The 114190-nt window shown below is 68.5% G+C and carries 96 protein-coding genes and 1 riboswitch (2 of these 97 running past the window's edge); of the genes, 49 read left to right on the forward strand and 47 right to left on the reverse strand.

Features of this window, described 5'->3' with window-relative positions; genetic code table 11:
• The 8 genes from ABE85_RS23210 to dnaA all read right to left on the reverse strand — a co-directional run.
• Positions 1-416, reverse strand: partial view of an SDR family oxidoreductase gene (locus tag ABE85_RS23210; protein ID WP_067280384.1) — the 5' portion only. 289 nt of this gene lie to the left of the window's left edge; only the first 416 of its 705 coding nucleotides appear in the window; the start codon lies at positions 414-416; its stop codon lies off the left edge, out of view.
• Positions 417-515: 99 nt separating this feature from the next.
• Positions 516-1139, reverse strand: a complete 624-nt coding sequence (locus ABE85_RS23215; RefSeq protein ID WP_067280386.1) for a TetR/AcrR family transcriptional regulator — start codon at positions 1137-1139, stop codon at positions 516-518.
• Positions 1140-1198: 59 nt separating this feature from the next.
• Positions 1199-1777 (reverse strand): DUF3617 family protein, encoded by a 579-nt coding sequence (locus tag ABE85_RS23220; protein WP_067280389.1) that lies wholly within the window; start codon positions 1775-1777, stop codon positions 1199-1201.
• A gap of 109 nt (positions 1778-1886) precedes the next feature.
• Positions 1887-2459 (reverse strand): hypothetical protein, encoded by a 573-nt coding sequence (locus ABE85_RS23225; protein WP_067280391.1) that lies wholly within the window; start codon positions 2457-2459, stop codon positions 1887-1889.
• Between the two features lie 183 nt (positions 2460-2642).
• The gene (locus tag ABE85_RS23230; RefSeq protein WP_067283403.1) at positions 2643-3548 is read right to left on the reverse strand and encodes a DUF3800 domain-containing protein; all 906 of its coding nucleotides are present in this window, start codon (positions 3546-3548) and stop codon (positions 2643-2645) included.
• Between the two features lie 62 nt (positions 3549-3610).
• The gene (gene gyrB, locus ABE85_RS23235) at positions 3611-6139 is read right to left on the reverse strand and encodes a DNA topoisomerase (ATP-hydrolyzing) subunit B (RefSeq protein ID WP_067280394.1); all 2529 of its coding nucleotides are present in this window, start codon (positions 6137-6139) and stop codon (positions 3611-3613) included.
• A gap of 117 nt (positions 6140-6256) precedes the next feature.
• A complete protein-coding gene (gene dnaN / locus ABE85_RS23240) occupies positions 6257-7381 on the reverse strand; it encodes a DNA polymerase III subunit beta (protein WP_067280395.1) in 1125 nt (374 codons plus the stop codon).
• A 70-nt stretch (positions 7382-7451) separates the two neighbouring features.
• On the reverse strand, positions 7452-8987 hold the full coding sequence (gene dnaA, locus ABE85_RS23245) for a chromosomal replication initiator protein DnaA (protein ID WP_067280397.1): 1536 nt from the start codon (positions 8985-8987) through the stop codon (positions 7452-7454).
• Positions 8988-9298: 311 nt separating this feature from the next.
• On the opposite strand from dnaA, the gene rpmH reads away from it, so the two are divergent.
• From rpmH to mnmE, 5 genes are all read left to right on the forward strand, one after another.
• Positions 9299-9433 carry a 50S ribosomal protein L34 gene (gene rpmH / locus ABE85_RS23250; RefSeq protein WP_067065970.1) on the forward strand — a complete coding sequence of 45 codons (135 nt, stop codon included), beginning with the start codon at positions 9299-9301 and terminating at the stop codon, positions 9431-9433.
• A gap of 233 nt (positions 9434-9666) precedes the next feature.
• Positions 9667-9972 carry a ribonuclease P protein component gene (locus ABE85_RS28905; RefSeq protein ID WP_409072560.1) on the forward strand — a complete coding sequence of 102 codons (306 nt, stop codon included), beginning with the start codon at positions 9667-9669 and terminating at the stop codon, positions 9970-9972.
• A 26-nt stretch (positions 9973-9998) separates the two neighbouring features.
• Positions 9999-10325: a membrane protein insertion efficiency factor YidD gene (gene yidD, locus ABE85_RS27165; RefSeq protein WP_082938882.1), complete on the forward strand. Its 327-nt coding sequence runs from the start codon at positions 9999-10001 to the stop codon at positions 10323-10325.
• Complete coding sequence (gene yidC / locus ABE85_RS23260; RefSeq protein ID WP_067280401.1) at positions 10318-12000, forward strand: membrane protein insertase YidC; 1683 nt, start codon at positions 10318-10320, stop codon at positions 11998-12000. The genes yidD and yidC overlap by 8 nt, the downstream gene beginning before the upstream one ends.
• A gap of 273 nt (positions 12001-12273) precedes the next feature.
• Entirely contained in the window at positions 12274-13650 is a 1377-nt protein-coding gene (gene mnmE / locus ABE85_RS23265; protein ID WP_067280403.1) for a tRNA uridine-5-carboxymethylaminomethyl(34) synthesis GTPase MnmE, read from the forward strand.
• A gap of 7 nt (positions 13651-13657) precedes the next feature.
• Here mnmE and ABE85_RS23270 read toward each other — a convergent pair whose 3' ends face one another.
• The 4 genes from ABE85_RS23270 to ABE85_RS23285 form a co-directional block, all read right to left on the reverse strand.
• Positions 13658-14233, reverse strand: coding sequence for an adenine phosphoribosyltransferase (locus ABE85_RS23270; protein ID WP_067280405.1), 576 nt, complete (start codon positions 14231-14233; stop codon positions 13658-13660).
• A gap of 35 nt (positions 14234-14268) precedes the next feature.
• Positions 14269-15783, reverse strand: a complete 1515-nt coding sequence (locus tag ABE85_RS23275) for a diguanylate cyclase domain-containing protein (RefSeq protein ID WP_067280407.1) — start codon at positions 15781-15783, stop codon at positions 14269-14271.
• Between the two features lie 160 nt (positions 15784-15943).
• Entirely contained in the window at positions 15944-17203 is a 1260-nt protein-coding gene (locus tag ABE85_RS23280; protein WP_067280409.1) for an acyl-CoA dehydrogenase family protein, read from the reverse strand.
• A gap of 11 nt (positions 17204-17214) precedes the next feature.
• Positions 17215-17961, reverse strand: a complete 747-nt coding sequence (locus ABE85_RS23285; RefSeq protein WP_067280411.1) for a histidine phosphatase family protein — start codon at positions 17959-17961, stop codon at positions 17215-17217.
• A 150-nt stretch (positions 17962-18111) separates the two neighbouring features.
• Here ABE85_RS23285 and ABE85_RS23290 point away from each other — a divergent pair, with 150 nt between their 5' ends.
• The gene (locus tag ABE85_RS23290; RefSeq protein ID WP_067280413.1) at positions 18112-20160 is read left to right on the forward strand and encodes an acyltransferase family protein; all 2049 of its coding nucleotides are present in this window, start codon (positions 18112-18114) and stop codon (positions 20158-20160) included.
• A 116-nt stretch (positions 20161-20276) separates the two neighbouring features.
• On the opposite strand, the gene ABE85_RS23295 is transcribed toward ABE85_RS23290, so the two are convergent.
• On the reverse strand, positions 20277-22274 hold the full coding sequence (locus ABE85_RS23295) for a monovalent cation:proton antiporter family protein (RefSeq protein ID WP_067280416.1): 1998 nt from the start codon (positions 22272-22274) through the stop codon (positions 20277-20279).
• Positions 22275-22574: 300 nt separating this feature from the next.
• On the opposite strand from ABE85_RS23295, the gene ABE85_RS23300 reads away from it, so the two are divergent.
• Positions 22575-23846 carry a Glu/Leu/Phe/Val dehydrogenase gene (locus ABE85_RS23300; RefSeq protein ID WP_067280418.1) on the forward strand — a complete coding sequence of 424 codons (1272 nt, stop codon included), beginning with the start codon at positions 22575-22577 and terminating at the stop codon, positions 23844-23846.
• A gap of 68 nt (positions 23847-23914) precedes the next feature.
• On the opposite strand, the gene ABE85_RS23305 is transcribed toward ABE85_RS23300, so the two are convergent.
• Positions 23915-24493: a DJ-1/PfpI family protein gene (locus ABE85_RS23305; RefSeq protein ID WP_067280420.1), complete on the reverse strand. Its 579-nt coding sequence runs from the start codon at positions 24491-24493 to the stop codon at positions 23915-23917.
• 70 nt (positions 24494-24563) lie between these two features.
• Positions 24564-25313, reverse strand: a complete 750-nt coding sequence (locus ABE85_RS23310; protein ID WP_231993166.1) for a phosphatase PAP2 family protein — start codon at positions 25311-25313, stop codon at positions 24564-24566.
• Positions 25314-25474: 161 nt separating this feature from the next.
• Here ABE85_RS23310 and ABE85_RS23315 point away from each other — a divergent pair, with 161 nt between their 5' ends.
• From ABE85_RS23315 to ABE85_RS23340, 6 genes are read left to right on the forward strand one after another with little or no spacing between them, the layout of a single operon-like run.
• Positions 25475-26137, forward strand: a complete 663-nt coding sequence (locus tag ABE85_RS23315; protein ID WP_067280422.1) for a response regulator transcription factor — start codon at positions 25475-25477, stop codon at positions 26135-26137.
• A gap of 8 nt (positions 26138-26145) precedes the next feature.
• The gene (locus tag ABE85_RS23320; RefSeq protein WP_231993167.1) at positions 26146-27459 is read left to right on the forward strand and encodes a HAMP domain-containing sensor histidine kinase; all 1314 of its coding nucleotides are present in this window, start codon (positions 26146-26148) and stop codon (positions 27457-27459) included.
• 30 nt (positions 27460-27489) lie between these two features.
• The gene (locus ABE85_RS23325; RefSeq protein ID WP_067280423.1) at positions 27490-28479 is read left to right on the forward strand and encodes an SIS domain-containing protein; all 990 of its coding nucleotides are present in this window, start codon (positions 27490-27492) and stop codon (positions 28477-28479) included.
• Positions 28480-28517: 38 nt separating this feature from the next.
• A complete protein-coding gene (locus tag ABE85_RS23330) occupies positions 28518-29123 on the forward strand; it encodes an HAD family hydrolase (RefSeq protein WP_067283410.1) in 606 nt (201 codons plus the stop codon).
• On the forward strand, positions 29123-29929 hold the full coding sequence (gene lptC, locus ABE85_RS23335; RefSeq protein ID WP_067280425.1) for an LPS export ABC transporter periplasmic protein LptC: 807 nt from the start codon (positions 29123-29125) through the stop codon (positions 29927-29929). Before ABE85_RS23330 ends, lptC begins: the two co-directional genes overlap by 1 nt.
• Positions 29926-30702 carry an SDR family oxidoreductase gene (locus tag ABE85_RS23340; protein WP_067280427.1) on the forward strand — a complete coding sequence of 259 codons (777 nt, stop codon included), beginning with the start codon at positions 29926-29928 and terminating at the stop codon, positions 30700-30702. Before lptC ends, ABE85_RS23340 begins: the two co-directional genes overlap by 4 nt.
• Before the next feature lie 153 nt (positions 30703-30855).
• Here the strand turns inward: ABE85_RS23340 and ABE85_RS28145 are convergent, their stop codons facing one another.
• A complete protein-coding gene (locus tag ABE85_RS28145; protein WP_067280428.1) occupies positions 30856-31374 on the reverse strand; it encodes an RNA-binding protein in 519 nt (172 codons plus the stop codon).
• Positions 31375-31670: 296 nt separating this feature from the next.
• On the opposite strand from ABE85_RS28145, the gene ABE85_RS23350 reads away from it, so the two are divergent.
• From ABE85_RS23350 to ABE85_RS23370, 5 genes are all read left to right on the forward strand, one after another.
• The gene (locus tag ABE85_RS23350; protein WP_067280430.1) at positions 31671-32633 is read left to right on the forward strand and encodes a helical backbone metal receptor; all 963 of its coding nucleotides are present in this window, start codon (positions 31671-31673) and stop codon (positions 32631-32633) included.
• An 8-nt stretch (positions 32634-32641) separates the two neighbouring features.
• Complete coding sequence (gene creB / locus ABE85_RS23355; RefSeq protein WP_082939089.1) at positions 32642-33376, forward strand: two-component system response regulator CreB; 735 nt, start codon at positions 32642-32644, stop codon at positions 33374-33376.
• A 6-nt stretch (positions 33377-33382) separates the two neighbouring features.
• Positions 33383-34909, forward strand: coding sequence for a two-component system sensor histidine kinase CreC (gene creC, locus ABE85_RS23360; protein ID WP_067280447.1), 1527 nt, complete (start codon positions 33383-33385; stop codon positions 34907-34909).
• 61 nt (positions 34910-34970) lie between these two features.
• Positions 34971-36395 (forward strand): cell envelope integrity protein CreD, encoded by a 1425-nt coding sequence (gene creD / locus ABE85_RS23365; protein ID WP_231993168.1) that lies wholly within the window; start codon positions 34971-34973, stop codon positions 36393-36395.
• A gap of 70 nt (positions 36396-36465) precedes the next feature.
• Positions 36466-38172 (forward strand): GMC family oxidoreductase, encoded by a 1707-nt coding sequence (locus tag ABE85_RS23370; RefSeq protein WP_082938885.1) that lies wholly within the window; start codon positions 36466-36468, stop codon positions 38170-38172.
• Positions 38173-38216: 44 nt separating this feature from the next.
• Here the strand turns inward: ABE85_RS23370 and ABE85_RS23375 are convergent, their stop codons facing one another.
• Both ABE85_RS23375 and ABE85_RS23380 read right to left on the reverse strand, forming a co-directional pair.
• Positions 38217-39593: a M17 family metallopeptidase gene (locus tag ABE85_RS23375; RefSeq protein WP_067280453.1), complete on the reverse strand. Its 1377-nt coding sequence runs from the start codon at positions 39591-39593 to the stop codon at positions 38217-38219.
• A 184-nt stretch (positions 39594-39777) separates the two neighbouring features.
• Positions 39778-40188, reverse strand: a complete 411-nt coding sequence (locus ABE85_RS23380; protein ID WP_067280456.1) for a thioredoxin family protein — start codon at positions 40186-40188, stop codon at positions 39778-39780.
• A 222-nt stretch (positions 40189-40410) separates the two neighbouring features.
• Here ABE85_RS23380 and ABE85_RS27780 point away from each other — a divergent pair, with 222 nt between their 5' ends.
• A complete protein-coding gene (locus tag ABE85_RS27780) occupies positions 40411-40575 on the forward strand; it encodes a hypothetical protein (RefSeq protein ID WP_157522821.1) in 165 nt (54 codons plus the stop codon).
• 56 nt (positions 40576-40631) lie between these two features.
• Here ABE85_RS27780 and ABE85_RS23385 read toward each other — a convergent pair whose 3' ends face one another.
• The 4 genes from ABE85_RS23385 to ABE85_RS23400 form a co-directional block, all read right to left on the reverse strand.
• The gene (locus ABE85_RS23385) at positions 40632-42962 is read right to left on the reverse strand and encodes a DEAD/DEAH box helicase (protein ID WP_067283421.1); all 2331 of its coding nucleotides are present in this window, start codon (positions 42960-42962) and stop codon (positions 40632-40634) included.
• 89 nt (positions 42963-43051) lie between these two features.
• Positions 43052-44212, reverse strand: coding sequence for a hypothetical protein (locus ABE85_RS23390; RefSeq protein ID WP_067280459.1), 1161 nt, complete (start codon positions 44210-44212; stop codon positions 43052-43054).
• Between the two features lie 103 nt (positions 44213-44315).
• On the reverse strand, positions 44316-44819 hold the full coding sequence (locus ABE85_RS23395) for a hypothetical protein (RefSeq protein WP_067280461.1): 504 nt from the start codon (positions 44817-44819) through the stop codon (positions 44316-44318).
• A complete protein-coding gene (locus tag ABE85_RS23400) occupies positions 44816-45499 on the reverse strand; it encodes an RNA polymerase sigma factor (RefSeq protein ID WP_067280464.1) in 684 nt (227 codons plus the stop codon). Before ABE85_RS23400 ends, ABE85_RS23395 begins: the two co-directional genes overlap by 4 nt.
• 577 nt (positions 45500-46076) lie before the next feature.
• Between ABE85_RS23400 and ABE85_RS23405 the strand changes: the two genes are divergently transcribed.
• A complete protein-coding gene (locus tag ABE85_RS23405) occupies positions 46077-46838 on the forward strand; it encodes a sulfite exporter TauE/SafE family protein (protein ID WP_409072561.1) in 762 nt (253 codons plus the stop codon).
• A 156-nt stretch (positions 46839-46994) separates the two neighbouring features.
• Positions 46995-47822, forward strand: coding sequence for an HDOD domain-containing protein (locus ABE85_RS23410; protein ID WP_231993169.1), 828 nt, complete (start codon positions 46995-46997; stop codon positions 47820-47822).
• 42 nt (positions 47823-47864) lie between these two features.
• Here the strand turns inward: ABE85_RS23410 and ABE85_RS23415 are convergent, their stop codons facing one another.
• A complete protein-coding gene (locus tag ABE85_RS23415) occupies positions 47865-49163 on the reverse strand; it encodes a diguanylate cyclase (RefSeq protein WP_067280468.1) in 1299 nt (432 codons plus the stop codon).
• Between the two features lie 150 nt (positions 49164-49313).
• Between ABE85_RS23415 and ABE85_RS23420 the strand changes: the two genes are divergently transcribed.
• Together ABE85_RS23420 and ABE85_RS23425 are read left to right on the forward strand one after the other, a co-directional pair.
• Complete coding sequence (locus tag ABE85_RS23420) at positions 49314-49982, forward strand: hypothetical protein (RefSeq protein ID WP_067280471.1); 669 nt, start codon at positions 49314-49316, stop codon at positions 49980-49982.
• Between the two features lie 50 nt (positions 49983-50032).
• A riboswitch (FMN riboswitch) is annotated at positions 50033-50205 on the forward strand.
• A 104-nt stretch (positions 50206-50309) separates the two neighbouring features.
• Positions 50310-50801, forward strand: coding sequence for a 6,7-dimethyl-8-ribityllumazine synthase (locus ABE85_RS23425; protein ID WP_067280475.1), 492 nt, complete (start codon positions 50310-50312; stop codon positions 50799-50801).
• A 125-nt stretch (positions 50802-50926) separates the two neighbouring features.
• On the opposite strand, the gene ABE85_RS23430 is transcribed toward ABE85_RS23425, so the two are convergent.
• Genes ABE85_RS23430 through ABE85_RS23440 form a run of 3 tightly spaced genes read right to left on the reverse strand, consistent with a single transcriptional unit; the run spans position 50927 to position 54233 of the window.
• The gene (locus ABE85_RS23430; protein WP_067280478.1) at positions 50927-51868 is read right to left on the reverse strand and encodes a pseudouridine synthase; all 942 of its coding nucleotides are present in this window, start codon (positions 51866-51868) and stop codon (positions 50927-50929) included.
• A 29-nt stretch (positions 51869-51897) separates the two neighbouring features.
• A complete protein-coding gene (locus ABE85_RS23435; protein WP_067280482.1) occupies positions 51898-52950 on the reverse strand; it encodes a TIGR02285 family protein in 1053 nt (350 codons plus the stop codon).
• Entirely contained in the window at positions 52932-54233 is a 1302-nt protein-coding gene (locus ABE85_RS23440; RefSeq protein WP_067280485.1) for a UDP-N-acetylglucosamine 1-carboxyvinyltransferase, read from the reverse strand. Before ABE85_RS23440 ends, ABE85_RS23435 begins: the two co-directional genes overlap by 19 nt.
• Positions 54234-54516: 283 nt before the next feature.
• Between ABE85_RS23440 and ABE85_RS23445 the strand changes: the two genes are divergently transcribed.
• A complete protein-coding gene (locus ABE85_RS23445; RefSeq protein WP_067280490.1) occupies positions 54517-55617 on the forward strand; it encodes an RDD family protein in 1101 nt (366 codons plus the stop codon).
• A gap of 2 nt (positions 55618-55619) precedes the next feature.
• On the opposite strand, the gene ABE85_RS23450 is transcribed toward ABE85_RS23445, so the two are convergent.
• Positions 55620-56441: a rhodanese-like domain-containing protein gene (locus ABE85_RS23450; protein ID WP_067280494.1), complete on the reverse strand. Its 822-nt coding sequence runs from the start codon at positions 56439-56441 to the stop codon at positions 55620-55622.
• A gap of 156 nt (positions 56442-56597) precedes the next feature.
• Here ABE85_RS23450 and asd point away from each other — a divergent pair, with 156 nt between their 5' ends.
• The 4 genes from asd (at position 56598) to ABE85_RS23470 (ending at position 61141) form a co-directional block, all read left to right on the forward strand.
• Positions 56598-57446, forward strand: a complete 849-nt coding sequence (gene asd / locus ABE85_RS23455) for an archaetidylserine decarboxylase (protein ID WP_067280498.1) — start codon at positions 56598-56600, stop codon at positions 57444-57446.
• Positions 57447-57537: 91 nt separating this feature from the next.
• Entirely contained in the window at positions 57538-58851 is a 1314-nt protein-coding gene (locus ABE85_RS23460) for a tryptophan--tRNA ligase (RefSeq protein WP_067280501.1), read from the forward strand.
• 147 nt (positions 58852-58998) lie between these two features.
• Positions 58999-60705, forward strand: coding sequence for an AMP-binding protein (locus ABE85_RS23465; RefSeq protein WP_067280506.1), 1707 nt, complete (start codon positions 58999-59001; stop codon positions 60703-60705).
• A 34-nt stretch (positions 60706-60739) separates the two neighbouring features.
• Entirely contained in the window at positions 60740-61141 is a 402-nt protein-coding gene (locus ABE85_RS23470) for a YkvA family protein (protein WP_067280511.1), read from the forward strand.
• 56 nt (positions 61142-61197) lie between these two features.
• On the opposite strand, the gene ABE85_RS23475 is transcribed toward ABE85_RS23470, so the two are convergent.
• Both ABE85_RS23475 and ABE85_RS23480 read right to left on the reverse strand, forming a co-directional pair.
• Positions 61198-62094: a LysR family transcriptional regulator gene (locus ABE85_RS23475; RefSeq protein ID WP_310732591.1), complete on the reverse strand. Its 897-nt coding sequence runs from the start codon at positions 62092-62094 to the stop codon at positions 61198-61200.
• Between the two features lie 453 nt (positions 62095-62547).
• Complete coding sequence (locus ABE85_RS23480; protein WP_067280519.1) at positions 62548-62871, reverse strand: DUF4148 domain-containing protein; 324 nt, start codon at positions 62869-62871, stop codon at positions 62548-62550.
• Positions 62872-63193: 322 nt separating this feature from the next.
• Here ABE85_RS23480 and ABE85_RS23485 point away from each other — a divergent pair, with 322 nt between their 5' ends.
• Positions 63194-63862 carry a LysE family translocator gene (locus ABE85_RS23485; protein ID WP_067283427.1) on the forward strand — a complete coding sequence of 223 codons (669 nt, stop codon included), beginning with the start codon at positions 63194-63196 and terminating at the stop codon, positions 63860-63862.
• A gap of 79 nt (positions 63863-63941) precedes the next feature.
• The gene (locus ABE85_RS23490; RefSeq protein WP_067280522.1) at positions 63942-65285 is read left to right on the forward strand and encodes an MFS family transporter; all 1344 of its coding nucleotides are present in this window, start codon (positions 63942-63944) and stop codon (positions 65283-65285) included.
• 214 nt (positions 65286-65499) lie between these two features.
• Here ABE85_RS23490 and ABE85_RS28150 read toward each other — a convergent pair whose 3' ends face one another.
• From ABE85_RS28150 to ABE85_RS23515, 5 genes are all read right to left on the reverse strand, one after another.
• A complete protein-coding gene (locus tag ABE85_RS28150) occupies positions 65500-67143 on the reverse strand; it encodes a SulP family inorganic anion transporter (RefSeq protein WP_067280526.1) in 1644 nt (547 codons plus the stop codon).
• Between the two features lie 110 nt (positions 67144-67253).
• A complete protein-coding gene (locus tag ABE85_RS28155) occupies positions 67254-68048 on the reverse strand; it encodes a hypothetical protein (protein ID WP_067280529.1) in 795 nt (264 codons plus the stop codon).
• Positions 68049-68185: 137 nt separating this feature from the next.
• Complete coding sequence (locus tag ABE85_RS23505) at positions 68186-69328, reverse strand: HD-GYP domain-containing protein (protein ID WP_067280532.1); 1143 nt, start codon at positions 69326-69328, stop codon at positions 68186-68188.
• 202 nt (positions 69329-69530) lie between these two features.
• The gene (locus ABE85_RS23510) at positions 69531-70640 is read right to left on the reverse strand and encodes an alkene reductase (RefSeq protein ID WP_067280535.1); all 1110 of its coding nucleotides are present in this window, start codon (positions 70638-70640) and stop codon (positions 69531-69533) included.
• 86 nt (positions 70641-70726) lie between these two features.
• A complete protein-coding gene (locus ABE85_RS23515) occupies positions 70727-71419 on the reverse strand; it encodes an SDR family oxidoreductase (protein ID WP_067280540.1) in 693 nt (230 codons plus the stop codon).
• A gap of 96 nt (positions 71420-71515) precedes the next feature.
• Here ABE85_RS23515 and ABE85_RS23520 point away from each other — a divergent pair, with 96 nt between their 5' ends.
• Complete coding sequence (locus ABE85_RS23520; RefSeq protein ID WP_067280543.1) at positions 71516-72427, forward strand: LysR family transcriptional regulator; 912 nt, start codon at positions 71516-71518, stop codon at positions 72425-72427.
• Between the two features lie 13 nt (positions 72428-72440).
• On the opposite strand, the gene ABE85_RS23525 is transcribed toward ABE85_RS23520, so the two are convergent.
• On the reverse strand, positions 72441-72902 hold the full coding sequence (locus ABE85_RS23525) for a Cd(II)/Pb(II)-responsive transcriptional regulator (protein WP_067280547.1): 462 nt from the start codon (positions 72900-72902) through the stop codon (positions 72441-72443).
• Between the two features lie 5 nt (positions 72903-72907).
• Entirely contained in the window at positions 72908-73156 is a 249-nt protein-coding gene (locus ABE85_RS28590) for a hypothetical protein (protein ID WP_231993170.1), read from the reverse strand.
• Between the two features lie 21 nt (positions 73157-73177).
• Between ABE85_RS28590 and ABE85_RS23530 the strand changes: the two genes are divergently transcribed.
• The 9 genes from ABE85_RS23530 (at position 73178) to ABE85_RS23570 (ending at position 86500) form a co-directional block, all read left to right on the forward strand.
• On the forward strand, positions 73178-75346 hold the full coding sequence (locus tag ABE85_RS23530; protein ID WP_231993171.1) for a cation-translocating P-type ATPase: 2169 nt from the start codon (positions 73178-73180) through the stop codon (positions 75344-75346).
• A gap of 273 nt (positions 75347-75619) precedes the next feature.
• Positions 75620-77161, forward strand: coding sequence for a peptide MFS transporter (locus tag ABE85_RS23535; protein WP_067280549.1), 1542 nt, complete (start codon positions 75620-75622; stop codon positions 77159-77161).
• A gap of 185 nt (positions 77162-77346) precedes the next feature.
• On the forward strand, positions 77347-77961 hold the full coding sequence (locus tag ABE85_RS23540; protein ID WP_067280552.1) for a hypothetical protein: 615 nt from the start codon (positions 77347-77349) through the stop codon (positions 77959-77961).
• A gap of 186 nt (positions 77962-78147) precedes the next feature.
• Positions 78148-79344 (forward strand): efflux RND transporter periplasmic adaptor subunit, encoded by a 1197-nt coding sequence (locus ABE85_RS23545; protein ID WP_067280555.1) that lies wholly within the window; start codon positions 78148-78150, stop codon positions 79342-79344.
• Positions 79345-79362: 18 nt separating this feature from the next.
• A complete protein-coding gene (locus ABE85_RS23550; protein WP_067280558.1) occupies positions 79363-82659 on the forward strand; it encodes an efflux RND transporter permease subunit in 3297 nt (1098 codons plus the stop codon).
• Entirely contained in the window at positions 82656-84095 is a 1440-nt protein-coding gene (locus tag ABE85_RS23555) for an efflux transporter outer membrane subunit (protein WP_067280561.1), read from the forward strand. The genes ABE85_RS23550 and ABE85_RS23555 overlap by 4 nt, the downstream gene beginning before the upstream one ends.
• 120 nt (positions 84096-84215) lie before the next feature.
• Positions 84216-84998: a TIGR04255 family protein gene (locus ABE85_RS23560; protein WP_082938891.1), complete on the forward strand. Its 783-nt coding sequence runs from the start codon at positions 84216-84218 to the stop codon at positions 84996-84998.
• A gap of 2 nt (positions 84999-85000) precedes the next feature.
• Positions 85001-85642: a hypothetical protein gene (locus ABE85_RS23565; protein ID WP_067280565.1), complete on the forward strand. Its 642-nt coding sequence runs from the start codon at positions 85001-85003 to the stop codon at positions 85640-85642.
• Positions 85643-85648: 6 nt separating this feature from the next.
• Positions 85649-86500 carry a hypothetical protein gene (locus ABE85_RS23570; RefSeq protein ID WP_067280567.1) on the forward strand — a complete coding sequence of 284 codons (852 nt, stop codon included), beginning with the start codon at positions 85649-85651 and terminating at the stop codon, positions 86498-86500.
• An 11-nt stretch (positions 86501-86511) separates the two neighbouring features.
• On the opposite strand, the gene ABE85_RS23575 is transcribed toward ABE85_RS23570, so the two are convergent.
• The 9 genes from ABE85_RS23575 to ABE85_RS23615 all read right to left on the reverse strand — a co-directional run bounded on the left by ABE85_RS23575 (position 86512) and on the right by ABE85_RS23615 (position 104847).
• A complete protein-coding gene (locus ABE85_RS23575) occupies positions 86512-88641 on the reverse strand; it encodes an alpha/beta hydrolase domain-containing protein (protein WP_067283430.1) in 2130 nt (709 codons plus the stop codon).
• A 14-nt stretch (positions 88642-88655) separates the two neighbouring features.
• Positions 88656-89477, reverse strand: coding sequence for a LytTR family DNA-binding domain-containing protein (locus ABE85_RS23580; protein WP_067280570.1), 822 nt, complete (start codon positions 89475-89477; stop codon positions 88656-88658).
• Between the two features lie 60 nt (positions 89478-89537).
• On the reverse strand, positions 89538-90641 hold the full coding sequence (locus ABE85_RS23585; protein WP_082938892.1) for a sensor histidine kinase: 1104 nt from the start codon (positions 90639-90641) through the stop codon (positions 89538-89540).
• Positions 90642-90816: 175 nt separating this feature from the next.
• Complete coding sequence (locus tag ABE85_RS23590) at positions 90817-91572, reverse strand: class II glutamine amidotransferase (RefSeq protein WP_067280575.1); 756 nt, start codon at positions 91570-91572, stop codon at positions 90817-90819.
• 45 nt (positions 91573-91617) lie between these two features.
• A complete protein-coding gene (locus ABE85_RS23595; RefSeq protein WP_067283432.1) occupies positions 91618-92880 on the reverse strand; it encodes an NAD(P)/FAD-dependent oxidoreductase in 1263 nt (420 codons plus the stop codon).
• Positions 92881-93068: 188 nt separating this feature from the next.
• Complete coding sequence (locus ABE85_RS23600; protein ID WP_067280578.1) at positions 93069-95747, reverse strand: TonB-dependent siderophore receptor; 2679 nt, start codon at positions 95745-95747, stop codon at positions 93069-93071.
• Between the two features lie 591 nt (positions 95748-96338).
• Positions 96339-99080 carry a TonB-dependent siderophore receptor gene (locus ABE85_RS23605; RefSeq protein ID WP_197507136.1) on the reverse strand — a complete coding sequence of 914 codons (2742 nt, stop codon included), beginning with the start codon at positions 99078-99080 and terminating at the stop codon, positions 96339-96341.
• A 422-nt stretch (positions 99081-99502) separates the two neighbouring features.
• Positions 99503-102304, reverse strand: a complete 2802-nt coding sequence (locus ABE85_RS23610) for a TonB-dependent receptor (protein ID WP_067280580.1) — start codon at positions 102302-102304, stop codon at positions 99503-99505.
• A 335-nt stretch (positions 102305-102639) separates the two neighbouring features.
• Positions 102640-104847 (reverse strand): malate synthase G, encoded by a 2208-nt coding sequence (locus ABE85_RS23615; protein ID WP_067280583.1) that lies wholly within the window; start codon positions 104845-104847, stop codon positions 102640-102642.
• A gap of 165 nt (positions 104848-105012) precedes the next feature.
• On the opposite strand from ABE85_RS23615, the gene ABE85_RS23620 reads away from it, so the two are divergent.
• Positions 105013-105948 carry a LysR family transcriptional regulator gene (locus ABE85_RS23620; RefSeq protein WP_067280587.1) on the forward strand — a complete coding sequence of 312 codons (936 nt, stop codon included), beginning with the start codon at positions 105013-105015 and terminating at the stop codon, positions 105946-105948.
• The gene (locus ABE85_RS23625) at positions 105945-106400 is read left to right on the forward strand and encodes a DUF2214 family protein (RefSeq protein WP_067280591.1); all 456 of its coding nucleotides are present in this window, start codon (positions 105945-105947) and stop codon (positions 106398-106400) included. The genes ABE85_RS23620 and ABE85_RS23625 overlap by 4 nt, the downstream gene beginning before the upstream one ends.
• A 55-nt stretch (positions 106401-106455) precedes the next feature.
• On the opposite strand, the gene ABE85_RS23630 is transcribed toward ABE85_RS23625, so the two are convergent.
• Complete coding sequence (locus tag ABE85_RS23630) at positions 106456-106785, reverse strand: PsiF family protein (RefSeq protein WP_067280594.1); 330 nt, start codon at positions 106783-106785, stop codon at positions 106456-106458.
• A 167-nt stretch (positions 106786-106952) separates the two neighbouring features.
• Entirely contained in the window at positions 106953-108335 is a 1383-nt protein-coding gene (locus ABE85_RS23635; RefSeq protein WP_082938895.1) for a serine/threonine-protein kinase, read from the reverse strand.
• An 87-nt stretch (positions 108336-108422) separates the two neighbouring features.
• Between ABE85_RS23635 and argS the strand changes: the two genes are divergently transcribed.
• The 7 genes from argS to ABE85_RS23670 form a co-directional block, all read left to right on the forward strand.
• Positions 108423-110177 carry an arginine--tRNA ligase gene (gene argS / locus ABE85_RS23640; RefSeq protein WP_067280596.1) on the forward strand — a complete coding sequence of 585 codons (1755 nt, stop codon included), beginning with the start codon at positions 108423-108425 and terminating at the stop codon, positions 110175-110177.
• The gene (locus tag ABE85_RS23645; RefSeq protein ID WP_067280598.1) at positions 110174-110848 is read left to right on the forward strand and encodes an SPOR domain-containing protein; all 675 of its coding nucleotides are present in this window, start codon (positions 110174-110176) and stop codon (positions 110846-110848) included. The genes argS and ABE85_RS23645 overlap by 4 nt, the downstream gene beginning before the upstream one ends.
• Positions 110849-110976: 128 nt before the next feature.
• Positions 110977-111657, forward strand: a complete 681-nt coding sequence (locus tag ABE85_RS23650; protein ID WP_067283439.1) for a thiol:disulfide interchange protein DsbA/DsbL — start codon at positions 110977-110979, stop codon at positions 111655-111657.
• Positions 111658-111844: 187 nt separating this feature from the next.
• A complete protein-coding gene (locus ABE85_RS23655) occupies positions 111845-112768 on the forward strand; it encodes an SPFH domain-containing protein (protein ID WP_067280600.1) in 924 nt (307 codons plus the stop codon).
• Positions 112769-112787: 19 nt separating this feature from the next.
• The gene (locus ABE85_RS23660) at positions 112788-113474 is read left to right on the forward strand and encodes a hypothetical protein (RefSeq protein WP_157522829.1); all 687 of its coding nucleotides are present in this window, start codon (positions 112788-112790) and stop codon (positions 113472-113474) included.
• Between the two features lie 18 nt (positions 113475-113492).
• The gene (locus ABE85_RS23665; protein ID WP_197507411.1) at positions 113493-113777 is read left to right on the forward strand and encodes a hypothetical protein; all 285 of its coding nucleotides are present in this window, start codon (positions 113493-113495) and stop codon (positions 113775-113777) included.
• Positions 113778-113843: 66 nt separating this feature from the next.
• Positions 113844-114190 carry the 5' portion of a TetR/AcrR family transcriptional regulator gene (locus ABE85_RS23670; protein WP_067280613.1) on the forward strand. It continues 274 nt past the right edge of the window, so 347 of the gene's 621 nt are visible here — the first part of the coding sequence; it begins with the start codon at positions 113844-113846; its stop codon lies beyond the right edge, outside the window.

A 114190-nucleotide genomic window follows, 5' to 3' on the forward strand; every position in this document is an offset into this window, starting at 1 on the left:
ATCGGCGTGTTCACCCAGCTGAGGATGGACAGCATGTTCAGGATCGCGCCGCCGCCGTTGCGGCCCAGCACGGGCGCGAACGCGCGCGCGACGTGGAAGATGCCGAACAGGTTGGTCTCGAGCTGCTCGCGCAGGACGACCTCGGCGTTGGCGCTCGCGATCCCGCCGACCCGGCCGATGCCGGCGTTGTTGATCAGCAGCGTCACATCGCCGCAGGCGCGCGCGGCGGCGGCGGCCTGTTCCGGCTGGGTCACGTCGAGCTGCACCGGCACGACGCCGGGCAGGGTGATGGTCGACACATCGCGCGCGGCCGCATAGATCTTCTTCGCGCCGCGGGCCAACGCCTGCTTGGCGAACTCGAGCCCGAGGCCCCGGTTCGCGCCGGTGATGAAGACGACGGCATCCTTGATCTGCATGGAACTTCCTTCTGCGCCGCGGCGCGTTGGTTTCATATGACGCACGTCATATATTTGGACAAAGAGAAGGGACCCGAAGGTCCCGGATGGAAAACGGACTCAGCGCGCTGGGCGGGAGGGTCGAGCGGCGGCGTCGGCGTATTGATCCAGCAGCGAGCGCTTCGTGCTGGTGAGGATGGTGAGCGCCTGTTCGCGATCGCCGATGGCCCGGGCCATCTGGAGCGCGCCGATCAGCATTGCGGCGATCGGCCAGGCGGACTCCGGCGAGGCCCCTTCGCCCAGCGCATCCAGCACGAGGCCTTGCATGCCCAGCAGGAGTCCGTGGCCTTCGCCGCGGACGGCGTCCGACTGACGGGGCATCTCGGCGACCAGCGCCGCGACCGGGCAGCCGCAGTCGACGTTGTCGATGCCGCTCTCGTGCAGATAGGTCTCCACCAGGGCGCGGAAAGGCGGCACACCGGCAGCCACCAGCCGATCGGCATGACTGTGATGCAGCGCGCGGCTGTCCTGTCCCGCGCGCAGCGCGGCGGCGCACAGCAGGTCGTCGCGGGATGCGAAGTGGGCGTAGAAGCCGCCGTGCGTCAGCCCGGCCTGCTTCATCACATCCGCGACGCCCACGCCGTCGAAGCCGGCGCGGCGGACGGTGCGCGACGCAACGTCGAGGATGCGGTCGCGGGATTCTTCCTTGCGGGTGGAGCGGGAAGAGGAGGAAGAAGCGTTCATGGGTCCCGAGCTTAATATGATGATCATCATACGTCAACGACCCGCCCCCGATCCGCGGACTACCGCATCAGTTCTGCCAGCGAGGGGTCCAGACCCGCCGGCGGCGAGCTGCAGTCGCTGCCGACCCACTGGTGTACGGACGAGGAGTCATAGCTCAACGGCTGACCTTGCACGGTCGAGCCCTTGAACGAGACCTTCACCGTGGCGGTGGACTTGTCCTTGACCTCGTAGGTGCCGACACCGGTGCCGGTGACCATCTCGCTCTTGCAGCTCATGGTGAAAGTGCCGCTGGAGGCATCGGCGGGCTTGAGCTGCGTGGTGCACTGCTCGACGCTCTCCGGCTTGGGCAGCGCGAACTCGGCGGACTGCTGGCAGTCGAGATGGGGGCTGCCGCCGGCGGGCAGGCCGAGCTTGGCCATGGCGGCGGACAGGCTGCTCTTCTGCTGCGCGGTCAGCGCGCCCTTGATGTCGAAGATCGTCGGCATCTTGCGGCCGTTGAGCGTGTTGACGCTCGCGCTCGCCCACAGGCCGGGCTTCACGCTGATCGACTGGGCCTGGACCGGTACGGCCACGGCCAGCAGGCCGAGCGACAGGGCGATCACGGAAAGGGTCGCGGAACGGAAAGCGGTGGTGCGCATGCAGAGGGCTTCGTGGATGTCCGGGGAGGACGACGAGGTCAGTCTACGGAGCGCTTCCGCGCTATCGGAGCGTCTCTGAACCCTTCACAGGGGGCGCGCATGACCGAGGTCATGTCGAGGCGCGCCGCGGGTACCAGCCCAGCCACAGCGACCACACAGCGGCCACGCTGAGGCACAGCGTACGGGCCAGGTGAGCCATCTGCAGTTGCTGGAAGGCGGCATCGCTGAAGCCGTGCTCCTGCATGTCGCCCTGCGCGCCGGCGGCCCAGGGCGTCGTGGCGACAGACAGCACCCACAAGCTCGCGATGCCCCACAGCGCCCGGCGGGAGAAGCGGCCGGGTGCTGCCCAGAGCGAGAGCGCGGCCGCCAGCGCGCCTGCGCCGTATGGCAGGACGACAACAGCCAGCCGACGCGTGTAGCCCCGCGAGAAGGCCTGCAGCGCCACCTCGCTGACGGCGGCCATGTCCACATGGAGGCGGTAGACGTTGAAGTAGAGGAGCCAGCCGACGCCAACGCTCGACCAGGCGAGCGCGAGATGCACCGCTTGGAGGGCGTCGGCGGCGCGCCCATCGATGATCAGCGGCGGAGGTCTGCGCGTGATCCCGCTCGTTGCCAGTGCGGCGACATAGAGCAGCAAGGCCGCGCCAAGCATGGCCAGAAAACCGATGAAGTAAAGCGGCATGCGACTCTTCCTCCCGCGCCATGGCGCTGCGGATGATAGTCGTGCGTTCATCTTGCAAGACGTTTGGCGGCCTCACTCATCGAGGGCTAGCGCAGCCTTTAAGCAACCCTCAATGGTTCGCTTCGACGAGCTGAGGAGGGTTGCTACCTAATAACGGGTTTCGCAATACGCTACACTCCGCCTCTAAGTGGATTGGGGGTTCCCGGTCGGCGCTACAGCCTCGGTGGGTTCACCGGGGCTTTTCGCTTTTTGGGGCGGATAAACAACCAACCCGACGTTTTCATAGCCGGCGCCCACCCGTGAGCGCCCGCCGTCGCAGAAGAACTTCTTCTTCAACACATCGAACGCCTGATTCGACTGGGTTGGCCGGATGTAGTTGAGCCCAACGGGCCGCGCTACCAAGTCGGCCAATTGAAGTCCTGCAAGGTTGGTCTTCTTGTCGGCGAATACGACGTGGAAAGGGAGTTGGCGTTCCTGACCATCCTTCCCGTCACAGATGCGCCTGAACTCGAGTTCAAGCTCGCGATCTTCCTTCTTGCCTCTGCATTCGACGATCACGTGGGTCTGCAGATCCTGCTGGCCCTTCTCCGTCAGAAAGTCATTCAGGCGCTGGAGACAGACGTCAAGGGCGATGTGATACGGATTGGTGGCCTCGCCGTCGCTTCGATTCAACCGGGTTTTGTCGACCACGCAGGCGATCAGGATGAAGTTGCTCTTCACCATGATGTCCGAGAGCCAAGCGAGGAATTCCTTCCGGCGCGGCAGGTGGCTCAGCAGCGCAAAGTCGCCTCTTTGCTTGCGGATGTCGGTCTCATGCAGCACGACGCTGTCATGGCCGAAGTAGTTGAACTTGAGCTTCTCGATGGCGGGGATGATCTTTTCGCTGTAGTGCCGCTTATGAAACACGCACAGCGCCAGAACGAAGACGGGATATCCGGCATCGATGCTGGCAAGCGAATGGTCGCCGCTCTCGTCGACGTAGACCACGAAATCGCTGAATCGCCGCTCGCCACCCTCGACGGGTGGCGTCTCCAACGCGATGGGCTCCGCCGACTCAAACAGCGAATACTGGGTCCCGCGGTTCGCCATCAGCAGCACTCCGCTTCAATTCCGATCGAATTGTGTCGGCCGGCCAATGCTGAGCGAGGACATCACACGTCGATATTCGCGGCCCGCAGCGCGTTCTGCTCGATGAACTCGCGGCGCGGTTCCACCTCGTCGCCCATCAGCATCGTGAACACGCGGTCGGCTTCGATCGCGTCCTCGATCTGCACGCGCAGCAGGCGGCGGACCGTCGGGTCCATCGTCGTTTCCCACAGCTGCGCGGGGTTCATCTCGCCCAGGCCCTTGTAGCGCTGGCGGCCGACGCTGGACTCGGCCTGCGTCATCAGCCAGGCCATTGCGGCGCGGAAGTCCGCGACCTTGCTTTCCTTGGCTTTCTCGCCCTCGCCCTTGCGGATCACCGCTTCCTCGCCCACCAGACCCTTGAAGGTCTTGCCGGCCTCGGCCAGGACTTCATAGTCAGCGCCGTGCACGAAGTCCGTCGTGATGATGCTCGACCGCACGTTGCCGTGGTGACGGCGGCTGATGCGCAGGAACTGCTTGTCGGTGCGCGGATCGACCTCCGCATGCACCACCGCGTCGTGCAGCGCGACCTGCAGCGCCGTCGCCGAGATGTCCGCCGCTTCCTTCGTGTCCAGGTTGAGCGCCAGACCCGACGCGAGCAGATGCAGCGCCTCGCCGTCCATCCAGGCCGACAGGCGCTCGATCACGTTCTGCGCGGCCACGTACTGGCGCGCCATCGTCTCGAGCGGCTCGCCCTTGAGCACCGGGCCCGTGCCCACGCCGGACGTGTGCAGCTCCGCGTCGTTCAGTGCGACCTTCAGCAGGAAGCCGTCCAGCTCGTGGCCGTCCTTCAGGTACTGCTCGTGCTTGCCGACCTTGACCTTGTACAGCGGCGGCTGCGCGATGTAGATGTGGCCGCGCTCCACCAGCTCCGGCATCTGCCGGTAGAAGAAGGTCAGCAGCAGCGTCCGGATGTGCGCACCGTCCACGTCCGCGTCGGTCATGATGATGATGCGGTGGTAGCGGAGCTTCTCGGGGTTGAAGTCGTCGCTGCCCGCGCCGCGCCCGATGCCGGTGCCCAGCGCGGTGATCAGCGTGATGATTTCATTGCTGGTCAGCAGCTTCTCGTAGCGCGCCTTCTCGACGTTCAGGATCTTGCCGCGCAGCGGCAGGATCGCCTGGAACTTCCGGTCGCGACCCTGCTTGGCGGAGCCGCCGGCGGAGTCGCCCTCCACGATGTAGATCTCGCACAGCGCGGGATCCTTCTCCTGGCAGTCCGCCAGCTTGCCCGGCAGGCCCATGCCGTCCAGCACGCCCTTGCGGCGCGTCATCTCGCGCGCCTTGCGGGCCGCTTCACGCGCACGCGCCGCCTCGACGATCTTGCCGCAGATGATCTTGGCGTCGACCGGGTTCTCCAGCAGCCAGTCCGTCAGCTTGCTCGCCACCACGTCTTCCACCGGGCCGCGCACTTCGCTCGACACCAGCTTGTCCTTGGTCTGCGAGCTGAACTTCGGCTCCGGCACCTTGATGCTGATCACGCAGGCCAGGCCTTCGCGCATGTCGTCGCCGGTGACGTCGACCTTGGCCTTCTTGGCCAGCTCGTTGTCCTCGATGTACTTGTTGATCACCCGCGTCATCGCCGCGCGCAGACCCGTCAGATGGGTGCCGCCGTCGCGCTGGGGGATGTTGTTGGTGAAGCAGAGGACGCTTTCGTTGAAGCCGTCGTTCCACTGCATCGAGACCTCGACACCGACGTTGGTGTTCTGGTCCGACAGCTTGTCGCCCTGCGCGTGGAAGATGTTCGGATTCAGCGGGGTCTTGCCCTTGTTGATGAACTCGACGAAGCCGCGCACGCCGCCCGCGAAGGCGAAGTTGTCTTCCTTGTTGTTGCGCTCGTCGACCAGGCGGATCTTCACGCCGTTGTTCAGGAACGAGAGCTCGCGCAGGCGCTTGGCCAGGATGTCGTAATGGAACTCGGAGTTCTGCGTGAAGATCTCCGTGTCCGGCAGGAAGTGCACCTCGGTGCCGCGCTTGTCGGTCTCGCCGACGATCTTCATCGGGCTGGTCTCGAAGCCGTCGCGGACCTCGATCACGCGGTCCTGCGGGAAGCCCTTCTTGAACTCCAGCTGATGGACCTTGCCCTCGCGGCGCACGATCAGGCGCAGCGTCTTGGACAGCGCATTCACGCAGGACACGCCCACGCCGTGCAGGCCGCCCGAGACCTTGTAGCTGTTCTGGTTGAACTTGCCGCCCGCGTGCAGTTCCGTCAGCGCGATCTCGGCCGCCGAGCGCTTGGGCTCGTGCTTGTCGTCCATCTTCACGCCGGTCGGGATGCCCCGGCCGTTGTCGATGACGGAGATCGAGTTGTCCGTGTGGATCGTGATGACGATGTCGTCGCAGTAGCCGGCCAGCGCCTCGTCGATCGAGTTGTCGACGACCTCGAACACCAGGTGATGCAGACCCGTGCCGTCCGAGGTGTCGCCGATGTACATGCCGGGGCGCTTGCGCACCGCCTCCAGGCCTTCCAGGATCTGGATGCTGGACTCGCCGTACCCCGCGCCGTCGTTCTGCGGCACAGGCGTCGGGGTGTTCTCAGGAGTGCTGTTATCGGTCATCAGTGGGTGTTCCAGGCCGCCCTGCGGCCGTTTGACTGTCTAGCTGGAGCCCCCGCCTGGCGGGGGCTGGGGGTGCGCCACGTTCCCGCTCCGAGGAGCGAAGGCCGTGGCGCGACCTCAGATCCTCATCGGCATCACGACGTACTTGAAGCCGGCGTGTTCGGGGATGCTGAGCAAGGCGCTCGACGAGCTGTCGTTCAGGTCCACGCGCACCATGTCCTGCGACATGTTGGCCAGCACGTCCATCAGGTAGGTGACGTTGAAGCCGGTCTCGATCTGGTCGCCGCCGTAGTCGATCTCGAGCTCTTCCTTGGCTTCTTCCTGCTCGGCGTTGCTCGACGCGATCGACAGCAGGCCCGGGTCGAAGGACAGGCGCACCGCCTTGAACTTCTCGCTGGTCAGGATCGCCGCGCGCTGCAGCGCGGCCAGCAGCGGCTGGCGGCCGATCAGCACGTGGAAGCGGTGGTTCTTCGGGATGACGCGGTTGTAGTCGGGGAACTTGCCCTCGACCAGCTTGGTCACGAACTCCATGCCGCTGAAGCTGAACTTGGCCTGGTTGCCGGCGAAGCGCATCTCGATGGGCGCGCTCTCGTCGTCGCCCTTGCCGCCGTCCTTCAGCAGGCGCATCAGCTCCAGCACCGTCTTGCGCGGCAGGATGACTTCCTGCTTGGGCATCTCGGTGTCGGTCTCCGCCTGGGCCAGCGCCAGGCGGTGGCCGTCGGTCGCGACCAGCGTCAGCATCTTGCCTTCGGCCACGAAGAGGATGCCGTTCAGGTAGTAGCGGATGTCATGCACCGCCATCGCGAAGTGGACCTGGTTGATCAGGCCCTTCAGCGTCTTCTGCGGCACGCTGAACGCGGGGCCGAAGTCGGCCGCCTCCTGCACCAGCGGGAAGTCGTCCGCCGGCAGCGTCTGCAGCGTGAAGCGGCTCTTGCCGCCCTGCAGCGTCATCTTGCTCTGGTTGGACGTCAGGCTCACCGTCTGGTCCGACGGCATCGAGCGCAGGATGTCGATGAGCTTGCGCGCACCGATGGTCGTGGAGAAGTCGCCGTCGTCGCCGTCGAACTCGACCGCGGTGCGGACCTGGATCTCCAGGTCGCTCGTGGTGAGCTCGACCTGCCGGCCCTGCTTGCGGACCAGCACGTTGGCCAGGATGGGCAGCGTGTGGCGCCGTTCCACGATGCCGGACACGGCCTGCAGCGCGGCAAGCACTTTGTCCTGGCTGTCTTTCAACACGATCATGTCAACCTCTCTCCACTGTTGGCTGTACGGGCGAACGCGGCATTTTCGCTGAAGGCGAAGGCGTTTTTTCTCAACCCTTCAGCGTTTGCTCCAGGACGTGCAACTGCTGGTTCAACTCGGTGTTCTTCTGGCGCTCCCCGCCGATCTTGCGGACCGCGTGCAGCACCGTCGTGTGGTCGCGGCCGCCGAACAGCTCGCCGATCTCCGGCAGGCTCTTCTGCGTCAGTTCCTTGGCCAGGTACATCGCGATCTGGCGCGGGCGGGCGATGCTCGCCGGGCGCTTCTTCGAGTACATGTCCGCGACCTTGATCTTGTAGAAGTCGGCCACGGTCTTCTGGATGTTCTCGACCGAGATCTGCCGGTTCTGGATCGACAGCAGGTCCTTGAGGGCCTCGCGCGCCAGCTGGATGTTGATTTCCTTGTGCGAGAAGCGGCTGTACGCCAGTACCTTGCGGAGGGCGCCCTCCAGCTCGCGCACGTTGGCGCGCACGTTCTTCGCGATGAAGAAGGCCACGTCCTCCGGCATCGGCGCGTTCTCCGCGTCGGCCTTCTTGATCAGGATCGCGACGCGCATCTCCAGCTCGGGCGGCTCGATGGCCACCGTCAGGCCGGCGTCGAAGCGGCTGGTCAGGCGCTCGTCGATGTCCACCAGGCCCTTGGGGTAGGTGTCCGACGTCATGATGATGTGCGCCCGCTTGGCCAGCAGCGCCTCGAACGCATTGAAGAACTCTTCCTGCGTCCGGTCCTTGCCGGCGAAGAATTGCACGTCGTCGATCAGCAGCAGGTCCAGCGAGTGGTACTTGGCCTTGAGCTCGTCGAAGGTCTTGCGCTGGTAGTTCTTGACCACGTCCGAGATGAACTGCTCCGCATGCAGGTACAGCACGCGGGCATCGGGGCGATCCTTCAGCAGCGCATTGCCGACGGCGTGGATCAGGTGGGTCTTGCCCAGGCCGACGCCGCCGTAGATGAACAGCGGGTTGTACATCTGCCCCGGCGCGCCGGCGACGTGCAGCGCGGCGGTGCGCGCCATCTGGTTGGCACGACCCGGCACCAGCGTGTCGAAGGTGAGGCTCGTGTTGATGCGGTGGCGCGTGGCGCTGGGCGGCAGGTTGGCCGGGACGTTGGGCGCGGCGCCCTGGATCAAGCTGGCGGCCGTGGCCGGCGCGGCAGGCGCCGTGGCCACGGAAGCGGGGCGGGCGCCGGTCGACGTCTGGCCAACGGCGGGCTGTGCGGCGCCCGGTCCGCCGCGCAGGCCATGCTGTTGCAGCACCTGGCCCATCGTCATGCCGGAGGGCGAGGTGCGGGGCAGCGGCGCGATCGCTTCGCGCGGCGCCAGCGACAATTCGAGGCGCGCGGGCTTTCCGGCCAGCTCGGTCAGGATGGCCTCGATCCGGCCGGCGTACTGGCTGCGGATCCAGTCCAGCTTGAATCGGTTGGGGACGCGGAGCGACACCAGCACGGCCTCGTGGCCGTTCTCGTCCTGCTGGGCGACCTCCGCGGGGGGCAGCGGCCGGATCCAGGTATTGAATTGCTGTTCAGGCAGTTCGGCGGCCAGGCGTTCGCAACCGCGCTGCCACAGGGCCGCACCCGACAAGTCTGCGCTCATTGTGGAAAACTTATTCTTCGAGCGGCCCGATTGTACCGATCGGAGGCCGCGGAGTCTGGGTTATCCACAGATTTTTTCCCCCGGTCAAGTGCAGGTAATCCCCGTGGCGACTTGCATCCGGATTGACCCTGACGCAAATCTTTGCTGTAATCGCGGGTTTTCCGGACGCCCGGACGTAGCTTCGTGGGCCTCCGCTTTTCGAGCGGCTTCCGACATCCCCCGATGTCCGTGCGCGGCGCAACAAGCCAGACAGGCCGACAGGCATCTGGCGCGAGGCGGCGGGAAGTACCAAGATTTCCTAGAGGTTGAACATGAAACGCACTTATCAAGGCTCCAAGACCCGTCGCGCCCGTACCCACGGCTTCCTGGTCCGCATGAAGACGCGTGGCGGCAAGGCCGTCATCGCTGCTCGTCGCGCCAAGGGCCGCAAGCGCCTGGCCGTCTGAGCGAAGCGCCAGACGACCTCGTCAGCACCGTGATCGGCCGCGTCGTACGATCGGCCGATTTCGAGCGCGTGCTGGGTACGCCCAGCCGCGCGCGCAGCGCGCACTTCGCCGTGCACCACCTGGCCGACAGCCCCTCGCTGCCCAAGCGCCGTCCATCCACAGGAACGGCTGACTTGTCCACAGGTGATGCACCGATTCATCCCCAAGCTGTGGATGAAACGCCAACCGCGACAGTGGCGCCCACTTCCGCAGTTCCGGCTCCAGCCGCGCCCGACAGGGCCTGGCTGGGCTACGTCGTGCCCAAACGGCATGCGAAGCGCGCCGTGACGCGGACGCTGCTGAAGCGGCAGATCCGTGCGGTGTTCGGCGACCTGCCGGAACTGCCGCCCGGGCTATGGGTGGTGCGGCTGCGCATGCCTTTCGATCGCAAGCAGTTCCCCAGCGCCTCCTCGGAGGCGCTGCGCGCCGTGGCGCGCGCGGAACTGCTGCAGCTGACCCGCAAGCTGGCGCGCCCGCCAGCGTCGGCGGCGGCGGGCTGACCGGACCCCGGTTCGGAAAAACGACCATGGATCCCCGCCCCGGCCTGTCGACACGTTTGCTGATGGGGCTGGTGCGCGGCTACCAGCTGCTGTTCAGTGCCTGGCTGCGCGCGGGTTGCCGCTACAGCCCGAGCTGTTCCAGCTACGCGATGGACGCCCTGCGTCAGCATGGCGCCGCCGCCGGTACCTATCTGGCGGCCGCACGGATCCTGCGTTGCAACCCATTCTGTCTGGGCGGACACGATCCCGTGCCCGACAATCCGCCCCGCCTGTTCTCCCGATTGCTGCGTCCGTCCGGATGCCGTCCGGGGGCAGCCTCTTCAACCGCCAATCCAAAAGCTTCCCATGACTGATATTCGCCGCACCATCTTGTGGGTGGTGTTCACGATGTCGCTGGTCCTTCTGTGGGACGGCTGGCAGCGGCACAACGGACAGCCGTCGCTGTTCCACCCGGCGCCGGCGAAGGTCGCCACCGCGCCGGCCGGCCCGGCATCGGCCGCTTCCGCCGCTGCGCTGCAGGCTGCCGCCGGCGCCTCCGCCGCCGGCGCGACGGCCGCGGCCCCGGCCGTGATCAAGAACGAGCTGGTCACCTTCACGACCGACGTGGTCAAGGCCACGATCGACACCCGTGGCGGCAGCCTGGTGCGCGTGGAGCTGCTCAAGCACGCCGACGACACCAACCCGAGCGGCCACGTCGTCGTCCTGGACCCGGTCCGCAACTACAGCGCCCGTTCCGGCCTGCTGAACGTGCCGAACGCGCCCAGCGACCAGACCGTGCTGACGCTGGTCGACGGCCCGCGCGAACTCAAGGACGGCCAGGACACGCTGACCGTGAGACTGGAAGCCGACCAGGGCGGCGTGAAGCTGGCCAAGACCTACACCTTCAAGCGCGGCGACTACGCCATCGCGGTGAACCACGAGGTGACCAATACGGGCGCCGCCGCGGTGACGCCTCAGCTGTACCTGCAGCTGGTGCGTGACGGCCACATCGACCACACCGGCCCGTCGTTCGCGCCGACCTCGTTCTCGGGTCCCGCGATCTACACGGACAAGGCGAAGTACCACAAGCTGTCCTTCGACGACCTGAAGAAGAACAAGGCCGAGTACGAGAAGAACGCCGAAGACGGCTGGGTCGCGATGGTCCAGCATTACTTCGTCAGCGCCTGGATCCGCAACGAGGCGGGCCCGCGCGAGTTCAACGTCCGTTCGCTCAACGAGAACCTGTACACCGCCGGCGTGGTGATGAACTTCGCCACGGTCGCGCCCGGCGCTTCGGCCAAGCTGGACGACGTGCTGTACGTCGGTCCGCAGGAAGAGAAGAAGCTGGAAGTCCTGGCCCCCGGCCTGGAGCTGGTGAAGGACTACGGCATCTTCAAGATCCTGTCCAAGCCGCTGTTCTGGCTGCTGGACGTCCTGCACTCGCTGCTGGGCAACTGGGGCTGGGCGATCATCCTGCTGGTCGTGATGCTGAAGGCCGCGTTCTACGGCCTGAACGCCAGCGCGTACCGCAGCATGGCCAAGATGAAGGCCGTGAACCCGCGCATCCAGGAAATGCGCGAGCGCATGAAGGACAAGCCGCAGCAGATGCAGCAGGAGATGATGCGCATCTACAAGGAAGAGAAGATCAATCCGCTGGGCAGCTGCCTGCCGATCTTCCTGCAGATGCCCTTCTTCATCGCGCTGTACTGGGTGCTGCTGTCGAGCGTCGAGATGCGCGGCGCCCCGTGGGTGATGTGGATCCACGACCTGTCCAAGCCGGACAGCCTGTTCGGTCATCTGTTCGGCGCGCCCATCGGCCCGCTGCCGCTGCTGATGACGGCGTCCAGCCTGCTGCAGGTGTGGCTGAACCCGCAGCCGGCCGACCCGGTGCAGGCCAAGATGATGTGGATCATGCCGCTGGCCTTCAGCGTCATGTTCTTCTTCTTCCCGTCGGGCCTGGTGCTGTACTGGCTGGTGAACAACATCCTGTCGATCGCCCAGCAATGGATGATCAACAAGCAGATCGGCGGAGCGGCCGTGAAGAAATAAGGGAGACCGTCGCGGGAGGGGTTCGGCAATTCCTCACGCGCAGCCCCGAGCCCCCGCACACCGGGGGTTTTTTTTCGCCCGTTTGCGGGCGCTTAATGGGATGCATGCGGGGGTCGCTTCTCCACCCGGCTTGAGGTGGTGGAGAACCGGAGGCGCCAGGCGTCGGCTCACGAGAGACGGCGACGAGGCCTACCCCGCGCCATTCACGACAACGGCGATGCCGCCCAAGGGCGCATCGCCGTTTTTCATGGGCGCTGCGAGACAATCGGCGCCATGCTGTCGCGCCATCAGGACCCCATCGCCGCCATCGCCACCGCGCCCGGAAGAGGGGCGGTCGGCATCGTGCGGGTGTCCGCGCCTCAAGACCTGACCCCGCTGGTGACGGCGATCTGCGGCCGCGCGCTCAAGCCGCGCGAGGCGACCTACCTGCCGTTCCGCAGCGCACAGGGCGAGGCGATCGATCACGGCCTGGCGCTGCTGTTCCCGGCGCCGCATTCGTACACCGGCGAGCATGTGCTGGAGCTGCAGGCCCACGGCGGACCGGTGGTGCTGCAACTGCTGCTGGCGCGGTGCCTGGAGGCCGATCCCGCATTGCGGATGCGCCTGGCGGAGCCCGGTGAATTCACGCGACGCGCGTTCCTCAACGGCAAGCTGGACCTGGCGCAGGCCGAGGCGGTGGCCGACCTGATCGACGCGAGCACGGAAGCCGCGGCCCGCAGCGCAGGCCGGGCGTTGGCGGGCGCGTTGAGCAGCGAGGTCGGCGGCTTGCGCGATGGATTGATCCAGTTGCGCATGCTCGTCGAGGCGACCTTGGACTTCCCCGAGGAAGAGATCGACTTCCTCGAGCAGGCCGATGCGCTGGGCAAGCTGCGGCGATTGCTGGTGCGTGTGGAGGCCCTGCTCGACCGCAGCCGGCAGGGCGCCATCCTGCGCGAGGGCATCAAGGTCGTGCTGGCGGGGCAGCCGAACGTGGGCAAGAGCTCGCTGCTGAATGCGCTGGCCGGCGCCGAGCTGGCGATCGTGACGGCGATTCCCGGCACGACGCGGGACAAGCTGAGCCAGACGATCCAGATCGAGGGCGTGCCGCTGCACATCAGCGACACGGCGGGCCTGCGCGATACCCAGGACGAGGTCGAACGCATCGGCGTGGCGCGCAGCTGGGATGCGATCGCGGATGCGGACGTGGTGCTGTTCCTGCACGACCTGACGCGCGTCGGCCATGCGGACTACGAGTCCGAGGACGCCGAGATCCGCGGGCGTCTCGCCAGCGTCGATCCCGCGCGGATCCTGCAGATCTACAACAAGGCCGATGCGCACGCGCCGGCGTCGCTGCCTGCGGGCGCGCTGACGCTGTCGGCGAAGACCGGCGAGGGTTTGGACGGGCTGCGGCGCAAGCTGCTGGAGCAGGTCGGCTGGCACGCGGTGCCGGAGGGCCTCTTCATCGCCCGTGAGCGCCACGTGCAGGCGCTGCGCCGGACGCGCGAGCATATCGAGCTGGCCTTGCTTCAGGCCGAGGCACAACCGCCGGCGCTGGATCTGATGGCGGAGGAATTGCGCCTCGCGCATGACGCGCTCGGCGAGATCACCGGCGCGTTCACCGCCGACGACCTGCTGGGGGAGATCTTCAGCAGGTTCTGCATCGGGAAGTGACCCGGGCTCAGTGCCCTTCGAAGCCGACCAGCGAGAACACCTTCAATCCGCCGTCGCGCAGGCGCTGCGAGCCGCCCAGCTCCGGCAGGTCCACGATCGCCGCGCCTTCGATGACCTCCGCGCCGAGGCGCTCCAGCAGGCGCTTGCCGGCCATCATCGTGCCGCCGGTCGCGATCAGGTCGTCGATGAGCAGCACACGATCGCCCGCCTTCACCGCATCGGTGTGCATCTCCACCGTGGCGCTGCCGTACTCCAGCTCATAGGTCTCCTGCACGGTCGTGAAGGGCAGCTTGCCCTTCTTGCGGATCGGCACGAAGCCGACGTTCAGTTCGTACGCGAGCACCGATCCGATGATGAACCCGCGCGCGTCCAAGCCTGCGACTGCGTCGGGGCGGGCGTCGAAGTAGCGATGCACGAACTGGTCGATCAACACGCGGAAGGCCCGTGGATTCGAGAGCAGCGGCGTGATGTCGCGGAACTGCACGCCCGCCGAAGGCCAGTCCGGCACGGTGCGGATCTGGTGCTTCAGGAAGGCGATCGGATCCTGGGTGAACAGATCCTGGGTGGGGTCGGCGTTCGGCATGGGCGCGATTGTCGCGCCGCCGGCCTTCGGCAGGTTCAGGCCGTCTGCTGCTGGCAGATCAGCCGTGCCCTGCCGGCCTGCTTGGCCTCGTAGAGGGCCGCATCCGCGGTCTGGATCAGGCGCTGTGCCGCGTCGCCGGTCTGGGGAATGAAGGACGCCACGCCGATCGACAGGCTCACCGAGCGTCTCACGGGCGAGCCCACGTGCTCGATCGCGGCCAGCCTCACGCTGTCCAGGCAGCGCTGCGCCACCACTTGCGCGCCGGCCAGGTCGGTGTCGACCAGCAGCACCGCGAACTCTTCGCCACCGTAGCGGCAGACCGACTCGCCGCCCCGGCCTGCACAGCTGCGCAGCAGCGTCGCGACGCGGCGCAGGCAGTCGTCGCCGGAGACATGGCCATAGGCGTCGTTGTATTGCTTGAAGTGGTCGATGTCGACCATCAGCAAGGCCAGCGGCCGGTTGGCGCGATTGGCACGTTGCCATTCCGTCTGCAGCAGCTGGTCGAAGAGCCGCCGGTTGCCCACGCCCGTCAGGCCGTCCGTCGTCGACTGCCGCGCGAGCAGTTCGTTCGCGCGACGCAGCCGCTCCTCCTGGCGCTTGCGCTCGGTGAGGTCGGTGACGATGCAGACGTACAGGTGGATCGTGTCGGTGCGCACCTCGGCGAGCGCCAGTTGCAGATGCAAGGCCTCACCGCTGCGATGCCGCGCCGTGAACTCGCGCGGCTGGCCCAGCAGCGCACGCGGGTCCAGCGTCGCATCCGGTGTCGCGCCGGGCTCTGGCGCCGTCGCGGTCCCCGCACCCAGCAGCATGCCGATGTGCACGCCCTGCAGCTCCGCCGCGGTGAAGCCGAACAGCAACTCGCAGCTCGGATTGGCCTCCAGCACGTGGCCACCCGAATCGAGCGTCAGGATCCCGTTGGCCGCCGATTCGATCGTCGCCCGCAACTGTGCCCGGCTGGCCGCCAGCCGCTGCTGCTCGTGGATCAGGTCCGTCACGTCCATGCGCACGCCGACGATGCCGCCCGACGGCGTGCGCGATTCGTAGATGCGCAGCCACATGTCGTCGTGCACGCGCTGCAGCAGCGGTGACATCTGCTGGCCGCGCGCCTGCTTGCGCTCTTCCAGCCACTCGGGCTCGCGTCCCCGGGCTTCGGGAATGCCGCCGCGCGCGAGCGACTCGCGCACGAGGTCCTCGAAGGTGCACTTGTGCTGGAAGTGCCGCAGCATGTGCGGATAGATCTCGACCAGCCGCTTGTTGTAGGCGATCAGCCGGTCCTCGGCGTCGAAGATCTCCACGCTGGCCGGCAGCGCGTCGATGGCTTCCTCCATCGTGCGTTGCGCCAGCTTCGCCTTGGCCTGCGTGCGGGCCAGCGTCGACACCACCGCGACCGCCAGCACCACCGTCAGGACCAGCGAGGCCATGCCCAGCCAGGCCAGCCAGCCGTCCACCGCCATGCCGCCCAGGCTGACCGTCAGCACGATGGCCTGCAGACCGACCAGCAGCGCGAACGCGAGCAGCGGCCAGGTGCGGACTTCGGCGAATCGGTTCATCGCGGGAGCGGCGCCCGGGAGGGCGTCCGGAAAAAAGGGTGGCTGATCCTAGCCACCGGGCTCCTCAATGGAAACCGCTCTCCGGGGGGAGAAGCAGGTTCCTGCGACGTCCCCCCGTTGGTGTGATGCCACGCTTTGTGCGTGACGGTGTACGGCAGGCTCAGCCGCCGCGGGTGATCGGCATGTCGCCGGCGCCCGGCAGGGTCATGTGGCGGGCGAGCTCCAGCTTGGCCAGGGAGTTGCGATGCACCTCGTCCGGACCGTCCGCGAAGCGCAGCGTGCGCTGGCCCGCCCACATGTAGGCCAGCGGCGTGTCGTCGCTGACGCCCATGCCGCCGTGGACCTGCATCGCCCAGTCGATGACCTTCAGCGCCATGCTGGGCGCGACGATCTTGATCATCGCGATCTCGGCCTTCGCGACCTTGTTGCCGACGGTGTCCATCATGTAGGCCGCCTTCAGTGTCAGCAGCCGGGCCTGCTCGATGCTGCAGCGCGCCTCGGCGATGCGTTCCTGCGTGACCGTCTGCTGCGCGATCGTCTTGCCGAAGGCCACGCGCGAGATCGCCCGCTTGCACATCAGCTCCAGCGCGCGCTCCGCCGCGCCGATCGAGCGCATGCAATGGTGGATGCGGCCCGGGCCGAGGCGACCCTGCGCGATCTCGAAGCCGCGACCCTCGCCCAGCAGGATGTGGTCCACCGGCACGCGCACGTTCTTCAGCTCGATCTCCATGTGGCCGTGCGGCGCGTCGTCGTAGCCGAAGACGCTGAGGTGGCGCTTGATCGTGAGGCCCGGCGTATTCGCCGGCACCAGCACCATCGACTGCTGCTCATGGCGGCCCGCGTCGGGATTCGTCTTGCCCATCACGATGTACAGCGCGCAGCGCGGATCGCCGGCGCCCGAGGACCACCACTTCGTGCCGTTGATGACGTACTCGTCGCCGTCGCGATCGATGCGGCACTGGATGTTGGTCGCATCCGACGAGGCCACGTCCGGCTCCGTCATCAGGAAGGCGGAGCGGATCTCGCCGCGCAGCAGCGGCTCCAGCCAGCGGTCCTTGTGGGCCTCGCTGCCGTAGCGCTCGATCGTCTCCATGTTGCCGGTGTCCGGCGCCGAGCAGTTGAAGACCTCCGGCGCCCAGTACACGCGGCCCATGATCTCGCACAGCGGCGCGTACTCGAGGTTGGACAGGCCTTCCGGCGCGCGCGGCGAGCGCGGCAGGAACAGGTTCCACAAGCCGGCGGCGCGGGCCTTGGGCTTGAGCTCCTCGATCACCTTCGTCGGGATCCACGCATTGCCGCCGCGGCGGTTGGCGTCGATCTCCTCGTGGTAGCGCTTCTCGTTGGGATAGATGTGCTCGTCGAAGAACGCGAGCAGGCGCTCGCGCAGCTGTTCAACCTTGGGGCTGTAGTCGAAGTTCATGGGAAGGTCCTTCAGCCGCGTTGGCTGCGATAGCGGAGGTACTGCGCGTACAGCGCTTCCATCGTGGTGGCCCGCTCATCCGCATGCAGCGGATGCGACGGGGCGAAATTGCAGACGCGCAGCAGCCAGCTGCCGGGGGTGTCCCCGGTCGGCGGCGCGACGTCCAGCACGTTGATGCAGGCCGGCGACTGGACCCAGCTGCCCAGCATCACGCGCTGGCCGCCGGTCACGGCGTGCGAGAGGATCGCGGCGTTGACGACGCCGTGCAGCACCAGCAGCGCGCAGTCCCAGTCAGGATCGGCCTGCAGGCGCTCGATGCCGCCCAGGACGCGGTCTAGCAGCTCGCCGACGCTCTCGCCGTTGAGGAAGCGCTGCGACTCGGCGACCGGGCTGCGCTGCAGGCCGTTGAAGGCCTGCGCCAAGTCCTCGTTCGGAATCTCGCCGAGACGTCCGCCGCGGATTTCCTGCCACTCGGGCCAGGTCTGCGGCTTCAGGTCGGTCTGGCCAGAATGGCGCAGCACCAGGTCCGCAGTCTCGACGGTGCGCGGCAGGCCCGAGACGATCGCGCGATCGAAGCGCACGCCCGCGGCGCGGAAGGCATCGCCGGCGGCCTGTGCCTGGGCGATGCCGTCGTCGTTGAGCCGCACCTGCTCGGGCAGCACCGGACGACCGGTCGATCCGTCGAAGTAGGTCACCGCGCCATGGCGCATCAGGTAGATGCGACGGCGTTGCGGGCTGCGGGGCTGGGTGTCCAACATGGCAGGCAGTGTGGCGCAACGGCAAGGGGCGCACTGTCACGCAGGCGGCAACCCGGAGCCGGGCCACAATTCGCCCGCCGCACGATGCGGCATCTCGAATGCTCTTCCTCCCGCCGCCCTTCTGACGCCTTGGTGACAAGCCCTTCCCCGATGCCTTTCCATCGCCCTCACGGCCCGCATGCGGCCGGCGAGGTCCCGCTGCGCGACGACATCCAGGCCTTGCGCGCGATCGCCGTGTCGTGGGTGCTGCTGTATCACGCGCAGCTCCCTGGCGCATCGGGCGGCTACCTCGGCGTCGACATCTTCTTCGTCATCTCCGGCTACCTGATCACCGGGCTGATCCAGCGCGCGCTGCAGCGGGGTGACTTCACCTTCCGCGCCTTCTACAGCCGCCGAGCGCGTCGGCTGTTGCCGGCCGCGTACGTCGTGCTCGGCGCGACCTTGCTCGCGGCGCCGTGGGCGCTCAACCGCAGCGAGCAGATCGACTTCGTCGGCCAGCTGCTCGGCGCTCTGGGCTTCGCGAACAACGTCGTTCTCTGGCGGCAGACGGGCTACTTCCAGGGCGCGTCCGACCTCAAGCCGCTGCTGCATTTCTGGTCCCTGGCGCTGGAGGAGCAGTACTACCTCGTGCTGCCCGCGCTGCTGGTCTTCAGTCCGGCGCGGCTGCGGATCGGCGTTGTCGTCCTCGTCGCCGCGGCCAGCCTCGCACTGCTGATGTGGTGGCAGCCCCTCGATGCCAGCGGTGCGTTCTACCTGCTGCCGACGCGCGCATGGGAACTGGGCCTCGGATCGATCGGTGCGTTGATCAGCAACGCGGGGGCGGGTTCGGACCCGGTGCGAGGCGTGCCCTCGTGGCAGCGGACGTTGCGGTGGCTCGCATGGCCGGCGTGGGCGCTGATCCTCGTTGTTCCGATGGCACCGCAGTGGTTCGGTACGGCGCATCCCGGACCCGCCGCGCTGGTCGTCGGACTCGCGACGCTGGTCCTCCTGCTGCGCGAGCCTGCGAGCCTTCCGCGTGTGGCCGCTCCGCTGATCCGCATCGGCGACTGGTCCTATGCGCTGTATCTCGTGCACTGGCCGCTGATCGCGATCCTGCACAACGCGTGGGTCGGACTGAAGGCGGATCCGCATGCGTTGATGGGATGGCGCATCGGCGCGGTACTGCTCGCGTTCCCCTTGGCGTGGGGGCTGCATCGCGCGGTTGAACGGCCCGCCAAGGCGCTGCTCACCGGTCGACGTGGCGCATGGATCCTGGGCACAGGCACGGCAGTGCTCGCGCTCGGCGGCATCATGCTGGCGCTGCACAAGCCCGCGCCGGGCTCGATCGATTTCGTCGAGCTGCGCAAGGCCAACTACGGACTGTCCGCCAACTGCGATGCCGAGGAGCCCTTCGACGGTCGCGAGGAGTGCCGCACCCGTCCGGGCGCGCGATGGATGGTGTGGGGCGACTCCTATGCGATGCATCTGGTGCCGGGTCTTGTCCGCGTGGCCAGCGATCAAGGTCTGGTGCAGGCGACGAAGTCCTCGTGCGGACCCTTCCCCGGCCTGACGCCGGTGCGGCCGGAACTCGGCCGGGGCAACAGCTTCGCCTCACCGTGGATCGAGCAATGCCAGGCCTTCAACGCGTCGGTGCTGCGTTGGCTGGAGCGGCATCCGGAGATCGACACCGTGGTCCTGTCCAGCTTGCTGACGCAGTATCTGGACGAATCGAAGTATGAGCTCCAGCGCACGCGTGGCGATGGGCGCCTGAGAGGCGAGGCCGCGATGCGTGCTGCGCTGCTGGACGACATGACGGCGACCGTGAAGCGGCTACGCGCGATGGGCAAGCGGGTGATGGTGGTGGCGCCGCCGCCCTCGGCGCCGTTCGACATTGCGGGATGTCTTGAGCGTCGTCAGGCGCATCGCTGGACGATCGGTGCGACCCCGGGTTGCGTGATCGACGAGCGTGACGACGAACGTCGCCGTGCCGCCGAGCGCCGATTCATCACCGATCTGGCGAAGTCGGACGTGCGCCTGCCGGTGCTGCGTTTCGAGCCCTTGCTGTGCGACGGTACGACGTGCCAGGTCGAGCGCGATGGCGTGCCGCTCTACAGGGACCAGGGTCACCTGAGTCACGAGGGCTCGCGGCTGCTGATGCCGGGCGTGATGTCCGAAGCGCTCGGCGAGCGACAGATTGCCCTCCTCCGGAGTCCTCGGTAGCAAAACCGTCGAAGTACGGTTGCGATCGGGGACGGCATGTCGTGGGGTTTCGGCGCTTGCCGCCGGGGCCCCATGACATGGCGGCCAACGCCCAGGCCCAAGCAGGTAGGCGGTTTTCAGCCCACCAACAACCCGTGTTCAGCGCGCGCGAGGGCTTCGGGCGTCCCTGACACGACGAGCGTGTCGCCGCCCTGGAGCACCAGGTCGTCGCTGGCGTCCTTCACCGCGCCATTCGGTCGACGCACCGACACCACGCTGACGCCCCAGGCCAGCAACCCGATCTCGCCGAGCGTGCGTCCTTCGAGGACGCTGGCCATCGGCAGGCTGATGGACTGGAGCCGGGCCTGATCGCGCTCTTCGGAGGTGTCATCATCGGCGCCGTGGAAGTAGCCTCGCAGCAGCCCGTAGCGGCGATCCCGCGCGTCGCGCGCGATGCGCAGCACCCGGCGCATCGGCACGCCGACGAGCGCGAGCGCATGGCTGGCGAGCATCAGCGAGCCTTCGATCGCTTCCGGCACCACCTCGGTCGCGCCGGCGGCGCGCAGCTTCTCCAGGTCGGTGTCGTCGATCGTGCGGACGACCACCGGCACGTGCGGCGCATGCCCCCGCACTTCATGCAGCACCTTCAGCGCCGAGGCCGTGTCGTGATACGAGATCACCACCGCGCTCGCGCGCGTCAGGCCGGCGGCGATCAGGCTGGGCAGTCGCGCCGCGTCGCCGAACACGACGCTCTTGCCCGCCGCGGCCGCCTGCCGCACGCGGTCCGGATCCAGGTCCAGCGCCATGTACGGGATGTGCTCCGTCTCCAGCAGCGTCGCCAGGTTCTGCCCGCTGCGGCCGTAGCCGCAGATGATCACGTGCGCATCCGTCTTGATCGACTTCTTGGCGATCGTCGTCAGCTGCACCGACTGCAGCAGCCAGTCGCTCGCGGACAGCTTCATGACGATGCGGTTGCTGTGCTCGATGATGATCGGCGTCAGCAGCATCGACAGCACCATCGCCGCCAGCACCGGGCTGACCCACTGCGCGGCGATCAGGTTCTGCTGCGCGCCCAGCGTCAGCAGCACGAAGCCGAACTCTCCCGCCTGCGCGAGATACAGCCCCGTGCGCAGCGCGACGCCTGTCGGCGCCTGGAACAGCTTGGCCAGCCCCGCCACCAGCACGAACTTGGCCAGTGTCGGCACCAGCGTCAGGATGATCACCAGCGGCCACTGGTAGACCAGCGTCTGCCAGTCCAGCCGCATGCCGATGGTGATGAAGAAGAGCCCGAGCAGCACGTCGTGGAAAGGCCGGATGTCCAGCTCCACCTGATGCTTGTATTCGGTCTCCGCGATCAGCATGCCGGCCACGAACGCGCCCAGCGCCAGCGACAGTCCCGCATGCTCGGTCAGCCAGGCCAGGCCCAGCGTGACCAGCAGCAGGTTCAGCATGAAGAGCTCCTGGCTCTTGCGCCGCGCCACCAGCGTCAGCCAGCGGCGCATCAGGTGCTGGCCGCCGGTGAGCAGCAGCACCAGCAGCACCACCGCCTTGAGGGCGGCCCAGCCGAGCGATTCGATCATCTCGGCGCCGCTGCCGCCCAGCGCCGGGATCAGCACCAGCAGCGGCACGACGGCCAGATCCTGGAACAGCAGCACGCCGATCACGCGCCGGCCGTGTTCGCTTTCCAGCTCCAGCCGTTCGGACATCAGCTTCACGACGATGGCCGTGGAGCTCATCGCCATCGCCGCCCCGAGCGCCAGCGATCCCTGCCACCCGAGATCCCAGGCCCAGCCCAGCATCCCGAACAGCCAGCGCAGGAAGAGATTGCCCGCCATCGTCCCGCCGATCGTCACGACCACCTGCAGCAGTCCGAGTCCGAACACCATGGACCGCATGCTGTGCAGCTTCGGGAGGTTGAACTCCAGGCCGATCACGAACATCAGGAACACCACGCCGAACTCGGCCAGATGCTGCACGCCGGGCACGTCGCTGGCGAGCGCCAGCGCGTTCGGACCGATCACCACGCCCACCACCAGATAGCCCAGGATCGGGGGCAGCTTCAACGAGCGGCAGACCACCACGCCCAGCACGGCGGCGATCAGATAGATGAGGGTCAGGTCCAGCGCGGTGAGCATGGCGGCGATGGTACTGGGCGCCCACCCCGGGCAGCCCCGGAAGCGACAAGACCGGGCGTCGGCAGGGCTCGCGGCCCGGCCTCCGTCGCATTCCACACACACATCGGCGCGTTGGGGGACAGCCCCGCGGGGAGGCCCGTCCACGCCGCAAGGGGCTTGGCTTTGGTCATGTCCGAGGCGCAAACTACCTGCCTTATGCATGGGGCGCATGCCCGCATGTGCACTCGGCTTTGCCGCACGTGGCGGACGGGCAGGGCTTCGGGGTACCGTTCGCGCCACCGAAAAGTTACGGAGCATTTCATGCCCAACCTGTCTTTCGTTTCCCCCACGCGCAACAGTCCCTGGGGCACCTACCTGTCCCAGATCGACGCCGTCGAGCCCTACCTGGGCAAGCTGGCCCGCTGGGTGGAAACGCTGCGCCGCCCCAAGCGCGCGCTGATCGTGGACATCCCCATCGAACTCGACAACGGCACCATCGCCCACTTCGAGGGCTACCGTGTCCAACATAGCCTGACCCGCGGTCCCGGCAAGGGCGGCGTGCGCTACCACCCGGACGTCACGCTGGAAGAAGTGATGGCGCTGTCGGCCTGGATGACGGTCAAGAACGCCGCGGTGAACCTGCCCTACGGCGGCGCCAAGGGCGGCATCCGCCTGGACCCGAAGACGCTGTCGATGAAGGAGCTGGAGAAGGTCACCCGCCGCTACACCAGCGAGATCGGCATGATCATCGGCCCGACGCAGGACATCCCCGCGCCTGACGTGAACACCAACGGCCAGATCATGGCCTGGATGATGGACACGTACTCGATGAACGTGGGCGCGACCGCCACCGGTGTCGTGACCGGCAAGCCGATCGCGCTGGGCGGTTCGCTCGGCCGCGTGGCCGCCACCGGCCGCGGCGTGTTCGTCGTCGGTCGTGAAGCGATGCGTCGCCTGAACGTGAACCTCGAAGGCGCACGCGTCGCCGTGCAGGGCTTCGGCAACGTGGGCTCCGTGGCCGCGAAGATGTTCGCCGCCAACGGCGCCATCGTCGTCGCGGTGCAGGATCACACCGGCACCATCCTGAACGAGAACGGCCTGGACATGACCGACCTGCTGGACCACCTGGCCCGCACGGGCGGCGTGGGCGGCTTCAAGGGCGCCGACCGCATCGACAACGAGAACTTCTGGGACGTGAAGACGGACATCCTGATCCCGGCCGCGCTCGAAGGCCAGATCACCGGTGAACGCGCCAAGCGCGTGCAGACCCGCGTCGTCATCGAAGGCGCCAACGGCCCGACCACCCCGGACGGCGACGCCGTGCTGGCCGACCGCGGCATCATCGTCGTCCCCGACGTGATCGCCAACGCCGGCGGCGTGACCGTGTCCTACTTCGAGTGGGTGCAGGACTTCTCGTCGTTCTTCTGGACCGAAGACGAGATCAACGTCCGCCTGGACAAGATCCTGGTCGGCGCGTTCAAGGGCATCTGGGATACCGCGGAACACCACAAGATCCCGCTGCGCACGGCCGCGTTCACGGTGGCTTGCACGCGGGTGCTGGAAGCGCGCGAAGAGCGCGGTCTGTACCCCTGAGTCGTCGACCGCGGTTTCTCGCGGTTACGGACGGAACGGGCGCCTCGGCGCCCGTTTTTCATTTCCACTCAGTGTGTGATCTTCGTTCCGAGCACGGCGAGGAACTGCGCGATCCATGCGGGATGCGCGGGCCATGCCGGCGCGGTGACGAGCTTGCCGTCGGTGACCGCCTGGTCGACCGGGATGTCGGCGAAGCTCGCGCCGGCGAGCTCGACCTCGGCCGCGCAGGCCGGATAGGCGGAGACCTTCTTGCCGCGGATGATGCCGGCCGCGGCCAGCAGCTGGGCGCCGTGGCAGATGGCCGCGATGGGCTTGTCCGCCTTCGCGAAATGCTGCACCAGCGGCAGCACGCCCGGCATCGTGCGCAGATATTCCGGCGCGCGGCCGCCCGGGATCACCAGCGCGTCGTAGTCTTCCGGCTTGATGTCGTCGAAGCTCGCGTTCAAGGTGAAGCGGTGACCCGGCTTCTCCGAATAGGTCTGCGCGCCCTCGAAGTCATGGATCGCCGTCAGGACGAAGTCCCCGGCCTTCTTGCCCGGGCAGATCGCGTCGACCCGGTGTCCCACCGCCTGCAGTGCCTGGAACGGCACCATCAGCTCGTAGTCCTCGACGTAATCGCCGGCCAGCAGCAGCAGCTTCTTGCCCATCGCATCTCTCCAGAGTCGGTTGCAGGAGCGCCGATTCTGGGAGGCCGCGATCGTCAGGGCGATGAATCCGTCATGTACCCGCGTCGGCGTCGCGGACTCGCAGCCACGGCGCGGCGACGACCGCGAGGGTCCAGCAGATCCAGCCGGTCCACATCGTGTGGCTCGGGTAATGCGCGCCGCGCGCCATCTGGGCGAAGCCGTAGAGCACGCCCATCGTCACGACCGCGCCGAGCGCGAAGCGCGCCTGACGGGGATAGGCGCGGCGCAGCATGAAGAACAGGCTGAAGAAGGCGAAGGCGGAACTCGCATGGCCGGACGGGAAGCAATGCCCCGGGCCGCCGTCGCGAATGCCGAATTGCCAGTGCGACACGTAGTGCGCCACGCCGCCGAATTCGGCCAGGTCCCAGGGGCAGCTCGTCGTGCTGCCCTGCTTCATCAGCGGGATGAGGATCAGGCTGACCGCCGTCAGCGCCACCGCGCCCCAGCGCTCGCGGCGCGTGAGTCCAGGCCACAGCGGCCGCACCGCGTTGATCACCAGCATCACGGCCAGTCCGGTGGCCATCCAGCGGCCGCCTTGATGCAGCAGGCCCGAGGTCATCCAGTGGTCGCGCAGCGCAAAGCCATGCGCATCGGCGAACAGCCGGACGACCGCGAGGTCCCATCCGGCGAAGTCCCAGAGCAGCAGCGCGGCCAGGCCGGCCAGGGCGACCAGCCATCCGCGCCGCAGCGCCGGGAGGGTCATCGCCCCGACGGGCGACAGGACCGGCGCCGCGGTCGAGCCGGCGCCGAACTGGAGGGAGGACAGGGGATGCGGCTTCACGCGGGGCAGTGGGCGCTCCGGCGCTGAAGTCGTCCTGAAGCCAAGCTGAAGGCCGGCTGAAGACCCGCGCCGCTTTGCACACCGGGTCGGGCGCTCGCACAGTGTGGCGGCGGCTGCTATCTTCCCGGCTCGATGATCCGGCCGAAGGCCGCCCCCACGCCATGCGACTGCTGCTGCTCGAAGACGACGAACTCCTGGGCGAGGCCCTGCGCGACTTCCTGCGCGCCGAAGGCCACACGGTGGCCTGGGCCCGTCGTCTGTCCGAGGTGCTGCCTCGCCAGCACGAGGAATTCGAGGCGCTGCTGGTGGACTGGCAGCTCCCGGACGGCTCGGGCCTGGACTGGTTGCGCGGACTGCGCCAGCGCGGCGTGTCGACGCCGGCGCTGATGCTGACCGCGCGGGACCTGCTCGCCGACCGCCTGCAGGGCCTGGACAGCGGCGCCGACGATTACCTGGTCAAACCCTTCGCCCCGGAAGAGCTCGCCGCCCGCCTGCGCGCGGTGAGCCGGCGTCATGTGGGGGCCAGCAGTTCGCAGCGGCGTTACGGCGACGTGGTGCTCGACCTGGCCGCCAAGCGCGCGACGCGCGACGGCCAGGCGGTCGAGCTGACCGCCCGCGAATGGGCGGTGCTGGAAGCGCTGGCGCAGCGCGCCGGCCGGCTGTATCCGAAGCGCGACCTCGAACTGCAGGTCCTGGGCGACGACGCCGAGGTCCTGAGCAACGCGCTGGAGGTCCACGTGTCCAGCCTGCGTCGCAAGCTGGGCCGCGAGTTGATCGAGACCGTCCGCGGACTGGGCTACCGGCTCGGGCCTGAGGCCGTTTGAACGTGACGGTGAACACGCCCGCGGGCCCGCGCCGACCGTCCATCGCCGGCCGCCTGGCGCGCCAGCTCCTGATGATCTCCGCCTTCTGGGCCCTGCTGGCCGGCGTCAGCGTCTGGCTGGTCGTGCAGGAGGAGGTGGACGAACTGCTGGACGAGACCTTGCAGGCGTCGTCGCAGGTGCTGGGGCAGCTGCTGCGGCAAGGCAGCGCGATGCCGGCCGAGATCGCCGACAACGACGACCTCAGTACCCACTTCGCCTGGCAACTGGTCGGCGCGGACGGCGCGCTGCTGCACCGCTCGCCGCTGGCGCCGGTGAACGCCTGGAAGCTGCCGCCCGGCTTCAGCGACTGGCAGGACGACGGCACCGACGGCGACGACTGGCGGGTCCACGTGCGCCCGCTGCAGATGGTCGCCGGTCCGGGCTGGCTGATGGTGGCGCAGACCAGCGCCGAGCGGAAGGAAGTGCGCAGCCGGGTCGGACTCGCGAGCGCCATTTCGGCCCTGCTGGTCGGCGGGCTCTGCATGATGTGGATGAACCGGCGCGCGCGGGCCGAGCTGGCGCCGCTGGCCGAGTTGTCCAGCGCGCTGGCGGACTACGATCCGCTCGACACGCGCCAGCTGCTGCCCGAGCAGCACCGCCAGGAGCTTGCGGGCATCCGCGCCGCGGTGCTGGACCTCGGTCAGCGTCTGGCGCAGCGGGTGGCCAACGAGCGCGCCTTCAGCGCCCATGCGGCGCATGCGCTGCGCACGCCGCTCGCGGGCATGGACGCGCAGCTCGCGATGGCGCTGCGTGAAGCGCCGCCCGAGTCGCGCGCCCGCCTGCAGCGCACGCGTGAAGCGGCCGACCGGTTGCGCCGGGTCGTGACCGCGCTGCTGACGCTGTTCCGCACCGGCATGAGCCTGCGCTGGCAACACCTGGACCTGATCGAGCTGATGTCGCTGCTGCCGCTGCCGGACGGCCTCGCGCTGGACCTGCCCGAGGACGACGCCGGCATAGACGCCGACCCCGACCTGATGGCCGCCGCGCTGATCAACCTGATCGACAACGCCTGGCGCCACGGCGCCTCGCGGGTGCAGCTGCGCCTGCATCGCCAACCCGACGGCGGCCTGCTGCTGCAGCTCACGGACAACGGCGAAGGGACGGCCGAGTGGCAGCGGGTGGACCTCAACGATGCGCTGGAGCGCCAGCAGTACGAAGGCCGCATGGGCCTGGGCCTGATGATGGCCGATCTGGTGGCGCGCGCCCACGGCGGCGACCTGCGCCTGCCCCCCGTGGACGGGGGCTTCGGCGTGGCGATGCGGCTGGGTCCGGCGCCGGACTGAATCGACCCCGGCGGCTACACTTTCGCCCTTATGACGACCCATGCCGCCCTCACCCATTCCCGCGCGCTCGACGTGGCCCGCGCCGCCTTGAAAGTCGAGGCGGACGCGCTGCTCGCGCTCGGTCCGCGCCTGGGCGAATCGTTCGAGCAGGTGATCCGGACCATCCTCGACAGCTCGGGTCGCGTGGTCGTGATGGGCATGGGCAAGAGCGGCCACGTGGGCCGCAAGATCGCCGCGACGCTGGCCTCGACCGGCACGCCGGCCTTCTTCGTCCATCCGGGCGAAGCCAGCCATGGCGACCTCGGCATGGTGACGCCCGGCGACATCGTCCTGGCGCTGTCCAACTCCGGCGAGAGCGATGAGCTCAACGCGATCATCCCGGTGCTCAAGCGCCTGGGCGTCACGCTGATCGGCATGACGGGCGGGCTGTCGTCGTCGCTGGCCAAGCATTCGGACTTCGTGCTGGACTCGCGGGTCGAGCAGGAGGCCTGTCCCCTCAACCTCGCGCCGACGGCGAGCACCACCGCGCAGATCGCGCTCGGCGACGCGCTGGCCGTGGCGCTGCTCGACGCCCGCGGTTTCCGCGCCGAGGACTTCGCCCGTTCGCATCCGGGCGGCTCGCTCGGCCGCCGCCTGCTGACCCATGTGCGCGACCTGATGCGCAGCGGCGACTCGCTGCCCCGGGTGAACGCGGACATGCCGCTCATCGACATGATGCGGGTGATGTCCGACAAGGGGCTCGGTTGTGCCGTGCTGGCCGACGCCGATGGCAAGGTCGGCGGCATCTTCACCGACGGCGACCTGCGTCGCCTGATCGAACGCGGCACCGACTTGCGCGGCCTGACCGCCGGGCAGGTGATGCATCCGAATCCGCGCACGGTGGCCGCCGACGCGCTCGCCGTCGTCGCGGCCGACCTGATGGAACAGGCGCGCATCACGCTGGTCCTGGCGGTCGACGACGAGCAACGCCTCGTCGGCGCGATCAGCATCAACGACCTGATGCGCGCGAAGGTGATCTGATGAGCAGCACTCCTTCTGACGCCGCGCGCGGCTCGGTGATGGCGACGCAACCCGTGGTGCGCGAGCTCAAGCCCGCGCTGTCCTTCCCCCCTGAGCTGCTGCTGAAGGCGCAAGGCCCGGCCCTCGGGCTCAAGGCCGCGATCTTCGACGTCGACGGCGTGCTGACCGACGGCCGCATCTACCTGAGCGAGGCGGGCGAGACGATCAAGGCCTTCGCCACGCTCGACGGTCACGGCATGAAGCTGCTGGCGCAGGGCGGCATCGTCCCCATCGTCATCACCGGCCGGGACTCGCCGGCGGTGCGGCGCCGCGTGGCCGACCTCGGCCTGCAGCACGCCGTCTACGGCGCGAAGAACAAGCTGGCCGCGGCGCAGCCGCTGCTCGATCAACTCGGGCTGCACTGGGACGAGGTCGCCGCGATCGGCGACGACTGGCCCGATCTGCCGCTGATGGTGCGCGCCGGTTTCGCGTGCGCGCCGGCGCAGGCCCATGCGGAGGTGAAGGCGGTGGCGCACCACGTCACCGCCACCGCGGGCGGCCACGGCGCCGCGCGCGAGTTCTGCGACCTGCTGCTGATGGCCGCCGGCCAGTACGCGAAGCTGCTGCACGGCCACCTCGAGACCCTGGACGGGGGCGGGCACTGATGGCGGCACTCGTTCCGCCGCCGACCGCCCCGCGCCGCCGCGCGCAGCCCTTGCTGTGGCGCCTGCAGGCGATGCTGGCCAACTACGTGCCGCTGCTGCTGATGGCGATGCTGGCCGGCTTCACCTGGTGGCTCATCAAGAACACGCCGCAGCTCGAGGCGCCGCGCGAGAAGACCGCCCCCAAGCATGAGCCGGACTACCGCATGAACGGCTTCGAGGTACAGCGCTTCAGCAGCGACGGCCGGCTCACCGGCCGGATCATCGGCACCGAGATGCGCCACTACCCCGACAACGACACGCTCGAGATCGATACCCCGCAGCTGCGCGCCTACGGCAAGCTCGATGAGCTGCTGGTCGCCGACGCGCAGCGCGGCGTGTCCAACGGCGACGGCAGCGAGGTGCAGCTGCTCGGCGACGTGAAGGTCAAGCGCTACCCCAATGGCGATACGGCGAAGTCGCCGGACCTGGAGCTCTACGGCGAGTTCCTGCACGTCTTCGTGCCGCAGCAGCAGATCAAGTCCCATCTGCCGGCGCGCGTCGTCGGCATGGGCGGCGAGATGCAGGTGAAGAGCTTCGTCTACGACCAGTTGACGGGGCGCCTCACGTTCAGCGGCGGCGGTCGCGCGACCTTCGCCGCGCAGCCCGGCGTGCGGCCGTCGTTGCAGCCGGCCAAGGCCGCTGCAAAGGCCGCCAGCCAGGCCGCAGGCAATGCGGCCGCCACGGCCGCCGCAACGGGCGCAGCCAAGCCCGCAGCCAGACCGACCAAGGCGGCTTCCGGCACCGCGACCTTCAGCAGCAAGCCATGACCCGACTTGTCTACATCACCGGTGCCTCCAGCGGCATCGGTCAGGCGCTCGCGCTGCAGTACTACCGCGAGGGCTGGAACCTGGCGCTGGTCGCGCGCCGCGTCGAGGACCTGGCCGCGTGGGCCGGGCAGCAAGGGCTGGAGCCGTCGCGCTGGCGCGTGTACCGCGCCGACGTCAGCGACGTCGAGGCCATCGCGGCCACCGGTCGTCGCTGCATCGCCGAGCAGGGCCTGCCCGACGTCGTCATCGCCAATGCCGGCATCAGCATCGGCATGGACACGGCGATCTATGAGGACCTCGCGGTGATGCAGCGCCTCTACGCCACCAACAACATCGGCCTGGCTGCGACCTTCCATCCCTTCATCAGCGCGATGCGATCGCGCCGCAGCGGCACGCTGGTGGGCATCGCCAGCGTCGCGGGCATCCGCGGGTTGCCGGGGCACGGCGCTTACTGTTCCAGCAAGGCCGCGGTCTTCAGTTATTGCGAAAGTCTGCGCGGGGAATGTCGGCCGGATGGCGTGAAGGTCGTGACCATCGCGCCGGGGTATGTCGATACTCCGCTGACGCGCGAGAACCGGTATGGCATGCCCTTCCTGATGCAGCCCGAGGACTTCGCGCGCAAGGCGTATGCGGCCATTGCGGCGGGTGCGCGGGTGCGGTTCATTCCGTGGCAGATGGGTGTCGTGGCGCGTGTCATGCGGCTGCTGCCGGGCGCGGTGTTCGACCGGCTGCTGGCGGGGCGCCCGCGCAAGCATCGTCAAGGCGAGAGCTGACCCTGGCGCGCTGCCACGGCCGCTGGCCCTCACCCCTACCCTCTCCCGCAAGCGGGAGAGGGAGCAGGAGGAGCTGATCCCCCAAAAGAAAAGGCGCTCCGAGGAGCGCCTTTTTCATTGCGAGGCGGGATGAACCCGCCTGCCGTGCGTGGCTCAGTAGCCGCCGCGACCGCCGCCGTAGCTGCCGCCGCCGCCACCACCGTAGCCGCCACCGCCGCCGCCGCCGTAACCGCCGCCGCCGCTACGGCCACCGCCGTAACCGCCGCCGCCGCCACTGCGACCACCGCCGCCGCCACCACCGTAGCCGCCGCCACCACCGCCGCCGTAGCCGCCGCCACCGCTGCGACCACCGCCGCCGCCGAAGCCGCCGCCACCGCTGCGGCCACCGCCGCCGCCGAAGCCGCCACCACCGCCCGGACGGTCTTCACGCGGACGAGCCACGTTGACCACGATCGCACGGCCGTCGAGGGCCTGACCGTTCATGCCGTTGATGGCAGCCTGCGCTTCATCGTCCGTCGACATTTCCACGAAGCCGAAGCCCTTGGAACGTCCCGTCTCACGATCCATCATGACCTTGGCGGAAATGACGGTGCCGAATGGCGCGAATGCCTCCTGGAGCGACTCGTCTCGCACGCTGTAAGCGAGGTTGCCCACGTATAGCTTGTTTCCCATGGGGGAAGCCCTTTCAAAACCAAATAACCCAATGTGCTGCTTCAACCCATCGTGAACCACTCATACGAAGGCGCTGCATTCAGGCGATCCGATTATGTGTGACAGGATTGGCGGTTCGCAACGCGTCAAGCTGGTTGTTGTTTTTCAGCTGATGCGCGCAAACCCCGAGCAGTGTCGGAAGCGCTCAACAATCTCCGCCTCCGGCATCTTGGTGGGGCAAATCAGACTCCTGAGAGCGTCAATCTGTGCCTAGTGTTTTCCACTATGCGAATACCACCCCGCTGAAATCGCACAACGTGTCGCCCATCGCACCGCCACTCCCACTTCCGGGCGAGGTCCCAACCGCGTCGCCGCTGCGCATCGTCTCGCTCGTGCCTTCGGTGACGGAACTGCTGTTCGCCCTCGGATTGGGCGCCTGGGTCGTCGGACGCACCGGTTTTTGCATTCACCCCGCGCCGGCGGTGTCAGCAATATCAAAGATTGGTGGGACGAAGGACGTCAACCTCCAGAAAGTGAGGGCCCTGGCGCCTACCCATGCGGTGGTCAACGTGGACGAGAACCGGCTCGATACCGTCGAGGCGCTGCGCGAGTTCATCCTCCATTTGGTGGTGACCCACCCCTGCGGACCGGAGGACAACCTCACCCTGATCGCGCAGATCGTCGAGATGGTGGAGGTTTTTGCCGCCGAACTGGGGGTCAGGTCTGAACCCGCCGGAAGAAAAGTCATTCCGCCGGACGAAATTTCCTACCTCGAAGGGGCGCTGCCGGATGTCCCCGAACTCCGCGACCGGGCCGATCGCCTTGCTGTCGAACTGCGGGAGGCGTTGGCCGCCTGCCGGTCCTTCCGCGACGATCGTCCGCCGACGCAGGCGGGGCGTCGCGTCCTCTACCTGATCTGGCGCGCGCCCTGGATGACGGTGGCGCGGGACACCTACATCGCGCGCATGCTGGCCGAGGTGGGCTGGCACACCTGGCCGCCGGTCGACGGCGGCCCGCACGGCGCGGCGCGTTACCCGGTCGTCACGGGGGACGAACCCTGGCTCCCGGAGATCGACGAATTGCTGCTCAGCTCCGAGCCCTACCGCTTCGGCGAGGAGCATCTGGCCGAAGCGCAGGCACTGTGCCCGAACGCCCGGGTGCGGCTGGTCGACGGCGAGCTGATCAGCTGGTACGGCCCGCGCGCCGCCGAAGGGCTGCGCTATCTCCGCGGGTTGGCCGAAGCGACGTCGGCCGCAACGCCGCGAACAACTCCGCGATGATCGCGGCCATGAGCACGCCCTCCGCCACCTCACCCGCTTCGTCGTCGCCACCGCCGGCCCCGTTCGCCGGCCAGGTCCTGCTGCTGGAGGACGACCCCGCGATCGCCCAGACCGTGAGCTTCGTGCTGGAGCGCGAGGGCTACCGGGTCCGCGCCTGCGGCTGGCTGCACGAGGCGCGTTCGGCACTGGCCTCGAACGCGCCGGACCTGGCGATCCTCGACGTCGGCCTGCCGGGCGGCAACGGCCTGGACCTGTGCCGCGAACTGCGCCAGGGTCCGCTGGCGCGTCTGCCCGTGCTCGTCCTGAGCGCCCGCAGCGAGGAGGGCGACAAGGTGCTCGGCCTGGAACTGGGCGCCGACGACTACCTCGCCAAGCCGTTCAGCAACCGCGAGCTGGTAGCGCGGGTGCGGGCCCTGCTGCGCCGCGCCCAGGCGCCGGTGGAGCCGGCCGCGCCGGCCGTCGCCGGCTTCGTGGTCGAGGCCGAAGGCTCCCGCGTGCGCTTCCATGGCGAGCTCCTGCCGCTGACCCGCCGCGAGCTCGGCCTGCTGCTGCGCCTGCTGAAGGCGCCTGGCCGCATCCACAGCCGGGACAGCCTGCTCGACGCCGTCTGGGGCATGGATGCCGACAGCAGCGACCGCACCGTGGACACGCACATCAAGACGCTTCGCGCCAAGCTGCGCCAGGTGCGGCCCGACCTCGACCCGATCCGCACGCACCGCGGCATGGGCTACTCGCTGGAGTGACGGCGGATGCGCCTCGGCCTGCGACTGTTCCTCGGTTTCTTCCTGGTGGCGGGGCTGAGCGCCTTCATCCTGCTGCGCGTCGTGCTGGGCGAGTTCAAGCCCAGCGTGCGCGAGGTGATGGAGGACATGATGGTCGACACCGCCAACCTGGTGGCCGAGCTGGCGCGCGACGAGCTCGCCGCGATGCCGCCCGGCGGGGACCTGAGCGGCACGCGCTTCGCGCAACGGGTGCGCGACTACGCCGAGCGCCCGGTCGACGCCCGCATCCTCAGCGCCCGCAAGCGATCGCTGGACTTCCGGATCTACGTGACGGACGCGAGCGGACGCGTCGTGCTCGACACCAGTCCCGTCCCGGCGGTCGGCCAGGATTACTCCGCCTGGAACGATGTCGCCCGCACCTTGCGCGGCGAGTACGGGGCGCGGTCGACGCCCGAGAAGCCGACGCTCTACGGCAATGCCGGTGAGCTCGGCAACGGCAAGGATGCGCAGGGCAGCCCGGTGATGTACGTCGCGGCGCCGGTGCGCCTGGACGGTCGGACGATCGGCGTCGTCACCGTGGCGAAACCGGCGGCCGCGGTGCAGCAGATCATCTTCCGCGCCGAGCGCCGCATCTGGATCGCGGGGCTGAGCCTGCTGGCGGTCTCGCTGGCGGTGGGCGTCGCGGTGACCGCGTGGATGATCTTCACGGTGCGTCGCCTGCGGCGTTACGCGCAGGAGGTCCAGCTCGGCGAGCGGCAGGCGCCGCCTAAGGTGCCCGGGGAACTCGGCGACCTGGCGCAGGCCATGGACGCGATGCGCGAACGCCTCGACGGCAGGGAGCGCCTCGAACATCTGGTGCGCGCGCTGACGCATGAACTCAAGAGCCCGCTGGCCGCGCTGCGCGGCGCCGGCGAGCTGCTGCAGGACGAGCTGCCCGACGCGGACCGCCAGCGCTTCGCCGCGCAGGTGGTCTCGCAGAGCGAGCGCATGACGGAGCTGGTCGAGCGCCTGCTGGCGCTGTCCGCGTTGGAACTGCGGCGTGGACCGGAGCATCCGCGTCCTGTGGCGCTCGTCGGCGCAGTCGACGAGGCGCTGTCGCAGCTCGGCGACCGGTTGGAGCAGCAGGGGCTGACGGTGCGCTGGCTGCGCCGCGACGCCGTGGAGCTTCAGGCCGATGCGGAGATGCTGGCGCTGGCCATCAGCAACCTGCTGACGAACGCGATCGACTTCGCGCCGGCCGGCTCCGAGCTGGCGCTGCAGGTCGGCATCGAGCCCGCTGCCGATGCGGCGGAGGGGCACGGCTCGCGCGCCTTCTTTGAACTGCGCGATCACGGCCCCGGCGTGCCGCCCGGCGCGTTCGCCCAACTGGGCGAACGCTTCTTCTCCACCGCACGGCCGGGCAGCCTGCGCAAGGGCTCCGGGCTGGGCCTGGCCATCGTGCGCCAGATCGCGGGCCTGCATCGCGGCGAACTGCGCTTCGAGCCGGCCGAACCCGGCCTGCGTGTGCGGCTGGCCTTCCCGCTCTTCACCGCGGCCTCACAAACTTCGTCCTGAGCTCACGGCCGCTGCCGAGACTGCCGCCTTCCATGGATCGCCGAGGGGCGAGGAGAAGGAGATGCAGATGAAGGCGCTGTGGTGGAAGGTCGTGATCCTGGGTGGCGTGACGCTGCTGCTGATGTTCGTGCTGATGCGCATCGGCTGGCTGGTCGATGAGCGGCAGGAGCGTCAACGCGCCGCGGAGGCCGGCGTGGCCGCGGCGCAGGCGGGACCGCAGGTGCTGCTCGGTCCGATGGTGCAGCGCAATTGCACGGAGGAGTGGGAGTCCGTCAACGGGATCGGCAAGGACCTCACCAAGACGCCGGAACGGCGCGACTTCGTGCTCTCGGCGGTGCCGACCGAGCTCAAGGTCGAGGGTGCGCTGAACCAGGAGCAGCGGGAGCGCGGCCTGTTCAAGGTGAACGGCTACGCCGGCGAGGTGACGCTGCAGGCGCGGTGGGCCTCGCTCGGCGCGTTGACGCCCGTGGCCGAACACAAGGGCAAGTTGAGCTGCGAAGACCCGCGTGTGATGTTCGCCGTCAGCGACGCGCGGGGGCTGCGCGCCGTGAGCGTCAAACGCGGTACCGAGCCGCTGCAGGTCCGACCCGGGACCCGGCATGACAGCTACGCGCACGGCTTCCATGCATCGCTTCCGGGCCAGGCGACGGAGCAGCCGCTGACCCTGTCGTTCGCGATCAACCTGGTGGGGATGACGGACTTCGGCATCGTGCCGGCCGCCTCGGTGACGCAGGTCAAGCTGCGCTCGGACTGGCCGCACCCGAGCTTCGGCGGCCGCTTCCTGCCGATGTCCAAGCGGATTGACGAACGCGGTTTCGAAGCGCAGTGGCAGGTCACCGAGCTCGCCACGACGGCGCCGCGCGATGTCCTCGCCGGGTACTCGCTGCCCGGCGTGGAGCGCGATCCGGATGCCGCCCGCGCCTATGCGCCGAACCCGGTGCCGGGTCGCGAGGCCAAGTCGGGCATCGTGGCCGACACGCTGGCCTTCTCGATGATCGACCCGGTCAATCCGTATGTGATGAGCGACCGCGCCATCAAGTACGGGCTGCTGTTCATCGTGCTGACCTTCGTCAGCGTCGGTCTGCTGGAGCTGCTGTCCGGCCGGCGCGTCCACCCGGTGCAGTACCTGCTGGTGGGTCTCGCGATGACGCTGTTCTTCCTGCTGCTGCTGAGCCTGTCCGAACACCTGAGCTTCGCGCTGTCCTATGCGCTGGCGGCGGGCGCGGCGATCGGGCTGCTGACGTTCTATGGCGCGTCCATGCTGGGCACGGCGCTGCGAGGCCTGGGATTCGGTGCGCTGGTGGCGGTGCTCTACGGCGCGCTGTTCGTGCTGCTCAACCTGGAGAAGGCCTCGCTGGTGGTCGGTGCCTCGCTGCTCTTCGCGGTACTGGCGGCGGTCATGACGCTGACGCGACGGATCGACTGGTACGCGCTGAACGGGCGCACTGCGGAGCGGCCGGAGGAAGAGGCCATCGGCTCTTGGTGACAACGTGGTTGCCGGCCGCCCGTGGCTCGGTCAGCATGGGTCTTCACAGACCCATCACGACAAGAGAGACATGGGCGGAGACAACGCAACCAGCAGCCACCGCGAAGCGGCGCCCGAGACCGCCTCGGGCCGCTTCGACTACATCATCGTGGGCGCCGGCACCGCCGGCTGCCTGCTCGCCAACCGGCTGAGCGCCGACACGTCCAGGCGCGTGCTGCTGCTCGAGGCCGGCGGTCGCGACGATTACCACTGGATCCACATCCCCGTCGGCTACCTGTACTGCATCGGCAATCCGCGCACGGACTGGTTGTTCAAGACGGAGCCCGACGCGGGCCTGAACGGACGCAGCCTGCGTTACCCGCGCGGCAAGGTGCTGGGCGGCAGTTCGAGCATCAACGGGATGATCTACATGCGCGGCCAGACCCGCGACTACGACGGCTGGGCCGAGGCCGCCGGCGACGACGCGTGGCGCTGGGACGCGGTGCTGCCCTACTTCCGCGAGCACGAGGACCATTGGCGCCTCGACGAGGGCGCCGAACGGCCGCCCGGTTTCGACCCGACGATGCACGGGCACGGCGGCGAGTGGCGCGTCGAGAAGCAGCGCCTGCGCTGGGCGGTGCTGGACGCGTTCGCTGCGGCGGCGCAGGAGGCCGGCATCCCGGCGACGCCCGACTTCAATCGCGGCAACAACGAGGGCGTGGGCTACTTCGAGGTCAACCAGCGCGCCGGCCTGCGCTGGAACACCGCCAAGGCCTTCCTGCGCCCGGCCTGCTACCGGCGTCCCAACTTCGAGATGTGGACCGGCGCGCATGCGCAGCGGCTGCTGTTCGAGCAGGTCGACGGCGAGCCGCGCTGCGACGGGCTGCTCGTGCGCACGCCGCAGGGGCTGGAGACCGTCCGTCTGAATCCCGGCGGCGAGGTGCTGCTCGCGGCGGGGGCGATCGGTTCGCCGCAGCTGCTGCAGCTGTCGGGCGTCGGCCCGGCGGCGCTGCTGCAACAGCACGGGATCGAGGTCGTGAAGGACCTGCCCGGCGTCGGCGGCAACCTGCAGGACCACCTGCAGATCCGCGCGGTCTTCCAGGTGGAGGGGGTCAGCACGCTCAACACGCTGGCGTCGAGCTGGTTCGGGAAGGCCCGCATCGGGCTCGAATACGCGCTGCGCCGCACCGGCCCGATGAGCATGGCGCCGTCGCAGCTCGGTGCGTTCGCCAGGAGCGGACCGGACAAGGACTGGCCCGACCTGCAGTACCACGTGCAGCCGCTGTCGCTCGATGCGTTCGGCGAGCCGCTGCACGCGTTCAACGCGTTCACGGCGAGCGTCTGCAATCTGAATCCGACCAGCCGCGGCACGGTCGCGATCCGCAGCGCCGACGCGGCGGATGCGCCGCTGATCGCGCCCAACTACCTCAGCACCGCCGAGGACCGCGACATCGCGGCGCGCAGCCTGCGGCTGACGCGGCGCATCGTCGAGCAGCCGGCGCTGTCGCGCTACCGGCCGCGCGAGCACAAGCCCGGTGTCGAGTTCCAGACCGATGAGGAGCTGGCCCGCCTGGCCGGTGACATCGCGACGACGATCTTCCATCCGGTCGGCACCTGCCGCATGGGCCGCGCCGACGACGAGGGCGCCGTCGTCGACAGCCGCCTGCGCGTGCGCGGGATCGCCGGCCTGCGCGTCGTCGACGCGAGCGTGATGCCGACGATCACCAGCGGGAACACGAATTCGCCCACGTTGATGATCGCGGAGCGCGCCGCGGCCTGGCTGCGCGCCGGGGAGTGATCAGGCGCCGATGGCGTGCTGATCACGCGCCGGTCGCGCGCTGATCAGGCGCTGAAGCGTTCCTCGATGTAGGCCAGCAGCGTGCGGATCGTCTGGGCCTCGCCGCCGACCGGGCGGCCCGGACGCGCGATGTCGTTCCAGGCGAACAGGTCGATGTGCAGCCAGTCCTGCTCGGCCGGGATGAAGGCCTCGAGGAACAGCGCCGCGTTGATCGCGCCGGCCAGCGCGCTGCGACCGGTGTTCACGATGTCGGCGATGCTCGACGTGATGCCTTCCTTGTACGGCGACCACAGCGGCATGTGCCACAGGGGATCGTCCATCTTCAGGCCGAGGTCGACCAGGTCGCGGCCGGTGTCCATGTGCTTGGTGAACAGCGCCGGCAGTTGCGCGCCCAGCGCGATGCGGGCCGCGCCGGTGAGCGTGGCCAGGTCGATGATCAGCTCCGGCTTGGATTCGGTGGCGTAGGCCAGCGCGTCGCACAGGATCACGCGGCCTTCGGCGTCGGTGTTGCCGATCTCGATGTGCAGGCCCGCGCGGGTCTTGATCACGTCGCCCGGACGGTAGGCGTTGCCGCTGATCGAGTTCTCCACCGCCGGGATCAGCACCTGCAGGCGCACCGGCAGCTTCAGCGCCATGATCAGCGTGGCCAGGCCCAGCGTGTTGGCCGCGCCGCCCATGTCCTTCTTCATCTGGCGCATGCCGTCGGCCGGCTTGATGTCCAGGCCGCCGGTGTCGAAGCACACGCCCTTGCCGACCAGCGTCAGCCGCGGGTGCTTGTCGCTGCCCCAGTTCAGCTCGATCAGGCGCGGCGCGCGGGTGCTCGCGCGGCCGACGGCGTGGATCGCGGGGAAGTTCTTCTTCAGCAGTTCGTCGCCGACGATCTCCTTGAACTTCGCGCCGTGCTGCTTGCCGACGACGGCGGCGGCCTTGGCCAGTTCTTCCGGCCCCATGTGCTCGGCGGGGGTGTTGACCAGGTCGCGCACCGCGGTCATCGCGGTCGCGATCGCCAGGCCGCGCTGGCCGTCCGCGCTGCTCTTGATCAGCAGCTGGGCCGGCTCACGCTTGCGCGGCTTGTAGAGGTCGAACTGGTAGCAGCCCAGTTCCCAGGACATCGCGGCGGCCTCGTCCTGCAGCGGCAGGCCGTCGGGCGACAGGGTGTAGACGCCTTCGGGCAGTGCGAGCGGCAGCGCCGACAGCGCGAACGGATGGGCCGCATGCGCCACGCCGGCGAAGACCTGCGCCAGCTTGCCGTCCTCGCCCGGCACCAGGGCGAAGGTGTCCGGCGCGGCGGAGAAGCCCAGCGTCGCCAGCCATTGCTGGGTGCGCTTGGGCAGCTTCAGGGCGAGGGCCTGGTAGGCGGCGCGGTCCAGCGCCAGGATGGGCGTGGCGCGGGCCACCGAATTCTTGAATTGGACGTTCATTGATGCAGCGGCTCGCCGCGGGTCGCGCAGAGAGCCGGCCTTGGGGGTTGGCGGTGGCGCATTCTCGCTCGCCCTCCCTCTGAAGGTGGGGGCACCGCGCTGTTCGGGGGCGTGGTGGCGACGAGCGTCGCCCTTGTCCCTCAAATGGGCTGCGGTACTGCGGCGGCCGGGGTCTGGGAACTGCTCAGCAGGACTGTCGCAGACGCGACAGCAGCGACTGCGCTGCGGCGGTCGTGCCGGCCGGCGCATTGGGGCTGGCGGCGGACATCGCGGGGTTGTCCTGCGCGGCCTGGATCAACCGCTGAGCCGCCGCCGGCCCGGGCAGCACCGGCCCGATGAAGCACACCCGTTCCCCCTGGCCGATCAGCAGGGTTGGAAAGGTCTCGACCTCCAGGTCGTCGACCAGTTCCGAGTCGTCCTCGATGTCCACCCACAGGAAGCGGGCACCCGGGTGCTGCTGGCGCAGCGTCGCGAAGTCGTCCCGGTAGGTGTCGCAGGTCCGGCACCAGGCCGCGCACAGGCAGGCGACCAGCAGGTCGGAAGACCCCTCGGAAGCGGGAGCCGGCAGGGGCGACGAGGGGGAAACGGCGGACATGGGGCCGGAGCTTAGCCGACTTGGACTGACGCTGAATCCGTTCGCTATACGTCCAAAGCACCACGCTGGTGCCTCATGCGTGACGATGGCGCGAGCTTTGTTCAGATTTGTGAGGAGCCTGTCAACGGGGTCCTGACGGGCCGCGTTAGCTGGCACAAAGCGGTCATTGCAAGCGGTCTTCCCTCCGCCTCCGACCGCCGATAGCCAAGAAGGTCCCCGACCATGATGAAGTCCCAAACCCGCACCGAATCCCAGCCGCGCCGCCTCCCGATGCCGGAACTGGCGCAGCACGACAAGGGCCGCAAGCACGAGGCCTTCGAAGTCGCCAGCCTGGGCTGCGACCGCCGCAGCGTCGCGCGCGCCCTGCGCTTCGACCGCAAGCGCTGAGCCCCTGAGCGGCGCCGCCCCGAGTCCGGGCGGCGGCCTCGCTCCCCCGCGCCCCGTCAGTCCTCGTCGTCCGGGGACTGCAACGGCGCCAGCAGCCGATCGATCTCGTCGGCGCTGAACTTCTCCAGACGCTCCCCCCCGTCGCGGCCCAGCATGCCGTCCGCCAGCGCCCGCTTGCGGGCCTGCAGTTCGAGCATGCGCTCCTCGATCGAGCCCTCGATCGCCAGCTGGTGCACGAACACCGGCCGCGTCTGGCCGATCCGATGCGCCCGGGCATGGGCCTGCGCGTCGACCGCCGGGTTCCACCAGGGATCGACCTGGATGACGGTGTCCGCCGCCGTCAGCGTCAAGCCCACGCCCCCCGCCTTCAGACTGACCAGCATCAGCGGCGCCTCGCCCGCCTGGAAGCGTCGCACCACCTCGCCCCGCCTGCCTTCCGGCGTCGCGCCGGTGAGCTTCATCAGCGGGATCCGGAGCTCGTCCATCGCGGCCTCGATCAGGTCCAGCATGCCGGTGAACTGCGAGAACACCAGGATCGTCCGCCCCTGGGCGATCATCTCGGGCACCTTCTCCCGGATCCATTCGAGCTTGGCGGCCTCCATGCCGTGCGGGATCTCGACACCTGGCACCAGCCGCGGATCGCAGCAGACCTGGCGCAGCTTCAGCATGGCGTCCAGCACCGACATCAGGCCGGAGCCGAAGATCTCCGAGTCCTTCAGCAGCCGGCGCACCAGATGGTCGGCGCCGATCCGCACGCTCTCGTACAGCTGACGCTGGCGCCCCTGCAGGGGGATGCGCTGGGTGAGCACCGTCATCGGGGGGAGATCCTTGGCGACCTCCTCCTTCAGACGCCGCAGGATGAAAGGCCGCACGCGGGACGCCAGCTCCCGGGCGCGACGGGCGTCGCCGGTCTGTTCGATCGGCTTGCGCCAGTGCCGCGCGAAGGAGCGCGCCTCGCCGAGGTAGCCCGGCATCAGGAAATCGAACTGGGTCCAGAGCTCGCCCAGGTGGTTCTCCAGCGGCGTGCCGGTCAGCACCAGACGCTGGTGGGCCTGGAGCCGGCGCAACGCGCGTGCGGCCCGTGAGCGCGGGTTCTTCACGGCCTGGGCCTCGTCCAGCACCAGCACGGAGAACTTGGGCTTCGAGAGCGCCCGCACCTCGCGCCACGCGAGGCCGTAGCTGCACAGCAGGAGGTCGATGTCGCCGAGGCGCTTCATCACCTGGGCCCGCTCGGCCGGATCGGAGAGCGTGGCCACACGCAGGTCGGGCGCGACCCGCGCGGCTTCCTGCGTCCAGTTGAAGATGAGCGACGTCGGCGCGACGACCAGCGCCGGCGATGTCAACCGTCCGGCCTGCTTCTCGACCATCAAGTGCGCCAGGGCCTGGGCCGTCTTGCCGAGGCCCATGTCGTCGGCCAGGATCCCGCCGAGTTCCTGGCGCGCCAGGTATTGGAGCCATGCCAGGCCCTGCAGCTGGTACGGACGCAGTGTGATGCCCAGACCCTCCGGGGTCGGAGACGCCGGCGGCGGGCCCGCGTCGCGCAGGCGCTCCCACATCGTGCGCAGCTCGTCGGCGCCGAAGACCTGCCAGCGGCTGTCGGGCACATCGAGCGCCGCCAACCGTGCCGCTTCCCACGACGTGAGCTTCACCGGCCCCCGCCGTGAGCGTTGGGCGACCAGCACGTCCAGCAGATTGAGCATCAGGCGCTTCAGCGGCGCCGCCGTCGAATGCAGCCGGCGCCCGCCGGGCGCCTTCAAGCTGATGATGGCGTCGTCGTCGATGCCCGCGATCGCATCGGCATAGAGCCAACGCCGGTCCTTGCGCAGCAGGTCCCAGATCATGGGCGCGAGGTCGACCCGCTGGCCCTGCACCGTCACGCCCAGGCTCAGCATCCACGAGCCCTTGCGGCGCGAAAGCGCCAGCGTCGGCAGGCGGTCGCCCGCGCCGGGCGCGATGGCGGTCTGGACGTCGACGGGCTCATCGCCCTCCGGCTGGATTTCCAGCGACCACGCGTCGATCGCGACGCTGTGGTGCGCAAAACCCGGCAGGAACTCGATCTCCCAGCCAAGCTGGCGCAAGCGGGGCACCTGGTCGGCGGCGAAGTCGGGGAACAGGTCTTCCTGCTCCAGCGTCCAGCACGGGGTCAGTCCTCGCCCGAAGGACGCGTCGCGCCACTGCAGCATCCCGGCGTCCACCGGATGCAGCGGCAGCGCCTGCCATTGCTCCAGCGCCGCCGGATCCGCCGGCCAGCGCTCCAGCCGCAGCAGCGACACGGGGTTCCCGCGCGGCCCCAGCTTCCCGTGCGGCCGCATGCCGAGCAGGCCGTCGCCGCGGTTGAGCGTCTGCAGGATCAGCTTCGGAGGGAGCGGGGAAGGCGGCGCGGTCATCGGGAAGGCATTGTCGACGCGCCGCCGACCTGCCGCCGCCATCCGGCAGATCGATTCGTCTCCTCGATCCGGCAGTTCGATCCGCCGGATCAGCCTTCCTTGCTCTCCTTGCTCTCCTTGCTTTCCTTGCCGTCCTTGGGCGTACGCGGCTTGGGCAAGCCCGTCTTCGCGAAGTCCGCCGGCACGCGCATCAGTGCGGCCTCGGGTTCGGCGCGGCGGATGTTGCGCAGCTGGTAGTTCTGCTCGCCGCTGCGCGGATCCTTGGTCTGGACGCTGACGGTGACCTTCAGGTCGGAGGACGTCCACACCTCGCGCGAGATCACGATCGGCTTCTCGTTGCCGATCTTGCCGGCCGGGATCGTGCGCGTCGCGCGCCCCCCGGTGACCTTGAGGCCGTCGATCTCCTTGGGCGGCAGGTTGTTCAGCTGCTCATCCTGCCCCGTGAGGATCAGGGGCTCGATGCGCATCGCCACGGCCGCGGGCAACGGCGGCATCGGCGCCAGCGGACCCAGCGGGGTCTCGACGCGGATGACGCGCGTCTGCTGGCCGCCCTCGCCCGGGGAGATCACGACGGGTGTCGCGATGCGGACCGCCGCGGGCGCGGCCGGAGGCGCCGGTGGCTTCGGCGCCTCCGCGCGCTGCGCGGTCTCGCCGTGGCCGAAGTTCTCGCGCGCCCAGTCGCGCATCTTCCTGCCGTACTCGCGCATCTTGTCGTTGTAGTCGCGCATCTTGTCCTGGTACTCGCGCATGCGTTCGCCGTACTCGCGTTGCGCATCGGCGTCCGCGCGCCCGCCGCCGAGGTAACGCGCCGTCTTGCGCTCCGGATCGAGCAGCCAGTTCTCGCCGCTGACGGCGTCGCGGAGGTAGACCATCTTGCGCCCCTGACGTTCGACCTCCTGGCGCGTCCGGCCTTCGCCGTCGCGGCACAGCTGGCTGGTCTGCTGATGGACGATGCGGTTGCCATCGGCCAGCGGCTGGACGGTTTCATGCACGGCCTGGGCGCAGTACGGCGCGCCCTTGACGAGGCGTTCCGCGCTGAGGATGTGCATTGCGACGCCGGATTCGGCGATCAGGTCGACCGCGTCATGGACCGGTGGTGTCGGCGGGACGGGCGGGACGACGGCCGGCATGGCGGGTGGTGCGGGCGGTGCCGGTTGTGCGCCGGGATCCGGCGACGCGTGCGCGGCGGGCTGGGCCTGGACCGCGAGGGCGGCGAGCGCCAGGGCGAGGGTGGTCAGGGAAGTCTTCATGGCGGTCTCCAGGGAGGAAAGCGGGACGTCGTTCAAGGCAACGAAGCGCAAGGAATGGGTGGCGACGAACGGGAAAGGACGAAGAGGGTCAGGCGTTGCCCGGTCAAGGCATGACGCGCATCGCGAGCACGTCACCGGAGGCGTGCACCAGCAGTTCGGCGCGCACGGGCGCGGCGGCATCGGCGGGGTCGTAGGGCAGGCCCAGCAACGCGAGGCGTTCGCGCGGAACCTCTGCCGGAACGAGCCACGCGGTGCCGGCGCCGGCCTTCTCGAAGGCGGCCCAGCGGTCGGCGGACACGAGCACGATGAAGCTGCTGCCGGGATTGCCCATGACGGTGGCGCCGGATTCGCCCGGCGGCGCCGAGCCCAGCAGCCAGACGCAGGCGACCAGCACCGAGGCGCACAGCGCCGGGCCGGCGAGCGCCCATCTCCAGCGGCCGGCCCTGCCGGCTTTCTGACGGGCGGCGAACTGCTGGCGCATCGCGGCGAGCACCGCGTCGTCGCGCTCGACAGGCGGGGTGCGCTGACGCAGGTCCTGGGCCACGGCCCAGAGCCAGTCGGCCAGGCGCGCGGTACGGGGCGGAAAGGTGTCGGTGGTCTTCATCATGCGGACTTCGATGAGCGTTCGATCGCGGCGGACTCGGCCGACGACGGGGGCCGGGACTCGTCCTGCAAGGCGGCCAGCAGGCGCGCACGGCCCCGGTGGAGCCGGGTGCGCAGGGTGTTGAGCTCGACGCCGGCGATGCGGGCGGCTTCGGCGTAGGACCGCTCCTGCAGATCGACCAGCACGACGGCTTCGCGGAAGGTCCAGGGCAGCGTCTGCAGCGCCGCCCATACCCGTGCCTGGTCCTGCGCCCGGACCAGCTGCTGCTCCGGCGCATCGGCGGGGTCGTGATGGCGGTCGTCGGCGTCCTCGTCATGGGCGACCGGCAGGTCCCGCCAGCGCGCCAGCAGGTGATGCCGGGCCACGCCGGCGAGGTAGGCGCCCAGCGGACCTCTGCCCGCATCCCAGCCCTCGGGTCGGCCGGCGAATTGAACGAAAGCTTCCTGCATCGCATCCGCCGCCCAGTCGGACTGGCCGCACAGCGCCAGCGCGTAGCGGTAGACGCCGGGCGATTCGCTGCGGTACAGCGGCTCCAGCGCGCTCGCATCCCCCTGGCGCAGGCGGCGCACCAGCGCTTCGCTGACGGCGGCTTGGGAGGGCGGCGGCTCGCGCTCGCCACCGGCGGCAGGCGCGGCGGCGGGGTCGGGGCGGCTGCGGCCAGCCAGGCGGGTCCAGAAGCTCATCGGGCGTTCGGCATGCGTTGCGTGATGTTGAACGTATTGCGCGAGCTGCCCGGAAAGTTCCCGGCTCGCACACAAGAATTTGCTTCGAACGGCCATCACCCCCGATAGGCACCCGGATCGGTCCGGCCCTCCCCCTTGTTTCAGGGAAATGACACCTCCACGCCACACCGGGCGACCTTCGCCCGAATGGCAAGAACAGTGCACCGTGCGATGTTCGCCAACCGCTATCCACAAGGCCATTTCACGCAAGTGAGCGCAGGCCAACCGTTCCATCTTGGTGCATGCGCCAAGTGAAAACCCCAAGTGCGTGCATAGGGGTGCAGTCCTAGCATCCACCCCACTCGACGCGACACCCGTCCCGCGCCGGCGACAAGCCGGCACCAAGGGGGTTGCCTACGGGGGCTGAGGAGACAAAACAGATCAGACCAATTCGAACGAACAACAGTGACACTGTCACAATTCGCGGGCACCTGGATCAGGTGCCCGTTTTGTTTTCGTGGCCTGGTTTTGCGCGCATCCTGCGATCGTTCTCGGCCCGTGTCCGCGGCCCCGAAGCCGCCCTAGCGAGTCGTTGCAGATGATCGAGTTGTTGACCGCGGCCGTGGCGTCGCTCCTGGCCGGATTTGTCGATGCCGTCGTGGGCGGCGGCGGGCTGATCCTGGTGCCCGCGCTGTTCAGCGTCTATCCGAATGCCGCGCCCGCCACTCTCTTCGGCACCAACAAGGGTGCCGCCATCTGGGGGACGGCCTGGGCCACCCACCAGTTCTCCAAGCGCGTGTCGTTGCCCTGGCTGTCGCTGATGCCGGCGGCCGGCGCCGCGCTGGCCGGCAGCTTCGCCGGCGCCTGGGCCGTCACGCAGGTGGACCCGAGCGGCCTGCGCAAGGCCCTGCCGGCGATCCTGCTGGGCGTGCTGCTCTACACGCTGGCGAAGAAGGACCTCGGGCGCCATCACGCGCCGCGCCACGAGGCCGCCCGGCAGACGCTGATCGCCAGCGCGATCGGGCTGACGATCGGCTTCTACGACGGCTTTTTCGGACCGGGCACGGGCAGCTTCTTCGTCTTCCTGTTCGTGCGGCTGCTGGGCTTCGACTTCCTGCACGCCTCCGCCACCGCCAAGCTGATGAACACGGCGACCAACTTCGCCGCGCTGGTGCTGTTCGCCTACAAGGGCCACGTCTGGTGGCACATCGCGGCGGTGATGGCGGTGGCCAACGTCGTCGGCAGCCTGGTGGGCACGCGCATGGCCCTGGCCAAGGGCGCGGGTTTCGTGCGCGGCATGTTTGTCGTCGTGGTGTCGCTGCTCATCCTCAAGACGGGCTACGACGCCTTCCTTCGCTGACGCTTTGCCAGACGCCTTCCTTCGCGGGTCGAACAGCTCGCGCCGCACCGCGCTGCGGGAACGCCAAACGCCCTCCGAACAACACGACGGGCATCGTCCGCCAAAGGCGGGATGCCGGCGGCCCGTTGCCCGGGCTACCATCCGTCCAAACAACCGATGACCACCATGCCTGTCGATCCTCAACTCCGCGCGCTGGATATCGAGATCCCCACCCAGCCGGACGTGCTGGTCAAGCTCTCCCTGCTGATGGCGGACGAGGACATCGACCTCCAAGCCGTCTCGGGCCTGGTGGAGACCGACATGGCGCTGGCCGCCGCCGTGCTGAAGGCGGTGAACTCGTCGCTGTACGGCCTGCGCGGCCGCGTGCAGACGGTGCACCAGGCGCTGACCTACCTCGGCATGCGCGAGGTCGCGGCGATCACCTTCGAGATGGGCCTGCGCGCCGCCTTCCCGCCGGCCGTCGAGCTGGAACCCGTCTGGACCCGCGCGGCCAAGCGCGGCCTGCTGATGGGCCGGATGGGCCAGATGCTGGGCGTCGACCCGTGGGCGGCGCACTCGGCCGGCCTGTTCGAGGAATGCGGCAAGGCGGTGCTCTACCGCCACGCGCCGGGGCATTACCCCGCGATGCTGCGCGCCACGTCCAGCGACAAGGAACTGGTCCAGCTGGAGCACACCGCCTTCGGCGTCAGCCACGACGCGCTGGGCGCGGCGCTGTGCGAGAGCTGGGGCCTGGCGCCAGCGGCCGTTGCCAGCGTGCGCTACCACGTGCAGCTGCAGCATGAGCTGCTGATGCCCGAGGCGATGCAGCGCCGCGGCGTCGGTGCGATCTCGCTGGTCGCGTGGACGCTGATGAACAAGCCGGAAGCGCTCGACGAGACGGTGATGGAGATCGCGCCGCAGGCGCAGCTCGACGAGACCCTGATGCTGCGCGCCGCGCGCCGTGTCGAGGAGCAGCTCCAGCAGGCCGAGTCCCGCGGCCGCTGACGTACGACGGCACGCGGCGCGCCACCGGGCGCACCGCCTCGGTCACGAGGCCAGGCAGAGCCGGTCGCGTCCCATGTGCTTGGCAAGGTAGAGCGCCTCGTCCGCTGCCTGCAGCAGCGCCTGCGCGCTCAGGTACGGATGCCCCGGCTGCGAGGCCGCCAGGCCGGCGCTGATCGTCACGACCCCGTCGTCCGACACGCCTCCCGGCAACGCCCCATGCGGCACCGCGAGCGCGCGCCAGCCCTCGCGCAAGGTTTCCAGCAGGCCCTGTGCGGACGCGATGTCGAAGCCGGGCAGCAGCACCACGAATTCCTCGCCGCCCAGGCGGGCGACCAGGTCGGTGTCGCGCTGGAAGTGCTCGGCGAGCAGCCGTGCGAGCCGGCGCAGCACCTCGTCACCGGCGCTGCGCCCGTGGTGCTCGTTGAACGGTTTCAGGTAATCGACGTCCAGGATGGCCAGCGCCAGCCGCCCCTGGTCGCGCTGTGCGCGTTTGAACTCACGCCGCAGCGCGGCATCGAACTCGCGCCGGTTGGCGATGCCCGTCAGCGCGTCGTGGCGCTCCATGGACGCCAGTTCGCGCCGCTTCGTCTCCAGGGATCGCTCCGCCTGCTGCAGCGCACGATGCTGGCGGGCGATCTCCTCGCGCAACTCACGCCCGCGGGACTGCTCGCGATGCAGCTCATCCCCCAGCGAGGTCCGCACATGGTCGAGCGCCTGCTCCAGCTGCAGCAGCTCGCGGGGTCGCGGCTCGCCGGGCTCGAGCCAGGTGAGGGTCTGCGGCGGCAGGGTCGGATCGAAGCGGCTGGCCTGCGCCGACAGGTGGCTCAACTGCCGCAGCAGCCAACGGTCCAGCATGAGCGCGGCGACTAGGCCCAGCGCGGTGGCCAGGCTCAGATGGATGAGCGCGGAGCGCAGCAGCGGATCGCGGCGCAGCGTGTCGCCTATCGTGGAAGCCGAGGCCTGCAGGCGCAGCTCACCGCTGCCGACGAGCGAGAACTCGGCGCTCTGACCCGGTTCGCCGTCGTCGTCGGAGAAGGCGCGGAACTGCTCGCCGTCGCGCGTGCGGAGCTCGACGCGGCGCAGGTTGTGGCGGGTGAGGATGTGCTGCAGCAGACCGTGCAGCGCTTCGGGCCGCTCCAGCCGTTGCTGCAGGCTGTAGGCCAGCGGGCCCGCATAGAGCAGCGGGATGGCGCTCAGCTCGGCATCGGTTTCCACGGCGCGGCGCTGCGTCGTCTCGCGCAACTGCCAGCCGCTGGACAACGCGACGAGCAGCAGTCCGAACACGAACAGCGCCAGCAGCGGGCGTGCGCCCACCGAGATGCGGATGGCCTTGTGGGTCATGCGTGGATGCCGAGCCTGCGACGGAAGTCGCGCTATACACCGTCAAGTCATCGTCGGGCCATTGTGCCGAGCCGTGTTCGATGGTTTCCCCGGGGAAACTCCAAGCCGGGACGGGTCTCAGAATGGCCCCCCACACCTCAGGGGGAGGCGATGAAACGAACTGCCGTGGCCGCGTGGCTGCTGCTCGGAGCCGGCGCGGTCAGCGCCGATCCGGGCTATTACCTGGTGCGCCCGTACAGCGAGGCGGGCCAGACCACGCTCGATCTGCGCTACTGGCATGTCGATCCGCCGGACGAGGCCGCGACGCTGTGGCCCGAGATCGGCCTGCGCTACGGCGTGAACTCGCGATGGAGCACGGAACTGCTGCTGAGCTGGATCGGTCCGACGCTGCATGAGCAGACGCTGAGTTCGATCAACTGGGTCAACCAGTTCCTATTCACGCAGGGGGATTCGCCCTATGACCTGGGCCTGCACCTGCAGGTCATCCGCAATCGCGGACAGGGCAATGCGATGGAGGTGGGGCCGATTTTCCAGACCGAGTGGGGGATGACGCAGCTCAACCTGAACGTCTTCTTCAGCCATGACGCGGGCTCGCGCCGTCAGAACCAGACAAAGCTCCAGTGGCAGGCCTTGCACCGCTGGCAGCCGGGCTGGCGCCTCGGCGTGCAAGGCTTCGCCGAGCCGAAGTCGTGGCGGGCCGGACCGGTCGCGAAGTTCGATCTCGGCGGACATGCCGAATTGACAGCCGCCTACCTCTGGGGGAACACCTACCGCAGCCGTGGGGACATGCTGAGCGCCTCGCTCCAGGTCGGTTTCTGAAACCTAGAATCCGCCCGCTCCGCAATCCTTCTGCCTGAAGGCGCGCGGGGCAGCGTTCTCAGGGCGGGGTGGAAGTCCCCACCGGCGGTATCCGGGGCGCGGTCGACAGACCGACGACCCCGGGAGCCCGCGAGCGCCCGGCACCGCCCTTGTGGTGCCGGGGTCAGCAGACCTGGTGAGAGGCCAGGGCCGACGGTCACAGTCCGGATGAAAGAGATCGCGTCCATCGTCGGCCTCGCGGGCCGGCGCAAGCGTTCGCGCCTGCGCCGCCGGGCGGCTGCGTTGTGCGTGCGCGCCCTGATTCATCGTTCCAACCGAAGGGTTCACATGAATCAGACCAAGCTCCAGGCCTCCTCCCACTCTCCCTCCGCCGTTCCGCGCGTGGCCATCGTGTCCGCAAGCTGGCATGCCGACCTGGTCGGCCGATGTCGGGAGGCCGCTGTCCGCGGGCTCGAAGCCGGCGGCCCCGTCCGCGTCGAGACTTTCGAGGTCCCCGGCGCCTTCGAGATCCCGCTCCATGCGATGAAGCTCGCGCGCAGCGGGCAGTTCGATGCGGTGCTCGCCTGCGCGCTCGTCGTCGACGGCGGCATCTACCGCCACGACTTCGTCGCGCAGGCCGTCATCGACGGACTCATGCGGGTGCAGCTCGACACCGGCGTGCCGGTGTTCTCGGCGGTGCTCACGCCGTTGGCTTTCCACGAGCACGCGACGCATCACGGGTTTTTCTTTGAGCACCTCGTGACCAAGGGGACCGAACTCGCCGGCGCCTGCCGCGCGACGCTGGCGGCGTTGCGCAAGCTGGACGCGCTGACCGCTTGAGCGTGTGAGCGTTTGCGTGAAGGCGCTCGCGTGCCTTCGCCAAGCGCGGCCCTGCACAGGATAGGAGGCCTCGCGTCCGCGAACCTCCCACCCTGTTCCGGTCCCAGTGATAGTCGTGGTGCGCGCTATGAGCGCGGCACCGCGTCGGTCAGTTGGCGTGAGGTCACAAACCTCCGATGCTGGCCGGTCACGGGATCAGTGAATGCAATCTCGCGCGCGAGCAGCTGCAGCGGACGCGTGAAGTCCACCGTGTCCTCGACCGGTTGCAGCACCGGATAGATGCGGTCGCCCTCGATGGGCAGCCCCAAGGCGCACAGCTGCGCACGCAGCTGATGCTTCACGCCGCTGTGGGGACGCAACTCGTAGCGCGCACGATCGGCACCGAGCCGCTCGATCAGCGCGAGATGCGTGCGCGCATTCGGCACGGCGCCCTCATCGTCCACCGTGAGCATCTGCATGAAGTCGACGGGGTGCTCCTCCAGCCGGCTTTCGTAGTCGAACGGCAGCCGGGCGCCGATGTCGTCGCGCCACGGCGCGATGGCCTCGTAGACCTTGTCGACATCGCGATCGCGGAACAGCCGCTGGTACGCGTCGCGCGTGGCCGGCTGCACGGAGAACAAGGTCAGTCCCGCCGTCTCGCGATCGAGCCGATGCACCGGACTCAGATCGACCAGGCCGGTCTCCCGACGCAGGCGCGTGAGCAGGGTCTGCTGCACGTAGCGGCCCTTCGGCGTGACCGGCAGGAAATGCGGCTTGTCGGCGACGAGCAGGTGATCGTCGAGGTGCAGGATGCGGGCCTCGAAAGGCACGTGCGGCTCGTCGTCGAGCCAGCGCCAGTAGTAGAGGCGGTGTTGCGCGCGATACGGCGCATCGGGCGCCAGCGGCGCGCCCGTGTCGTCGAGCACGTCGCCACGAGCCATCCGCGCGGCCCAGTCGTCGCGCGTGACCAGCGGCAGACGCTCGGCGAGGAAGTCCAGCACCTGTGTCCAAGGCCCCGGCGGGCAGGCCAGCGCGCTCGCGGCGACACCGTCGCGCAGCGGCAGGGCGAGCTTCACCGGACGGGCCATGGGGACGAGTCTTCAGCGCGTCGCGTCGACTACTCGACCTGCGCCGGACCCCGCGCGCGTTCGTCGAGGAAACGGTTCAGGCGCTGCAGGTCGTCGGCATCGATCGGCGCGCCGTTGCGCCAGGTCTTGATCCACGCCTCGCGCTGCGGATCGGCGGCGAGCTGCCGCACGGCCTGATCCATCGCCTCGATGGCGCGACGGCCCTCCGGCGTGCGGCTGCAGCCCGCGGTGGCGACCGATGTGCTGCGGCCCTCGGCCAGCGGCAGCTTGGCGAGTTCCGGCGGGCCGGCATGCGCGGCGTTGAATTCGTCCACCGTGATCGGGTACTCGAGCGTGTAGTCCATGCGCTTGGCCCGCAGCATCGGCAGCAGGTGGGCACCGCGTCCCGCGACGATGGAGCGCGGCGCGCGCTCGGGGTTCGCGGCGAGCAGCTTGTCGATGCGTGAGCCGAAGCTGCGGTCGCGCGGCAGCAGGCCGGTGAGGTCGGTGCGGCGCAGCAGGTCCGCGAGCTGCAGCGGCTGGCCGTTGGCCTCGAAGCGCGCCAGGTCCTCGCGCCGCACGACCACATGGATCTGGCGCGACATCATCGGCGGGAACAGCGTGGTGAAGTACAGCCACTGCAGCCGCTCGGGCGTGCGCACGTGCAGCACGGAGCACAGCGTCTCGCCCTGGCGCACCTGGGCTTCGAAACGGGGCAGGCTGAGTTCGATGAACTCGTGCCGGAACTGCGGCATGCGCTCGACGAGCAGGCGCAGGAAGCCGTCGACCTCGCCCAGGCCGAGGTCGTCGACGCGCTGCGGCGGCTTGCCGTCGCGATAGGCGAAATGCGGCGGCATGTCCTGCACCATCCAGCGCAGCAGCGGCGGGGCCGGCGGCGGCGAGGGTTGCGCCGCGGCGGGCGTGATGGCACCGAGCGCGACCACGAGGCCGGTCACGAGACTGGGCACCGGACTGTGCATGACGCAGTCGATGAGGCCGGCCATGCGGGCGTGCACGCCCACGGCCAAGCCGCCCGCGGCCGCGCGCAGGCGGCGGCCGATGGGCAGCGGGTGACGAGAGGGTGTCAGTCGCCCTCGACCCATTCCACCTTGGCGCCGAGGCGGGTGATGTTCTCGGCGAACTGCGGATGGGCGCGGCGGACGGGCGTCGCGTTGCGGATCACGGACTTGCCGGGGATGCTGGCCGCGACCATCAGCAGGGCGATCGCGACGCGGATGATGTAGGGGCTCTCGACCTCGGCGGGGCTCAGCGTCTTGCCGCCGAAGGTCACCATGCGGTGCGGATCGGACAGGAAGGCGTGCGCGCCGAACTTGGACAGCTCGGTGGTCCAGCCCATCGCGCCGTCGTAGACCTTGTTCCAGAACATCACGCTGCCCTCGGCCTTGACGCCGAGCGCGACGAAGATCGGCAGCAGGTCGACCGGCAGGTAGGGCCACGGCGCGGCTTCGACCTTCTGCAGGATGTTGCGGGTGAAGGGTTCCTTGACCTTGAGCTTGCCGTCGACGACGGAGCGGGACCAGCCGTCCTCGTGGATGATCTGCACGCCGAACTTGGCGAAGGTGCGGTCGATCAGCGGGAACTGTTCCGGCTGCGAGTTCTTGACCCGGACGTCGCCGCCGGTGATCGCGCCCAGCGCCAGGAAGGTGACGATCTCGTGGAAGTCCTCGGCGAAGGTGAATTCGCCGCCGCCCAGCGACGCGACGCCGTGGATGGTGAGCCGCGAGGTGCCCAGGCCTTCGAGCCTGGCGCCGAGCATCTGCATGAACTGGCAGAACTCCTGCACGTGCGGCTCGCTGGCGGCGTTCATCAGCGTGGAGGTGCCATGGGCCAGCGCGGCGCAGAGGACGAAGTTCTCGGTCGTGGTGACGGAGGCGTAGTCGGTCCAGTGGTCGTTGGCGCGGAGCTGGCCCTCGACCTTCACGACCAGGCCGTCGTCGGCGCGGTCGACGCTGGCGCCGAAGCGCTGGAAGACCTCGACGTGCGGATCGATCTCGCGCGCGCCCAGGGTGCAGCCCTTGACGTCGTCCTCGATACGGGCGGCGCCGAAGCGCGCCATCAGGCCGGGCACCAGCATGATCGAGGAGCGCATCTCCTCGGGCAGGTGGTCCTTGGCGGGGTCGAAATGGGTGTCCAGGTGGTGCAGGTCCAGCACGCCGCTCTTGAAGTCCACGGACACGCTGCTGCCGAGCTTGCGGAAGACCTCGAGGATCTTCTTGACGTCGGTGATCTCGGGCACGCCGTGCAACCGGACCGGCTCGCGCGTGAGCAGGGTGGCGCAGAGGATGGGCAGGACGGCGTTCTTGTTGGCCGAGGGAACGATGCGGCCCTTCAGGGGCGAGCCGCCGTGGACGATGAGGTTGGACATGGCCTGGCGCGGGCGCGCGGGTGGAATTCGGTGGACGAGCGCGAATTATCGGGGGTCGCGGGATGGCCCGGCGCTCGGACGGGACATCGATTTGCATCTTGCAACCGGACCCTGCGGAGCGCCAGCGAAGGTGTTTTCCGGCAGCGGAGGAAATCTTCCTTTCCGACCTCCGACCTCCGATCCCGATCCCGATCGAGGCGGCCGAGCCCGCCCGTGGCGCGCAGGGTCTCCTAGGGAAGACATGGGCGTAGGAGAGGGACCGGGCTCACGAGAATGCCGACCCATGATCCCGCCTGTCGATCCGTCCGCTTCCGCGCCCGTCGCCTCGGTGCCGGAAGCGCCCGTGCCTTCGCCTTCACCCACGCCGGCGGCGTCGCCCGTTCGCAGGCTGCTCGCGAAGCGGCGGGCCGCGGCCGGGGCGCCCGAGGATCCGCGCGACTGGATCACCCCCGAGGACCTCAACGTCGCCCCCGCCCTGCTGGGTCTGCCGCTGGCCTCGCCCTGGCAGCGCGCGAAGGCGATGGCCGTCGACGTGGCGCTGGTGACGATGCTCTCGAACTTCGGCAACACGCCGCTGCTCGCCGGCTGCTGCTGGGTCGCGTGGCGCTGGTACAAGCAGCAGCGCGCCTCGCGCGGGGAAGTCCGCAAGGAATCCGGCTGGCTGGGCTGGGCGCCGGCGCTGTGCCTGGTCGCGTTCGGGCTCTACACGAGCACGATGGAACACATCGACGAACCGACGAAGCAGGCCCGTCGCGAGGCGGTGGCCGCAGCGGCCGTGGACAAGTCTGACAAGGCCGACCGCCACGACGAAGAATCTGACGCCACCGACGTCCGCGAGGACACCCGGGACCTCGTGAAGCACGCGGTCGCGACCGCCATGGCCGCGGCGTCGGCCGCCTCCGGAACGGCCTCCGGCCAGCTGGAACAGGAAGTGATCCGTCAGGTCGAGAAGGACGGCGAACTCCAGCGCAAGGCCGACCGCGTCCGCATCAAGGCGCTGCAGGACGAGGTCCGCACCCTCAAGGACGAGGCCAAGCGCTCGCCGCTCGAGAAGCTCCGCCACTGGTGGGAAGTGGTGGGCCTGAACCTCGTCTGGGCCTTCGCGTACTTCGTGGCCTTCCCGCTGATCTGGCCGGGCCAGACGCCGGGCAAGAAGCTGATGGGCCTGCGCATCGTCGAGCTCACCGGCAAGCCCCTCAAGCCGATGCTCTGCGTGCGCCGCTACGGCGGCTACGCGGCCGGCGCGACGACCGGCGGCATGGGCTTCCTGCAGATCCTGTGGGACGCCAATCGCCAGGGCCTGCACGACAAGGCGGCGCACACCGCCGTCATCGACACGCGCAATCCGCGCCGCCTGCGGCTGACCGAAGACCGGACGGGCTGAGCTCAGCCCTTCGGATCGAGCCGCTTCGCCCGGGCGAGGCGCCAGGCCTCGGCGGGATCGTCGCCGTAGACCTCTTCCGCTGTCGTCGCGGTCTCGCGCCGGTGCGTGTCGATCGCGATCCGCTTGTCGAAGACGAAGCACTCGCCGCGCCAGTCCGCGTCGGCATCGGGCATCTGCTCGAAGTAGTTGAGGATGCCGCCGTCCAGCTGCCGTACGGTCAGTCCGCGCTCCGTCATCCAGCCGGAGAGCTTCTCGCAGCGGATGCCACCGGTGCAGTACATCGCGACGGTCTTGCCCTCGCGCTGCCAGGCGTCGGCGTGGGCGTCGATGTAGGCCGGGAAGTCGCGGAAGTGCCGCACGCCGGGATCGATCGCGCCGTCGAAGTGGCCGAGCTCGAATTCGAAGTGGTTGCGGTTGTCGAGCAGGACGACGTCCTCGCGCTTGATCAGCTCACGCCACTCGCGCGGCGAGACATGCGTGTCCCGCGTGTCGGCCAGACCGGTCACGCCGTCCAGCCCGAAGGCGACGAGCTCCGGCTTCTCATGCACCTTCAGCAGCGTGAACGGGCGCGTCGCGCAGAAGCTGCGCTTGAAGTGCAGGTCGGCGAACGGCGGCTCGGCGCGCAGCGCGGCCTCGTAGGCATCGAGCGCCGACGGCAGTCCGCCGATCGCGCCGGTGATGCCTTCCGGGGCCAGGAGGAGATTGCCGCCGATGGCGCGCCCCAGCGCTTCGTTGACGTCGCGCAGCCGCTGCGCGAGCGCCGAAGTCTCGTCCAGCCGGACGAACTTGTAGAACGAGCTGTGCTCGTGCTCGGAGGAAGACATCGGAGGGACCACGGGAGACGGACGCCGTAAGGAAACGGGGAAGAACGCCATGGTACCGAGGTCCTCCCGCGGCCCGGGAGCAACCCGGGTGCGGGACCCGTGCTTGCCCGCCTAGAATCCGCCACCCTTTTTCCGCCCTTCCGGGGGCCCAACGCCGTGTCCGATCGCCTTGCCGTCCTGCCTCAATACCTGATGCCCAAGGGAGCCATGACCCGGCTCGCCGGTCGGCTGGCGGGCGCGGAGCTGGGCGGCTTCACGACCTGGACGATCAAGCGCTTCATCGCCAAGTACGGCGTGAACATGGCCGAGGCGGCCGAGTCCGATCCGACCGTCTACCCGACCTTCAACGACTTCTTCACGCGGGCGCTGAAGCCGGGCGCCCGCCCGCTGGCGGACGCGCCGCTGATCTGCCCGGTCGACGGCGCGATCAGCCAGTTCGGGCCGATCCGCGCGGACCAGATCTTCCAGGCCAAGGGCCACCAGTACTCGACCACCGCGCTGCTCGGCGGCGATGAGCAACTGGGCGCGCAGTTCCGCGACGGCCACTTCGCGACGATCTACCTGAGCCCGCGCGACTACCACCGCATCCACATGCCCTGCGCGGGCCGCCTCGTGCGCATGGTGCATGTGCCGGGCGACCTCTTCTCGGTGAACCCGACGACGGCGCGCGGCGTGCCGGGCCTGTTCGCCCGCAACGAGCGCGTGGTCTGCCTGTTCGAAGGCGAGCACGGCCCCTGGGTGCTGGTGCTGGTGGGCGCGACCATCGTCGGTTCGATGGCCACGGTCTGGCACGGCGTCGTCAATCCGCCGCGCCCGGGGCGGTTGCGCACCTGGCACTACGAGAACGAGCACTTCAGCTACGCGCAGGGTCAGGAGATGGGCAGATTCCTGCTCGGTTCCACCGTCGTGCTGCTGTTCCCGAAGGACCTGCCGATGCAGTTCAACGCGCAGTGGCAGCCGGGCGGCGCGGTGCTGGTCGGCCAGCCGATGGCCACCCTGGGCTGATCGCACGGGCCGGGGCAAGCCCTGTCCCTCCGACGGGGGCCCGCCTTTGCGGGACAATCGCCGTTTTGCGAAACGACGGCGACGAGTTCCCATGACCCTGCGTGTCCTGACCGGCATCACGACCACCGGCACCCTGCACCTCGGCAACTATGTCGGCGCGGTGCGCCGCGCCATCGCGGCCAGCCGCGAGCCCGGCGCCGAGAGCTTCTTCTTCATGGCCGACTACCACGCGCTGATCAAGTGCGACGAGCCGGCCCGCATCGAGGCCTCGCGCCTGCAGATCGCCGCGACCTGGCTGGCCGCCGGCCTGGACACGAGCCGGGTCGTCTTCTACCGCCAGAGCGACATCCCCGAGATCCCCGAGCTGACCTGGCTGCTGACCTGCGTCACGTCCAAGGGCCAGATGAACCGCGCCCATGCGTACAAGGCCTCCGTCGACGCCAACGTCGCCGCGGGCGAGGACCCGGACGCGGGCATCACGATGGGCCTGTACAGCTATCCGATCCTGATGGCCGCGGACATCCTGATGTTCAACGCGCATCGCGTGCCGGTGGGCAAGGACCAGGTCCAGCACATCGAGATGGCGCGCGACGTCGCGCAGCGCTTCAACCACACCTTCAAGACGGAGCTCTTCACGCTGCCCGACGCCAGCGTGGACGAGGAGATGGAGCTGCTGCCCGGCCTGGACGGGCGCAAGATGTCCAAGAGCTACGACAACTCGATCCCGCTGTTCGAAGGCGGCGAGAAGGCGTTGCGCGAGGCGATCTCGAAGATCGTCACCGACTCGCGTCTGCCCGGCGAACCCAAGGAGACCGAGGGCTCGCACCTCGTCCAGATCTACGACGCGTTCGCGACGCCGGAGCAGCGCAAGGCGTTCCGCGCGGCGCTGCAGGCCGGCCTGGCCTGGGGCGAGGCCAAGGACCAGCTGTTCGCCCTGATCAATGCGGAGATCGGCCCGATGCGCGCGAAGTACGAGGCGCTGATGGCCAATCCCGAGAAGATCGAGGAGATCCTGATGGAAGGCGCCGCCAAGGCCCGCGCGATCGCGGGTCCGCTGCTGGCGCAGGCGCGCGAGGCCGTCGGCCTGCGTCGCTTCAAGGCCCTGGCCGCGCCGGTCGTCCAGGCCGTCAAGGCGAAGTCGACCGCGCCGGCGTTCAAGCAGTACCGCGAAGCCGACGGGCTCTTCTACTTCAAGCTGCTCGCGGCCGACGGCACGCTGCTGCTGCAGAGCACCGGCCTGTCGCAAGGCAAGGAAGCCGGGCAGTGGGTCGCCCGGCTCAAGCGCGAAGGCGCGGCGGCGTTGGGCGAGGCGCCGGTGGCCAGGGAGACCGGCGACGACGTGCTGCTGCCCGCGCTGGAGGCGCTCGTGGCCGCCGAGCTGGAAGCCGCCGCGGCGAAGGGCTGAGCCTGCGGCGTTTCGAAAGGAAACCCTGGTTTAGGGTGCCAAGTCGATCACATTCATCGAAGAAACCCGCTCGTTCCGCGAGGTGAGGCGTCGTAGTCTCCGATGTTGATTCCGTCACGATTCAACACCACAACAAGGAGACCACCGATGTCCACGACGACCCGCCTGCCTGCCGACTCCCTGGCGCTGCAACGCCTCTATGCCTGGGAGCTCGACACGCCGGACCGGGTCACGCTGCGCCAGCCCATGGGCGGCGGCGTGGTCAAGGACTTCACCTGGAAAGAGGTCGCCGATCAGGCCCGCCGCATGGCGGCCCACCTGAAGACGCTGGGTCTCGAACAAGGCTGGGAACCCGGCGCCCGCGTCGCCATCCTGTCCAAGAACTGCGCCTGGTGGCTGATGAGCGACCTCGCGATCTGGATGGCCGGCTATGTCAGCGTGCCGCTGTATCCGACGCTCGCGCCCGACACCATCCACCAGATCCTCAGCCACAGCGAAGCCAGGCTGCTGTTCGTCGGCAAGCTCGACGGCTGGGAAGGCATGCGCCCCGGCGTGCCGCTCGGCCTGACCTGCATCTCCTATCCGGTCTCCCCCGACGACGTGCAGGACACCTACGACCACTGGGACGCGATCTGCGCGGAGACCCAGCCGCTCAAGGGCAAGCCCATCCGCGCCGCCGACGACCTGGCCACCATCATCTACACCTCCGGCACGACGGGCACGCCCAAGGGAGTGATGCATTCGTTCGGCAACTTCTCGTGGGCCATCGCCACGGGGCTCAAGCGCATCCCGCTGAGCGAGAGCGATCGCATGCTGTCCTACCTGCCGCTGGCGCACGTCGTCGAACGCGCGCTGGTCGAACACGGCTGGCTCCACACCGGCATGACGGTCTACTTCGCCGAGAGCCTGGACACCTTCGCCGCGGACCTGCAGCGCGCGCGGCCGACGGTGTTCTTCTCCGTGCCGCGGCTGTGGACCAAGTTCCAGCAGGGCGTGCAGGCCAAGCTGCCGCAACCCAAGCTGGATCTGCTGCTCAAGCTGCCCATCGTCGGCAACCTGGTGCGCAAGAAAGTGCTGAAGGCGCTGGGCCTGAACGAGTGCACCTTCGCCGCCGGCGGCGCCGCGCCGATGCCGGTCGCGCTGCTGAAGTGGTACCGCACGCTGGGCCTGTCGATCAACGAGGGCTACGGCATGACCGAGAACCTCGCGCTGTCGCACATCACCGTGCCGGGCCGCGATCAGATCGGCAGCGTCGGTCCCGCCTACGACGGCGTGCAGACGCGGCTGGATCCGATCACCGGCGAGCTGCAGATGAAGAGCCAGGCGCTGATGCTGGGCTACTACAAGCAGCCCGAGCTGACCGCGGAGACGCTCACCGCCGACGGCTGGCTGAAGACCGGCGACAAGGCGGAGATCTCCGACAAGGGCGCGCTCGCCGGCTGCGTGCGCATTACCGGCCGGGTGAAGGACCTGTTCAAGACCAGCAAGGGCAAGTACGTGTCGCCCGCGCCGATCGAGGACCGCCTCTCGACGAACCCCGCCATCGAGGCCTGCGCGGTCACGGGCGCGAACTTCGTGCATCCGGTCGGGATCGCGATGCTCTCGCCCGAGGCCGCCGCGCGCGATCGCGCCGGGCTGGAGAAGGAACTCGCCGAGCATCTGGAGAAGGTCAACGCGCGACTCGATCCGCACGAGCAGCTCGAGTGCCTGATCGTGACGGCGACGCCTTGGACCGTGGACAACGGCCTGATCACGCCGACCTTCAAGGTGCGCCGCAACCGCGTCGACGAGGTCTACGGCCCGCGTCTGGAAAAGTGGATCGCGCAGCGCCGGAAAGTCATCTGGGCCGACTGACGCGGCGCACCGACGGCTGGCGCATGATGGGCGCATGAAACGCGGATCCCTCAAGCGCTGGGCCGCCCTGCTCAAGGGCGAGCTGCTCACCGTCTTCTACGCGGCACGCGATCCGGAGGCGCCTTGGCTGGCGCGCTTCGTGGCGATCGCGGTCGCCGCCTACGCGCTCAGCCCGATCGACCTGATCCCGGACTTCATTCCGGTGCTGGGCCTGCTCGACGATCTGATCCTGGTGCCGCTGGGCTTCTGGCTGGTGCTCCGGCTGATGCCGCCGCAGGTGATCGCACGGGCCCGCCTGCGCGCCGCCGAACAGCGCGGCCGGCTGCCGCGCAACCTCAAGGTCGGCATGGCCATCGTGGTGCTGTGGGTGCTGCTGATGGTGCTGCTCGTCATGTGGCTGATCGGCCGCGGCGGCGCGCCGGCCGGCGTTGTCTGAGCGCGCGCTTCAGTCCGCGCCTGGCCCGCGCTTCAGCCCGCGTCTGAGCCCGGGCTTCAATCCGGACCGAGGCCCTTCTTCGCCAGCGTCTCGGCCACCCACTCGATGAAGACGCGCATGCGCGCCGACACGTAGCGGTTGGGCGAATACACCAGATAGACCGGCACCGCGTTGTGGTGCCACTCGGGGAACAGCGGCACCAGCTCGCCGCTGTCGAGCTGCTCCTGGACCGCGTACTTCGCCAGCTGCACGATGCCCAGGCCCGCGAGCCCGGCCGCCACATAGGCGTTGCTGTCGTTGACGTCCAGCCGTCGACGGCCTTCGACCTCGATGCGTTCGTCGCCGCGGTGGAAGACGAAGGGGAACACGCGTCCGGTCCGCGACGAGAAGTAGCCCACGGCCTGGTGCGGCTCCCGGTCGAGGTCTTCCGGGCTGTCGGGCGTGCCGTGCTTTTCCAGGTAGGCCGGCGACGCGCAGGTGCAGAACTGGATCTGTCCCACCCGACGCGCGACGAGGCCGGCATCCTGCACCGCGCCGACGCGCAGCACGAAGTCGACGTTGTCGACCAGCAGGTCGATCGCGCGGTCGCTGACACCCAGGGCGATCTGGATGTCGGGGTAGCGCTCGTGGAAGTCGCCCAGCGCGGGGATCAGCACCCGCGATCCGGTCAGCGTCGTCACGTCGACGCGCAACCGGCCGCGCGGCTTGCTCTGGTCGTGGAGCATCCCCTGGTCGATGGCCTCGAGCTCGCTCAAGAGGGCCATGGTCCGCTCGTAATAGGCCGCGCCATCCTGCGTGACGGTCACCTTGCGGGTGGTGCGCGTCAGCAGCTGGACCCGCAGCCGCGCTTCCAGCGCCTGCACCAGCCGCGTGAGGCTGGCCTTCGGGAGATCCATCGAGTCGGCCGCCTTGGTGAAGCTGCCGGTTTCCACCACCCGGGCGAACGCCCGCATTTGCACGATCCGGTCCATCCGATGCCCTTGATCAGGCGGCCCGGAAGGGGGACTGCTGGGGGGCCGCGGGGCGATTCTCCGGGATTCCGCACGGTCGTGCGCGTTGCGCGCCCATTTCCCGGGTCACGAGCCGTGTCGGGCTGCTTCGAGCCGGTTTGGGCGGAAGGCGGATGAATATGCCGGTCCAGTCCTTTGAATATCCGTCAGGTATCCTCAGGCGCGAATACTTAGTCCGCGCTTAAGCAAAAGAAAACCCCCTCGGCGAGCAGTGGCTCATCCGAGGGGGTATAGGCGGTCGATGACGGACAGGAGGGAGGAGTGCGGAGAACCGCCACCGACCAGGGCCGGAGCCCTTGACCTCAAAAAGTGCTCTCTACCAATCTATTGTTCGAGTTCTCTCTCAGGGGGTTGCTTGCAGGCGGGTATCAGGAACGGGAATCAGGAATCCGGGAATCAGCGACCAGCCACCGCGGTCGCCGGGGCGCTGCCGCCGAACTTCTTCACCAGCGTCGCGTAGTAGGGCGAGGTGCGCAGTTCGGCGTACCTGGCCTTGGCGGCGTCGCGGCGGGCGTTGTCGTAGCCGTAGGTTTCCGACTGCTCGACGGCGGCCAGGCCGGACTCGCGGTAGATCTCCAGGTCAGCCAGCACTTCGGCGCGGCTCACGGCGCTCGCGGTGTTGACGGGCTGGGTGTGCGGGTTGTCGTTGGCCATCGCGCTGCCGGCCACCAGGGCGGCGGAAGCGAACAGGACGGAAGCCAGGATGTTCTTGGAGGTCATGATCTTTCCTTTCAGATTCGGTCCCAGGGCAACAGCGAAGGGGCACGGGGTGGATGATTCGGCCCGTCGATTGCGCCAGGGATTCAATCCGGTGCCGTTTTGAAATCCGCCGGTTGCCCGGAGGTTTCAAGTCGTCGCCTGGTGGAGATTCCTTGAAGCGGTTTCGATGTGTCGATGGGATGAACTATGAACCATAAGGGTTCACCCTTAAATCTATTCCTCCGCAACAGTCCGTTGAAAAGATCGGAACAATCACTGCGCGCATATCGCGCGGTTCGCTCAAGGGGCGGGCATGATGTCGGCCTTTCGGGAGATGACTTCGATGCTTGGCACCCACGATCTCGGCCTCTTCATCGCCTCGGGCCTGCTGCTCAACATGACGCCGGGGCCGGACTCGCTGCTGATCATGGCGCGCAGCGCCACGCAGGGCTTCCGCGCCGGTTCGGCCGCGGCGCTCGGCATCGGCGCCGGCACCTGCGTCCACATCCTGGCGGCGGCGCTGGGACTGTCGGCCCTCATCTCCGCGTCGACGGCGGCGTTCACCGTGGTGAAGCTGCTCGGCGCGGCTTACCTGGTCTACCTGGGCGCCGGCATGCTGTTCAAGCGTCGCGCCGCCGGGTCCCGTGCAGAGGCGCAGCGCCAGGGTGAAGACCTGACCCCGCCGCCTGCGGCGCCGCTGCGGAAGATCTTCGCGCAGGGTTTCCTCACCAACGTGCTCAATCCCAAGGTCGGGCTGTTCTTCCTGGCCTTCGTCCCGCAGTTCATCTCGGCCGATGCGCCGAGCAAGGCGGCGGCGTTCCTGTTCCTGGGCGCCGTCTTCAACGTGAACGGGATGCTGTGGTGCCACCTGCTCGCCTGGTCGGGCGCCGTGGCGGGGGCCCGCGCGCGTGGGCAGGGGTGGGCGCGCGCACTGGGGCGATGGCTTAACCGCGGCATCGGCGCGCTGTTCCTGGCCTTCGGCGTGCGACTGGCGATGGCGGAGATGGCTTGAGCGGTCATGCGGTGCGCGTGGCGTTCGGTTTGTCCGAACCGCGCCTGCGGGTTTTCCATCGCGGGAGTAGGCTTCCGCCATGACTGCCAAGACCCCACCCATTTCCGGCGGCTCGACGCCGGCGTCCGGCGTTCCCGGGCACTACACCGCGCATGAGAAGCGCGACCGCATCTTTGCCATCGTCGGCGCGTCGTCCGGCAACCTGGTCGAGTGGTTCGACTTCTACGTCTACGCGTTCACGTCGATCTACTTCGCCCACGCGTTCTTCCCGAAGGGCGATCCGACGGTACAGCTGCTCAACACGGCGGGCGTGTTCGCGGCGGGTTTCCTGATGCGGCCGATCGGCGGCTGGCTGTTCGGCCGGATCGCCGACCGCAAGGGCCGCAAGACGGCCATGATGATCTCGGTGCTGATGATGTGCGGCGGCTCGCTGGCCATCGCCTGCATGCCGACCTACGAGACCATCGGCGTGCTGGCGCCGGCGCTGCTGCTGGCGGCGCGGCTGTTCCAGGGCCTGTCCGTCGGCGGCGAGTACGGCACCAGCGCCACCTACATGAGCGAGGTCGCGCTGCACGGCCAGCGCGGCTTCTATGCGTCCTTCCAGTACGTGACGCTCATCGGCGGCCAGTTGCTGGCGGTGCTGGTCGTGGCGATCCTGGAGCAGACGCTGACCGACGCGCAGATGCACGACTGGGGCTGGCGCATCCCGTTCGCGGCGGGCGCCGCGACGGCGGTGATCGCCTTCTACCTGCGCCGCTCGCTGGCCGAGACGGCGAAGGCGGAGCAGCTCGACCGCAAGGAGTCGGGCTCGATGCGCGAGCTGTTCGGCAAGCACATGCGTTCGTTCCTGATCGTGCTGGGTTTCACCGCGGGCGGGTCGCTGGCGTTCTACACGTACACGACCTACATGCAGAAGTACCTGGTGCTGAGCGTGGGCATGGACAAGAAGGTGGCGAGCACGGTGATGACGGCGGCGCTGTTCGTCTACATGTGCATGCAGCCGCTGTTCGGCGCGCTGTCGGACCGCATCGGGCGGCGGACGTCGATGCTGTGGTTCGGCATCCTGGGCGCGCTGTGCACCTGGCCCATCCTGTCGGCGCTCAAGGGCGTGCAGAGCCCGTATGCGGCGTTCGGACTGATCATCCTGGCGATGGCGATCGTCTCGCTGTACACCTCGATCGGCGGGCTGATCAAGGCGGAGATGTTCCCGCCGGAGATCCGCGCGCTGGGCGTGGGCCTGTCGTATGCGATCGGCAACGCGATCTTCGGCGGCTCGGCGGAGTTCGTCGCGCTGAGCCTCAAGGCCGCGAACGTCGAAAGCGCGTTCTACGTCTACGTCTCGGTCATGTGCTTCTTCGCGTTCCTCGTCTGCTTCCTGATCCCCGACCTGCGCAAGCATGGGCATCTGAACGAGGTGCATTGAGGGCCCTGCTTGTTTGATCGATTGCTCTTTCGGACCAGCAGGCGTTCCGCCTAGACTGTTTATCGACGGTCAAGCGCAGCGCGTGTAGAGGTCTCCGCAAGGAGGCAGCCCTGAATGGGTGGGATCCTTGAAGCTGGGGGCCGTCGCCAACTCTCGAATGCCGCACTCAGATGCGGCATTCCGCTTTTCAGAGATACGAAGTCGGAGAGAACCGTCAGGAAGAATCGCTCATCCCCAGATGATGGGACAGGTACATCCTCCCGCGGAACCATGACTCCCAGCCGCTGGCCTTCAGCCGGTCGAGCACCGGCCCCTTGACCTCGCTGAGGTCGAGGCGCCGGCCCTGGCGCTCCAGCGTCTCGTGCAGCTCCTTCAGCGCGCTGAGGCCGCTGAAGTCGATGCTGTTGACCGGCGACATCTGCAGCAGCACGCGGCGCGTGGTCGGATGCGTGTCGAGGTGGGCCTGGACGACGTCGGCCAGGCTGCGGCCGTTGAGGAACAGCAGGCTTTCATCGATGCGCAGGCCCAGCACTTCCGGGTCGAGCTCGACATGGTGGCGCTCGAAGTTGCGGTAATGCTCGGTGCCGGGAATGCGGCCGATCAGCGCGACGTGCGGCCGGGCGCTGCGCTGCAGCAGCAGCGCGATCGCGCTGGCCACGCCCAGGCCCAGCGCCGCGGTGATGCCGACGAAAATCACCAGCAGCGTTACCGCCGTCATGAGCAGGGCCTCGGCGCGGTCGTAGCGCCAGGCGTCGGCATAGGGACCGAATTTCAAGCCCGACAGCACCGCGACCATGATGCTCGCCGCCAGCACCGGCTTGGGCACCCAGGCCAGCAGCGGCGACATCGTCACCAGCACCAGGCCCATCATCGCGGCGACGAAGACGCCGGTCATGCGCGTGCGGCTGCCCGCGTCGCTCATCAGCACGCTGCGCGAGAAGCTCGCCGCCGCCGGCATGCCGCCCGAGATCGCCGCGGCCAGATTGGCGACGGACAGGCCCATCAGCTCGCGCCGCGCGTCGACGCGTTGACCGACCCGGCGTGCCAGCGATTCCGCCACCGCGAGGCTGGAGACATAGCCCAGCAGTCCGATCAGCGCGGCGCCCGGGAGCATCGTGGTCCAGAGCTCGGCGTCGAGCCGCGGGGGCGTGAAGACCAGCGCCAGCGGCGGCAGCTCGCCCACGCGCGGCAGTCCTTGCGGATCCCAGCCCCACGCGACGCCGATGCCGATCAACAGCACGGCCAGCGGCGCGATCCGGGAGATGAAGCCCTTCGGCAGTCGCCGCACGATGACCAGCGCCAGCAGCGAGACGACGCCGAACAGCGCCGCGACGCCGCGCCAGTCGAAGCCGTGCGCCGACAGCGAGCGCCACAGGTCCGGCACCGTGCCGCCGGTCGCCGCCGAGCCGATCAGCACCGGCAGCTGGCTGGCGGCGATGGCGATCGTCGCGCCCGATTCGAAGCCGTGCAGCACCGGCACGGAGAGCAGCGCGGCCAGCGCGTGCAGCCGCAGCAGCGCCGCCGCGCCCAGGAACAGGCCGACCTCGGCGGACAGCACCAGCGCGGCCTCGCTCGGGCTGACGCCGGCGGGCGCCAGCTGCAGGGTCTGCATGATCATCAGCGCCAGCACCGCGACCGGGCCGATGTTGAGGAAGGGGCTGGAGCCCAGGGCCGCGTAGAACAGGGGCGGCAGCAGGCTCGCGTAGAGGCCCACCTGCGGCGGCAGTCCCGCGAGCATCGCGTAGGCCAGGCTCTGTGGAATCAGGAGCACGCTGACCACCACGGCGGCGACGAGATCGTCGCGCAGGGCGTCGCGCAGATAGGGCCGGAAGGCGGCGGGGGAGGGCAGCATCGGCATGGAGGGAGGCTGCAGGAGCAGCGCGCGGCAGTATAGGTGCCCCCTCCCCTGCGGCTGCGGCAGCCCGGGCGCCTGCCGGCCTCGCCTCGCCTCGCCTCGCCCATAGGCGCTCAGAGGATCGGCGATCCGGAGGGGCCGTCGGGCGGCACGCGCGGCAGTGGCGGCGTCCGGGGCTCCAGCAAATCGATCGACAGCCGCAGCGTCAGCTCCTCGCCGCGCGGCAGCGGCAAGAGCCGTGGCGTGTCCGGTGTCATCAGCCGGAGCTGGACGGAGCTCCGCGTCGGATGGCGCTCGAAGCTCAAGGTGTCCATCGGCCGCTCGCCGCGCAGCAGCACGATGCGCCCGCCGGCGCCGCTCAGCGAGGCGATGCCGCACCACGGATCGCGCCGCTCCGCGTGATCGCGGCCGGTGAGCTTCACCACGTCGAGGGAGTCGTCCAGCCACGCGGCGTCGGCGAAGTCTTCCGGGAAATTCAGCAGCCACCCGAGCCGCGCCGGCATCGGCATGCGGCTCAGGTTGCGGACCGACAGGCTCCAGTCGAGCCGGTGCTCGTCCAGCTGCAGTGTCTGGCTCGCCTGGAAGCCCCAGGTGCCCGGCGACGGGCTGCGCGGATGCAGCATCAGCGTGATCGCGTCTGGCGTCTGTTGCGTGATGCGCCAGGGCTCGTCGAAGGCGCCCGGGTCCGGAACCAGGTGCGCGATCTCCTCGGGCACCTGCGACGGCGGCGCCAGTCTCACGGCACCGCCCCCGACCAGCTTGCCCCGCTCGATCAGCAGCGGACGCAGCCACGGGTCGCGACCGCCGTTGCCGCTCTCCCCCAGCCAGCGCAGACGCCCGCCGCGCTCCGGCGCGATCACCGCGCGCCAGCGCCCCGATTTCAGTTCGACGACTTGACCCACATGCATCCCCCATGTCCAAAAGCGGCGGAGTCTGCGCGCCGGGGCACGGGGTCGGGTTTACCGAAACAGGGATGGATCCTTGCAAGTCTGATGCATCGAGGTGGATCAGCTGCAAGGCTTTGCAGAGCGCCCCTCCGGGGGCGCTACGCGCTGGCGATCAGCGCCGCGATGCGCTCGTCGGACAGGCGGATCGGCGAGGCGTGCGCAGGCAGCAGGGCGACCACGGCGTGGTCATCGCGGCTGCTGTCGCGCAGCACCGGGGTCTGCCGCGGCTCGCCGTTGGCGTTGGTCAAGGCCGACACCACCGGGCGGTGCGCCTTGTCGCCGTTGCGCACGACCAGCCCGACCTCGCCGCTGGCCAGCCGCACGAGACTGCCCGGCGGGAAGATGCCGAAGGACTTGATCAGCGCCGCCGCCAGCGGACTCTGCGCCGCCATCTGGTGGAGCTCGCGCCCCGCCTGTGCCGCGCTCATCGCGGGGCGGTTCGCCCGGCTGCTCAGACGCGCGGTGTAGACGTCGGCGTAGCGCAGCATCTCGGCCAGCTCGCCGACGTCGCCGATGCCGTGCGGGTAGCCGCGGCCGTCCGGCGTCTCGTGGTGCTGCAGCACGGCTTCCAGCCAGTCCGGATCGTCGATGCCGGCAGCGCTCAGCATCTCGACGCTGCGGATCGGGTGCTCGTTGATGGCCTCGCGCTGCATCGCCGTCAGCGGCGAGACCTGGCTGGACAGCCGCGCCTGCAGGTCCAGCATGCCCAGGTTCATCGTCAGCGCGGCCTGGAAGGCCCGTCGCTGATCGTCCGGGCCCCAGCCCAGATAACGGGCCGCCGCGTGGCAGGCCGTGGCTGCATGCAAGGAATGCGTAACGCCGTAGTGCCCGCTGGTGGATTCAGGCTGTCGTACCACCTGTGAGAGTGCGACCTCCGGCGAGCTGTCGATCAAGGTCAGCATCAGCGCCGTCGCGCCGTCGATCGCCCCGGCCATGCGGTCGGGCGTGGCGGACAGCGCGTTGCGCACGTCCTGCATGCCGCGGTCCCACTCCTCGGGGAGCCGGTCGCGCAGGTAGGCGGCGGAGCGCGTCGGCGCGGGCGTCGTCTGCCGCGCCGACTCGGCCAGTTCGCTGGCGTCGACCAGCGCGCCGCGACGCATCAGCGCCTCGAGCTGCGCCGCGTCGGCGATCACCTGCCCGCGCGCGAGCAGGAGCGTCCGGTCGGTGTCCCGCACGCTGAAGGCGAGCGGCTGACCGAGGACGATCCGGTTCTTGACCGATGACAGTGAACAGACACGCATGACAGACGTGAAGAGCGGAAGGGAAGCCGGCCGCGTTCGACATGTCTTGAAGTTGTAACGCGGGCGGCCCGGACTCTACATCGTCCGTTCGGGCCCCGGACTGAACTGTCCGGGCGTCCCCTCTTCCTTGCGGGGGGTGGCAACGCCCACTCCGTCACGAATCTGCGCCTGGTTCGCGCCCGGGTCGCCGAACTGCCGGCCGTCAGGCGGCGACGGTCGCGCTCGCGATCGCTGCCGGGTAGTCGCTGTAGCCCACCGCAGTGCCGCCGAAGAGGGCGTCGCCGTCGAAGTCCGCGAGGGGCAGGTCTTGCGCCAGTCGCGCCGGCAGGTCCGGATTGGCGATGAACGCACGTCCGAACGCGACGAGATCCACCAGCCCCGAGGCCAGCAGCGATTGGGCACGTGCGGCGTCGTAGCCGCCCGCGACGATGATCCGGCCGCGGTAGGCCTCGCGCAGCGCGTGGCGGAAATCCTCGGGCACCTGCGGCGCATCGTCCCAGTCCGCCTCGGCCAGATGGAGGAAGCCGACACCCCGGCGGGACAGCTCTCCGGCGGCCTGCAGGATGGTCGGGATGATGTCCGGGCAGTCCATGTTGCGCGCGGTGATGAAGGGCGCCATGCGCACGCCGATGCGTGCCGGCTCCACCTCGGCCGCCACGGCCTCCACTACTTCCAGCAGGAAGCGGATCCGGTTGTCGCGGGAACCGCCGTATTCGTCCTCGCGGTGGTTGGAGGTGGTGCGCAGGAACTGGTCGATCAGGTAGCCGTTGGCGCCATGGATCTCCACGCCGTCGAAACCGGCGCGCATCGCGTTGGCCGCGGCGCGGCGGAAGTCGCCGACGACGTCGCGGATCTCGTCGCGCGACAGCGCGCGCGGGACGGGGCAGTCGACCATGCGGCCGACGCCGTCCTCGCCGACGATCCAGACCCGCGCCTCGGGCGACAGCGCGGACGGCGCGACCGGCAGTCCGCCGTCGTGGAAGACCGGATGGGACATCCGGCCGACGTGCCACAGCTGCAGCACCATGCGGCCGCCGGCGCGGCGCACCGCGCGGGTGACGAGCTGCCAGCCCGCGACCTGCTCCTCGCTGTGGATGCCGGGCGTGAAGCTGTAGCCCTGCCCCTGCGGCGAGATCTGCGTGGCTTCGCTGACGATCAGCGCGGCGCTTGCGCGTTGCGCGTAGTACTCGGCCATCAGCGCGTTGGGCACGTTGCCGGGCTGCGTGCTGCGGGCGCGGGTCATCGGCGCCATCACGACGCGATGGGGCAGCGTCAGCGGGCCGAGGGAGGTCGGGGTGAAGAGATCGGTCATGGGGGTCCTTGAGGAAGCGTTGGCCCTGGAAGCCTCGGTCGCGGAGGCTTCGGTCGTGGAAGCGTCGGTCGCGTCGCCGGGGTGGCTCACTGGATGAGGGCGCCGCCGTCGATGTCGATGACGGCACCGGTGACGAAGGGGTTGTCGATGACGAACAGATAGCCGGCCGCGAGGTCCTGCGGGCGACCCGCGCGGCCGGCGGGCAGGGTCGCGGCGGCCTTGGCCAGCATCGCGTCGCGCGCGGCCGCCGGCAGCCCGGCGTGGGCCTCGGTATCGGTCAGTCCGGGGCTGACGACATTGACGCGCAGCGGTGCCAGTTCGCGCGCCAGCACCTTGGCGCTGGCCTCGATGGCCGCGTTCATCGCGGTCTTGACGACGGTGCCGGGCGTGGCGCGTCGCGCCAGGAAGCCCGAGGTGAAGGTCAGCGTGCCGCCCGGACGCAAACGGCCGGCGGCCGCGCGGGCCACCGCGATCGCGCCCCAGAACTTGACGTCGAACGCCGCCTTCGCGGCGGCCAGGTCCATCGAGGCGACCGGGCCGCCCGGTGCTTGCGATCCGGCGGTGACGACGATGTGGTCCACCGGTCCGATCTCGGCGAGGAAGGCCTCGACAGCCGCCGGATCGGCGACGTCCAGACCGGTCGACCGGCCCGCGACGATGACGCGGCCCGGGCGTGTCCGGAGCGCGTCGGCCACGGCGCGACCGATGCCGGAGGTGCCGCCGAAGACGACGCTGACGGTGTCCGCCGTGAAGGCAGAGGATGCGGGCTGGGTGTCCATGCTTGTTCCACGCTGTTTGATGGTTGTCAGTGTGGAATCGATGGAGCCGCCGTTGAGGTAGCTGGCAGGCGAGGCTTTTTCAAAGAAAATCGAACAATGACCCGGATCGCCGAACTCGAACTGCTGGTGCGCATCGCCGATCTCGGCAACCTCACGGCGGCCGCGAAGGTTCTGGACTGGTCGCCCGCCGCGGCGAGCGCCGCGCTCAAGCGCATGGAGGAACAGCTGGGCTTCCCGCTGTTCGTGCGGAGCACCCGCAGCCTGCGGCTGTCGGCAGAAGGCCAGCGCTACCTGCCGCATGCGCGCGCCGCCTTGCGCGCGTTGACCGATGGCCGGGATGAGGCGCTCGCGGGGCGTGAGGCGCTGAGCGGCGAGTTGCATCTGACGGTGCCGTCGGACCTGGGCCGCCATGTGCTGCTGCCGTGGCTGGAGCAGTTCCAGGAGCGCCACCCGGCGCTGACCTTGCGACTGCAGGTCGGCGATCCGCTCACCGACCTGCTGCGTCGTCCGGTCGACGCCGCCGTCCGCTACGGCCAACCGGCCAGCGGGTCCCAGGTCGCGTTGCCGCTGCTGCCGGACAGCCGCCGCGTGCTGGTGGCCGCGCCGCATTACCTCGCGCTGCACGGGATGCCCGCATCGCCCGAAGACATGCCGCGACACGAGGCGCTGCGTTATCTCTTTGCCGGCGAGGTGCCCTCGCACTGGCCGGTGGAGATCGCCGGTGAACACGTCGCGTTGCCGCTCTCGGGACGTCGCGTCGCCGACGACGGGGAGGTCGTCAAGCGCTGGGCGTTGGCGGGCCTGGGGCTGGCCTACAAGTCGTGGCCGGACGTGGCCCAGGAACTGGCCAGCGGCCAGCTGGTCCACGTCAACCCACACTGGCGCGGCGATGCGGCGCCGCTGAACCTGATCGTGCCCGGTCGGGCGCAGCTCTCACCAGCGCTGCGTCTGGTCCGGGACGAACTCAGCCGACGGCTGGAAGAGTTCGCACGGGCCATGCCGCGCTGACGGACGGCGAGGGTCAGGTCACGCTTCGCTGCGACACCGGCGCTGCGCCATCCGGGTGACACGCGCAGGCCTCGCCGTGCGCGGCGGACACGAGTTCTTCGAGGATGCCGCAGGCGTGGTGGTCGTGGTCCGCGTCGCAGCGTTTCTGCAGCGCGACCAGCTGTGCCTCGAGCGCCCGCATGCTCTGCAGCCGGGCGCGGACCTTGCCGAGCTGCGATGCCACCAGCACGTCGACCTTGACGAGTTCCTCCGGATCGTGCGTCTCCAGGCTGTCCAGCAGCAGCGTGACGTCCGCCAGCGACATGTCCAGCGCTCGGCAGTGCCGGATGAACGCCAGCCGCTCCAGGTGCGCATGGGCGTAGTCGCGGTAGCCGTTGTCGCTGCGCGCGGGCGGAGGCAGCAGGCCGCTCTTCTCGTAGAAGCGGATGGTCTCGATGTCCACGCCGGTGGACTTGCTCAGTTCGCCGATTCGCATGCCGATCAGGATAGCCGCTTGACCTTGGAGCGGCTACAGACTATCCAATTCACCCCATGGCCCATCAGGAACACGATCACCGCCCCGCCGCGCCCGAGTCCGCCGCCACGTCCTGTGGTGCATGCTGCGGTCATTCCGCCGAGCTCGCGCCACCGGCGCCCGCGCCGGCCGTCGCGCCCGCACATCGCCATGCCGGTCACGATCATGGACAGGAGCATGCCCATGCTCACGACCACGACCACGACCACGCGCATGGCGCGTCTTGCGCGGCGCCCGTGGCGAAGTCGCCGGCACCGACGGTCGAGGAACTCACCGGCACCACGCGCCAGCGCTACTTCATCGCCGGCATGGATTGCCCGACCGAGGAAGGCCTGCTGCGCAAGCAGCTGCAAGGCAGGGACGGCGTGGTGGCGTTGGAGTTCGACCTGATCAACCGCCTGCTCGACGTGCACCACCGCCTGCCCGACGACGCGCCGCTGCGCGCGGCGATCCACGCCGTCGGCATGAGCGCCGAGCCCATCGAAGCCGAAGCGCCGCCACCCGTCCCTCCGCCGGCGATCTCGTCCAGCCTGAAGTGGCGCATGGCGGTCGCCGGCGTGGCCGCGATCGCGGCGGAAACGCTCGCGTTCTCCGGCGTCGACGAGTCCGGTCCGCTGGTGATCGCGCTGTCGGTCGCGACCATGCTGCTCGGCGGTCTGCCGACGCTGCGCAAGGGCTGGATCGCGCTGAAGAGCGTGACGCTCAACATCCACCTGCTGATGAGCCTGGCGGTCATCGGCGCGATCGTGCTCGGCCAGTGGCCCGAGGCGGCGATGGTGGTGTGGCTGTTCGGCCTGTCCGAGATGATGGAGAGCCTCAGCCTGGCTCGTGCTCGCGATGCGATCCGCGCGCTGACGCAGCTCGCGCCGGAGACGGCGCAGGTGCAAGGCGCCGACGGCCGCTGGATGCCGGTACCCGCAGCCGACGTGGCGATCGGCGCGAAGGTCCGGATCCCTCCGGGCGAGCGCGTGCCGCTCGACGGCCGTCTGCTCACGGGCCGCTCCAGCCTGAACGAGGCCGCCCTGACCGGCGAGGCCATGCCGGTCGACAAGGCGCCCGGCGACGCGCTGCTGGCCGGCAGCATCAACGGCGACGGCCTGCTCGAAATGACGGTCACCGCCGGCAAGGGTCACACGCTGCTCGACCGCATGGCCTCCGCCGTGCAGCAGGCGCAGTCGCAGCGCGCGCCGACGCAGGCCTTCATCGACCGCTTCGCCCGCGTGTACACGCCGGCGGTGGTGCTGGTGGCCGTCGCGCTGGCGGTGCTGCCGCCGCTGCTGGGCTTCGGAACGTGGAACGACTGGATCTACAAGGGTCTGGTCCTGCTCGTGATCGCTTGCCCCTGTGCGCTGGTGATCTCCACGCCGGTGACGGTGGTCAGCGGCCTGGCCTCGGCGGCGCGAAGAGGCATCCTGATCAAGGGCGGGCTCTACCTGGAGCGCGCCCGGCAACTGAAGACACTGGCCTTCGACAAGACCGGCACGCTGACCGAAGGCAAGCCGCAACTGGCGGCGGTGCAGCCGCTGTACCCGTCGGTGAACGCCGACCAGGCGCTGCATCTGGCCGCGCGGCTCGACGCCGGCAGCACGCACCCGCTGGCGCAGGCGATCGTCGCGGCGCACGCGCAGCGCGTGAGCTCCGCGCTGGAGCCGGTCGATCACCTGCAGAACCTGCCCGGCCTGGGACTGACCGCGCAGCTGGACGGCGCTGAATTCGCGCTCGGCAACGAGCGGCTGGCCGAGCAGCGCGGTGCCGTCGACGACGACGCCCGCAACGCCGCCCGCGCGCTGCAGGCGCAGGGCCACACGTTGGTCTGGCTGATGCGTGGCGCGCAGACGCTGGCCTTGCTGGCGCTGTCGGACACGCCGAGACCCGAAGCCGCCGAAGTGCTGAAGACACTGCGCGCGCGCGGCCTGTCGCTGACGATGCTCAGCGGCGACCAGCGCCCGAGTGCCGTCGCGATGGCGGGCCGGCTCGGCATGCCGGAGGACGCGGTGCGCGCGCCGCTGCTGCCGCAGGACAAGCTCGACGCGATCGCGAAGCTCGCCGACGAGCAGGGCCCGGTCGCGATGATCGGCGACGGTGTCAACGACGCCCCGGCGCTGGCGCGCGCCGACATCGCGATCGCGATGGGCGCCGCGGGCAGCGCGACCGCGCTGGAGACCGCCGACATCGCGCTGATGCAGGACGACCTGCGCAAGCTGCCCGAGCTGATCGACCTGTCCGAGCGCGTGGCGACGGTGTTGAAGCAGAACATCGTCGTGGCGCTGGGCCTGAAGGCGATCGTGGCGGCGCTGACGCTGGCGGGCATCGGCTCCCTGTGGCTGGCGGTGCTGGCCGACGCGGGCGCGAGCCTGCTGGTGGTACTCAACGGCCTGCGGCTGCTGCGCGAAGAGCGCCCCTGAACGCGGCGTCCGAAGCCGCCGTCGACGTGTGCGGACGGCCCTGGGAAGGGGCTTCGCACCTAGGGTGAGCCCTAATGCCGACGGGGCGGTTGAGGCTGACCTTTCGCTGACAATGGCGCCGCCTGCCGCTGGCGGGCCCCGAGGGATCGATCGATCCGGGGCCTGGACCAGCGGCAAACGCGTTCTGATCCCTGGAACGCGGTTTCCCGTGACCCGGAGCGCCGGGTCATTGATTCCTCAGCGATCCACCAGCGATCGATCACGGAGCGTCGTTTGAACACAATTCAAACTCCCGGAGCGCGGCAGACCATCCTCGGCCAGCCCAACAGCCTGTTCGTCCTGTTCTTCACCGAAATGTGGGAACGGTTCTCCTACTACGGCATGCGGGCGCTGCTCGTGCTGTACCTGATCTCCGAGGCCACCAAGGGCGGCTGGGGCTGGACGCGCGAGGAGGCGACCAGCCTCTACGGCACGTACACGATGCTGGTGTACCTGACGCCGATCATCGGCGGCTACATCGCGGACCGCTTCCTGGGCACGCGGCGCTCGGTGGTGCTGGGCGGCTTCATCATCGCGGCGGGTCACATCGCACTGTTCTTCGACACCAAGGCGACCTTCTACGTCGGCCTGGGTCTGGTGATCCTGGGCACGGGCCTGTTCAAGCCGAACATCTCGGCCATCGTCGGCCAGCTCTACAACAAGGACAACGAAGGCCAGCGCGACGGCGGCTACACGCTGTTCTACATGGGCGTGAACGCGGGGGCCTTCTTCGGCATCTCGCTGTGCGGCTACATCGGCGAGAAGATCGGCTGGCACTACGGTTTCGGCCTGGCGGCGGTCTTCATGATCCTGGGCGCGCTGCAGTTCTGGCTGGCGCAAGGCATCTTCGGCGACATCGGCGGCGTGCCGAGCAAGAACGCCCCGCTGGTGGACGCGAGCGAGCCGCTGGACGACACGCCCGCCCACATCGTGCGTGACCGCCTGATCGCGATCGGCGTGTTCTCCTTCTTCACGATCTTCTTCTGGTTCGCCTTCGAGCAGGCCGGCGGCTCGATGACCATCTTCGCGGCGGACTACACCGACCGCGCGCTGGTGGGCACGAGCGGGCTGGTCTTCAAGATCGTCAACTCGCTGATGACGCTGATCCCGGTGGCGATCCTGAGCTGGCTGCTGATCAAGCTGGGCCGCAGCACCGAGGGTCTCTACAAGGCGTCCAACGCCCTGCTCGCGCTGGCGCTGGCGGTGATCTGGGGCCTGTCGCTGTGGATGCTGGGCCGCGAGTTCGCGCTGGAGCAATCGGAGATTCCGGCCACCTGGTTCGGCGTGCTGAACTCCTTCTTCCTGGTGATCCTGGCGCCGATGTTCAGCAAGATGTGGGAACGTCGCTGGAACCCGAGCGGTCCGGTGAAGTTCGGCGTCGGCCTGGTGCTGCTGGGCCTGGGCTTCGCGGCGCTGTCGTACGGCGCGTCGGGCATCCCGGCGGGTGCGAAGACGGCGCAGGTCAGCATGGTCTTCCTGACGCTGGCCTACCTGCTGCACACGATGGGCGAGCTGTGCCTGTCGCCGGTCGGCCTGTCCTACATCTCGAAGCTGGCGCCGGCGCGTCTGCTGGGCCTGATGTTCGGCGTCTGGTTCGTCAACGCCGCGATCGCCAACAAGATCGCCGGCATGACGGGCTCGTACATCGACGCGATCTCGTCGACGTATTCGATGTCCACCTTCTTCCTCATCTTCACCATCGTCCCCGCGGGCGCCGGCCTGCTGCTGATGCTGCTCAGCCCGGTGATGAAGAAGCTGATGCACGGCGTGCATTGAGCGGAGGCGCTCAGCGCCTTCCAGGAATCGATCAAACCCGGGCCCCGCCCGGGTTTTTTCTTGGCCGCGGTTCTGTCCGTGGTTCTGCCCGTCGTTTGAAATAGGATCTCTCTCTGGCCGGAGCAAAGGCCCGCTCTTTCAAGCGCCATCGTCGGCGATCGACGTGACTCGATCCGAGTGCGCTCATGACTTTCCAGATCCTTCTTCCCGCCACGCTGCAGCCCTTCGGGCATGCGCTGGTCCAGTCGCTGTTCCAGTCGGAGCGGGATGTGTTCCCGAAAGGCATCACCGTCCTGGTGCAAGGCGAAGTGCTGGCTTTTCCCAGTCGCGTCTACTGCCCACCGGACCGGCTGCAAGCCGTCGTGGACCACGCAACGGGCGATGCCCGCAGACTCGCGCTCTGCTTCGGCACCCGTCATCACGACGGGCACATCCGCGAGGCTTGCCTGAGGCAACTCGGCGTCATGGATCCGCCGTGGGTGATCCCGTTCTTCGTCCAGCTCCTCGGGGAGTACGTGGTCGAGATCGCCGAGGTCGTCGCCGAGGCGATCGCGAGCGCGGACCGGGCGGAACTCGCCGCTTTCGTGGCGGGCAACCCGGGCTTCATGGCGACGACGCGGCGCAGGGTCCTCAGCTACTGGGACTGTTACTACCGGGACCGCTGGAGCACGGTGACGGTGTATCCCGCCATGGCGGCCCTGAATGCCATCGAACGGAGTGCCGCGGGTGAAGCGATGTCCGGGGGCGCGAAGCCCCACTCCGGCGTCCTTGCCCAATCCTCCGAACCCCCACCCTCCTGACGTTTTCCGGCAGTGTCTCCAACGAGACTTGCTCACAACCTTGCCCAGGCAGTCAATCGTTTCCAAGAAGCCCTCCGGCAAAGGGACAGGTATTGCCTGAGGCACTGGAAGCCTTTTCATGTACCGCGTACATTCCGCCGCACGCTGCGGTGCAACAGATGCCGTGGGCGTTTTCGGGAGTGATGCATGGCTGGACCTTCTTTCAATCGCAACGCCGTCGCCGGCGCCCTGGTGGCGCTGCTGTTGACCGCCTGTGGACAACAGGATCAACAACAACAGCAGCATGGCGGCCCCCCGCCCGTGACGGTCGCCCCGGCGATCGCGCGCGAAGTCCAGGACTTCGATGAATTCACCGCGCGCCTGGAAGCGCCGGACACCGTCGAGATCCGCGCCCGTGTCGCCGGAACACTCGACAAGGTCCACTTCCGCGAGGGCCAGGTGGTCAAGAAGGGCGACCCGCTCTTCACCATCGATCCGCGTCCGTTCCAGGCCGAGGTCGCCCGCGCCGAGGCCCAGGCCGCCGCCGCCCGCACCGCCGCCGACCTGAGCAAGTCCGACCTGGGCCGTGCCGAGAAGCTCGTCGCCATCCAGGGCGTCAGCCAGCAGGAGATCGACCAGCTCAAGGCCGCCGTCCGCAACAACGAGGCCAACATCCGCGCCGCGGAAGCCGCCGTGACGCAGGCCAAGCTGAACGTCGAGTTCACCCAGGTCCGCGCCCCGGTCACCGGCCGCAGCTCGCGCGCCAACGTGACGCCCGGCAACCTCGTCAACATCGGCGAGCCGGTGCTGACCACCGTCGTCTCCAGCGACAAGGTCTACGCCTACTTCGACGCCAGCGAGGCGACCTTCCTGAAGTACGCCGCCGCCGCCCGCGCCGGCGGCGCCAAGCGCGAGCAGGCCAACAAGATCCGCCTGGGCCTGGCCAACGAGCAGGGCTACCCGCACGAAGGCCACATGGACTTCGTCGACAACCGCCTGAATCCGGCCACCGCCACCATCCGCGGCCGCGCCGTCTTCGACAACAAGGACGGGCTGTTCACCCCGGGCCTGTTCGCGCGCGTCCGCCTGGAAGGCACCGGCTCCTACAACGCCACGCTGATCCCCGACCGCGCCATCGGCACCGACCAGGCCAACAAGGTCGTGATGATCGTCGGCGCCAACAACATCGTGGCGCCCCGTCCGGTCCAGGCCGGCGCGCTGTTCGACGGCTACCGCGTGGTCCAGGGCGTCAAGCCCGGCGAGCTCGTGATCATCGACGGCCTCCAGCATGCGATGCCCGGCGCGCCGGTCACGCCGCAGCAGGCCAAGCTCGACGACAAGGGACGCCCCGTCGCCGCGCCGCAGGGCGCCGCCTCCGCCGCTCCCGCCGCGTCGTCGAAGTAACCCGACGCGAGGCCGTCCATGGATATCTCACGCTTCTTCATCGAGCGGCCGCGCTTTGCGTCGGTCCTCTCGATCTTCATCTTCCTGGTGGGCCTGCTGGCGATCTTCCGGCTGCCCATCTCCGAGTACCCCGAGGTCGCGCCGCCGCAGGTCGTCGTGCGCGCCCAGTTCCCCGGCGCCAACCCGCGCGTGATCTCCGAGACGGTGGCGACGCCGCTCGAGGAACAGATCAACGGGCTGGAAAACGTCCTGTACTTCGACAGCCAGGCCACCGCCGACGGCGGCATGACGCTGACGGTCACCTTCAAGATCGGCACCAACCCGGAAGCCGCGGAAACGGCGGTCCAGAACCGCATCAACCGCGCGCTGCCGCGCCTGCCCGACATCGTCCGGCAGATCGGCGTGACGACCGAGAAGTCCAGTCCCAACCTGACCATGGTCGTCCACATGGTCAGCCCGGACAACAGCCGCGACGCGCTGTACCTGCGCAACTACGCGCAGCTGCAGGTCCGCGACGAGCTGCTGCGCGTGCAGGGCATGGGCTCGGTGCAGGTCTTCGGCTCCGGCGACTACGCGATGCGCGTCTGGCTGGACCCGGCCAAGCTGGCCGGCCGCGGCCTGACCGCCTCCGACGTCACCAACGCCATCCGTGAGCAGAACACGCAGGTCGCGGCCGGTGTCGTCGGCGCGCCGCCGGCGCCCAAGGGCACCGACTTCCAGCTGCAGATCAACACGCAGGGCCGCCTCGTCACCGAGGAAGAGTTCGCCGACGTCATCATCCGCACCGACACCGCCACAGGCGGCCTGGTCCGGGTGCGCGACGTGGGCCGCGTCGAGATGGGCCCCGGCACCTACGCGCTGCGCAGCCTGCTGAACAACAAGGAAGCGGTCGGTATCGGCATCTTCCAGGCCCCGCAGTCCAACGCGCTGAACATCTCCAAGGATGTGCGCGCGACGATGGACCGCCTGAAGGAAAGCTTCCCGGCCGGCGTCAGCTACGACATCGTCTACGACCCGACGCGCTTCGTCGCCACGTCCATCGAGAAGGTGATCCACACCCTGATCGAGGCCGTGCTGCTGGTCGTGCTGGTGGTGATCATCTTCCTGCAGACCTGGCGCGCGTCCATCATCCCGCTGCTGGCCGTGCCGGTGTCCATCGTGGGCACGTTCGCGGTGCTGCTGCTGCTGGGCTACTCGATCAACACGCTGACGCTGTTCGGGCTGGTGCTCGCCATCGGCATCGTGGTCGACGATGCGATCGTGGTGGTCGAGAACGTCGAGCGCAACCTCGAGGACGGCCTCACGCCGCATGCCGCGACGGTCAAGGCGATGCAGGAGGTCTCCGGGCCCATCATCGCGATCGCGCTGGTGCTGTGCGCGGTGTTCATCCCGCTGACCTTCGTCCCGGGCCTGTCGGGCCAGTTCTATCGCCAGTTCGCGGTCACGATCGCGATCTCGACGGTGATCTCGGCGTTCAACTCGCTGACCCTGTCGCCCGCCATGGCGGCCTTGCTGCTGCGTCCCCACGACGCGCCCAAGGACCCGATCATGAAGGTGATGGACAAGCTGTTCGGCCGGTTCTTCCACTGGTTCAACTGCTTCTTCCAGCGCCGCAGCGACGGCTACAGCCGCGGCGTCACCGGCATCCTCAAGCGCAAGGGCGGCGCGCTGGTCGTCTACGCGATCCTGCTGGGCCTGACCGCGCTGCTGTTCACGCGCATCCCGTCGGGCTTCGTGCCGGCGCCGGACAAGCAGTACCTGATCGGCATCGCGCAGCTGCCGGCCGGCGCCACGCTGGACCGCACCGAAGAGGTCATCCGGCGCATGAGCGACATCGCGCTGAAGGTGCCCGGCATCCGCGACTCGATCGCCTTCCCGGGCCTGTCGATCGCCGGCTTCTCGGCCGCGCCCAACGAAGGCATCGTGTTCTTCGGCCTGGACGAATTCGAGAACCGGACCTCCGCCGAGACTTCCAAGGACGCGATCCTGGGCAAGGTCAACGGCGCGATCCAGCAGATCCAGGGCGCGCGCATGTTCGTCGTGCCGCCGCCGGCGGTGGACGGCCTGGGCAACGCGGGCGGCTTCAAGGTGCAGGTGCAGGACCGCTCCGGCCTCGGCGAGCAGGCGCTCTACGGCGCCGTCTGGGGCACGCTGGGTCCGATCTACGGCGACCCGAAGAGCGGCATCGGCACGCCGTACTCGACCTACGACATCAACGTCCCCCAGCTCTTCGCCCACGTCGACCGGGTGAAGGCCAAGCAGATGGGCGTGAAGCTGCAGGACATCTACGACACGCTGCAGATCAACCTCGGCTCGCTGTACGTCAACGACTTCAGCCGCTTCGGCAAGACCTACCAGGTGATCGTGCAGGCGGATGCGGCCTTCCGCTCCAACGCCGGCAGCATCACCGACCTGAAGACGCGCAACGAGAAGAACGAGATGGTGCCGCTGGGCGCGCTGATGAACGTCGATCCGACCTTCGGACCGACGCGCGTGACGCGCTACAACGGCTTCCCGAGCGCGGACATCAACGGCGCGGCCAAGCCCGGTTTCTCCAGCGGCCAGGCCGAGGCGGAGATCGAGAAGCGCCTGAAGAACCTGCCGCGCGGCATGACCTACGAGTGGACGGAGCTGACCTACCAGGACCGGCTGACCCGCGACATCAAGGTCGGCGGCTTCGCGATCCCGACGCTGGGCGCGGTGCTGGCGATCTCGGTGCTGCTGGTGGTGCTGGTCCTCGCGGCCCAGTACGAAAGCTGGTCGCTGCCGCTGGCCATCATCCTGATCGTGCCGATGTGCATCCTGTCCGCGCTCTTCGGCGTGTGGCTGTCGCACTTCCCGCCGTTCGCGCAGGCCGGGGATCTCAACATCTTCTCGCAGGTGGCGCTGGTGGTGCTGGTCGGGCTGGCGTGCAAGAACGCGATCCTGATCGTCGAGTTCGCGAAGGAACTCGAGGAGCGCGGCGAAGCGCTGCACGACGCGATCATCCACGCCTGCCGCATGCGGCTGCGTCCCATCCTGATGACCTCGATCGCGTTCTGCGCGGGCGTCATCCCGCTGATCCTGGGCTCCGGCGCGGGCAGCGAGATGCGTCGCGCGATGGGCATCGCGGTGTTCTCGGGCATGGTCGGGGTGACGCTGTTCGGCATCTTCCTGACGCCGGTGTTCTACGCGCTGCTGCGCAAGAGCACCGAGAAGAAGCGCGCCCACGCGGCCGAGCTGCGTCATCAGATCGATGCCGCCGCCCATCCGTTCCATCCGGGCGTCGATGACGCCGATCCGCCCAAGGGCAGCCCGGCCAAGGGGGGCGCATGATGTTCTTCCGAGTCTCTCTGATGGCCGCCGCGGCGGCCGCGACGGTGGCGCTCACGGGCTGCTCGACGGCCCCGGCGCCGAAGAAGTCCGAAGTGCCTCTGGCGAATGGCTTCGCCAACGCGCCGCAAGGTGACGGCGCCACGCTGGCGCAGGCGCCGGTGGGCCGCTTCTGGCAGGGCTTCAACGACAGCGGGCTGGACTCGCTGGTGAACCGCGCGCTGCAGGCCAACACGGACCTGCGCATCGCGTCGGCCAACCTGCGCGAAGCGCGGGCGCTGTCGCGCTTCGCCGATGCGCAGCTGTTTCCGACCGTCGACCTGACGGCCGGGGCCGGCCGCGTCCGCGCGCCGGACTCCCAAGGCAATCCGCAGAGCAACAACGCGTTCTCGGTCGGCTTCGACGTGCGGTGGGAGGCCGACCTGTTCGGTCGCCTGTCCGACGAGCGTCGCGCCACCGCGGCCGAGTTGCTGGCCGGCGAAGCGGGCCTGCGTTCGGCGCAGGTCAGCGTCGCGGCGGAGATCGCGCGCAACTACTTCGAGCTGCGCGGTCTGCAGGAGCAACTGCGCGTCGCCCAGCAATCGCTGGAGACGCAGCAGGGCGCGCTGAAGCTGGTGGCGGGTCGCCAGGAAGCGGGTCGCGGCAACGGCTTCGACACCGAGCGCGCCCGCGCGCTGGTGCAGAGCACGGCGGCCACGATTCCCGCGCTGGAGATGGCGCTGGCGCGCACGCGCTACCGCCTCGCGGTGCTGACGGGCCAGCCGCCGACGGCGCTCGACGTGGAGCTGTCCGACGTCAAGCCGCTGCCGGGTCTGAAGACGATCGCGCTGGACCGCATCGGCACGCCCGAGGACCTGCTGCGTCGTCGTCCGGACGTGCGCGCGGCCGAAGCGCAGGCGGCCGCGGCCGCGGCGCGTGTTGGCGTGGCGCGTTCGGCCATGTTCCCGCGCATCACGCTGGGCGGCACGATCGGCCAGAACGCGACGCGCATCGGCGACCTGGGCGATGGTCCGGCGTATGCCTACAACCTCGGCGCGCAGCTGGTGTGGAACCTGATCGACTTCGGTCGCATCCGTGCCCAGATCGCGGCGGCGGATGCCCGCAACGAGGCGGCCTTCATCAGCTACGAGCGCACCGTGCTCGCCGCGCTGGAGGAGACCGAAGGGGCGCTGGTGACCTACAACCGCAGCCAGCAGCAGGCGCAGGCCTTGTTCGACGCGGCGGTGTCGGCGGAGCGCGCGGCCAACATCGCGCGCGAACGCTTCAAGGTCGGCATCAGCGATTTCCTCGCGGTGCTGGACGCGGAGCGTGAGCTGCTGACGGCGCGCAACCAGCTGGCGCAATCGCAGACGGCGGCGGCGACTTCGCTGGTCGGCGTCTACAAGGCGCTGGCGGGCGGCATCGATGCCGAGGCGCCCGCGCCGACGGCCATGCGCTGAGGCTGCTTCGCTGTGATGACGAAAAAGGGGCTTCGGCCCCTTTTTCTTTGCGCACTCACCACCCGGACCTAAACTGTCAAGAGAACTGTAAACTTGACCCGAAGAATCGGGGAGCCATCCATGGGACGTTTGTCCAATCCACCCGTGTATTTCACTGTTGCACAGGTGCGCTTCAATCGGCTGCTCAAGCTCTCGGACTTCCTGCCCAACATTCAGGAACGTCTGCGTCAGCAGCGCTTTCCGGACTTCTCGACACACAAGTCGTTCGTCCTCGAAGTCAATCTTCAACCCGGCACGTCGTCGGCCGCACCCGTGGCCGTCGCGGTGGAGCGCCATCAGTTCGGCGATACGCCGCAGACGCAGCTGTTTCTCCTGGACCAGCAGAGCTTGACCCTCCAGTCGACGGACTACGGCGACTTCAAGCAGTTTTCGGAGATCTTTCTCCGAGGCCTGAACATCCTTCATGAGGAGGTCCGGCTGGACTACGTGGAGCGGATCGGACTTCGGTATCTTGATCGAGTGATTCCGAACGAGGGTGACGATCTCTATCAATACCTGGCACCCGAGGTGACGGGTTTGAGCCGCAAGTTGCCGGGGCAAAAGGCGTACGCGTATTCCGAGAGCGTCAACATCGTGGACCAGGTCAATCTGCTGTCGCGAGTCAGCATTCAGAGCGGCCCCCTGGTTTTTCCGCCAGACATTGTTCCCGGTCAAATGAACGTCAATTCGCGCCTCGCAACATACGTGGGCCCGAACGCGATCCTCGACAATGACGGCAGTGTCGACGGTCGGCATGAGTTCTCGATCGACACGGTCCGCGAGCACCTCACGGCGATCCACGACGTCATCGGGAACGCATTTCACGCGGCTGCCAGCGAACACGCCTTCGAGGTCTGGAACTGAACATGACGAGCGCTTTCGCGTATGAGTCTTGGGCCGCCTACGTCGCCTATGGCAATGGCGCGCCATCCGCTGTGCATGGGCGCGCGGATCAGATCGGCGCCGCACCGCTGCCGTTGTTGTCTCGAATAGGGCGTGCGGGCACGGGTGGCATCGAGGGTGCTGAGTTCTATCTCCTTCGCCCGGGGTACCAACCTTTTGCCGTCATTGACCGCACCGGCGAGACCACTGGATCGCACGCCGCCCTGATGGCAGAAGTGAAATCCGGCTTTGGCCGAACGATGTCGCGCCTGCCGGAGGTCTTCGGAGTGTCTCGTCAGACGCTCTACAACTGGATCGGCGGTGACCGACCCAGGCCCATGTACGAGCCGCGCATAGAGCAACTCGCAGCTGCTGCGCGAATCTTCAGCGAATCGGCGTTCAAGCCTACCTCCGCGATGCTGGATCGCACGTTGGCCGGCGGAAAAACGTTCCTGCAGTTGCTGAGCGAAGGCGCGGACGGGCGCGAGGCCGCGCAGAAGCTGATTCGGGTCGTCAAGCGCGGCGTTCAGGCGCGCTCGAAACTCGATGCGCTGTTGGTAGGTCGGAAGAAGCAGACCTTGGCAGCTTCTGACTTCGGTACGCCTTCCTTCAAAGAGGACGTCTGAGGTCGCATGCAGGCATCCGCCGAGTGGACGCGGGACACCCCATGGCGCCAGGGCCATGTGCTGGGCGCCGACGCCTGCGCCGCCTTCGGCCTGAAACATGCCGAGTCGCCCGAGGCCACTTGCGTGGTCGTCATCGGTCATGACTGTGATCTGGCGAACGACAACCTCTCGGCGGAACCCTTTGTCGAGATCATCGTCGGCCGTATGCTGCCCAGGGCCAATGGCAATTTCTCTTGGGGGAAAGCGCCACGCACGCTGCATGTCGATATGCAGCGGGCCGGAACGGTGCTGACGGTCGAACTGGTGGCGACTGACAAGGCCTCCCTACCCAAGGCCCAACTGGCGCGATTCATGCCGGACGAGTGGTTCGAACTCGAAGCCAAACAATTGGCCGTGCTGCGCAACTGGTTGGGCGCCCGCTACAACCGGACAGCGTTTCCCGACACCTTCGTCAGTCGGATGAAATCAACCCAGGTGGACATGCGGTTGGCCAAGCGCCTGGAAGCCAAGGGGGCACTGGTCTCGTTCATTTACTTCGATCTCGATGGCGGTGAGGTGATCGAGCGTCCGGAAGGTGACCCTTACGAGTTGACCATCGTGCTCGTGTTTCCGCCGGGTGCGGATCCCGACGAGGCGTCGGACCAAGCCGACCAGTTGGCCCAAGAAGTTTTCGCAGACTGCCAAAGGCGACTGCCCAGTACGGATGCTCAGCCCAACAAGGACATCCTGCTCAAAGGCTGCTTTGCCATCAGCGAGGACGACATCACTGTGGCGAAGTCGCGCGAGCTTGCTCAATGGCGCCTGGAGCACATGTCGCTCCGCGCGACTGATGAGCAGCTCGGGAAGCCGGAGTTTTGAGCGTCCAATCCTCAGCGCAACACGTCGCTCTCGGAGGCTTCCTTGAGCAGACGATCGCGATCGGCGGACAGGAGAAATCCTTCCGCCGTTGCTTTTTCTGCCGCCGCTTTCACAGCGGCGACGTAGCCGGCGTGATCGCGATACCGCTCTTCGAGTGAGCGGCGCGGATCCCCGTTGGCCTCGCGCTCCGCGCGCGTCCGGGCGAACGGCACGTAGCCCCCGGCGTAGTTGCAGACCTGCCCGGCATGGACGCCGTCGGCGGTGATGTTCCAGCCGAGGTAGGTGCCCAGCGGCGCCATCGACAGCACCGTCGGCACGCCGCCGACCTCGTTCCCATCGGCATCGACGCGCGGCACCTTCGCCGGCAGCACGCGTCTGATCCTCGGCGGGATCTGGTCCGGCACGCCCGACGCCTCCACGCGGTCAAAGCCTGGCCCCCAGTCGTAATCGAAGACGGGGAAGACGAAGTTCTCCGGCAGGAACACGCGCTGCGGAATGCCCGGCACGCCGAGCGGGAATCCCATCGCCTCGCGTGTCGGATCGACGAGCTGGCCGCGTGCCAGCATCGGATAGCGGCTCGGTGGCGGGGGCGTTCCCTTCAGCACCCAATCGCGCATCGCCGCGCTCAGCACGTTGCGCAGCTCGCGGTGCGGGAGCGGATTCGGCGCCAGCGTCGCCTGGCCGAAGTTGTTGCCGGGACAGTTGAAGGCGGGACTCTCCGCCTCGTGGCGGAAGCCTCCGGCTCCGCCGCCGTGCGGGCTGCCGGCGACGTAGTAGCGACGCACGTTCGGCGCGAGCGGGATGTCCGTGTCCGCCGACGATCCCACCCACTCCAGCGAGAGCTTCAAGGCGTAGACCTCGGCGGCGCCGAAGTGCTCGAACACCTTGGGGCAGGTCTTGCCCGCGGTGCAGCGGGTCAGCAATCCCTTCGCGGGAAGGCCTCGCGCCTTGTCGGCCCAGTCGACCCACCACTGCGGGCCCTCGCTGCCCATCTGGAAGAGTTCGAGGACGCCGTCCGGCTGCGCCCAGCGCGCGTTCGCCGCGACGCGGCGGCCCGCGATGATGGCCCAGGCGCCGTCGTGCACCTGGCGCCCGGCCTCGTCCTCGTTCAGGCCCATGAACAGGAACTGCCGGACCATGTTCCCCGATTGCGAGACGCCCCGGATCGCGCTGCCGCGGACCTGGCCGGCAATCGGGTTGGGGGTGCCGGTGTCGTCCGCCTTCGCGTACCGGAAGAACGCGCCGACATCGCGGAACGCGGCCATGCCGACGCCCAGAACATAGGCGTTGCCGGCCGTGTAGACGAGCTGGTAGACCTTGTCCGCGTCGAAGCCGTTGCGAAGGCAGACGTGGATGGGCAGGTTGGCCGGCGCGTGCGATGGATCGATGTCGATCGGTGCGCCGGGGAACGGCTGTCCGCGATTGCAGCGGGCGAAGGCCCAGTCCTTCGCATCGACCGTGCCGGCCGCCGTGATGCGGCCGTCGACGGTCTCCTTCGTGTGGACCGTCAGCGTCGCGCCGGCCGTGTCCAGCGAGACCGGCAGGTAAGGCATCGGATTGCCCTGCACCATCAACGGCTGCGAGTCCGGTCCGCTGCGGTTGACGATGCGCGCCATCACCGTGCCGGTCACCGGCTTGCCGTCGATGCGCGCGAGCGGAGCGCGGACGTAGTGGTTGCGGGCCGCTTCGGGCCGCGTGCGCGGCACGCCGGTGCCGCCCGCGTTGTCGGCCTGCCAGCCGCTGCGCAGGCCGATGTCGCCGGCAGCGAACTCGCCGGACTGCAGCCGGACCTCATCGCCGCGGTTGGGCACGTCGTGCCACAGGAAGCCGCTGGCCGCCTTTCGCCCGACGGGCCGCGTGAGCACCCAGTTCGTCTCGTAGCGCACGAGGCCGTCGGCATCGGCCCCCAGCTTGAGATCCGTGATCACCGCGTTGTGCGGGTCGGCCGGATCGAGCTCGCCGAACGCGCGTCCCCGGATCTGCTCATAGCCGCGCTGCTCGCCGATCAGCGGCGCCACCTCGTCCACGACGATGCGCGTGACGCGCGCCTGCACCGCCCCGGCGGCGAAGAAGGCGAAGGTGGCGAAGAAGGCAGACAACGCGACCGCCAGCGGCCTCGTTCCGCGAAGGTCTCGTCGCATGCCGCGTGTCCGCATCACTGCCCCTTGAACAAGCCCTGGAATTGTCTGGACACGGGCAGCTTCTCGTCGCAGCCCTTCAGCGAGAGCTGCATCGTGTTCTCGTCGACACGCGTCGCGCTGGTGATGAAGCGGCTGTTGACCAGCACCGAACGGTGCACCTGCCAGAACACGCCCGGGTCGAGGTCGCTCAACAGCTCCTTGAGCGCGGTGCGGATCCACGCCTCGCCGTCGCGGTGCACCACGCGCGTGTAGCGGCTGTCGCTCTGGAAGAACAGGATGTCGTCGGGCGCGATCAGCTGGATCTCGCGACCCTGGCTGGCCTGGATGGGACGCATCGAGGGCCGTTGCGCGGGCAGCAGCTGGCGCAGCAGTTCCAGCGTGGCGGCGGGCATCGCCGACGATCCCGCGCGATGGGCCGCACCGTGCTCCGGGTCGTCGTCGTCCGGCACGGCGCCGTTCAATGATTGACGCTGTCTCAGGCGCTGGATGCATTGCTCCAGCCGCGCATCCTCGACCGGCTTCAGCACGTAGTCCACCGCGCCGGCCTCGAAAGCGGTCAGCGCGTGATCGCCATAGGCGGTGACGAACACGACCTGCGGCGGCTCCGCCAGCTGCGACAGGCGCTGCCCGACCTCCAGGCCGGACATGCCCGGCATGCGGATGTCGAGGAAACACAGCTGCGGTTCGTGCGCCAGGCAGTCGTCCCAGGCGTCGCAGCCGTTGACGCTGGCCGCCACGATCTCGATCTCCGGCGCCAGACGCGCCAGCGCGGCGCGCAACTGTTCGCGCGGACCTTCCTCATCGTCCGCGATCAGCGTGCGGATCTTTGTCGTCATGCGTGTCGTCTCCCCGATGTGACCGATGCGCCCTGCGGGCGTCCGCGGATCCTGCGACCGTCAGGCGGCCGGCACCTCGACCCAGGCGAGGCATCCCGGCGCGTCCACAGGCCCGGATTCCAGGCCCAGCGTCGCACGGCCACCAAACTGGGCCCTGAGCCGTTCGCGCGTGTTGGCGAGGCCCAGACCCTCACAGGCACCCGGCGGCAGGCCCTGGCCGCCATCCTGCACCTCCAGGCGCAGGTGCCCGCCCGCCGCCTTCACCCGCACGGCGATGTGACCGCCGCGCAGGCTGGGCTCGATGCCGTGCGTGATGGCGTTCTCCGCCAGCGTCAGCAGCGTGCCGGGCGGCAGGCTCGTGCGGGCGATCGCGGCCTGCGCGGTCTCGTCCGTGTCCAGCGACCAGCTCAGGCGCTGCCCCAGCCGCGCCTGCATGATGTCCAGGTAGCTGCGCACGATCTGCAGCTCCTGCTCCAGCGGCAGCCGGTCCTGCTCGAACATCGGCAGCGTCGCCCGCAGGTAGCGCGTCAGCGAGCGCAGCATCGGGCCGGCGCGGTCGTCGCGGGTGTCGACCCAGTGCTGCAGCGACGCCAGCGTGTTGAACAGGAAGTGCGGCTGGATCTGCGCCGTCGCCAGCCGCTGCGCCATCGCGATGCGCTCCTCCTGCGCGTCGAGCTCGGCCAGCCGCGCGCTCAGCTGCTGCGTCCGGTACAGCGTCAGGAACCACCACGACGACACCGTCAGCGTCATCCCGCCCGCCACGAAGGGCAGCAGGTCGCGGGCCTCGGCGCGGAAGCCCGCCTTCACCATCCCCAGCGTGAACAGCACCATCAGCACGCTGAGCGCGAAGGTCGCGCCGTTGAAGCGCGTGCGGGTCGGCTGGCGCCACAGCCAGCGCGCCACGCCCAGCCCCAGCGAGGCCATCCCCAGCCCGCCGATCAGGATCACGTGGGCCAGCTCGCGCGGCAGCATCGTGTAGAAGACCAGCCCCAGCACCAGCACGTTGCTCATCACGTAGCTGTCGACCACAGTGGACCAGGTCTTCAAACCGGAGCGCTCGATCTCCGCTTCGGTGAACACACGGCGCGGACCGGGGAACAGCCATTGCGTCCAGTCCCCTTTGTCACGGGGGACTGCGTCGGCGGAAGCGCTGGGCGAAGTCATGGGGCGAGTCTAGGCGACGGGTCCGGTCAACGCCTCAGGATGCGGCGAATGGCAGGTGGCAGGGACGGTCAGCCGACTGCGGCGACCGAGCAGCTGCCGTGGCGGCCGGTGCCCCGTTCCGCTCAATCGCCTCCTCACGCTCGGCATTCGCTCCACGGGGCACCGGCCGCCACGGCTAGCACTGAGGCTCGCCGCCGACGAAGACCTTCAAGGTGCCCGGTTCGATCGGGATCCAGGCCTCGCCGCGCGTGAGCGGCTCGGTGGCGACGATGGCGATGCGGTCGTCTTCGGTGGTCTTGGCGGCGAGGTCGACGCTCATGTCCTCGTCCTGCAGCGTGACGTGGCCGAACGGCGGCTGGCGCAGCAGGTAATGCAGCTTGGTCGAGCCGTGCGCCCACAGCGCCTGCCCGTTGGACAGCAGCATGTTGAAGGTGCCGTGCCCGTTGAGCCTCGGCAGCAGCTCGCGCAAGGTGTGGTTCAGTTCCTCGATCGCCGGCATGTCGGCATGCGCCTTGGCCAGTTCCTGCATCAGCCAGCAGAAGGCCTGCTCGCTGTCGGTCTGGCCCACCGGCTTGAACGCCGCATGCAGCCGCGGCGCGAAGCCCTTCAGGTCGCCGTTGTGCGCGAACACCCAGTAGCGGCCCCACAGCTCGCGCACGAACGGGTGGGTGTTCTCCAGCGAGACCACGCCCTGCGTCGCCTTGCGGATGTGCGCGATGACGACGTCGCTGCGGATCGGATAGGTCTTGACCAGCTCCGCCAGCGGCGAAACCCGTGCGCTGTGGTGGTCGACGAAGTGCCGGAGCCCACGCCCCTCGAAGAACGCGATGCCGAAGCCGTCCTTGTGCTCGTGCGCCCGCGTCGCCAGCCCGGCGAAGCTGAACATCACATCGGTCGGTCGGCGGGCGTTCATGCCCATCAGCTGGCACATCGCGGTCTCTCCTGGCTCAGGGCGCTGGGCTCATCATGCACCCGGTCATTCCAGGAACAGCCGCGTCAGCCCCTTCAGGCTGACCAGGTTGCCGGGGTTGCTGGTCTCGTTGAGCACGCCGCTCATCCGCTTCAGCAGGCGCGGGCTCTTCTGCGCGCGCCAGATGAGCAGGTCCGCCAGCCAGGGGAAACGGTTCACGCGGTTGCCGCGCTCGTAGAGGTCGTACTTCGGCTGCAGCGCGCGCAGGCCCTGCTCGTACTGCTCGCGGACCGGGGCGTCGATGGCGTGGAGGCCGTCGCCGTTCCCCGCCGTGCCGGCGCGGTGCGCCAGGATGGCTTCCGCGGCCAGGAGACCGGTCTCCATCGCCTTGCCGATGCCTTCGCCGGTGAACGAGTAGGTCGACCCTGCCGCCTCGCCCGTGACCAGCAGTCCGGGCCGCGTCCAGCGCGCGCCGTTGAGCGTGCAGCGCAGCGGCGCGCCCTTGAGTTCCCCGATCAGTTCGCCCTCGGCCATCAGGCGCTTCGCGGGCGGGTAGTGCTCGACGAAGGCGTCGAAGATGGCGCGCAGGTTGACGTCCTTCTTCTGCCCCTTGCCGGCCATGTCCTTGTGGCTGTCGGTCACGCCGACGCCGATGTTGAAGCTGCCGTCCGGCGCCGGGAAGATCCAGCCGTAGCCCGGCTGCACGGGCTTGCACCAGACCACCTCCAGCGCCTTGATCTCGCCGGCCATCGCCGGCGCGCGCACGTAGCCGCGCAGCGCGACGCCGCTGGGGGTGTGGCGCTCGCACATGCCGGCGGCCGTGAGCGCTTTCGGCACCGCGCCGGTGGCCAGGATCACCCAGTCGGCGGCGATCTCGTGAGGCTGGCCGTCGATGGTGAAGCGCGCGCCGCGCACGCGGCCCTGCGCGTCTTCCAGCGCCGCCTCGAAACGGGCCGGCGCCAGGAACCGGGCGCCGGCTTCCTGCGCGCCGAGGTTCAGGATCTCGTCGAGCTGCCTGCGCGGCAGCACCGCGAGGTGGCCCGGCACGTCGATCCGGCCGCCGCGCGGTCCGATGCAACCCACATGCGCCGAGCGCTGCGCCTTGGCCATCACGCGGTCCAGCAGGCCCAGGCGTTCCAGCGCGTGGTGCGCGTCCGGGATCAGCCCGTCGCCGCAGACCTTGTCGCGACCCAGCGGCTGCTGGTCGGCGAACACCACGTCCACGCCGGCCTTGGCCAGCCATCGGGCGGCCGCGCTGCCGGCGGGACCGGCGCCGATGATGAGGATCTGGCAGGCGGCGGGCAGACCCGCGGACGACTCGACGGACATGTAGGCGTTTCGGACGAAGACGAAACCGCACATTCTAGGGAGCCTGCCGGGTCGGCGGGACCGGCGATTCCCGCGCCGCCGGGGCGCGACGACGTACGGACGAAAAAAAACGAGAGGGGGATCCCTCTCGTCCGTGTGCCACTGGCGCGGGAGGCCGGAGCGCCGAGGCACTCCGGCGTCGCCGGCGATCAGTAGTTGTAGGTGGCGCGCACGTAGTACGCGCGGCCCGTCGCGTCGGCGTAGCGCGAATCCCAGCCGCCGGCCTGGAACAGGTCGGTCTGGTTGGTGAACGGCGGATCGCGGTCGAACAGGTTGCGCACACCGGCGGTCAGCGACAGCGACTTCAGCGGCGACCAGGTGCCGTAGATGTCCGTCGTCGTGTACGACGGGACACGCGCGTGCGCCGCGGGGTCGAAGTCCTTGTAGCCCGACTTGTAGTGCACGACGAAACCGCCGCCGAAGTCGTTGTAGTGCCAGTTGGTCGACAGGTTGTGCTGCCAGCGGAAGACCGGACCGGACTCGCCGTACTGGCCGGCGGCCGAGACCCAGTAGCCGTCCTTGAAGTCCTGGAACTCGTACTTGTTGACGTAGGTGCTGTTCAGCGCGAAGTCGAAGGCGCCGACCTGCGTCGACAGACGGTACTGGCCGCCGATGTCGAAGCCGTTCGTGCGGACCTTGCCCAGGTTCTGCAGGGTCTGGTCGACGTAGCCGCACTGCGCGCTCGGGCAGTTGCTGATGACCGACAGCTGACCCGCGGCGTTCGGGTGGAAGTACTGCTGCAGCTGCGGGTAGGCGGCGTAGTTGTTGAACAGCGCGAACTGCGGGATCGAGCCGATCGAGTCCTTCAGGTGCACGGACCAGAAGTCCAGGCTCAGGCTCAGGTTGTTGAGCGGCTGCACCACGATACCCAGGGTCTCGCTCTGCGACTTCTCAGGCTTCAGGTTGGGATTGCCCGAGTTCAGCACCTGGAACTGCGCCGAGCACTGCGAACCGCCCGTACCGGCCGGGCAGGTGATCGGGTTGGCGTAGTTGCCGGCGGTGTTCGTGTAGGCCTGGTTGCCGTACAGCTCGAACAGCGTCGGCGCGCGGAAGCCCGTCGAGGCCGAACCGCGGACCAGCACTTCCTTGACCGGCTGGAAGCGGAAGCTCACCTTGGGATTGGTGCTGCTGCCGAAGTCGCTGTACTTGTCGTAGCGCAGCGAGCCGGTGATATCCAGGCTCTTGAGCACCGGCAGGTTCAGCTCGCCGTACAGCGCCTTGACGCTGCGCGACCCTTCGGAGTGGAAGGTGGGCGAGACGCCGGTCGAGACTTCCACCTTGGCGGCGAAGTCCGTTTCCGGGACCGACTTGAAACGCTCGTGGCGGTATTCGACGCCCAGGGCCAGTTGCGCGGCACGGCCGACGCCGAGCCAGTCGCCGACTTCGCGGCTGGCATGGGCGTTGATGTTGTAGACCTCGCCGATGGCGTGCTGCAGCTTGCCGTTCAGCGCCGCGTCCTGCAGCAGCTGGGTGCCGGCGGCGGTCTGCGCGCCGAAGGGGTTGATGATCCCTTCCAGCAGGCCTTCGCCGATCATGTCGCCGTCGCCATAACCGCCGGTCAGGAACTGCTGCACCTTGTTGTGGTTGTACGAACCCGCGACCGAGTAGTCCCAGCCCAGGCCCGCGCCTTCAGCCGTCAGCAGGATGCGCTGCTGGTCGTTCTGGTTCATCTGCTCGCGCGAGCCGTTGGGGAAGTCGCGCCACAGCACGTACACGAAGCCCGGCAGCACGTTGACCGGATTCGGGAAGGCCTTGGTCGGCGAGAAGCCCGGGGCGCCGGCGCTGCCGTCGTCGAAGGTGGGGCTGATGTTGGCGTTGCCGGTCGGGTAGAACGCCGTGCCCGGATTGATGTAGTAACCGCCGTACGGCACCGGCGCGACCAGCGTCGTGACCTTGCTGCGGGTGGCGAAGACTTCGGCGCCCAGCGTCAGGTCCTTGTTGACCATCAGGCTGCCCTTGAGCATGCCCGAGTACACCTCGGTCTTGGGCTGGAAGTCGACGAAGGCCGGCGTGACGATGCGGCACTCGCCGTTGACGTTCTTGACCTGCGTGCCGGAGCAGTCCGGCAGCGTCGGGTTGTAGTAATGCTCGAAGTCCTGCGTGTAGTTCGCCGGATCCGTGCTGTACGACAGGCCGCCGACGACGCGCTTGTTGAAGTCGCGCTGCGAGCCGGAGATGTTGTCGCTCTTCTTGTAGCTGGCGAAGCCGAAGATGTTGAAGCCCTGGGACTCCAGGTCGCCGTAGCCGAAGCCGGCGTTCACGCTGCGGGTCTTGCCGCCGGCGTGCTGCGGCGAGTCATAGCCGCCGGTGATCGTGAAGCCCTGGTAGCTCGTCTTGGTGATGAAGTTGATCACCCCGCCGATCGCGTCCGTGCCGTACAGCGACGAGGCGCCGTCGCGCAGCACTTCGATGCGGTCGATGGCCGCGAACGGGATCATGTTCAGGTCGGGCGCCGAGCCGTCGACCGCGTTGTTGGCGATGCGCTGGCCGTTGAGCAGCACCAGCGTCTTGTCGGCGCCGATGCCGCGCATGTCGGCGAAGCTGGCGCCGCCGCTGCTGGAACCGATCGACTGGGCCGTGTTCGTCGACGACTGGACCGAGGTCAGGTTGGCCATGATCTGTTCGACGGACGTCACGCCCGACTTGCGCAGGTCGTCCATCTTCACCACGGTCACCGGCACGGCGGTTTCAGCGTCGATGCGCTTGATCGCCGAGCCCGTCACGACGACCTTCTCCAGGGTGGAGTTGTCGCTTTGGGCGAGCGTCGGAAGGGACGCGGCCGCGAAGGTGGCGGCGACTGCCAGGCTCACCGCGTTCAGCTTGTACATATGCACCTCTAGGGGGAGCGCCCGCCCTCCTCGTGGGTGCGGCAGGCCGGAATTGAAACGGCCCCGCATCGCGAGGCCTGACAAAAGTGTGCTGACGAATTGCCAGAGGTCATAGGTGCGTGTTCGTAAAGCGCGCGAATTTGGGACGGCGCGCGCCGAAACGGGCTGTTTTCGCGGGTTTCTCCTTACCGTTTCATGACGGTTCGGTCGCACCTGCGCCACAGTTTCGGAATTTACGAACGCTTAACTCCCGCGCCGATGTCGGATTTCGACCGGCAGGGTTTCGGACGGTTTTCGCCCGAAATGTTGAATACTTGTATGTATTACGTGAAGATAGCGATAAGAATCGTCGGCATACGGCAACGGTGAATTTATCAATCGGATTTGATGAATACGGAAAATATTCGTTGAGACAATGGTTTATGAATATTCAACGAGACAGGGAAACAATACTTAACTTGGACTAAGCGGCTTGCCGCTCTTGTCGTCGAACGCTGATTCGTGCAGACGAAAAAAAAGGACTCCCGGAGGAGTCCTTGTCGTGATGCGAGGGCGACGCCCCGCCGTGGTGCGGCGGGGCGTCGCGGTCGATCAGAAGTCGTAGCTGGCCCTGACCTGGACGGTCCGGCCCATCGGGCTGTAGTAGCGGTAGTCGAAGCCCAGCATGTGGCCGCCGTTGGCGCGCAGCGACAGGGGCGGTTCCTTGTCGAACACGTTCTTGATGCCCAGGGCGACCGTCAGCTGCTTGTTCCAGGTGTAGGCGGTCTGCCAGTCCAGGGTCACGTACGGCTTGACCTTCAGGCGCACGTTCTCGAAGTCGCCGGTGCCCAGGTTCTCGACTTCCGTCTCGAAGTCCTTGTAGCCGGACTGGAAGTTGACGTTGGCGGCATGCACCCAGTTGCCGTGCTGCAGCGTGTTGGTCCATTGGCCCTTCCAGCGGAAGGTGACCGTGCCCAGCGAGGCCTGGTTGTCGGCGACGTCCGAGAAGTACTCGCCGCCGGCCAGCAGCTGGACCTTGCGATCCAGCATGTAGGTGGCGCGCAGGTTGGAGGTCAGGCGGCCGATCGGCGTGTTCACGCGGCCGGTCACGTCGAAATCGATGCCGCTGCTGAACGACTTGCCCAGGTTGGTCGTGCTGGCGTTGTAGGCCAGGAACTTCTCAGCCGTGACCGGGTCGGTGTAGACCAGGAACAGGTTGGAGTATTTCTGGGCATTGTTGAAGGCCTCGTTCTCGTCCACCGAGCCGAAGGTCTTGTCGATGCCCACCCACCACCAGTCGGCGCCGAACGAGAAGCTGCTCGTCGGCTCGACGCGGAAGCCCAGCGTGGCCTGCTTGGACTCTTCCGGCTTGACCGTCTCGACGCCGCCCGTGAAGACGTTGTACTGCTTGTCGCCGGCCTGGCAGACCGCGCCCAGGCTGGCCGCCACCGCCGCCATGCCGGCGTTGCAGGTGTACGGCGAGGCCGTCACGCCGAACTCCTGCAGCGGACGGTACAGCTGGCGCAGCGTCGGGGCGCGGAAGCCCGTGCCGAACGAGCCGCGGAACAGCAGTTCCGGTGCCGGGGTGTACTTGAACGACACCTTGCCGTTGGTCGCGCTGTCGACGTGGCGGTAGTTGTCGTAGCGGACGCCGCCGGTGACTTCCAGGTTCTTCAGGACCGGGACGACCAGTTCCGCGAAGGCGCCCATCGTGTCGCGCTTGGCGTTGTACGGGATCACGACGGTGCTGTCGCCGAAGCGCTGGTCGTCACCGTTGACGCCGCCTTCGCCGCGGGCGACCAGGCCCGGATTGTCCTCGACCTTGTCCTGCTGCGCCGAGAGGCCCAGCGCCAGGTAGGCGCCGCCGGCGGAGGTCTTGAAGATCTCACGCGAGGCGCGGAAGTCGACGTTGGCGAGGGTGCTGGTCTCGACGCTGTAGGCGCCGGAGATCATGATCTTGGCGACCGCGTCCTTGGCGGCCTGCGACTGCTCGCCGGCCAGCACGAACGGGTTGTAGACGCCGCTGCGCAGCAGGGCGCCGAAGGCCTTGGCCAGCGGATAGCCGGAGTTGCTTTCCTCGACTTCGGCGCGCTGGTAACCGGCGGTGGCGGTGTAGTCCCAGCCGGCCAGCTGGCCGTCGAGCTGCAGCCACAGGGCCTTGTTGTCGCGGTCGAAGGTGCTGGTGCGGTTGCCCAGGTCGAAGGCGCGGTAGGACACCGACGCGATGCGGGCCGGATCCAGGCCCAGCGACTGCAGGTAGGCCGGGGTGTAGCCGACGGCGGCCAGCTGCGAGGCGAACGGACCGTTCGGGTCCACGGCCACCGAGCCCGGCACGGCGGCGATCTTGCCGCTCGTCTTGGTCTTGCCCAGCAGCAGGTCGGCGCGCAGCGTGTGCTCGCCCAGCTTCACTGAGCCCGAACCGAACAGGTTGGTGCGCTCGCGATCCGGGAAGGCCTCGACGGTGCCGGCGTAGTCGAAGTAGCAGGCCTGGCCGACCTGCACGTTGCGATCCGCGCACTTGCCGTTCTGGACCAGGTAGGCGTTGCGGGGTTCCGAGCCGATCGTGCCGTCCGGGTTGCGGACCGGCACGTTCACGTTGCCGGGGATGGCCGATGGCGAGCCGTTGAAGAACTGGTAGTCCTGGCCGTTGTGGCCGAAGTTGATGACGCCGGTCTTCGAGAACTCACGCTGGTTGGCCGTCAGCGAGTCGCGCTTGTCCATCGACAGGCCGAACATGACGTTGAAGCCGTTGGTGTCCAGGTCGCCGAAGCCCCCGGAGATCGAGGCGCTGCGCTCCTTGCCGCCGCTTTCGGTCGGCACGGACACGAAGGCGGAGATGTTCTTGCGCGACGAGTTGGTGCGGGTGATGAAGTTCACCACGCCGGCGACCGCGTCGGAGCCGTACAGGGCCGAGGCGCCGTCGGTCAGCACTTCCACGCGGTCGATGATCGACAGCGGGATCATGTTCAGGTCCACCGCGCCGCCGGCTTCGCCGATCAGGCGGCGGCCGTTCAGCAGGACCAGTGTGCGGTCGCCGCCGAGGTTGTGGATGGAAACGGTGGCCTGGCCGCCGCCGCCGCCGCCGACGGTGTCACCTTCGGTGATGCCGCCCTGCACGGACGACAGGTTCTGCATCAGCTCGACCACCGAGGTCACGCCGCTGCGTTCGATCTCGGCGCGGGTGACGGTCTGCACCGGCACCGAGCCTTCGGCAGCGATCCGCTTGATCGCCGAACCCGTCACGACGACGCGTTCCAGCTGGGTCTGATCCTGGGCTTGTGCAACGGCGGCCGACGACGCGATTGCAATGGTGGCGGCAACTGCCAGGCTCACCGCGTTCAGTTTGTTCTTCAAAGAAACACTCCTAGAGGTGTCGAGCGGCGGCGCTTGTGGCGTCGCGCGAAACGTGACCGACGACCCCACTCCGCACAATTGCGTGAAGGTCGCGTGAAAGAAGTGTCAATGACTGGAATTCGACGGCCGGCGCGGGTTCCTACTAATTGAGGCGGTCCGGGTCACCGGGAACGGGGGCATCCCCAGAATGGCCGATACCCCTGCATGACCGGCGTCACGGGTGACTTCCGGCCAAGGCAGGGGTATCGGCGGACACGCCTCTCCCGAGGAATGTCCGAATCGTCAAGCGCCCAACTCGTTGCGGGGTGGCAACAGGCTGTATCCCGACTGCAACAATGCCGCCGGTCGTTTGGTCGGGGATTCGTCAGTATCCGCGCGCTGTACGCACGGATTATCCGAATCCCCTCCTGTTCAGGCGCCGATCAGAAGTTGTAGCTGCCCGTCAGATAAACGGTGCGGCCCAGCGGGCTGGCGTAACGCGGGTCGTAACCGACCTGGTGGCCCGACGAGTCGCGCAGCGTCAGCGGCGGGTTCTGGTCGGTCAGGTTCTGGATGCCCAGACGCAGTTCCAGCGCCTTGTTGTAGCGGTAGGTGCCTTGGTAGTCGAAGGTGATGTAGTTCGGCACCAGCAGCTGGATCTGGGTGTTCTGACCGGTCTGCAGGTCACGCACGGTCTGCTGGATGTCCTTGTAGCCGGAGCGGTACTTCACGACCAGGGCGTTGGTGAGCTTGCCGGTGTCCAGCGCGAACTTGGCCTGCGCCGTGTTGCGGAAGATCACCTGCGCGTCCACGCCGTACTTGCCGAGGCTGTCGGTGAAGTCGTTGGACGTGCCCGGGCGCGTGTACTTGGCCTGGATCATGTAGGTGCCGTTGACCGTGGTGGTCAGGCGGCCCAGGCCTTCGATGTTGATCCGGCCGTCCAGGGCCCAGTCCAGGCCCTTGTAGTTGGACTTGCCGATGTTGGTGGACATCGACATGAACGCGTACAGCGGGTTCGCTTCGGCCGGCAGCTTGTAGGTCGTGAACAGGGACTTGAACTGCTCGGGATTGGCGAACGCCTGGTTCGCGGAGACCGCGGAGACCGCGTCACGCAGGTCCAGCTGCCAGTAGTCCAGGCTGCCGCCGAAGTTGCGGGTCGGGTCGAAGCGGATGCCCAGGGTGGCCTGCTTGGACTTTTCCGGCTTCAGGTTCTCGTTGCCGCCCGAGAGCTGGGTGTACTGCTGCTTGCCGGGCTTGCAGGGCGCCGCGCCGCTGCCGTCGCCGGGGAACGGGCAGTTGTAGCTGGAAGCCGTCACGCCGTTGTTCACCAGCGGCTGGGCGATGTCCAGCATGTCCGGGGCCTTGAAGCCGGTGCCGTAGGAGCCGCGCAGCACCAGGGTGCTGGTCGGCTTGTAGCTGGCGGACAGCTTGTAGGTCGTGGCGCTCTCGGTCTTGCCGAAGTCGCGGCCGTTCACGGCGTCCTTGATCTTGCTGATGCTGTCGTAGCGCAGCGCGGCGGTCATTTCCAGGCCCTTCACGACCGGGATCACGAATTCGGCGAAGGCGCCGACGTTGTCGCGCGCCAGGTCGTACTTCGGGTTCGCCGCGAAGTTGTAGATCACGCCGTTGACCGCGTCGGCCGACGGCGTCTGCTTGAAGTGGTAGTTGCGGAAGTCCGCGCCGACGCCCAGGCTGACCGCGCCGGCCGGCAGGTTGAAGATCTCGCTGGAGGCGCGCACGTCGGCGCCCTTGAGCGTCGTCGAGGCTTCGCGGATCGTGCCGTGATAGATCGAGTCGCTGATCAGCTGCTGCGTCGCGGCGCTCTGGTTGCCGGACGGCACGAACGGGTCGAGCGCGCCGGTGGCCAGGATGTTGTTGAACTCCTTGGCCTTGAAGTAGCCGCCGACGTACTTCTCGTCCAGCGCGTTCTCGGACCAGGTCAGGGCACCGTTCACCGACCAGTTGCCGAATTCAGCGTCGGCGCCGACGACGACGTGCTTCGCGTCGGTGACGGTCTGCGAGTCGCGGGTGCCGAAGTCGGTGGCGCGATAGCTCGCGGACACCGTGTCGATGTGGGCGATCTGGGCCGGCGTCAGGTACGGCGCGACGTACTTGGTGAACAGCGGCGACGTGGTCGCGATGGCGATCGGCACCGGGTTCGGGGCGATGCGCGCGGTCAGGTCCAGACGCGTGAAGGCCACGTCGGAGAACAGCTTGATCTTGTCGTTGATCTTCAGCTCGCCGGTGACGAACACCGAGTCGCGGGTCGATTCCGGATAGACGTCGATCGTGCTGACGAAGTCGAACGCGCACTGGGCAGTGCCGCTCTTGACGTTCGAGTTGGCCGGGATGGTGTTGGCCAGGCTGTAGACGTTGTTCGGCGCGCATTGGCCGTTGGCCATGCGGTACGGGTTGAAGGCGTAGGCACCCAGGACCGGCGTGGTCGTGGGTTCGCCGGCCAGGCGCTTGAAGACGACCGAGGCGTTGGCCGGATCGGCCGACGGGCTGGTGCGGTCGTAGGCGTAGTTCCGGCCGTTGAAGTTGATCGGCAGGAAGGCGCTCTTGGAGAAGTCGCGGTCGCCGGACTTCAGCTGCTTCTGTTCGTCACGGCGATAGGTGGCCATGACGTTGAAGCCGTCGCGCTGCAGGTCGCCGAAGCCGTAGCTGCCGCTCACGTTGTAGGAGGTGCCGCCGTCGCCGCGCGGGTTGCTGTAGGTGGCGGTGAGGTTGCCGCCCTGCACGTTCTTCTTCAGGACGAAGTTCACCACGCCGGCGATGGCGTCCGAGCCGTACAGCGCGGAGGCGCCGTCGGTCAGGACTTCGATGCGCTCGATGGCGCTCATCGGGATGGAGTTCAGGTTGATCCGGCTGCCCGAGCCCGTCGGGGCGATGCGGCGGCCGTTCAGCAGCACCAGCGTGTAGCTTTCGCCGACGCCGTGGATCGAGGCCGTGGCGATGCCGCCCGAGTTCGAGCCGATGGCGATGTCGCCGATCGTCAGGTTGCCGCCCATCGCGGGCAGGCGCTGGATCAGGTCGGCGACGTTGTTTGCGCCGGAGGCCTTGATCTCTTCCTGCGTGATCAGCTGGACGGGCAGCGCGCCCTGGTTGGCCACGCGCTTGATGCTCGAGCCCGTGATCTCGATGCGTTCGAGCTGGGTGTTTTCCTGGGCGTGTGCGGCGCCCATCGAGGCGGCGAGCAGCGCGGCCGCGAGGCTCACACGGCGGAGTTGAAGCGAAGAGGTCATGCCGGATCCGTCAAATGGCAAAAATGATTCCAGAGCTGATGACTTTGTGTCATCGGACACTGCGCGTAGGTGAACAAACTTTAAGGAACAGGAATTGCCCCCGGCCCCAGGGACGGCCCCTAAGGGTTTTCCATCCTTGAACGAACGAAGATCGCCATTTCCGGCATGTCGAATGGCACCCGGGTGCTGGAAGTCATGCGTCGTCCGACAGGACAAGTGCTGAAATCGATACGAGCGGACACAAAAAAAGCGACCCGAAGATCGCTTGGCACTCTGAGGACGTACGCCGCACGAAGACGGCGATTCGCGACAGATGGTTACTGTTGGTCTGGCGTTCAGCCGCCGGCGGCAGATCCCGCCGCCTTGCGCTTCTGCCGCCAGGCGTGCAGCAGCGGCTCGGTGTAGCCGCTCGGCTGTTCACGCCCTCTGAACACCAGATCGAGCGCCGCCTGATACGCCATGCTGTTCGGATGGCCGGCCATCGGTTCGTACAGCGGGTCTCCCGCGTTCTGGGCGTCGACTATGACCGCCATGCGTTCGAATGTCGCCCGAACTTGTTGTTCAGTCACGACGCCGTGGTGCAGCCAGTTCGCCACATGCTGGCTGGAGATGCGCAAAGTCGCCCGGTCTTCCATCAGGCCGACCTGGTTGATGTCCGGGACCTTCGAGCAGCCGACGCCCTGATCGATCCAGCGCACCACGTAGCCGAGGATGCCCTGGATGTTGTTGTCCAGCTCCTGCTGCTTCTCGGTGTCGCTCCACGACGGATCGGCCGCCACGGGGATCGTGAGCAGTCGCTGCAGCAGTTCCGCGCGATCGACGCCCGGCGCCTCGGCCTCGATCTGCTGCTGGACCTGCGCCACGCTGACCTGGTGGTAATGCAGCGCATGCAGCGTCGCGGCGGTCGGACTGGGCACCCAGGCGGTGTTGGCGCCGGCCTTGGGATGGGCGATCTTCTGTTCGAGCATCGCGGCCATCAGGTCGGGCATCGCCCACATGCCCTTGCCGATCTGGGCGCGACCGCGCAGGCCGGCGCTCAGGCCCGTCAGCACGTTGTTGCGCTCGTAGGCCTGGATCCAGGCGCTGGCCTTCATGTCGCCCTTGCGCAGCATCGGACCGGCGAGCATCGCGGTGTGCATCTCGTCGCCGGTGCGGTCCAGGAAGCCGGTGTTGATGAAGGCGACGCGGCTGGGCGCCGCGGCGATGCAGGCCGCCAGGTTGACGCTGGTGCGGCGCTCCTCGTCCATGATGCCGAGCTTGACGGTCGAGGCCGGCAGGCCGAGCAACTGCTCGACGCGACCGAACAGCTCGTTGGCGAAGCCGACCTCGGCCGGGCCGTGCATCTTCGGCTTGACGATGTAGATCGAACCGCGGCGCGAGTTGCGCAATCCGGAGCCGGACAGCTGCTTCAGGTCGTGGACCGAGATCAGCGTCGTGACGACGGCGTCCAGGATGCCCTCGGGGATCTCGCGATCGCCCTCGAGCAGGATGGCGGGGTTGGTCATCAGGTGGCCGACGTTGCGGACGAACAGCAGCGAGCGGCCCGGCAGCACGACGTCGTCGCCGCCGCCGGCGGCCTTGTAGACGCGGTCCGGATTCAGGCGTCGGACGAAGGTCCGGCCCCCCTTGCTGACCTCCTCGGTCAGCGAGCCGCGCAGGATGCCCAGCCAGTTGCGGTAGGCGAGCAGCTTGTCCTCGGCGTCGACGGCGGCGATCGAGTCCTCGAGGTCGAGGATGGTCGACAGCGCCGATTCCATCAGCACGTCCGAGATGCCTGCGGCGTCGGTCTGGCCGATCGTCGAGCTGCGATCGAACTGGACCTCGAGATGGATGCCGTTGTGACCCAGCAGGATCGCCGTCGGTGCGGCCGCATCGCCCAGATAGCCGATGAACTGGGCTGCATCGGCCATCGCGACCGTGCGGCCGTCCTTCAGCGCGACGGCCAGCGCCGTGCCGTTCACGGTGTAGCCGGTCGCGTCGGCGTGGGAGGCGCCCGCGAGCGGCGCGGCCTGGTCCAGCACCTGGCGGGCGAAGGCGATGACCTTCGCGCCGCGCACCGGGTTGTAGCCGCCGGCGCGCTCGGCGCCGTCGGTCTCGGCAATGACATCGGTGCCGTAGAGCGCGTCATAGAGCGAGCCCCAGCGCGCGTTCGCCGCGTTCAGCGCATAGCGGGCGTTCAGGATGGGCACCACCAGCTGCGGGCCGGCCTGGATCGCGAGCTCGGCGTCCACGTTGGCGGTCGTCGCCTTCGGATCCGCCGGCAGCGGCACCAGATAGCCGATCTGCTTCAGGAAAGCCTGATACGCCGCCATGTCGGCGATCGGGCCGGGATGGGCGCGATGCCAGCCGTCGATCTCGGTCTGCAGCCGGTCGCGCTCGGCCAGCAGCGCGGCGTTCTTCGCCGCCAGCTCATGCGCCAGCGCGTCGAAGCCGTGCCAGAACGCGGCCGGTTCGACGCCGGTGCCGGGCAGCGCCTCGGTCTCGATGAAACGGGCCAGGGCGGCATCGACCTGGAGGCGGTGGTGTTGGCTGCGTGCGGTCATGACGGCTCCGAAAGACGGTTCAACGGTTGCTTGACTGTAGGGCGTGAGGACGCGTCGATTCATGTCGGCCCCGGTCGAGGATCCCTGACTTTTTTGCACAAATAACAACGACCAGGGTCGTCATTCATTGCCTCGGGCGGCGCAACGGTCCAACAATGGTCCTCCATGGACCGCCTCAAACAGATCGAGTCCTTCGCGCTGGTCGCGACCAAGGGCAGCCTCACCGCCGCCGCGCAGGCCGAGGGCGTGGCCCCGGCGGTGATGGGTCGCCGCCTCGACGCGCTGGAGGCGCGGCTGGGCGTGAAGCTGCTGCTGCGCACGACGCGCAAGCTGACGCTGACGCACGAGGGCATCGCCTTCCTCGAGGACTGCCAACGCCTGCTCGCCGAGTTCGCCAGCGCCGAGGCCAGCGTCAGCGCTGGCGGCGTGAAGGCGAGCGGCCATCTGCGGATCACCGCGCCAGCGGGCTTCGGTCGACGCCACGTCGCGCCGCTGGTGCCGGACTTCCTGGCGCGGCACCCGGAAGTCAGCCTGTCGCTCAATCTCAGCGATCGCGTCGTCGACATCGTCAACGAAGGCTTCGACTGCGCGGTGCGGGTCGGCGACCTCAGCGACTCCAGCCTGATCAGCATGCGTCTGGCCGACAACCGGCGGCTGTGCGTGGCGGCGCCCTCCTACCTGAAGCGCGCCGGCACGCCCAGGCATCCGTCCGAGCTGATGCGGCACGAATGCCTGACGCTGAGTTCGGACGCCAGCCAGACCCGCGGATGGGCCTTCCGCATCGATGGCCAGGTGCAGCATCTGCGGCCCAGCGGGCGGCTCGACTGCAGCGACGGCCAGGTGCTCCACGACTGGTGCCGGCAGGGACTCGGCCTGGCCTGGCGCAGCACCTGGGAAGTGGCCGCGGCGCTGCATGCGGGCGAGCTGGTCAGCGTGCTCGACGATTTCGCCGCGCCGCCCAACGGCATCTTCGCCGTGCTGCCCCAGCGCAAGCACCTGCCCTTGCGGGTGAGGCTCTGGATAGACTTCCTCAAGGAGCATCACGGCAGCCCCGACTACTGGGGAAGCTGGGCGCGTGCCTCCACCGCGGAGACCCCATGACCCTGGAAGCCCTGCTCGCCGGCCTGCACATCGTGGCCATCCTCAGCCTGGTCGTGTTCCTGGCCAGCCAGGCGGCGCTGTGCCGCAGCGAATGGATGAACCCGGCCGTCGTGCGCCGCCTCTCGCGGCTGGACCTGATCTACGGCATCACCGCGGTGGCGGTGCTGCAGACCGGCCTGGCGCGCACCTGGTGGGGCACGAAGGGCCTGGGCTGGTACTGGCACCAGCCGCTGCTGCACTTCAAGTTCGGGATGTTCGTCGTGATCGGGCTGATCTCGATCAAGCCGACGCTGACCTACCGACGCTGGCTGAAGACGCTGGACGGCGGCGGCGGCCTGCCCAGCGAGACCGAGATCCGCGCTACGCGCCGCCTCGTGATGATGCAGGCGCACCTGCTGATCCTGATCCCGATCGCGGCGGTGATGCTCGCGCGGGGCGTCCTCACCCAATGAACAAGGCCCTCGTCAGAGGGCCTTGTGTCATGGCGTCACGCGCGTAGTCGCGGCCTTACTTGGCGGAGAGGCACTCTTTCATGAACGTCTTGCGGGCGTCGCCGGTCTTGCCCTTGGCCTCGGCGTTGCAGGTGGTCATCTTGGTCTGCTGAGCCGTCTTCGCGGGGCCCGAAGCGGTCTCGCCCTTCAGGCAGCTGCTCATGAAGACCTTGCGCTCATCGCCGGACTTGTCCTTGGCATCGGCGTTGCAGGACTTCATCAGCTGCTGCTGCTTCAGCTGCTTCTCGGACGGTGCCTTCTTCGCATCGTCCGCGGCATGCGCGCCCAGCGCGGCCAGCGCGAGCAGGGCACCAGCGAACAGCGAGGTCGGGGTCAGGTGTTTCATCACTCTCTCCTACGGGGCTACAGGGGGTTTGGGGAAGGACCTGTGAGGCAGTTGAGCATACGAACGAACCGCCCTCAAGTGCGGTTGACGTACGTCAAGAAACCCGATGACCCGGACCGGTTGGCCTCGATTCGACGCGCGCCTGCTGGTGCGAGTCAGAGGGCCACTCACATGATCCGGCGCGGAGAAGCCAGCGCCTCATGGGCGAGATGGAGCCGCCTGACAAGAACCTGGATGAAAGCCCGGTCGAACCGGTGCTGGCACTCGGGACTGAGCTGCCCCAGCGACTCCGGCGTGAAGGACACGGTTGTGCAAAGTTGGGTCACCCGAATGTCGGTGCTGTGGCGGCGCAGATCGGGATTCGGCGCCAGATAGGCCATCTCGCCGACGGAGGTGCCGGTGCCCAGCGTCGCGACCAGCGCCTCGTCGCGCCAGACCTCGACCTCGCCCTGCGTGATGATGTGGAAGGTGTTGCCTTCCTGGCCCTTCTTGAACAGCAGGTAGTCGAGCGGATAACGGCGCCAGCGCGCGCGCCGCACGACTTCCCAGAGCTCGACGTCGCCGAAGCCCGCGAAGAACTCCAGCCCGCGCAGCAGGTTGAAACGCTCCGAGTCCTTCACCTCGTTGAGCCGCGCCAGCGGCACCAGTTGCCTGGCCACGAGCTCCGACAGCGCCTGGCCGAAGGACTCCCAGTCGGGATAGCGCTCGGACGGGTGCTTGTAGAGCGCGCGCTGGATGACCGCGTCCAGCTCCGCCGTCACGCCGCCGCGCTGGCCCACCAGCGGCTGCGGCGCCTGGTGGTAGATCTGGTGCATCAGCGCCATCTGGTTGGGCGCGTCGAAGGGCGGCCGGCCGCTCACCAGGTGGTACAGCACGGCGCCCAGCGCATAGATGTCGGCCTGGGCGCCGACGTCGCCGCCCTCGATCTGCTCCGGCGGCATGTAGGCCAGCGAGCCGACGCGATGCACCTGCGTCATGTCGGCATTGAGATTGAGCGCGCTGCCGAAGTCGCTGACCTTCAGGTCGGTGACCTGGCCCTGGCTGTCGAGCACCGCCAGCAGGTTCGCGGGCTTGATGTCGCGGTGGACGACGCCCTGGCGGAACACATACGACAGCGCCATCGCGCACTTGAACCCGAGTTCGACGATCTGGTCCAGCGGCAGCAGCCGGTCGTTGCGGCAGAAGTGCTTCAGCGTGACGCCGTGGACGAACTCCATGACGAGGTAGGGCAGGTCGCCGTCCTGCACCGCGTCGAGGATCTGCACCACGTTCGGGTGCTGCAGCCGGCCGGCCAGCGCGGCCTCGGCGGCGAAGAAGCGGATGCTGAGCGTGTCTTCCTCGGACCGGCCGCCGGCCGACCAGGCGCGCATGCGCTTGATGGCGACCTCCTGGCCCTTGAAGTCGTCCATCGCGAGGAAGACGTCGCTGGTCGCGCCTTCGCCCAGCCGTCTCAGCACGCGGTACTTGCCGATCTGCTCCGGCAGGTCGGCCAGTCCACCGAGCGTCGATTCGGAAAAGGTGGAGGGACGGAGATCGTCGGAGGCGCTCATCGGAGGGTCATCCTGCCCCAGGGAGAGGGTGCGGGCAAGGGGGGGCACACGGTCTCTTACAGGGGAGGTCCCCTAAAATGCGGCCCCATGATCCAAGCCAAGCAGGAATTGCTCGCCGCCCTCGGCACCGTGCTCCAGGGCCTGAGCCAGGAGGCCGTTGACGCCGGCCTCATCGCCGCCGCGCCCGCGGCCGCTTTCGAGAACCCCAAGCAAGCCTCCCACGGCGACTTCGCCAGCACCGCGGCGATGCAGCTGTCCAAGGCGCTGAAGAAGAACCCGCGCGAACTGGCGCAGACGCTGATCGCCCAGCTGCAGGCGCAGCCCGCGTTCGAGCGCTGGGTCGACGCGCTGGAGATCGCCGGCCCCGGGTTCATCAACATCCGCCTGAAGCCGGCCGCCCGGCAGGCCGTGGTCGGCGAGGTCTTCGCCGCGACGTCGCGCTTCGGCCACCAGCCTGCGCGCGAGACCTCGGCGCTGGTCGAGTTCGTCTCCGCCAACCCCACCGGTCCGCTGCACGTCGGCCACGCGCGCCAGGCGGCGCTGGGCGATTCGCTCTGCCACCTGTTCGAGACGCAGGGCTGGAAGGTCAGCCGCGAGTTCTATTACAACGACGCCGGCGTGCAGATCGGGACGCTGGCCCACAGCACGCAGCTGCGCATCAAGGGATTCAAACCCGGCGACCCGGTCTGGCCGACCGAGGAAGACAACCCCGAGAGCAAGAAGTTCTACAACGGCGAGTACATCCAGGACATCGCCGAGGCCTTCCTGCGCAAGGAGACGGTGAAGGCCGACGACCGCGAGTTCACCGCGTCGGGCGATCCGGACGACATCGACTCGATCCGCCAGTTCGCCGTGGCCTTCCTGCGCCACGAGCAGGACCTGGACCTGCAGGCGTTCGGGCTGCGCTTCGACAACTACTTCCTCGAGTCCTCGCTGTACAGCGGCGGCCAGGTCGAGGACGCCGTGTCGCGCATCATCGCCAACGGCAAGACGTATGAGGACGGCGGCGCGCTGTGGCTGCGCTCCACCGACTACGGCGACGACAAGGACCGCGTGATGCGCAAGTCCGACGGCACCTTCACCTACTTCGTCCCGGACGTCGCGTACCACGTCAACAAGTTCAAGCGCGGCTTCTCCAAGTGCATCAACGTCCAGGGCAGCGACCACCACGGCACGATCGCCCGGGTGCGCGGCGGCCTGCAGGCCACCGGCGTCGGCATCCCGCAGGGCTTCCCCGACTACGTGCTGCACAAGATGGTCACCGTCATGAAGGACGGCGGCGAGGTCAAGATCTCCAAGCGCGCCGGCAGCTACGTGACGCTGCGCGACCTGATCGACTGGACCAGCCGCGACGCGGTGCGCTTCTTCCTGATCAGCCGCAAGGCGGACACCGAATTCGTCTTCGACGTCGACCTGGCGCTCAAGGCCAACGACGAGAACCCCGTGTTCTACGTGCAGTACGCGCATGCGCGCATCTGCTCGGTGCTGCGCAAGGGCGTCGAGCAGGGCCATGACGAGGCCGCGGTGGCCGGCGCCGACCTGTCGCTGCTGAACGCGCCGACCGAGTCCGCGCTGATGCTCAAGCTGGCGGACTATCCCCGCATGCTGACCTCGGCGGCGCAAGACCTGGCCCCGCACGACGTCGCGTTCTACCTGCGCGATCTGGCGGGCGCGCTGCACAGCTACTATGGCGCCGAACGCGTGCTGGGCGACGACCCGGCCCTGACGCGCGCGCGCCTGGCGCTGCTGGCCGCGACGCGACAGGTGATGCGCAACGCGCTGGCGGTGCTGGGGGTGTCGGCCCCGGACGCGATGGAACGTGACTCGCAGGAGCAGCAATGAGTAAACAGAAGCAGCGCGGCGGATTCGCCATGGGCCTGATCGTGGGCCTGCTGCTGGGGCTGGGGATCGCGCTGGGCGTGGCCCTGTACGTGACGAAGGCCCCGGTGCCGTTCGTCAACAAGCTGCCGCAGCGCACCGCGGAACAGGACGCCCAGGAAGCCGAACGCAACCGGAACTGGGACCCGAACGCGCCGCTGGCCGGCCGTGCCGGCGCGAAGGCCGCGTCGGGCGTGGTGACGCCGGCGGTCGTGCCCCCCGCGACCCAGACGGCGCCGCAGGTCAGCACGGGCACGACGCCGGCACCAGCGGTCGAAGGCCGCCCGGTGGAACGCGCCCCTGCGGTTCAGCCGCAGGCCCAGAGCCAGATCCCGTCCGTCAAGCCGGAGCAGCGTCCCACCGAGCCGCGCGCCGACGGTGCGCGCCCCGACGGCTCGCGCGGCAGCTTCTTCGTCCAGGCCGGCGCCTACACGCGCATGGAGGACGCCGAGCAGCAGCGCGCCAAGCTGGCGATCCAGGGCTTCTCGGCCAAGGTGATGGAGCGCGAGCAGTCCGGTCGCACGGTGTTCCGGGTCCGCCTGGGCCCGTTCGACACGCGTGACGAGGCGGAAGCGCAGCAGAAGAAACTCGAGGGCGCGGGCGTCGAAGCCAACCTCGTCGCGATCCAGCGCTGAGCGACCGGGCGTTGCCTGCATCGAACCGGTACGGTCGTCATGCAACGTTAATGCCGCTCTAAGTTTGACTTTCTAGGATGGCCGGCCGCTGCGGCGCCGGTCGCAGCGGAACCAACAAGGAATCGAAGATGAAGCGTCGCGAATTCAACGCCCTCACGGCCCTGTCCACCGCCGCGGGCGGCGGTGCGCTCCTGACCGGCGTGCCGGCGCAGGCCCAGGGCGGTCCGGTCGAGGGCCGCCAGTACCAGCGCCTGGCCACGCCGGTCGCGGGTTCCGTGCCGGGCAAGGTCGAGGTGATCGAGTTCTTCTGGTACGGCTGCCCGCACTGCTACGTCTTCGAGCCCACGATCGAGGCCTGGGCCAAGCAGCTGCCCGCGGACGTCGTGTACCGCAAGATCCACGTGGCGTTCCGGGCCAACGTGAAGATCCACCAGCAGCTGTTCTTCGCGCTGGAAGTGATGGGCAAGGAAGCGCAGGTGCGCCCCGCCATCTTCAACGCCATCCACCGGGGCAACCAGAGCCTGCTGGACGTGGACGAGATGGCCAAGTTCCTGGCGCCGCTGGGCGTGGATCCGGCGAAGTTCAAGGAGACCTTCAAGTCCTTCACCGTGCAGTCCAAATGCCAGCAGGCCGAGAAGCTGCAGAACCAGTACAACATCGACGGCGTGCCCAGCGTGGCGATCGGCGGGCGTTTCCTGACGTCGCCGGCGATGGCGGGCTTCGGCTTGCGCGTGAGCGAGGAAGAACTCGGTCAGCGTTGCATCGCCGTCGCGAACTACCTGCTGCCGATGGCGCGCAAGGGCGCCTGAGCGGCCTGGTCGTACTGCTCCGGCCGCTGGCCCTCACCCCTGCCCTCTCCCGCGGTGCGGGAGAGGAGTCCGGATGGAGTCCTTTGGAAGCGCCCCTCGTGGGCGCTTTCTGCTTTTTCGGGGTCAGGACTTGCGCGATCGTGTGTCCGGGGCTTAAAGTGATATCACCTTTTTGGAGGAGTTGGTGATGAGCACGACCGCAGTCCCGAAGACCCCCTCGTCGCGCGCCGCTGCGACGCCGACGATGGAGCGCCGCGCCGGGACGGCCAATGGCTACGCCGCGCTGCTGATCGGCCTGGGCCTGCTGGCCTTCGCGGTCTGGCGCGTCATCGCGTTCCGCCACGAGGCGATCGACCTGATGCAGCTGACGCTGATCCTGGCGGGTCTGATCCTGCTGTCGGGGCTCTACATCCAGCAGCCCAACGAGGCGCGCCTGCTGACGCTCTTCGGCCGCTATGTCGGCACCGACCGCGTCTCCGGGCTGCGCTGGACGATCCCGCTGTTCATGGCCAAGCGCCGCCTCTCGCTGCGCGCGCGCAACCTGGACGCCCCCACGCTGAAGGTCAACGACAAGCGCGGCAATCCGGTCGAGATCGGCGCGGCCGTGGTCTGGCGCGTCCAGGACACGGCGCGCGCGGTGTTCGAGGTCGACGACTTCGAGCAGTACGTCAGCATCCAGGCCGAGGCCGCGATCCGGCACGTCGCCTCGCAGTTCGCCTACGACGAGGGCGACGACATCGACAGCCAGGAGATCACGCTGCGCGCCGGTGCCGACGAGGTGATGGCCGCGATGATCGACGAACTGGCCGTGCGTCTGCAGCCCGCAGGTGTCAGCGTCGAGACGGCCATGCTGACCCACCTGGCCTATGCGCCCGAGATCGCGCAGGTGATGCTGCGCCGGCAGCAGGCCGAGGCCATCATCAGCGCCCGCAAGAAGATCGTGCACGGCGCGGTCAGCATGGTCGAGGAAGCCCTCAAGGGACTGAGCGAACGCGAGATCGTGCAGCTCGACGACGAGCGCAAGGCCGCGATGGTGTCCAACCTGCTGGTGGTGCTGTGCTCCGACAAGGACACGCAGCCGATCATCAACGCGGGCACGCTCTACAACTGAGCGCGGCCAGGGAGCAGGCATGGCCACGACACCACGTGCCACACCACGCACGACACCACGCACGACACCGCGCTCAACAACGGGCACCCCATCGGGCGGCAGCTCCTCGGCGGCGGTCACCCCCCCGAAGGGCGGCGGCTGGAGCCCGTGGCGGGCCCTGTTCCTCGCGTCATGGAGCGCGCACCTCTCGTTCATCCTGCTGTCCGCCGACTCGTTGCCAGCCATCGTGGTGGATCCGTCCCACGGGGGCAAGGCCTGGAGCCGGGACGCCTATCTGGCGATCTCGCTCGGCATGGGAGTGCTCGTGCCGGCCATGTGCACCTGGGGCGTGGCCCTCATCGCCCGGCACTTCACCGGCGCGCTGAACATGCCGAACAAGGACTACTGGATGGCGCCGGAGCGCCGCGCGTCGACGCTCGCCACGCTGGGCCGCCTGTTGTGGCCGCTGGGGCTGCTGATCGTCCTGGCGCAGGCGGGATCCACCGTGATGACGCTGGCCTCGGTGATGCATTGGCCGCTGCCCGCCGAGGCCCCCATCGCGGGCGGGGTGCTGTGGGTCGTCGGCATGGTCGCCTGGGTGGGCGTGGTGCTGCGGACTTTCCGCCTGCCCGGGCGTGCGTCGATGTCGTTCTCATCGTCGCTGCCTCCGGCGACGCCCGGCGCTCGTCAGAGACCGCGCGCGCCACACCGCCGCCCCGGGCGCTGACGACGGAGCGACGCAGCGATGGGCAGTCCCGGCAAGAAGCAGTTTCCACTGCGCCTCGATCCGGCGTTGTGGGAGGAGATCGAGCGGCTGGCCGCGATCGAACTGCGTTCCTCCAACGCGCAGATCGAGCTGCTGCTGCGCGAGGCGCTCAAGCGTCGCGGCATCAAGCCGGCGCTCTCGCCCACCCCGCGCCGGGGTCGTCCGCCGGCGGGTGAGGCCGATGCCGCCGTCGAGGGCGCGGAGGGCGACGAGGGCTCAGGCATCCCTGATGCCTCCGGTGCCGCCGACAGGGTCGACGAATAACCCATCTACCGTCCCCGCCATCGAGGGGATCAGCGAACTTCGCACGACCGTGCTAAATTGTGGCGCATGGAAGCAAAGACCGCCCGCAGTGAGCTGACGCAGAGCGCCATCGTCGATGTCGCGCTGGAGATGGCGCGCCTGGACGGCCTGGACAGCCTGTCGATCGGTGAGGTGGCCAAGCGGCTGAACCTGTCCAAGAGCGGCGTGTTCTCGCGCATCGGCTCGCGCGAGGCCTTGCAGACCGCGGTGCTGGATGCGTTCGAGAAGATCTTCCAGCAGGAGGTCATCCTGCCGGCGCTGCGCGAACCGCGCGGCCTGCCGCGGATGGACGCGATGGTGCGTGCGTGGTTGAACCGCGTCGAGGGTCCGCACGGCAACTGCCTGTACGTCGCCGGTGCCTTCGAGTACGACGA

It is taken from the genome of Mitsuaria sp. 7 (assembly GCF_001653795.1).
In the GTDB taxonomy this organism is placed as follows: Bacteria; Pseudomonadota; Gammaproteobacteria; order Burkholderiales; family Burkholderiaceae_C; genus Roseateles.

Excerpts from the sequence above, each read along its gene's own strand:
- ABE85_RS23270 (WP_067280405.1), bottom strand. The coding sequence starts at position 14,233 with ATGCCGAACGCCGACCCCACCCAGGATCTGTTCACCCAGGATCCGATC.
- ABE85_RS23630 (WP_067280594.1), bottom strand. The coding sequence starts at position 106,785 with ATGAAACACCTGACCCCGACCTCGCTGTTCGCTGGTGCCCTGCTCGCG.
- creD (WP_231993168.1), top strand. The coding sequence starts at position 34,971 with ATGCAGATGAAGGCGCTGTGGTGGAAGGTCGTGATCCTGGGTGGCGTG.
- ABE85_RS23440 (WP_067280485.1), bottom strand. The coding sequence starts at position 54,233 with ATGTCCAACCTCATCGTCCACGGCGGCTCGCCCCTGAAGGGCCGCATC.
- ABE85_RS23510 (WP_067280535.1), bottom strand. The coding sequence starts at position 70,640 with ATGACCGATCTCTTCACCCCGACCTCCCTCGGCCCGCTGACGCTGCCC.
- ABE85_RS28590 (WP_231993170.1), bottom strand. The coding sequence starts at position 73,156 with ATGCGCGTGGTCGTGGTCGTGGTCGTGAGCATGGGCATGCTCCTGTCC.
- ABE85_RS23485 (WP_067283427.1), top strand. The coding sequence starts at position 63,194 with ATGCTTGGCACCCACGATCTCGGCCTCTTCATCGCCTCGGGCCTGCTG.
- ABE85_RS23295 (WP_067280416.1), bottom strand. The coding sequence starts at position 22,274 with ATGCTCACCGCGCTGGACCTGACCCTCATCTATCTGATCGCCGCCGTG.
- ABE85_RS23415 (WP_067280468.1), bottom strand. The coding sequence starts at position 49,163 with ATGACCCACAAGGCCATCCGCATCTCGGTGGGCGCACGCCCGCTGCTG.
- ABE85_RS23660 (WP_157522829.1), top strand. The coding sequence starts at position 112,788 with ATGGCCACGACACCACGTGCCACACCACGCACGACACCACGCACGACA.
- ABE85_RS23325 (WP_067280423.1), top strand. The coding sequence starts at position 27,490 with ATGACGACCCATGCCGCCCTCACCCATTCCCGCGCGCTCGACGTGGCC.
- rpmH (WP_067065970.1), top strand. The coding sequence starts at position 9,299 with ATGAAACGCACTTATCAAGGCTCCAAGACCCGTCGCGCCCGTACCCAC.
- ABE85_RS23615 (WP_067280583.1), bottom strand. The coding sequence starts at position 104,847 with ATGACCGCACGCAGCCAACACCACCGCCTCCAGGTCGATGCCGCCCTG.
- ABE85_RS23290 (WP_067280413.1), top strand. The coding sequence starts at position 18,112 with ATGCCTTTCCATCGCCCTCACGGCCCGCATGCGGCCGGCGAGGTCCCG.
- ABE85_RS23305 (WP_067280420.1), bottom strand. The coding sequence starts at position 24,493 with ATGGGCAAGAAGCTGCTGCTGCTGGCCGGCGATTACGTCGAGGACTAC.
- ABE85_RS23600 (WP_067280578.1), bottom strand. The coding sequence starts at position 95,747 with ATGTACAAGCTGAACGCGGTGAGCCTGGCAGTCGCCGCCACCTTCGCG.
- ABE85_RS23300 (WP_067280418.1), top strand. The coding sequence starts at position 22,575 with ATGCCCAACCTGTCTTTCGTTTCCCCCACGCGCAACAGTCCCTGGGGC.
- ABE85_RS23570 (WP_067280567.1), top strand. The coding sequence starts at position 85,649 with ATGCAGGCATCCGCCGAGTGGACGCGGGACACCCCATGGCGCCAGGGC.
- ABE85_RS23575 (WP_067283430.1), bottom strand. The coding sequence starts at position 88,641 with ATGCGACGAGACCTTCGCGGAACGAGGCCGCTGGCGGTCGCGTTGTCT.
- ABE85_RS23225 (WP_067280391.1), bottom strand. The coding sequence starts at position 2,459 with ATGCCGCTTTACTTCATCGGTTTTCTGGCCATGCTTGGCGCGGCCTTG.
- ABE85_RS23645 (WP_067280598.1), top strand. The coding sequence starts at position 110,174 with ATGAGTAAACAGAAGCAGCGCGGCGGATTCGCCATGGGCCTGATCGTG.
- dnaA (WP_067280397.1), bottom strand. The coding sequence starts at position 8,987 with ATGAGCGCAGACTTGTCGGGTGCGGCCCTGTGGCAGCGCGGTTGCGAA.
- ABE85_RS23390 (WP_067280459.1), bottom strand. The coding sequence starts at position 44,212 with ATGAAGACTTCCCTGACCACCCTCGCCCTGGCGCTCGCCGCCCTCGCG.
- ABE85_RS23330 (WP_067283410.1), top strand. The coding sequence starts at position 28,518 with ATGGCGACGCAACCCGTGGTGCGCGAGCTCAAGCCCGCGCTGTCCTTC.
- ABE85_RS23555 (WP_067280561.1), top strand. The coding sequence starts at position 82,656 with ATGATGTTCTTCCGAGTCTCTCTGATGGCCGCCGCGGCGGCCGCGACG.
- ABE85_RS23420 (WP_067280471.1), top strand. The coding sequence starts at position 49,314 with ATGAAACGAACTGCCGTGGCCGCGTGGCTGCTGCTCGGAGCCGGCGCG.
- yidC (WP_067280401.1), top strand. The coding sequence starts at position 10,318 with ATGACTGATATTCGCCGCACCATCTTGTGGGTGGTGTTCACGATGTCG.
- ABE85_RS23580 (WP_067280570.1), bottom strand. The coding sequence starts at position 89,477 with ATGACGACAAAGATCCGCACGCTGATCGCGGACGATGAGGAAGGTCCG.
- ABE85_RS23655 (WP_067280600.1), top strand. The coding sequence starts at position 111,845 with ATGAGCACGACCGCAGTCCCGAAGACCCCCTCGTCGCGCGCCGCTGCG.
- ABE85_RS23550 (WP_067280558.1), top strand. The coding sequence starts at position 79,363 with ATGGATATCTCACGCTTCTTCATCGAGCGGCCGCGCTTTGCGTCGGTC.
- ABE85_RS23470 (WP_067280511.1), top strand. The coding sequence starts at position 60,740 with ATGAAACGCGGATCCCTCAAGCGCTGGGCCGCCCTGCTCAAGGGCGAG.
- ABE85_RS23285 (WP_067280411.1), bottom strand. The coding sequence starts at position 17,961 with ATGTTGGACACCCAGCCCCGCAGCCCGCAACGCCGTCGCATCTACCTG.
- ABE85_RS23595 (WP_067283432.1), bottom strand. The coding sequence starts at position 92,880 with ATGTCCGTCGAGTCGTCCGCGGGTCTGCCCGCCGCCTGCCAGATCCTC.
- ABE85_RS23460 (WP_067280501.1), top strand. The coding sequence starts at position 57,538 with ATGACCCTGCGTGTCCTGACCGGCATCACGACCACCGGCACCCTGCAC.
- ABE85_RS23565 (WP_067280565.1), top strand. The coding sequence starts at position 85,001 with ATGACGAGCGCTTTCGCGTATGAGTCTTGGGCCGCCTACGTCGCCTAT.
- ABE85_RS23405 (WP_409072561.1), top strand. The coding sequence starts at position 46,077 with ATGATCGAGTTGTTGACCGCGGCCGTGGCGTCGCTCCTGGCCGGATTT.
- ABE85_RS23505 (WP_067280532.1), bottom strand. The coding sequence starts at position 69,328 with ATGCGTGTCTGTTCACTGTCATCGGTCAAGAACCGGATCGTCCTCGGT.
- ABE85_RS28145 (WP_067280428.1), bottom strand. The coding sequence starts at position 31,374 with ATGGGAAACAAGCTATACGTGGGCAACCTCGCTTACAGCGTGCGAGAC.
- ABE85_RS23665 (WP_197507411.1), top strand. The coding sequence starts at position 113,493 with ATGGGCAGTCCCGGCAAGAAGCAGTTTCCACTGCGCCTCGATCCGGCG.
- ABE85_RS23425 (WP_067280475.1), top strand. The coding sequence starts at position 50,310 with ATGAATCAGACCAAGCTCCAGGCCTCCTCCCACTCTCCCTCCGCCGTT.
- ABE85_RS23385 (WP_067283421.1), bottom strand. The coding sequence starts at position 42,962 with ATGACCGCGCCGCCTTCCCCGCTCCCTCCGAAGCTGATCCTGCAGACG.
- argS (WP_067280596.1), top strand. The coding sequence starts at position 108,423 with ATGATCCAAGCCAAGCAGGAATTGCTCGCCGCCCTCGGCACCGTGCTC.
- creC (WP_067280447.1), top strand. The coding sequence starts at position 33,383 with ATGCGCCTCGGCCTGCGACTGTTCCTCGGTTTCTTCCTGGTGGCGGGG.
- ABE85_RS23400 (WP_067280464.1), bottom strand. The coding sequence starts at position 45,499 with ATGAGCTTCTGGACCCGCCTGGCTGGCCGCAGCCGCCCCGACCCCGCC.
- dnaN (WP_067280395.1), bottom strand. The coding sequence starts at position 7,381 with ATGATCGTGTTGAAAGACAGCCAGGACAAAGTGCTTGCCGCGCTGCAG.
- ABE85_RS23410 (WP_231993169.1), top strand. The coding sequence starts at position 46,995 with ATGACCACCATGCCTGTCGATCCTCAACTCCGCGCGCTGGATATCGAG.
- ABE85_RS23375 (WP_067280453.1), bottom strand. The coding sequence starts at position 39,593 with ATGAACGTCCAATTCAAGAATTCGGTGGCCCGCGCCACGCCCATCCTG.
- ABE85_RS23445 (WP_067280490.1), top strand. The coding sequence starts at position 54,517 with ATGATCCCGCCTGTCGATCCGTCCGCTTCCGCGCCCGTCGCCTCGGTG.
- ABE85_RS28150 (WP_067280526.1), bottom strand. The coding sequence starts at position 67,143 with ATGCCGATGCTGCCCTCCCCCGCCGCCTTCCGGCCCTATCTGCGCGAC.
- yidD (WP_082938882.1), top strand. The coding sequence starts at position 9,999 with ATGGATCCCCGCCCCGGCCTGTCGACACGTTTGCTGATGGGGCTGGTG.
- ABE85_RS23520 (WP_067280543.1), top strand. The coding sequence starts at position 71,516 with ATGACCCGGATCGCCGAACTCGAACTGCTGGTGCGCATCGCCGATCTC.
- ABE85_RS23490 (WP_067280522.1), top strand. The coding sequence starts at position 63,942 with ATGACTGCCAAGACCCCACCCATTTCCGGCGGCTCGACGCCGGCGTCC.
- ABE85_RS23230 (WP_067283403.1), bottom strand. The coding sequence starts at position 3,548 with ATGGCGAACCGCGGGACCCAGTATTCGCTGTTTGAGTCGGCGGAGCCC.
- ABE85_RS23280 (WP_067280409.1), bottom strand. The coding sequence starts at position 17,203 with ATGAACTTCGACTACAGCCCCAAGGTTGAACAGCTGCGCGAGCGCCTG.
- ABE85_RS23625 (WP_067280591.1), top strand. The coding sequence starts at position 105,945 with ATGACCCTGGAAGCCCTGCTCGCCGGCCTGCACATCGTGGCCATCCTC.
- ABE85_RS23465 (WP_067280506.1), top strand. The coding sequence starts at position 58,999 with ATGTCCACGACGACCCGCCTGCCTGCCGACTCCCTGGCGCTGCAACGC.
- ABE85_RS23315 (WP_067280422.1), top strand. The coding sequence starts at position 25,475 with ATGCGACTGCTGCTGCTCGAAGACGACGAACTCCTGGGCGAGGCCCTG.
- ABE85_RS23585 (WP_082938892.1), bottom strand. The coding sequence starts at position 90,641 with ATGACTTCGCCCAGCGCTTCCGCCGACGCAGTCCCCCGTGACAAAGGG.
- ABE85_RS23515 (WP_067280540.1), bottom strand. The coding sequence starts at position 71,419 with ATGGACACCCAGCCCGCATCCTCTGCCTTCACGGCGGACACCGTCAGC.
- ABE85_RS23215 (WP_067280386.1), bottom strand. The coding sequence starts at position 1,139 with ATGAACGCTTCTTCCTCCTCTTCCCGCTCCACCCGCAAGGAAGAATCC.
- ABE85_RS23525 (WP_067280547.1), bottom strand. The coding sequence starts at position 72,902 with ATGCGAATCGGCGAACTGAGCAAGTCCACCGGCGTGGACATCGAGACC.
- ABE85_RS23480 (WP_067280519.1), bottom strand. The coding sequence starts at position 62,871 with ATGACCTCCAAGAACATCCTGGCTTCCGTCCTGTTCGCTTCCGCCGCC.
- ABE85_RS23450 (WP_067280494.1), bottom strand. The coding sequence starts at position 56,441 with ATGTCTTCCTCCGAGCACGAGCACAGCTCGTTCTACAAGTTCGTCCGG.
- ABE85_RS28155 (WP_067280529.1), bottom strand. The coding sequence starts at position 68,048 with ATGCATGTGGGTCAAGTCGTCGAACTGAAATCGGGGCGCTGGCGCGCG.
- ABE85_RS23275 (WP_067280407.1), bottom strand. The coding sequence starts at position 15,783 with ATGAACCGATTCGCCGAAGTCCGCACCTGGCCGCTGCTCGCGTTCGCG.
- ABE85_RS23610 (WP_067280580.1), bottom strand. The coding sequence starts at position 102,304 with ATGACCTCTTCGCTTCAACTCCGCCGTGTGAGCCTCGCGGCCGCGCTG.
- ABE85_RS23340 (WP_067280427.1), top strand. The coding sequence starts at position 29,926 with ATGACCCGACTTGTCTACATCACCGGTGCCTCCAGCGGCATCGGTCAG.
- ABE85_RS23620 (WP_067280587.1), top strand. The coding sequence starts at position 105,013 with ATGGACCGCCTCAAACAGATCGAGTCCTTCGCGCTGGTCGCGACCAAG.
- ABE85_RS23560 (WP_082938891.1), top strand. The coding sequence starts at position 84,216 with ATGGGACGTTTGTCCAATCCACCCGTGTATTTCACTGTTGCACAGGTG.
- ABE85_RS23435 (WP_067280482.1), bottom strand. The coding sequence starts at position 52,950 with ATGGGTCGAGGGCGACTGACACCCTCTCGTCACCCGCTGCCCATCGGC.
- lptC (WP_067280425.1), top strand. The coding sequence starts at position 29,123 with ATGGCGGCACTCGTTCCGCCGCCGACCGCCCCGCGCCGCCGCGCGCAG.
- ABE85_RS23430 (WP_067280478.1), bottom strand. The coding sequence starts at position 51,868 with ATGGCCCGTCCGGTGAAGCTCGCCCTGCCGCTGCGCGACGGTGTCGCC.
- ABE85_RS23395 (WP_067280461.1), bottom strand. The coding sequence starts at position 44,819 with ATGATGAAGACCACCGACACCTTTCCGCCCCGTACCGCGCGCCTGGCC.
- ABE85_RS27780 (WP_157522821.1), top strand. The coding sequence starts at position 40,411 with ATGATGAAGTCCCAAACCCGCACCGAATCCCAGCCGCGCCGCCTCCCG.
- gyrB (WP_067280394.1), bottom strand. The coding sequence starts at position 6,139 with ATGACCGATAACAGCACTCCTGAGAACACCCCGACGCCTGTGCCGCAG.
- mnmE (WP_067280403.1), top strand. The coding sequence starts at position 12,274 with ATGCTGTCGCGCCATCAGGACCCCATCGCCGCCATCGCCACCGCGCCC.
- ABE85_RS23475 (WP_310732591.1), bottom strand. The coding sequence starts at position 62,094 with ATGCGGGCGTTCGCCCGGGTGGTGGAAACCGGCAGCTTCACCAAGGCG.
- ABE85_RS23650 (WP_067283439.1), top strand. The coding sequence starts at position 110,977 with ATGAAGCGTCGCGAATTCAACGCCCTCACGGCCCTGTCCACCGCCGCG.
- ABE85_RS23635 (WP_082938895.1), bottom strand. The coding sequence starts at position 108,335 with ATGAGCGCCTCCGACGATCTCCGTCCCTCCACCTTTTCCGAATCGACG.
- creB (WP_082939089.1), top strand. The coding sequence starts at position 32,642 with ATGAGCACGCCCTCCGCCACCTCACCCGCTTCGTCGTCGCCACCGCCG.
- ABE85_RS23590 (WP_067280575.1), bottom strand. The coding sequence starts at position 91,572 with ATGTGCCAGCTGATGGGCATGAACGCCCGCCGACCGACCGATGTGATG.
- ABE85_RS23540 (WP_067280552.1), top strand. The coding sequence starts at position 77,347 with ATGACTTTCCAGATCCTTCTTCCCGCCACGCTGCAGCCCTTCGGGCAT.
- ABE85_RS23370 (WP_082938885.1), top strand. The coding sequence starts at position 36,466 with ATGGGCGGAGACAACGCAACCAGCAGCCACCGCGAAGCGGCGCCCGAG.
- ABE85_RS23220 (WP_067280389.1), bottom strand. The coding sequence starts at position 1,777 with ATGCGCACCACCGCTTTCCGTTCCGCGACCCTTTCCGTGATCGCCCTG.
- ABE85_RS23380 (WP_067280456.1), bottom strand. The coding sequence starts at position 40,188 with ATGTCCGCCGTTTCCCCCTCGTCGCCCCTGCCGGCTCCCGCTTCCGAG.
- ABE85_RS23545 (WP_067280555.1), top strand. The coding sequence starts at position 78,148 with ATGGCTGGACCTTCTTTCAATCGCAACGCCGTCGCCGGCGCCCTGGTG.